Source organism: Kocuria sp. HMSC066H03, from assembly GCF_001812045.1.
Taxonomy (GTDB): Bacteria; Actinomycetota; Actinomycetes; order Actinomycetales; family Micrococcaceae; genus Kocuria; species Kocuria rhizophila.
This window is the reverse complement of record NZ_KV807506.1, coordinates 455,502-566,988: the sequence shown is the minus strand read 5'-3', so window position 1 is coordinate 566,988 and position 111,487 is coordinate 455,502. Positions and strand designations below refer to the sequence as shown.

General features: G+C 71.5%; 104 protein-coding genes, 2 tRNA genes and 2 riboswitches (1 of these 108 running past the window's edge). Of the genes, 59 read left to right on the top strand and 47 right to left on the bottom strand.

Annotated features, from left to right (window positions below; all coding sequences use genetic code 11):
- The 10 genes from rpmB to HMPREF2833_RS05955 all read left to right on the top strand — a co-directional run.
- A protein-coding gene (gene rpmB, locus HMPREF2833_RS06000) for a 50S ribosomal protein L28 (RefSeq protein WP_012397434.1) crosses the window boundary here: on the top strand, nt 1–99 show its 3' portion. The gene continues 138 nt to the left of window position 1, outside the view; only the last 99 of its 237 coding nucleotides appear in the window; the start codon falls outside the window, past its left edge; its stop codon occupies nt 97–99.
- 1 nt (nt 100) lies between these two features.
- The gene (gene rpmG / locus HMPREF2833_RS05995) at nt 101–268 is read left to right on the top strand and encodes a 50S ribosomal protein L33 (protein ID WP_012397435.1); all 168 of its coding nucleotides are present in this window, start codon (nt 101–103) and stop codon (nt 266–268) included.
- 4 nt (nt 269–272) lie between these two features.
- Nucleotides 273–578, top strand: coding sequence for a 30S ribosomal protein S14 (gene rpsN / locus HMPREF2833_RS05990; RefSeq protein ID WP_012397436.1), 306 nt, complete (start codon nt 273–275; stop codon nt 576–578).
- Nucleotides 579–651: 73 nt separating this feature from the next.
- Nucleotides 652–936: an HU family DNA-binding protein gene (locus HMPREF2833_RS05985; RefSeq protein WP_019309967.1), complete on the top strand. Its 285-nt coding sequence runs from the start codon at nt 652–654 to the stop codon at nt 934–936.
- A 160-nt stretch (nt 937–1,096) separates the two neighbouring features.
- The gene (locus HMPREF2833_RS05980; protein WP_070636970.1) at nt 1,097–1,687 is read left to right on the top strand and encodes a hypothetical protein; all 591 of its coding nucleotides are present in this window, start codon (nt 1,097–1,099) and stop codon (nt 1,685–1,687) included.
- Between the two features lie 114 nt (nt 1,688–1,801).
- Complete coding sequence (locus HMPREF2833_RS05975) at nt 1,802–2,467, top strand: copper resistance CopC family protein (protein ID WP_070636969.1); 666 nt, start codon at nt 1,802–1,804, stop codon at nt 2,465–2,467.
- 427 nt (nt 2,468–2,894) lie between these two features.
- Nucleotides 2,895–3,677 carry a copper chaperone PCu(A)C gene (locus tag HMPREF2833_RS05970; RefSeq protein WP_070636968.1) on the top strand — a complete coding sequence of 261 codons (783 nt, stop codon included), beginning with the start codon at nt 2,895–2,897 and terminating at the stop codon, nt 3,675–3,677.
- Nucleotides 3,667–4,932 (top strand): Dyp-type peroxidase, encoded by a 1,266-nt coding sequence (locus HMPREF2833_RS05965; RefSeq protein WP_070636967.1) that lies wholly within the window; start codon nt 3,667–3,669, stop codon nt 4,930–4,932. The genes HMPREF2833_RS05970 and HMPREF2833_RS05965 overlap by 11 nt, the downstream gene beginning before the upstream one ends.
- Before the next feature lie 85 nt (nt 4,933–5,017).
- Nucleotides 5,018–7,168 carry a bifunctional copper resistance protein CopD/cytochrome c oxidase assembly protein gene (locus HMPREF2833_RS05960; protein ID WP_070636966.1) on the top strand — a complete coding sequence of 717 codons (2,151 nt, stop codon included), beginning with the start codon at nt 5,018–5,020 and terminating at the stop codon, nt 7,166–7,168.
- A 256-nt stretch (nt 7,169–7,424) separates the two neighbouring features.
- Nucleotides 7,425–9,497 (top strand): NHL domain-containing thioredoxin family protein, encoded by a 2,073-nt coding sequence (locus HMPREF2833_RS05955; protein ID WP_371441077.1) that lies wholly within the window; start codon nt 7,425–7,427, stop codon nt 9,495–9,497.
- Between the two features lie 15 nt (nt 9,498–9,512).
- On the opposite strand, the gene HMPREF2833_RS05950 is transcribed toward HMPREF2833_RS05955, so the two are convergent.
- Nucleotides 9,513–10,493 carry a hypothetical protein gene (locus HMPREF2833_RS05950; RefSeq protein ID WP_070636964.1) on the bottom strand — a complete coding sequence of 327 codons (981 nt, stop codon included), beginning with the start codon at nt 10,491–10,493 and terminating at the stop codon, nt 9,513–9,515.
- A gap of 260 nt (nt 10,494–10,753) precedes the next feature.
- Between HMPREF2833_RS05950 and HMPREF2833_RS05945 the strand changes: the two genes are divergently transcribed.
- Complete coding sequence (locus HMPREF2833_RS05945) at nt 10,754–11,404, top strand: hypothetical protein (RefSeq protein ID WP_070636963.1); 651 nt, start codon at nt 10,754–10,756, stop codon at nt 11,402–11,404.
- A gap of 262 nt (nt 11,405–11,666) precedes the next feature.
- Here HMPREF2833_RS05945 and HMPREF2833_RS05940 read toward each other — a convergent pair whose 3' ends face one another.
- The 7 genes from HMPREF2833_RS05940 to HMPREF2833_RS05910 all read right to left on the bottom strand — a co-directional run bounded on the left by HMPREF2833_RS05940 (nt 11,667) and on the right by HMPREF2833_RS05910 (nt 18,020).
- The gene (locus tag HMPREF2833_RS05940) at nt 11,667–12,986 is read right to left on the bottom strand and encodes an ABC transporter ATP-binding protein (RefSeq protein WP_070636962.1); all 1,320 of its coding nucleotides are present in this window, start codon (nt 12,984–12,986) and stop codon (nt 11,667–11,669) included.
- Between the two features lie 45 nt (nt 12,987–13,031).
- Nucleotides 13,032–13,868 carry a carbohydrate ABC transporter permease gene (locus HMPREF2833_RS05935; protein WP_019309977.1) on the bottom strand — a complete coding sequence of 279 codons (837 nt, stop codon included), beginning with the start codon at nt 13,866–13,868 and terminating at the stop codon, nt 13,032–13,034.
- A gap of 6 nt (nt 13,869–13,874) precedes the next feature.
- Nucleotides 13,875–14,843, bottom strand: coding sequence for a carbohydrate ABC transporter permease (locus tag HMPREF2833_RS05930; RefSeq protein ID WP_019309978.1), 969 nt, complete (start codon nt 14,841–14,843; stop codon nt 13,875–13,877).
- A complete protein-coding gene (locus HMPREF2833_RS05925) occupies nt 14,840–16,156 on the bottom strand; it encodes an extracellular solute-binding protein (RefSeq protein WP_019309979.1) in 1,317 nt (438 codons plus the stop codon). The genes HMPREF2833_RS05930 and HMPREF2833_RS05925 overlap by 4 nt, the downstream gene beginning before the upstream one ends.
- Nucleotides 16,157–16,283: 127 nt before the next feature.
- Nucleotides 16,284–17,204 carry an AEC family transporter gene (locus HMPREF2833_RS05920; RefSeq protein WP_029603193.1) on the bottom strand — a complete coding sequence of 307 codons (921 nt, stop codon included), beginning with the start codon at nt 17,202–17,204 and terminating at the stop codon, nt 16,284–16,286.
- 169 nt (nt 17,205–17,373) lie between these two features.
- A complete protein-coding gene (gene panD / locus HMPREF2833_RS05915) occupies nt 17,374–17,826 on the bottom strand; it encodes an aspartate 1-decarboxylase (RefSeq protein WP_019309981.1) in 453 nt (150 codons plus the stop codon).
- Nucleotides 17,827–17,949: 123 nt separating this feature from the next.
- Nucleotides 17,950–18,020, bottom strand: a tRNA-Gly gene (locus tag HMPREF2833_RS05910).
- A 266-nt stretch (nt 18,021–18,286) separates the two neighbouring features.
- On the opposite strand from HMPREF2833_RS05910, the gene dcd reads away from it, so the two are divergent.
- Nucleotides 18,287–18,865 (top strand): dCTP deaminase, encoded by a 579-nt coding sequence (gene dcd, locus HMPREF2833_RS05905; protein ID WP_019309982.1) that lies wholly within the window; start codon nt 18,287–18,289, stop codon nt 18,863–18,865.
- 4 nt (nt 18,866–18,869) lie between these two features.
- Here dcd and HMPREF2833_RS05900 read toward each other — a convergent pair whose 3' ends face one another.
- Entirely contained in the window at nt 18,870–20,291 is a 1,422-nt protein-coding gene (locus HMPREF2833_RS05900; protein WP_070636961.1) for an MFS transporter, read from the bottom strand.
- A 218-nt stretch (nt 20,292–20,509) separates the two neighbouring features.
- Here HMPREF2833_RS05900 and HMPREF2833_RS05895 point away from each other — a divergent pair, with 218 nt between their 5' ends.
- The 10 genes from HMPREF2833_RS05895 (at nt 20,510) to HMPREF2833_RS05850 (ending at nt 30,784) form a co-directional block, all read left to right on the top strand.
- Complete coding sequence (locus HMPREF2833_RS05895) at nt 20,510–23,611, top strand: Na+/H+ antiporter subunit A (RefSeq protein WP_070636960.1); 3,102 nt, start codon at nt 20,510–20,512, stop codon at nt 23,609–23,611.
- A complete protein-coding gene (locus tag HMPREF2833_RS05890) occupies nt 23,608–24,138 on the top strand; it encodes a Na(+)/H(+) antiporter subunit C (protein ID WP_019309985.1) in 531 nt (176 codons plus the stop codon). Before HMPREF2833_RS05895 ends, HMPREF2833_RS05890 begins: the two co-directional genes overlap by 4 nt.
- Nucleotides 24,128–25,765 (top strand): Na+/H+ antiporter subunit D, encoded by a 1,638-nt coding sequence (locus tag HMPREF2833_RS05885; protein WP_070636959.1) that lies wholly within the window; start codon nt 24,128–24,130, stop codon nt 25,763–25,765. Before HMPREF2833_RS05890 ends, HMPREF2833_RS05885 begins: the two co-directional genes overlap by 11 nt.
- On the top strand, nt 25,762–26,409 hold the full coding sequence (locus HMPREF2833_RS05880; protein ID WP_019309987.1) for a Na+/H+ antiporter subunit E: 648 nt from the start codon (nt 25,762–25,764) through the stop codon (nt 26,407–26,409). Before HMPREF2833_RS05885 ends, HMPREF2833_RS05880 begins: the two co-directional genes overlap by 4 nt.
- Nucleotides 26,406–26,675, top strand: coding sequence for an MrpF/PhaF family protein (locus HMPREF2833_RS05875; protein ID WP_019309988.1), 270 nt, complete (start codon nt 26,406–26,408; stop codon nt 26,673–26,675). Before HMPREF2833_RS05880 ends, HMPREF2833_RS05875 begins: the two co-directional genes overlap by 4 nt.
- A complete protein-coding gene (gene mnhG / locus HMPREF2833_RS05870) occupies nt 26,672–27,037 on the top strand; it encodes a monovalent cation/H(+) antiporter subunit G (protein ID WP_070636958.1) in 366 nt (121 codons plus the stop codon). Before HMPREF2833_RS05875 ends, mnhG begins: the two co-directional genes overlap by 4 nt.
- 129 nt (nt 27,038–27,166) lie before the next feature.
- On the top strand, nt 27,167–27,439 hold the full coding sequence (locus HMPREF2833_RS05865; RefSeq protein WP_070636957.1) for a DUF4235 domain-containing protein: 273 nt from the start codon (nt 27,167–27,169) through the stop codon (nt 27,437–27,439).
- A 163-nt stretch (nt 27,440–27,602) separates the two neighbouring features.
- A riboswitch (TPP riboswitch) is annotated at nt 27,603–27,709 on the top strand.
- Between the two features lie 56 nt (nt 27,710–27,765).
- A complete protein-coding gene (locus HMPREF2833_RS05860; RefSeq protein ID WP_019309991.1) occupies nt 27,766–28,389 on the top strand; it encodes an ECF transporter S component in 624 nt (207 codons plus the stop codon).
- Complete coding sequence (locus HMPREF2833_RS05855; protein WP_070636956.1) at nt 28,386–29,984, top strand: ABC transporter ATP-binding protein; 1,599 nt, start codon at nt 28,386–28,388, stop codon at nt 29,982–29,984. Before HMPREF2833_RS05860 ends, HMPREF2833_RS05855 begins: the two co-directional genes overlap by 4 nt.
- Nucleotides 29,981–30,784, top strand: a complete 804-nt coding sequence (locus HMPREF2833_RS05850) for an energy-coupling factor transporter transmembrane component T family protein (protein WP_070636955.1) — start codon at nt 29,981–29,983, stop codon at nt 30,782–30,784. The genes HMPREF2833_RS05855 and HMPREF2833_RS05850 overlap by 4 nt, the downstream gene beginning before the upstream one ends.
- A gap of 96 nt (nt 30,785–30,880) precedes the next feature.
- Here HMPREF2833_RS05850 and HMPREF2833_RS05845 read toward each other — a convergent pair whose 3' ends face one another.
- The 5 genes from HMPREF2833_RS05845 to HMPREF2833_RS05825 all read right to left on the bottom strand — a co-directional run bounded on the left by HMPREF2833_RS05845 (nt 30,881) and on the right by HMPREF2833_RS05825 (nt 36,298).
- Complete coding sequence (locus HMPREF2833_RS05845) at nt 30,881–31,780, bottom strand: aminotransferase class IV (RefSeq protein WP_070636954.1); 900 nt, start codon at nt 31,778–31,780, stop codon at nt 30,881–30,883.
- Nucleotides 31,777–32,403: a uridine kinase family protein gene (locus HMPREF2833_RS05840; protein WP_070636953.1), complete on the bottom strand. Its 627-nt coding sequence runs from the start codon at nt 32,401–32,403 to the stop codon at nt 31,777–31,779. The genes HMPREF2833_RS05845 and HMPREF2833_RS05840 overlap by 4 nt, the downstream gene beginning before the upstream one ends.
- Nucleotides 32,400–32,891: a low molecular weight protein-tyrosine-phosphatase gene (locus HMPREF2833_RS05835; protein WP_070637558.1), complete on the bottom strand. Its 492-nt coding sequence runs from the start codon at nt 32,889–32,891 to the stop codon at nt 32,400–32,402. The genes HMPREF2833_RS05840 and HMPREF2833_RS05835 overlap by 4 nt, the downstream gene beginning before the upstream one ends.
- 39 nt (nt 32,892–32,930) lie before the next feature.
- Nucleotides 32,931–33,803, bottom strand: coding sequence for a TetR/AcrR family transcriptional regulator (locus tag HMPREF2833_RS05830; RefSeq protein ID WP_246829085.1), 873 nt, complete (start codon nt 33,801–33,803; stop codon nt 32,931–32,933).
- A gap of 506 nt (nt 33,804–34,309) precedes the next feature.
- Nucleotides 34,310–36,298: a BCCT family transporter gene (locus HMPREF2833_RS05825; protein WP_070636951.1), complete on the bottom strand. Its 1,989-nt coding sequence runs from the start codon at nt 36,296–36,298 to the stop codon at nt 34,310–34,312.
- A 332-nt stretch (nt 36,299–36,630) separates the two neighbouring features.
- Between HMPREF2833_RS05825 and dnaK the strand changes: the two genes are divergently transcribed.
- The 4 genes from dnaK to HMPREF2833_RS05805 all read left to right on the top strand — a co-directional run bounded on the left by dnaK (nt 36,631) and on the right by HMPREF2833_RS05805 (nt 40,740).
- Complete coding sequence (gene dnaK, locus HMPREF2833_RS05820) at nt 36,631–38,499, top strand: molecular chaperone DnaK (protein WP_019310000.1); 1,869 nt, start codon at nt 36,631–36,633, stop codon at nt 38,497–38,499.
- Entirely contained in the window at nt 38,496–39,122 is a 627-nt protein-coding gene (locus HMPREF2833_RS05815) for a nucleotide exchange factor GrpE (protein WP_070636950.1), read from the top strand. The genes dnaK and HMPREF2833_RS05815 overlap by 4 nt, the downstream gene beginning before the upstream one ends.
- 84 nt (nt 39,123–39,206) lie before the next feature.
- Complete coding sequence (locus HMPREF2833_RS05810) at nt 39,207–40,232, top strand: DnaJ C-terminal domain-containing protein (RefSeq protein WP_070636949.1); 1,026 nt, start codon at nt 39,207–39,209, stop codon at nt 40,230–40,232.
- Nucleotide 40,233: 1 nt separating this feature from the next.
- On the top strand, nt 40,234–40,740 hold the full coding sequence (locus HMPREF2833_RS05805; protein WP_047978749.1) for a heat shock protein transcriptional repressor HspR: 507 nt from the start codon (nt 40,234–40,236) through the stop codon (nt 40,738–40,740).
- 163 nt (nt 40,741–40,903) lie between these two features.
- On the opposite strand, the gene trmB is transcribed toward HMPREF2833_RS05805, so the two are convergent.
- Entirely contained in the window at nt 40,904–41,734 is an 831-nt protein-coding gene (trmB, locus tag HMPREF2833_RS05800; protein ID WP_070636948.1) for a tRNA (guanosine(46)-N7)-methyltransferase TrmB, read from the bottom strand.
- 100 nt (nt 41,735–41,834) lie between these two features.
- Between trmB and HMPREF2833_RS05795 the strand changes: the two genes are divergently transcribed.
- The 4 genes from HMPREF2833_RS05795 to HMPREF2833_RS05780 all read left to right on the top strand — a co-directional run bounded on the left by HMPREF2833_RS05795 (nt 41,835) and on the right by HMPREF2833_RS05780 (nt 47,344).
- The gene (locus HMPREF2833_RS05795; RefSeq protein ID WP_083310940.1) at nt 41,835–43,085 is read left to right on the top strand and encodes a multidrug effflux MFS transporter; all 1,251 of its coding nucleotides are present in this window, start codon (nt 41,835–41,837) and stop codon (nt 43,083–43,085) included.
- A 192-nt stretch (nt 43,086–43,277) separates the two neighbouring features.
- Nucleotides 43,278–44,744, top strand: coding sequence for an alanine/glycine:cation symporter family protein (locus HMPREF2833_RS05790; protein ID WP_070636947.1), 1,467 nt, complete (start codon nt 43,278–43,280; stop codon nt 44,742–44,744).
- Between the two features lie 219 nt (nt 44,745–44,963).
- Nucleotides 44,964–46,424 carry an amino acid permease gene (locus tag HMPREF2833_RS05785; RefSeq protein WP_070636946.1) on the top strand — a complete coding sequence of 487 codons (1,461 nt, stop codon included), beginning with the start codon at nt 44,964–44,966 and terminating at the stop codon, nt 46,422–46,424.
- 62 nt (nt 46,425–46,486) lie between these two features.
- The gene (locus HMPREF2833_RS05780) at nt 46,487–47,344 is read left to right on the top strand and encodes a D-hexose-6-phosphate mutarotase (RefSeq protein WP_070636945.1); all 858 of its coding nucleotides are present in this window, start codon (nt 46,487–46,489) and stop codon (nt 47,342–47,344) included.
- A gap of 13 nt (nt 47,345–47,357) precedes the next feature.
- Here HMPREF2833_RS05780 and HMPREF2833_RS05775 read toward each other — a convergent pair whose 3' ends face one another.
- On the bottom strand, nt 47,358–48,866 hold the full coding sequence (locus tag HMPREF2833_RS05775) for an alanine/glycine:cation symporter family protein (RefSeq protein WP_070636944.1): 1,509 nt from the start codon (nt 48,864–48,866) through the stop codon (nt 47,358–47,360).
- Nucleotides 48,867–49,035: 169 nt separating this feature from the next.
- A complete protein-coding gene (locus HMPREF2833_RS05770) occupies nt 49,036–49,434 on the bottom strand; it encodes a DoxX family membrane protein (protein WP_070636943.1) in 399 nt (132 codons plus the stop codon).
- Nucleotides 49,435–49,639: 205 nt separating this feature from the next.
- Here HMPREF2833_RS05770 and HMPREF2833_RS05765 point away from each other — a divergent pair, with 205 nt between their 5' ends.
- The 3 genes from HMPREF2833_RS05765 (at nt 49,640) to HMPREF2833_RS05755 (ending at nt 53,142) form a co-directional block, all read left to right on the top strand.
- A complete protein-coding gene (locus tag HMPREF2833_RS05765; protein ID WP_083310939.1) occupies nt 49,640–50,413 on the top strand; it encodes a type 1 glutamine amidotransferase domain-containing protein in 774 nt (257 codons plus the stop codon).
- A gap of 146 nt (nt 50,414–50,559) precedes the next feature.
- Nucleotides 50,560–51,312, top strand: coding sequence for an SDR family NAD(P)-dependent oxidoreductase (locus HMPREF2833_RS05760; protein WP_070636942.1), 753 nt, complete (start codon nt 50,560–50,562; stop codon nt 51,310–51,312).
- 186 nt (nt 51,313–51,498) lie between these two features.
- Entirely contained in the window at nt 51,499–53,142 is a 1,644-nt protein-coding gene (locus HMPREF2833_RS05755; RefSeq protein ID WP_070636941.1) for a DEAD/DEAH box helicase, read from the top strand.
- 207 nt (nt 53,143–53,349) lie between these two features.
- Here the strand turns inward: HMPREF2833_RS05755 and HMPREF2833_RS05750 are convergent, their stop codons facing one another.
- Nucleotides 53,350–54,000, bottom strand: coding sequence for an HAD family hydrolase (locus tag HMPREF2833_RS05750; protein WP_070636940.1), 651 nt, complete (start codon nt 53,998–54,000; stop codon nt 53,350–53,352).
- 226 nt (nt 54,001–54,226) lie between these two features.
- Nucleotides 54,227–54,901 carry an HAD family hydrolase gene (locus HMPREF2833_RS05745; RefSeq protein ID WP_070636939.1) on the bottom strand — a complete coding sequence of 225 codons (675 nt, stop codon included), beginning with the start codon at nt 54,899–54,901 and terminating at the stop codon, nt 54,227–54,229.
- A gap of 52 nt (nt 54,902–54,953) precedes the next feature.
- On the opposite strand from HMPREF2833_RS05745, the gene HMPREF2833_RS05740 reads away from it, so the two are divergent.
- The 4 genes from HMPREF2833_RS05740 (at nt 54,954) to clpB (ending at nt 59,715) form a co-directional block, all read left to right on the top strand.
- Nucleotides 54,954–55,646, top strand: a complete 693-nt coding sequence (locus tag HMPREF2833_RS05740; RefSeq protein ID WP_070636938.1) for a hypothetical protein — start codon at nt 54,954–54,956, stop codon at nt 55,644–55,646.
- Nucleotides 55,643–56,353 (top strand): GNAT family N-acetyltransferase, encoded by a 711-nt coding sequence (locus HMPREF2833_RS05735; RefSeq protein WP_070636937.1) that lies wholly within the window; start codon nt 55,643–55,645, stop codon nt 56,351–56,353. The genes HMPREF2833_RS05740 and HMPREF2833_RS05735 overlap by 4 nt, the downstream gene beginning before the upstream one ends.
- Nucleotides 56,350–56,952, top strand: coding sequence for a DNA-3-methyladenine glycosylase I (locus HMPREF2833_RS05730; protein WP_070636936.1), 603 nt, complete (start codon nt 56,350–56,352; stop codon nt 56,950–56,952). Before HMPREF2833_RS05735 ends, HMPREF2833_RS05730 begins: the two co-directional genes overlap by 4 nt.
- A gap of 99 nt (nt 56,953–57,051) precedes the next feature.
- Nucleotides 57,052–59,715 (top strand): ATP-dependent chaperone ClpB, encoded by a 2,664-nt coding sequence (clpB, locus tag HMPREF2833_RS05725; RefSeq protein WP_070636935.1) that lies wholly within the window; start codon nt 57,052–57,054, stop codon nt 59,713–59,715.
- A 190-nt stretch (nt 59,716–59,905) separates the two neighbouring features.
- On the opposite strand, the gene HMPREF2833_RS05720 is transcribed toward clpB, so the two are convergent.
- Nucleotides 59,906–61,738: a BCCT family transporter gene (locus HMPREF2833_RS05720; RefSeq protein WP_070636934.1), complete on the bottom strand. Its 1,833-nt coding sequence runs from the start codon at nt 61,736–61,738 to the stop codon at nt 59,906–59,908.
- Nucleotides 61,739–61,984: 246 nt separating this feature from the next.
- Here HMPREF2833_RS05720 and HMPREF2833_RS05715 point away from each other — a divergent pair, with 246 nt between their 5' ends.
- The gene (locus HMPREF2833_RS05715; protein ID WP_019310020.1) at nt 61,985–62,185 is read left to right on the top strand and encodes a DUF3073 domain-containing protein; all 201 of its coding nucleotides are present in this window, start codon (nt 61,985–61,987) and stop codon (nt 62,183–62,185) included.
- Between the two features lie 93 nt (nt 62,186–62,278).
- On the opposite strand, the gene purM is transcribed toward HMPREF2833_RS05715, so the two are convergent.
- The 5 genes from purM to HMPREF2833_RS05690 form a co-directional block, all read right to left on the bottom strand.
- Nucleotides 62,279–63,436, bottom strand: a complete 1,158-nt coding sequence (purM, locus tag HMPREF2833_RS05710) for a phosphoribosylformylglycinamidine cyclo-ligase (protein WP_070636933.1) — start codon at nt 63,434–63,436, stop codon at nt 62,279–62,281.
- Nucleotides 63,433–64,980 (bottom strand): amidophosphoribosyltransferase, encoded by a 1,548-nt coding sequence (gene purF, locus HMPREF2833_RS05705; protein ID WP_019310022.1) that lies wholly within the window; start codon nt 64,978–64,980, stop codon nt 63,433–63,435. The genes purM and purF overlap by 4 nt, the downstream gene beginning before the upstream one ends.
- 13 nt (nt 64,981–64,993) lie before the next feature.
- Nucleotides 64,994–65,335 carry a DUF2273 domain-containing protein gene (locus tag HMPREF2833_RS05700; protein WP_070636931.1) on the bottom strand — a complete coding sequence of 114 codons (342 nt, stop codon included), beginning with the start codon at nt 65,333–65,335 and terminating at the stop codon, nt 64,994–64,996.
- A gap of 80 nt (nt 65,336–65,415) precedes the next feature.
- The gene (locus HMPREF2833_RS05695; protein ID WP_070636929.1) at nt 65,416–65,775 is read right to left on the bottom strand and encodes a sterol carrier family protein; all 360 of its coding nucleotides are present in this window, start codon (nt 65,773–65,775) and stop codon (nt 65,416–65,418) included.
- Between the two features lie 13 nt (nt 65,776–65,788).
- The gene (locus HMPREF2833_RS05690; protein ID WP_070636927.1) at nt 65,789–66,790 is read right to left on the bottom strand and encodes an asparaginase; all 1,002 of its coding nucleotides are present in this window, start codon (nt 66,788–66,790) and stop codon (nt 65,789–65,791) included.
- A gap of 70 nt (nt 66,791–66,860) precedes the next feature.
- Between HMPREF2833_RS05690 and purD the strand changes: the two genes are divergently transcribed.
- On the top strand, nt 66,861–68,222 hold the full coding sequence (gene purD / locus HMPREF2833_RS05685; protein WP_070636925.1) for a phosphoribosylamine--glycine ligase: 1,362 nt from the start codon (nt 66,861–66,863) through the stop codon (nt 68,220–68,222).
- Nucleotides 68,219–69,190 carry a phosphoribosylaminoimidazolesuccinocarboxamide synthase gene (locus HMPREF2833_RS05680; RefSeq protein WP_070636923.1) on the top strand — a complete coding sequence of 324 codons (972 nt, stop codon included), beginning with the start codon at nt 68,219–68,221 and terminating at the stop codon, nt 69,188–69,190. The genes purD and HMPREF2833_RS05680 overlap by 4 nt, the downstream gene beginning before the upstream one ends.
- 50 nt (nt 69,191–69,240) lie before the next feature.
- Here the strand turns inward: HMPREF2833_RS05680 and HMPREF2833_RS05675 are convergent, their stop codons facing one another.
- The 3 genes from HMPREF2833_RS05675 to HMPREF2833_RS05665 are packed head-to-tail and all read right to left on the bottom strand — an operon-like array spanning nt 69,241 to nt 70,978.
- Nucleotides 69,241–69,579, bottom strand: coding sequence for an MGMT family protein (locus HMPREF2833_RS05675; RefSeq protein ID WP_019310028.1), 339 nt, complete (start codon nt 69,577–69,579; stop codon nt 69,241–69,243).
- Complete coding sequence (locus tag HMPREF2833_RS05670) at nt 69,576–70,775, bottom strand: sensor histidine kinase (protein WP_246829084.1); 1,200 nt, start codon at nt 70,773–70,775, stop codon at nt 69,576–69,578. The genes HMPREF2833_RS05675 and HMPREF2833_RS05670 overlap by 4 nt, the downstream gene beginning before the upstream one ends.
- Nucleotides 70,772–70,978, bottom strand: a complete 207-nt coding sequence (locus HMPREF2833_RS05665) for a hypothetical protein (protein ID WP_070636919.1) — start codon at nt 70,976–70,978, stop codon at nt 70,772–70,774. Before HMPREF2833_RS05665 ends, HMPREF2833_RS05670 begins: the two co-directional genes overlap by 4 nt.
- Before the next feature lie 23 nt (nt 70,979–71,001).
- On the opposite strand from HMPREF2833_RS05665, the gene HMPREF2833_RS05660 reads away from it, so the two are divergent.
- Complete coding sequence (locus tag HMPREF2833_RS05660) at nt 71,002–71,748, top strand: response regulator (RefSeq protein WP_070636917.1); 747 nt, start codon at nt 71,002–71,004, stop codon at nt 71,746–71,748.
- A gap of 348 nt (nt 71,749–72,096) precedes the next feature.
- Here HMPREF2833_RS05660 and HMPREF2833_RS05655 read toward each other — a convergent pair whose 3' ends face one another.
- Both HMPREF2833_RS05655 and HMPREF2833_RS05650 read right to left on the bottom strand, forming a co-directional pair.
- The gene (locus HMPREF2833_RS05655) at nt 72,097–72,840 is read right to left on the bottom strand and encodes a FadR/GntR family transcriptional regulator (RefSeq protein WP_070636915.1); all 744 of its coding nucleotides are present in this window, start codon (nt 72,838–72,840) and stop codon (nt 72,097–72,099) included.
- An 85-nt stretch (nt 72,841–72,925) separates the two neighbouring features.
- Nucleotides 72,926–74,596, bottom strand: a complete 1,671-nt coding sequence (locus tag HMPREF2833_RS05650; protein WP_047978355.1) for an L-lactate permease — start codon at nt 74,594–74,596, stop codon at nt 72,926–72,928.
- A gap of 325 nt (nt 74,597–74,921) precedes the next feature.
- Here HMPREF2833_RS05650 and HMPREF2833_RS05645 point away from each other — a divergent pair, with 325 nt between their 5' ends.
- The 3 genes from HMPREF2833_RS05645 to HMPREF2833_RS05635 are packed head-to-tail and all read left to right on the top strand — an operon-like array spanning nt 74,922 to nt 78,387.
- Entirely contained in the window at nt 74,922–75,764 is an 843-nt protein-coding gene (locus HMPREF2833_RS05645) for a (Fe-S)-binding protein (RefSeq protein ID WP_035885182.1), read from the top strand.
- Nucleotides 75,761–77,746, top strand: coding sequence for a LutB/LldF family L-lactate oxidation iron-sulfur protein (locus HMPREF2833_RS05640; protein WP_070636913.1), 1,986 nt, complete (start codon nt 75,761–75,763; stop codon nt 77,744–77,746). Before HMPREF2833_RS05645 ends, HMPREF2833_RS05640 begins: the two co-directional genes overlap by 4 nt.
- Entirely contained in the window at nt 77,743–78,387 is a 645-nt protein-coding gene (locus tag HMPREF2833_RS05635) for a LutC/YkgG family protein (protein ID WP_070636911.1), read from the top strand. The genes HMPREF2833_RS05640 and HMPREF2833_RS05635 overlap by 4 nt, the downstream gene beginning before the upstream one ends.
- A gap of 243 nt (nt 78,388–78,630) precedes the next feature.
- On the opposite strand, the gene moeB is transcribed toward HMPREF2833_RS05635, so the two are convergent.
- The 4 genes from moeB to thiO form a co-directional block, all read right to left on the bottom strand.
- Nucleotides 78,631–79,890 (bottom strand): molybdopterin-synthase adenylyltransferase MoeB, encoded by a 1,260-nt coding sequence (gene moeB, locus HMPREF2833_RS05630; protein WP_070636909.1) that lies wholly within the window; start codon nt 79,888–79,890, stop codon nt 78,631–78,633.
- The gene (locus tag HMPREF2833_RS05625) at nt 79,887–80,861 is read right to left on the bottom strand and encodes a thiazole synthase (RefSeq protein ID WP_070636907.1); all 975 of its coding nucleotides are present in this window, start codon (nt 80,859–80,861) and stop codon (nt 79,887–79,889) included. The genes moeB and HMPREF2833_RS05625 overlap by 4 nt, the downstream gene beginning before the upstream one ends.
- A gap of 2 nt (nt 80,862–80,863) precedes the next feature.
- Entirely contained in the window at nt 80,864–81,217 is a 354-nt protein-coding gene (gene thiS, locus HMPREF2833_RS05620) for a sulfur carrier protein ThiS (RefSeq protein ID WP_371441073.1), read from the bottom strand.
- Complete coding sequence (thiO, locus tag HMPREF2833_RS05615) at nt 81,214–82,485, bottom strand: glycine oxidase ThiO (RefSeq protein ID WP_070636903.1); 1,272 nt, start codon at nt 82,483–82,485, stop codon at nt 81,214–81,216. The genes thiS and thiO overlap by 4 nt, the downstream gene beginning before the upstream one ends.
- Nucleotides 82,476–82,598: riboswitch (TPP riboswitch) on the bottom strand. It overlaps the preceding gene by 10 nt.
- A 132-nt stretch (nt 82,599–82,730) precedes the next feature.
- Between thiO and thiE the strand changes: the two genes are divergently transcribed.
- The gene (gene thiE, locus HMPREF2833_RS05610) at nt 82,731–83,393 is read left to right on the top strand and encodes a thiamine phosphate synthase (protein WP_070636901.1); all 663 of its coding nucleotides are present in this window, start codon (nt 82,731–82,733) and stop codon (nt 83,391–83,393) included.
- Between the two features lie 106 nt (nt 83,394–83,499).
- On the opposite strand, the gene HMPREF2833_RS05605 is transcribed toward thiE, so the two are convergent.
- From HMPREF2833_RS05605 to HMPREF2833_RS05595, 3 genes are all read right to left on the bottom strand, one after another.
- Nucleotides 83,500–84,045: a thiol-disulfide oxidoreductase DCC family protein gene (locus HMPREF2833_RS05605; RefSeq protein WP_070636900.1), complete on the bottom strand. Its 546-nt coding sequence runs from the start codon at nt 84,043–84,045 to the stop codon at nt 83,500–83,502.
- Nucleotides 84,042–84,896, bottom strand: coding sequence for a PhzF family phenazine biosynthesis protein (locus HMPREF2833_RS05600; RefSeq protein WP_070636898.1), 855 nt, complete (start codon nt 84,894–84,896; stop codon nt 84,042–84,044). The genes HMPREF2833_RS05605 and HMPREF2833_RS05600 overlap by 4 nt, the downstream gene beginning before the upstream one ends.
- A gap of 87 nt (nt 84,897–84,983) precedes the next feature.
- Nucleotides 84,984–85,057, bottom strand: a tRNA-Pro gene (locus HMPREF2833_RS05595).
- Between the two features lie 98 nt (nt 85,058–85,155).
- On the opposite strand from HMPREF2833_RS05595, the gene HMPREF2833_RS05590 reads away from it, so the two are divergent.
- Entirely contained in the window at nt 85,156–86,403 is a 1,248-nt protein-coding gene (locus HMPREF2833_RS05590; protein ID WP_070636896.1) for an MFS transporter, read from the top strand.
- A 16-nt stretch (nt 86,404–86,419) separates the two neighbouring features.
- Here the strand turns inward: HMPREF2833_RS05590 and HMPREF2833_RS05585 are convergent, their stop codons facing one another.
- Genes HMPREF2833_RS05585 through HMPREF2833_RS05575 form a run of 3 tightly spaced genes read right to left on the bottom strand, consistent with a single transcriptional unit; the run spans nt 86,420 to nt 92,509 of the window.
- Entirely contained in the window at nt 86,420–89,437 is a 3,018-nt protein-coding gene (locus HMPREF2833_RS05585) for an FAD-binding and (Fe-S)-binding domain-containing protein (RefSeq protein WP_070636893.1), read from the bottom strand.
- Nucleotides 89,438–89,447: 10 nt separating this feature from the next.
- Nucleotides 89,448–90,371: a metallophosphoesterase gene (locus HMPREF2833_RS05580; protein WP_070636891.1), complete on the bottom strand. Its 924-nt coding sequence runs from the start codon at nt 90,369–90,371 to the stop codon at nt 89,448–89,450.
- Complete coding sequence (locus HMPREF2833_RS05575; protein ID WP_070636889.1) at nt 90,368–92,509, bottom strand: transglycosylase domain-containing protein; 2,142 nt, start codon at nt 92,507–92,509, stop codon at nt 90,368–90,370. The genes HMPREF2833_RS05580 and HMPREF2833_RS05575 overlap by 4 nt, the downstream gene beginning before the upstream one ends.
- Before the next feature lie 118 nt (nt 92,510–92,627).
- On the opposite strand from HMPREF2833_RS05575, the gene HMPREF2833_RS05570 reads away from it, so the two are divergent.
- From HMPREF2833_RS05570 to HMPREF2833_RS05560, 3 genes are read left to right on the top strand one after another with little or no spacing between them, the layout of a single operon-like run.
- The gene (locus HMPREF2833_RS05570; protein WP_019310048.1) at nt 92,628–92,822 is read left to right on the top strand and encodes a DUF4177 domain-containing protein; all 195 of its coding nucleotides are present in this window, start codon (nt 92,628–92,630) and stop codon (nt 92,820–92,822) included.
- 19 nt (nt 92,823–92,841) lie between these two features.
- Nucleotides 92,842–93,321, top strand: coding sequence for a RidA family protein (locus HMPREF2833_RS05565; protein ID WP_019310049.1), 480 nt, complete (start codon nt 92,842–92,844; stop codon nt 93,319–93,321).
- Between the two features lie 2 nt (nt 93,322–93,323).
- Nucleotides 93,324–94,238: an NUDIX hydrolase gene (locus HMPREF2833_RS05560; RefSeq protein WP_059281737.1), complete on the top strand. Its 915-nt coding sequence runs from the start codon at nt 93,324–93,326 to the stop codon at nt 94,236–94,238.
- An 84-nt stretch (nt 94,239–94,322) separates the two neighbouring features.
- Here the strand turns inward: HMPREF2833_RS05560 and HMPREF2833_RS05555 are convergent, their stop codons facing one another.
- Nucleotides 94,323–95,000 carry a Crp/Fnr family transcriptional regulator gene (locus HMPREF2833_RS05555; protein WP_019310051.1) on the bottom strand — a complete coding sequence of 226 codons (678 nt, stop codon included), beginning with the start codon at nt 94,998–95,000 and terminating at the stop codon, nt 94,323–94,325.
- Between the two features lie 254 nt (nt 95,001–95,254).
- Between HMPREF2833_RS05555 and HMPREF2833_RS05550 the strand changes: the two genes are divergently transcribed.
- Nucleotides 95,255–96,439: a MarP family serine protease gene (locus HMPREF2833_RS05550; protein WP_070636887.1), complete on the top strand. Its 1,185-nt coding sequence runs from the start codon at nt 95,255–95,257 to the stop codon at nt 96,437–96,439.
- A 102-nt stretch (nt 96,440–96,541) separates the two neighbouring features.
- Here the strand turns inward: HMPREF2833_RS05550 and aroQ are convergent, their stop codons facing one another.
- Together aroQ and acs are read right to left on the bottom strand one after the other, a co-directional pair.
- A complete protein-coding gene (gene aroQ, locus HMPREF2833_RS05545; RefSeq protein WP_029603198.1) occupies nt 96,542–96,988 on the bottom strand; it encodes a type II 3-dehydroquinate dehydratase in 447 nt (148 codons plus the stop codon).
- A gap of 217 nt (nt 96,989–97,205) precedes the next feature.
- A complete protein-coding gene (gene acs / locus HMPREF2833_RS05540) occupies nt 97,206–99,155 on the bottom strand; it encodes an acetate--CoA ligase (RefSeq protein WP_070636885.1) in 1,950 nt (649 codons plus the stop codon).
- 183 nt (nt 99,156–99,338) lie between these two features.
- On the opposite strand from acs, the gene nth reads away from it, so the two are divergent.
- From nth to HMPREF2833_RS12130, 3 genes are all read left to right on the top strand, one after another.
- Entirely contained in the window at nt 99,339–100,202 is an 864-nt protein-coding gene (gene nth, locus HMPREF2833_RS05535; protein ID WP_180956170.1) for an endonuclease III, read from the top strand.
- 11 nt (nt 100,203–100,213) lie between these two features.
- Nucleotides 100,214–100,996 (top strand): NUDIX hydrolase, encoded by a 783-nt coding sequence (locus HMPREF2833_RS05530; protein ID WP_070636884.1) that lies wholly within the window; start codon nt 100,214–100,216, stop codon nt 100,994–100,996.
- 145 nt (nt 100,997–101,141) lie between these two features.
- A complete protein-coding gene (locus HMPREF2833_RS12130; RefSeq protein ID WP_083310937.1) occupies nt 101,142–101,507 on the top strand; it encodes a nuclear transport factor 2 family protein in 366 nt (121 codons plus the stop codon).
- 127 nt (nt 101,508–101,634) lie between these two features.
- Here HMPREF2833_RS12130 and HMPREF2833_RS05525 read toward each other — a convergent pair whose 3' ends face one another.
- The 3 genes from HMPREF2833_RS05525 to HMPREF2833_RS05515 form a co-directional block, all read right to left on the bottom strand.
- Nucleotides 101,635–102,894: an MFS transporter gene (locus tag HMPREF2833_RS05525; RefSeq protein WP_141756161.1), complete on the bottom strand. Its 1,260-nt coding sequence runs from the start codon at nt 102,892–102,894 to the stop codon at nt 101,635–101,637.
- Between the two features lie 70 nt (nt 102,895–102,964).
- On the bottom strand, nt 102,965–104,722 hold the full coding sequence (locus HMPREF2833_RS05520; protein WP_070636880.1) for a bifunctional 3'-5' exonuclease/DNA polymerase: 1,758 nt from the start codon (nt 104,720–104,722) through the stop codon (nt 102,965–102,967).
- 169 nt (nt 104,723–104,891) lie between these two features.
- A complete protein-coding gene (locus HMPREF2833_RS05515) occupies nt 104,892–105,338 on the bottom strand; it encodes an HD domain-containing protein (protein ID WP_070636878.1) in 447 nt (148 codons plus the stop codon).
- Nucleotides 105,339–105,558: 220 nt separating this feature from the next.
- Here HMPREF2833_RS05515 and HMPREF2833_RS05510 point away from each other — a divergent pair, with 220 nt between their 5' ends.
- Nucleotides 105,559–106,233, top strand: coding sequence for an aminoacyl-tRNA hydrolase (locus HMPREF2833_RS05510; protein ID WP_070636876.1), 675 nt, complete (start codon nt 105,559–105,561; stop codon nt 106,231–106,233).
- A 34-nt stretch (nt 106,234–106,267) separates the two neighbouring features.
- On the opposite strand, the gene HMPREF2833_RS05505 is transcribed toward HMPREF2833_RS05510, so the two are convergent.
- Complete coding sequence (locus HMPREF2833_RS05505) at nt 106,268–106,849, bottom strand: hypothetical protein (RefSeq protein WP_070636874.1); 582 nt, start codon at nt 106,847–106,849, stop codon at nt 106,268–106,270.
- Between the two features lie 324 nt (nt 106,850–107,173).
- Between HMPREF2833_RS05505 and ssd the strand changes: the two genes are divergently transcribed.
- From ssd to HMPREF2833_RS05480, 5 genes are all read left to right on the top strand, one after another.
- A complete protein-coding gene (gene ssd / locus HMPREF2833_RS05500; protein ID WP_070636872.1) occupies nt 107,174–108,289 on the top strand; it encodes a septum site-determining protein Ssd in 1,116 nt (371 codons plus the stop codon).
- Nucleotides 108,286–109,506 carry a TadA family conjugal transfer-associated ATPase gene (locus HMPREF2833_RS05495; RefSeq protein WP_141756160.1) on the top strand — a complete coding sequence of 407 codons (1,221 nt, stop codon included), beginning with the start codon at nt 108,286–108,288 and terminating at the stop codon, nt 109,504–109,506. Before ssd ends, HMPREF2833_RS05495 begins: the two co-directional genes overlap by 4 nt.
- Nucleotides 109,503–110,273, top strand: coding sequence for a type II secretion system F family protein (locus HMPREF2833_RS05490; protein WP_070636870.1), 771 nt, complete (start codon nt 109,503–109,505; stop codon nt 110,271–110,273). The genes HMPREF2833_RS05495 and HMPREF2833_RS05490 overlap by 4 nt, the downstream gene beginning before the upstream one ends.
- Nucleotides 110,270–110,875 (top strand): type II secretion system F family protein, encoded by a 606-nt coding sequence (locus HMPREF2833_RS05485; protein ID WP_070636869.1) that lies wholly within the window; start codon nt 110,270–110,272, stop codon nt 110,873–110,875. The genes HMPREF2833_RS05490 and HMPREF2833_RS05485 overlap by 4 nt, the downstream gene beginning before the upstream one ends.
- A 140-nt stretch (nt 110,876–111,015) precedes the next feature.
- Entirely contained in the window at nt 111,016–111,393 is a 378-nt protein-coding gene (locus HMPREF2833_RS05480; protein WP_070636868.1) for a DUF4244 domain-containing protein, read from the top strand.
- Nucleotides 111,394–111,487 lie beyond the last annotated feature (94 nt).

Here is a 111,487-nt window from a genome sequence, read left to right as displayed (position 1 = left end):
GTCACGCTCAACCTGAGCGCCAAGGGCATCAAGGTCATCGACGCCCGCGGCATCGATGCCGTGGTCAACGAGCTCATCGCACGTGGGGAGAAGATCTGAGATGGCCAAGGACAAGGACGTACGTCCCATCATCAAGCTGAAGTCCACGGCCGGTACCGGGTTCACCTACGTCACCCGCAAGAACCGCCGCAACAACCCCGACCGCCTCGTCATGAAGAAGTACGACCCGGTGGTCCGCAAGCACGTCGATTTCCGCGAGGAGCGCTGAATCCATGGCCAAGAAGTCCAAGATCGCCAAGAACGAGCAGCGCAAGGTCATCGTCGAGCGCTATGCGGCCAAGCGCGCTGAGCTGAAGAAGACCCTCGTGGACGAGAACGCGTCCCCCGAGGCCCGCGAGGAGGCCCGTCTGGGTCTGCAGAAGCTCCCCCGTGACGCCTCCCCGATCCGCGTGCGCAACCGCGACCAGATCGACGGACGCCCCCGTGGCACGTTCCAGCGCTTCGGGATCTCCCGCGTGCGCTTCCGCGACATGGCTCACCGCGGCGAGTTGCCCGGCATCTACAAGTCCAGCTGGTAATTTCTGCACCGGAAGCCGACCCCCGGTCGCGCCTTCCCCAGAGAACGCCCACCAAGTCCAGGAGGACAAGCACATGGCTATGAACCGCAGCGAACTCGTCGCCGAGGTTGCCGAGAAGTCCGGCAACACCCAGGCCGCCGTCAACGGCGTGCTGGATGCCCTCTTCGAGGTCTTCGAGAGCTCCGTCTCCAAGGGCGAGAAGATCACCATCCCCGGGTGGATGGCCGTGGAGCGCACCGACCGTGCCGCTCGCCAGGGCCGCAACCCGCAGACCGGAGAGGCCATCCAGATCCCGGCCGGCCACGGTGTGAAGCTCACCGCGGGCTCCAAGCTCAAGGCTGCTGTCTCCTCCAAGTGAGGTAGCGCGGAAGCGGGTCGCAGCTACCCGCAACCGTTCGAGGGACCGCTCACGCACTGCGCGTGAGCGGTCCCTCTGCGTGTCCCCGGGTGGTCGAACTCAGGCCCCCGGTGGCGCATAATGGGAGTTCCATCCACTGTGTCTGCCCCGGAGGTGTTCGGTGTCCCGTCGTGCCCGCCGTCTTGCCCGGGGCTGGGTGGCCGCCGTCGTGGCCACCACGCTCGCCGCGGGTTCGCACGCGGCGGTGGACGGCACCTGGCCCTCCCTGATGATCGTGGCGCTGTCCACGTGTCTGGCCGCACCGCTGTGCATGCTCCTGGCCGGGCGCACGCTCTCCCGCTGGTGCGTGGCCCTGAGCGTGGTGCTGTCACAGGCGCTGCTGCACACGCTCTTCGCCCAGTCCGCCGGCGCCGTGACGGCCGTGGACCACACCCACCACCACGTGGCCGCGGTGGCCGACGGTCCCGCCGTGGTGATCTCCGTGGCCCCCGTGGCGCACCACGGCGGCAGCATGCTCGCCGCCCACGTGGTCGCGGCGCTGGCCACCTACCTCCTGCTCCGTCACGGTGAAGTGGCGGGCTTCCGGCTGCTGGGCTCGCTGTCCCTGCGCATCCAGCGCATTCTCGCACCCGTGCTGCGCCCCGTGGCCACGGTGCCGCGCCGCGTCTCCTGGACCTCGCCGCGGTCGCTGAGCGACCAGCTGCTGCTGCCCTCCGTGTGCGGCTACCGGGGGCCTCCGGTGATCGCCTAGGCATCGCCCGGGGTGCTGCACCCCGCGGATCCGGTGCCGCCGTCAGCGTTCATCGCATCCGCTTCGCCGCACCTCGCGGCACGAACGCGCCCACCGGCGCAGGAGAGCACCCCCATGACACACCACCCCATGTCCATGCCCACCCGAACGTCGGGAGGCTCGGAGCACGGAGCCGACGCCGCGGCGTCGCCCGCGTGGTCCACGGCCACCGGCGGGGGGCTTCGCGCGGTCCTGCCGGCGCTGTGCACCGCGCTGCTCGCGCTGGCCCTCGTGCTGGCGCCGGCCGCTCCCGCTGCGGCGCACGACGAGCTGCTGCGCAGCAGCCCCGAGGCCGGGGCCACGCTGGAGAAGGCACCCACCACGCTCGAGCTGACGTTCTCCGGAGAGATCCAGGACATCGGCGGCGAGATCAGGGTCACCGACTCCCGGGGCACGGACGTCACCCGCGGCACGCTCGCGGTGCAGAACACCAAGGTGTCCCAGCCGCTGCGCGAGGGCGGGGACACGGACGAGACCTACACCGTCACGTGGCGAGTGGTCTCGCAGGACGGGCACCCCATCGAGGGCACGTACACCTACACGGTGGGTGAGGGCGCCGGGACCACCGCGTCCCCCGCGCCCGTGGCCTCGGGATCGCCGGACTCCGCCGCGGAGTCCGGCGAGGAGACCGTGACCGGAACGGGGATCCCCAGCTGGGTCCTCCCCGTGATCGGCGGGGTTGTGGCCCTGGTCCTGCTCCTCGTGATCCTGGTGTTTGCCACGCGCCCCAAGCAGCGCTGAGCCCGGTTCACCCTCCCGGTCCACACCGGGTCCACTTGTTCATACTCAGACCGGCATGCGAAACGGGCGCGAAAGCCCCGGGACGCAGCCACGGGCCGCACCGGCCGCCGGTGTCAGCCACGGAGACCGCAGGCGCCCCTGCCGCGGTGGCAGCCGTGGCGACCGCCTCGGATCCGGTGCTCGCACCGCGACCACTGACGAGGCGCAGGGTCCACCGGGCGGCAGGCGCAGAGCGTGCGGCGGGAGCCGGGGATGCTCCCCGACGGTCCGCCCACGGCCCATGGGGCGCAGCCGGCGGTGCCCACCGCACGGCGTGCTCGGCGGGACTCGACTCCGCGCCCCGTACGACGTCCGGTGGCGCCGCCCCGGGGCGCCCCGCAGACCCCGTGCACAGCCGGTCCACAGATTCACGCGAAGGACACACACCATGAACGACCACACCACGAACAACCACACCGCCGCCACGGCCCTCACACCGGGGCAGTCCGGTCGTCCCGTCCACCGGGCCCTCGCCGCCGCGGCGGCGCTCGGCCTGGGGCTGGCGGCCCTGACGGGATGCTCCGCGCAGGGCGGTGACCAGGCGGCGTCGGACTCCGGGCAGAGCACGGCGAGCCGGAGCACGGCCGCGGGCCCCCTCGAGCTCAGCGACGGCTGGGCCAAGGCCGCCCCGTCCGGGATGACGGCGGTGTTCGGCACCGTCACGAACACCTCGGACCAGGAGGTCACGCTCAAGGGTGCCTCCGCGCACGGGATCGCGGAGGACGTGGAGCTCCACGAGACCGCGATGGACGCCTCGAGCGGGTCCACGCAGATGAAGAAGAAGGACGGCGGCTTCACGATCGCCCCGGGGCAGAGCGTGAAGCTGGAACCCGGTGCGAACCACATCATGCTCATGGGCCTCACCTGTTCGCTGCAGGCCGGCAGCGATCTCCCCCTGCAGCTCGAGACCGACGGCGGCACCCAGGACGTGACCGTGCCGGTCCGGGACTACTCGGGGGCCAAGGAGAACTACGCGCCCGGCGAGGACGCGAGCGGCTCCTCGGACGACCACAGCGCCCACGAGAACGGCTCCCACGAGCACGGCTCGGACGAGGGCCACGCCTCCCACGGCGAGGGCACGACGTCCTCGCCCGCCACGGAGGACCACGCGGGCCACACCGGCGCGGCGTCGCCGTCCTCCTCTGCCCTTCCGGAATGCCATGCCCACTGATCGCAGCCCCTCCTCGGGGTGGAGCCGGCGGTCGCTCCTCACGGGAGCGGTCGCCGGCGCCGGCGCCACGGGTCTCGGCGCGGTCTCCGCAGCGGCCCTGGGCGCCGGGGACCCCCGGTTCTCCGCAGTACAGGACAAACCCCGCCCCGGAGTGAAGACCGAACCGTTCCACGGGGCGCGCCAGGCGGGGGTGGCCACGCTGCCCCAGGCGTTCTGCGCCTTCGTGGCCCTGGACCTCGACGAGGGGGCCACGCGCGACTCCCTGCGGCGCATGCTGCGGGTGCTCACGGACGACGCCGCCGCGCTCACCCAGGGGCAGGCGCCCCTCAACGACCAGGAGCCCTGGCTCGCGGAGAACCCCTCGCGGCTCACCGTGACCGTGGGCTTCGGCCCCCGGACGGTGAAGCTGATCGACCCCGCGCGCGCCCCGCGGTGGCTGCGGCCGCTGCCCGCGTTCGGTGTGGACAAGCTGCAGTCCCGGTGGAACCAGGGCGATCTGCTGCTGCAGCTGTGCTGCGACGACAAGCTCACCCTGGCCCACGCCCAGCGGGTGCTGCTCAAGGACTCGCGCTCCTTCGCGAGCGTGCGGTGGGTCCAGGACGGCTTCCGCAACACGGTGGGGGCCACCCCGGACGGCCAGACCATGCGCAACCTGTTCGGCCAGGTGGACGGCACCGTGAACCCCTACCCCGGGGAGAGCGACCACGAGAAGGTGGTCTACGGCCAGGGCGGCTTCACGCCCTGGATCCAGGACGGCACCTCCGTGGTGATCCGGCGCATCCACATGAACCTGGACACGTGGGACGAGGCGGACATGCCCGCCCGGGAGGACGCGGTGGGCCGCAGGCTCTCGGACGGCGCGCCCCTCACGGGCAGCCAGGAGCACGACGAACCGGACTTCGAGGCCAAGGGGCCCCTGGGGTTCCCGGTCATCTCCTCCTACAGCCACGTGCGCCGCTCCCGCAGCGAGAACCCGGACGAGAAGATCTTCCGCAGGGTCTACAACTATGATCTGGCGGTGAGTGACGCCTCGGGACAGAGCCGCTCCGGCGACGTGTCCGGCGGGGTGTCCAGCACGGGACTGATCTTCGCGTCCTACCAGTCGGACCCCGACCGGCAGTTCGTGCCCATCCAGAAGCGGCTGGACGAGCTGGACATGCTGAACACGTGGACCGTTCCCATCGGGTCCGCGGTGTTCGCGATCCCGCCGGGCTGCCAGCCGGGCGGGTTCATCGGGGACGCGCTGTTCACGTGAGCCGCACAGCACCGAGCACGAGCCCGGGAGCACCACGCCCCGGAAGCACCGCAGCGATCGGCCGGAAGGCCTGAGGAGCACCAGGATGAGCACCACCGCACGGAGCCGGGGCGCGGCCCCGGCCCGGAAGAGCACGCCGGCACCCCCGCAGAACCGGGGTGTCAGCGTGAGCCCGTGGACCATCTCGGTGGTCCTGGTGGCCGCGATGATCGGGATGTCGGCCGCGCTGGTGTTCGGCGGCGCGGCCGCACCCCGGCAGGTCGCGGACCCCGGGGCGCTCGTGCGGTGGGGCCTGCCCGTGGTGGAGACCGTGCACAACATCGCGATGTCGGTGGTCATGGGCGGGCTGCTGCTCGCCATCGGCGTGGTGCCGCGCTTCGCGGACACCTCGCGCAAGCGGCCCCCGCGCAACAGCAGGGACCAGGCGGGGGAGCCGGAGCACCCGGTCTACCGGGAGGTGCTGCGGCTCGTGGAGGCCGCCTCCGTGGTGTGGACGGTGTCCGCTGTGGCGGTGCTCGTGTTCACGTACGCGGACGTCTCCGGCTCGGGCTTCGGGCGCGGTGAGAGCTACACCCAGGAGCTGCTGCACTACATCACCGGGCTGGCCACGGGCCAGTCCCAGGCCGTGATCGTGATGGTTGCCGCGGTGGTCACCACCCTGGTGTTCGGGGTGCGCTCGCTGCTGGGGCTGCTCTGCACCCTCGCGCTGTCCTTCGTGGCCCTCGTGGCCCTGGCGCTCACCGGCCACGCGGCCGGGGGCGCGGACCACATGGGTGCGGTCAACTCCCTCGGTCTGCACCTGCTGGGCGTGTGCCTGTGGGTGGGCGGGCTCATCGTGCTGATCTGGGTGGGCCCGCTGCTCTCCCGGGAGACCAGCGTGGTGAGCCGCCGCGGTGACAGCACCCGCCGCGAGCCGCTGCTCGCGGTGGTTCTGCGCCGGTACTCCGCCGTGGCGCTGGGCTGCTACGTGCTCGTGCTGCTCTCGGGGATTGTCAACGCCGCGGTGCGGATCGGCTCCTGGGATCAGCTGACGTCGTCATACGGGGTGATCGCGCTGAGCAAGCTGGGCCTGACCGTGTTGCTGGCCGCGGCCGGGTTCGCGCACCGGCAGTGGCTGATCCCCGGTGTGGCGGACGGCTCCCGGTCCCGCACGGCCTCCCTGTGGCGCGTGATCGTGGTGGAGGTGGTGCTCATGGGTCTGCTCATGGGCATCGCGACCGCCCTGAGCCGCACGGCCCCTCCCGTTCCGGAGGAGCTGGAGCCGGACGCGTCACCCGCTCGCATCCTCACGTGGTACGAGCTTCCCCCGGAGCCCACCCTGGGCAACTGGTTCACGCTGTGGCGCTGGGACTGGTTCTGGGTGGCCGTGGTGGCGTTCTTCGCGGTGGTCTACCTGTGGGCGGCCGTGAAGGTGTGGCGCCGCGGTGACACGTGGTCCCCGCTGCGCACCGCGTCCTGGTTCGTGGGCCTCGCGGCACTGCTCTACGCCACGTGCGGCGGCGTGTCCATCTACGCCCGCGTGCTGTTCTCCGCCCACATGGTGGAGCACATGACGCTGACCATGATCGTGCCGCTGTTCCTGGTCTCCGGCGCGCCCGTCACGGTGGTGCTCAAGGCGCTCGAGCCGCGCCGGGACGGCACCCGCGGACCCCGCGAGTGGATCCTCCGGCTCGTGCACTCCACGTGGGGGAAGATCGTGACCCACCCGATCTTCGCGGCCGCCAACTTCGCGTTCTCAATCGTGCTGTTCTACTTCACGGACCTGTTCAGCTTCACGCTGCGCTACCACGTGGGCCACGAGTTCATGATGGTGCACTTCCTGTTCACGGGGTACATGTTCGCCCTGGTGCTGATCGGCATCGACCCCATCCCGCGCCGCCCCACGTACCCCATGCGCCTGGTGCTGCTGCTGGCCACCATGGCCGCGCACGCGTTCATCGGCATCAGCATCATGAGCCTGACCACGGTGCTGCAGGCCTCCTGGTTCGGCAACATGGGCCGCCCGTGGGGTCCCAGCGCGCTGGAGGACCAGCAGCTGGGCGGCATGCTGATGTGGGGGATCGGCGAGTTCCCCACGTTCCTGCTGGCCGTCATCATGGCCGTGCTGTGGGCCATGGAGGGCAGCAAGGAGAACCGTCGCGTGGACCGCCAGGCGGACCGCACGGACGACGCCGAGCTGCGGGCGTACAACGACATGATGGCCGAGCTCGCCGAACGGGACCAGCCCCGCCGCTGAGCCGGGGCGGGGGCCCGACGACGCCGCACGGCCACCGGGCCGCGGAGGGGACGGGCGTCCTCGGGGTGGGCGGCCGGCGTCGTCCCCCGCCGCAGGCACGGGCCGCGCCGGGCGCAGAGCGCAGCGCGGGGGTTCGGAGCGGTGGGCCGGTGTGCGGGGCGTCATGCGATGCACGGGAAGTGTGGGCGCGCGGATAGCGTTGGATCCTGAGAGACCCCCTGACCCCCGTGGAAGGACCCCCGTGACCGCTGCACGCATGAAGACCCCCGTTCGCGCCTCCGAGCTGACAGGCCGCGCCTGGCTCAACACCGGGGGCCGGGAACTGGACCTGCAGGCGCTGCGCGGGAAGATCGTGATCCTGGACTTCTGGTCCTTCTGCTGCATCAACTGCCTGCACGTGCTGGACGAGCTGCGCCCGCTCGAGGAGAAGCACTCGGACGTGGTGGTGACCGTGGGGGTGCACTCTCCCAAGTTCGAGCACGAGGCGGACCCGGACGCCCTGGCCGCCGCGGTGGACCGCTACGAGATCACCCACCCCGTCCTGGACGACCCCGAGCTGAGCACGTGGGACGCGTACACCGCCCGCGCGTGGCCCACCCTGGTGGTCGTGGACCCGGAGGGGTACATCGTGGCGCACCTCTCCGGCGAGGGCCACGTGTCGGGGCTCGAGTCCCTGGTCGCGGAGCTCGTGGCCGAGCACGAGGCCAAGGGCACGCTGCACCGAGGGGACGGGCCCTACGTGCCGCGCCCGCGCCCCGAGGGCGAGCTGCGCTTCCCGGGCAAGGTGGTCGGGCTGCCGGACGGCTCGTTCATGGTGAGCGACACGGGCCACCACCGCCTGGTGCAGCTCGAGTCGGACCTGAGCACGGTGCGCCGCGCGATCGGCGACGGCACGCGCGGCTGGGTGGACGGCCCGCGGGAGCTCGCCCGCTTCAACGAGCCCCAGGGCATCGCCACACTCCCGGCGCACGTCCGCGCCGAGGTGGGCTACGACCTCGTGGTCGCGGACACCGTGAACCACCGGCTGCGCGGTGTGGACCTGGGCTCCGGCTCCGTGCGCACCCTGGCGGGCAGCGGCGTACAGCGGCTGCTCGACGACGCCCGCGCCCGCGGCACGGACCCGAACGTCATCACCGCCACCGATCCCACCGAGGTGGCACTGTCCTCCCCGTGGGACCTCGTGTGGTCCGACGCCGCCGACACCCTGGTGGTCGCGATGGCCGGGACCCACCAGCTCTTCTCCTTCGACCCCCGCACCGGTGCGCTCGCCGTGCTGGCCGGCACCGGGGACGAGGGCCTGCGGGACGGCGCCGCCCGGGAGTCCTGGTTCGCGCAGCCCTCCGGGCTGGCCCAGGACGCCCACGGGGACCTGTGGGTCGCGGACTCGGAGTCCTCCGCCCTGCGACGGGTGCGGTGCGCGGCTGGCGACGCCGCGGCGTCGCCCACCGGTCCTGAGGCAGCCGCGGCTCCCCACGCACCCACGGCCGTGGGCGACCCGGCCGGGTCCTCCGCCGGGCCGGACTCTGCGGGATCTGACGGGGACGCCCCCGCGCGTCCCGACGCCGCGGCGTCGCCGACCAGTTCCGGGGCACCCGCCACCGTGGACGCCGCTGCCGAGGTCTCGGTGGAGTCCGCCGTGGGGCTGGGGCTCTTCGACTTCGGGTTCCGGGACGGCCCCGCCGCCGAGGCGCGCCTCCAGCACTGCCTGGGCGTGACCGTGCTCCCGGACGGCTCCGTGGCCGCGGCGGACACCTACAACGGTGCCGTGCGCCGCTACGACCCGGCCACCGGCGAGGTCTCCACGCTCACGCGCGGACTCGCGGAGCCCTCGGACGTGCTGCTGGACACCTCCCACGAGGAGCCCGTGCTGGTGGTCGTGGAGACCAACGCGCACCGCCTCGTGCGCGTGCCCGTGCCCAAGAAGGCGCAGACCGTGGACGAGGGCGCCGCCCAGGTGCAGCGCAAGCGGACCCCGGTGGCACCCGGTGAGCTGGCGCTCGCGGTGCGTTTCTCCGCGCCGGCGGGCCAGAAGCTCGACACCCGGTGGGGGGACCCCACCCAGCTGAAGGTCTCCTCCTCCCCGGAGGACGCGCTCGCCGAGGGTGGCGGGACGTCCCAGGGCCTGACCCGCACGCTGCGTCTCGCGGACGGTGTCACCGAAGGGGTCCTGCACGTGACCGCCCGCGCGGCCGCGTGCGACGGCTCCCCGGACGGGGAGATCCCCGAGCACGCCGCGTGCCACCTCTACCAGCAGGACTGGGGGATCCCGTTCACCGTGGATCCTGCGGCCCCCGCGGAGCTGACCCTCGAGCTGCGCGGCACCGACTGACCCCGCGGCGGGACGCTACTTCGGGGTGACGGTGGCCTGGTCCCCCGTGACCTTCAGGCCCGCGGAGAAAGTGAAGGGCACGTCCTGGGACACCGTGGACGTCCGGCCGTCGTACAGGTCCACCGCGGTGAACTCGATGTGGGCGGTGCCCCTGCTGTCCGGCAGCGACCACTGGTCCGCGTGCGGACCGGCCAGGCGCACCTCCGGCCGGGGGTAGTCCTTGATGCTCCAGGAGACCTCACCCTGGATCCGCCCCGGGAAGTCGTGGGAGAACGGGCACCCCTCGGGGTAGAGGCTGTCCTGCTCCGCGCACCGGTCCAGGTGCGCGTGGATCTGCTCGTCCACCTGCTGCTTCATCGTCTCGGACGGGACGGCCGTGAGCTCCATGGTGGTGTGCTGGTCCTCGTCGCTGACCGGCACCTCGCGGGGCTCCGCCGTGATCATGGGGGAGCTGTAGGACCCCGTGTAGACCCCGGGGTAGAACACCGCGAAGTCCCGGGAGGATTCCGGCAGCGCCACGGAGGCGCCGTTGATGTCCACCGCGGTGGAGCCGGGCATGGACACGGTCATGGTGGGCAGCGTGGACGGGTCGAAGTCCCACACCGTGAAGAACCCCCACTGGGTCTCCGCCGGGTGCAGCGTGAACTCCGAGGAGGCCGGCTTCCCGTCCAGCAGGTAGCTCGCGCGCACCACCGCGTGGTCCTTGTCGGAGGACACGGTGGACACCTCCACCTTGTCCAGGTGGCTGCCCGCCTCCGCGAGGGCGCCCCCGTCCAGCAGCGCCGCGTTCGAGTCCGGCACCTGGGCGTTCAGCAGCCCCAGAGCCTTGCCGCCGTCCCCGTCCTGCAGGGCCTGGAAGTACTCGCGGACATCCGTCTCCGGACCGTACTGGTACTTGTTCACCAGGGCGATGGTGACCGCCGCCGCCGCGACCGACAGCACGATCAGGAAGAACCACGCCCCCACGGCCCTGATGATGCGATCGCTGCGTTCCATGGATCTTCACGTTAGTGGATGACCGGGCCGGGAGCAGACCTGTGTCCCCGGACGGCGGGCCCGTGGCCGGCCCAGGTTGTGGCAGGGTCCCGGTCCGATCCCAGGTTCTTGGGCGGCGGGGGCCGTGCCCACGGCGCAGACGGGTCCCGGGCCCCGCCGGTGGAACTAGGCTGGACCGGGCGACGCCGTGGCGTCGCGCCCCACCGCAGATCCGCCCCAGGGCGGAGCCCCACACAGAACCGCCAGCGCGGAGGCAGCACATGGCAGAGACCGTCCGACAGGTGCCGCCCCGGTACGGGGAGCCCGAGCACGTGTTCCACCCGCGCATCGGATCCTACGGGCGGCGGGTGCTGGCCGCGTGCCCACCGCTGGCGCTCGTGGGTCTGGCGGTGGCCATGATCTGGTTCCGCCGCGCGGGCGGCCTCGCCCTGGTGCTGCTGGTGCTGCTGGCGCTCGTGGGAGCCGTGGCCTGCTACGCCTACCTCCGCCCGGCACTCGTGGTCCTCACGCAGAGCCACGTGCTGACGTCTCGCTGGGTGGGATTCCGGGCCGTGGAACGGGAACGGGTTCCCCAGGTGGTCACCGTGGAGGCGCTGCTCCCGCCGCACGCGGCGCAGGGGCGCACCCGTGGCCGGCCCCACCTGTGGTTCGTGACCGCCGCGGGACGCTGCGCCCTGTCCCTGGACGGCACGGTGTGGGACGCCAGGACCCTGCAGAAGATCGCCCGGCTCAGCGGGGCCCAGCACGTGAACTTCAAGCGGGCCACGCCCGCGCAGGTGAGCGAGCACTGGCCCCGGCTCGTCTCCTGGCGGGTGCGCTTCCCCCGGGTGCGCTACGCGCTCTCCTCGGCGGCCCTCGTGGCCGTGGTGGTCGCGCTCGTCTGGTGGGCGTTCTTCCCGGGCGCGGGGTGAATCCGGGGCGACGCCGCACCCCAGCTGTGCCCTGCTGCCGCGAGTTCTCCTGGTGTGCCCCCAGCACCACGGCCACGCACCACGACCGCGCACCAGTACCACGGCCACGCACGGCGACCGCGACCACGACGGCCATGAACCGCGACGCCGTGAGTGGCGCCGGTTGACGGAGTGATGCCCCACATCCGCGCACGAGAACGGCCGGTCCCCGCGGGGGACCGGCCGTTCTCGTGCGGACCGGGCGTTGCCGGGTCAGTCGGGGTCAGCGTGCGGCGCTGCTGCCGCCGTCCGCGCCCTGGCCCTCGCGTGCGGGAGCGCCGGAGGTCGTGGCGGCCCCGTCGCGCTGCCGGGCCCGTGCGATCTCGGACTCGCGCTCCTCGTTGGCCTCACGGGTCAGCTCCGCTCCCGCCTCGGCGTCGCGGGTGAGGTTCTCGCCCGTCTCGGGGTTGAAGACGTGCATGCGGCGGCTGTCCAGCCAGATCTTGGAGTTCGAGCCACCGCGGATGCGGGAGGACGCATCCAGGGACACGACCACCTGTGCGGGCATCTCGTCCGCGTCCAGCTCCTGGGCCAGCTCGTTGAGCTTGTGCTGGACCGTGTCGTCCTGCTGGTAGTGGATGTAGCCGTACTGCTGGTTGCCCAGCCACTCCGTGTGCGTGAACTCGGCATCGAACATGGTGCCGTGGCCCACCTTGGCCTCGTCCACGAACTTGGCGTCCTCGAAGTGCTCCGGGCGCAGCCCCAGCAGCACGAGCTCGGGAGCCCCGGAGAGCCTGGCCCGGACACGCTCCGGAACCTCGATGTCACCGATGGGCGTGCGGAACGTCCCACCCTCGATGCGCGCCGGGATGAAGTTCATGGACGGCGCGCCGATGAACCCGGCCACGAACAGGTTGACGGGCTGTTCGTAGAGCTCGCGCGGGGAGGCGATCTGCTGCAGCTGACCACGCTTGAGCACGGCCACGCGGTCGCCCAGCGTCATGGCCTCCGTCTGGTCGTGGGTCACGTAGATCGACGTGATGCCCATGCGGCGCTGCAGCTGCGCGATCTCCGTGCGCATCTGACCGCGGAGCTTGGCGTCCAGGTTGGACAGCGGCTCGTCGAAGAGGAACGCGTCCGCGTCACGCACGATCGCGCGGCCCATGGCCACACGCTGGCGCTGACCGCCCGAGAGGTTCGCCGGCTTGCGCTCGAGGTGCTCGGTGAGGTCCAGGGTGTCCGCGGCCTCGCGCACCTTCCGGTCGATCTCGTCGTTGCTGAACTGGCCCTTGGCCAGGCGCAGCGGAAACGCGATGTTCTCGAAGACGGAGAGGTGCGGGTAGAGGGCGTAGTTCTGGAACACCATCGACAGGTTGCGCTCGCGCGGCTGCCGCTCGTTGACGCGCTCCCCGTTGATCTTCAGGTCCCCGCTGGTGATGTCCTCGAGGCCCACGACCATGCGCAGCAGCGTGGACTTGCCGCAGCCCGAGGGGCCCACGAGGATGAGGAACTCGCCGTCGGCGATGTCGATGGAGATGTCGTTGACCGCAGGGAAGCCGTCGTCGTACTTCTTGACGAGGTGCTCCATGGTGATAGCTGCCATGTTGTGTCAGTCCTAACTGTGTCTGAGCGTGTGGAGGGGCCGGGCTCAGCCCTTGACGGCGCCCTGGGTCAAACCGGAGACGATCTGGCGCTGGAAGGCCAGCACCAGGATCACCACGGGGATCGTCACGATGATCGCCGCGGCCGCGATGGCACCGGCCGGGTCCTCGAACTGGGACGCACCCGTGAAGAACGCCAGGGCCGCGGGAACAGGGCGTGCTGCCGAGGTGGAGGTCAGTCCGATGCCGTAGACGAAGTCGTTCCACGCGATGAAGAAGGCGATGATGGCGGTGGTGAACACGCCCGGCAGGGTCAGCGGCACGATGACCTTGCGGAAGGCCTGCCACGTGGTGGCACCGTCCACCTGCGCCGCGCGCTCCAGGTCCCACGGGATCTGCTGGAAGTACGCCGCGAGCGTCCAGATGGAGATCGGCAGCGTCAGCGAGAGGTAGGGGATGATCAGGCCGAGCCAGGTGTCGTAGAGCCCCACCTGGCGCCACAGGTTGAACAGCGGCGTGACGATCGAGATGACCGGGAACATGGAGACCACCAGGGCGGTGGTCAGCACGAGCTTCTTGCCCGGGAAGTCCAGCCGGGCGATCGCGTAGGCGCACAGCGTGGCCAGCACCACGGCGATGAACGTGGCGATCAGCGAGATGCCGATCGAGTTGCGCAGCGCCGGGAGGAACAGGTCCTTGGCGTCGCCCACGAAGATCTGCTCGTAGTTCTCGGTGACGAACTCGGTGGGCAGGAACTTCCCGGAGTTCAGGTCCGAGGGGGACTTGAAGGACGTCATCAGGATGGACAGCACCGGGAACAGTGCGTAGACCAGCACCACCACGGAGATGACGGCCCAACCGATCTTCTGTTTAGTGCTCAGCATGGCGGGTCACTTCCCCTTCCCAGAGCCACCGGTCAGGTCCACCTTGAAGATCTTGATCGCCACGAGCGCGATGAGCATCACGCACGCGAACAGGATCACCGAGATGGCCGAACCCAGGCCGATTTCCAGACGACCGATGGACGTGCGGTACGCGAGCAGCGAGAGCGTCTCGGTGCCGTACTGTCCCTGGGTCATGATGAAGACGTTGTCGAAGATGCGGAAGGCGTCCAGCGCGCGGAACACCACGGCCACCATGATGGCGGCCTTCATGTTCGGCAGGACCACCCGCACCAGGCGCTGCCACGCGGAGGCGCCGTCCACGCGCGCGGCCTCCGTGAGCTCACCGGGGACCTGCGCCAGCCCGGAGAGCAGCAGCAGGGAGATGAACGGCGTGGTCTTCCAGATCTCCGAGGCCATGATCACGACCAGGGCCGGGCCGGCGGAGCCGAACCAGTTGAAGTCCGGGCCGATCATGGGCAGCCACGAGAGCCAGTTGTTCACGTAGCCGGTGGTGATGTCGAAGGCGTAGAACCACGCGAATGCGGAGACCACGGTGATGATGCCGTAGGGCACCAGGATCGCGGTGCGCAGGATCCCGCGGGTGGCCTTGACCGCGCTGTGCATCACGAGGGCGAGCGCGAGACCGAGCACGAGCTCCACGACCACGGTGACCACGGTGATGAGCACGGTGACCCCGAGGTCCCGCCAGAACACGATGTCCGAGAACACCGTGGCGTAGTTGCTGAGGCCCACGAACTCCTTGTCACCCGGTGCCGTGAGGCGGAAGGAGAACAGGGAGTCCCACAGCGCCTGCACGATCGGGTAGAGCGTGACCAGGAGCATGATGACGAACGCCGGACCGGCGAGCAGCCACCCCAGCTTCCGCTCGGAGCGGGCCCGGTCCGAGAGCTGCGCCTTCTGGCGCGGCTTCCCGGTTCCGGTGGCGCGAGTGCGCGAATCGACCGTGGTGCTCACAGCAGCGCATCTCCCTTCAGGACTTCCTCGATGAATGCGGTGGTCTCACGAGGGGTGTTCTCGTCCACCTCGCTGGGCGGGGTCCAGTGCTGCTGGATCGCGGTGGAGATCTCGTTGTAGTACGGGGTCTGGGCGCGCGGCTTGGCAGCGTCCAGGGACGTGCGGATGGTGTCCGCCATGGGGAACGCCTCCTTGGCCGCGGGGTCGTCGAAGGCCTTGGCGGACGAGGGCGGGTTGCCGTTGGTGGCGAAGTACTGCGCCTGGTGCTCGGTGGAGACGATGCACTGCACCGCGTCCCACGCGAGGTCCTGGTGCTTGGACGCCGAGCCCACGCCGAGGTTGATCCCGCCCAGCGGGGGAGCGGACGGGGTGTCCGCGTCCACGCGGGGCCACGTGGTCCACTTGATGTCGTCCACCACGGACTGCTCCAGGGAGCCGTCCTCCACCGCGGCCTTGGACGCGGAGTAGATGAACGGGTAGTTGACCATGAACGAGCCCTTGTCCCCCTGGAACTGGATCATGGAGGCGTTCTCGTCCTGGGTGGCCAGGCCGGGGCCCCCCAGGCCCTCCTTGCCGATGGTCCCGATGATCTCGGCGGCCTTCTGCCCCGCCTCCGAGTCCAGGTCGACCTGGGCGTCCTGACCGGCCTCGCCGTCCGTGACGATCTGGCCGCCACCGGACTCCACGAGTCCGTTGACCCACACGGACATGGACTCGCCGCGGGTGCCCTGCACGCCCAGGTACTTGTCCTGGGTCTGTGCCGCCTTGATGATCTGGTCCCAGGTGACGGGCTTGGACATGTCCAGCCCGGCGGCCTTGGCCACGGAGTCCCGGTACCACAGCAGCTGGGTGTTGGCCCAGAACGGGATGGCCACGAGCTCGTCGTTCCACGTGGCGCCCTGCAGCGGACCCTCAAGGGTGTCCTTGGTGGTGGCCTCCACGACGTCCTGCGGGGGCTTGGCCAGGAAGCCGGGCTCGGCGAGCTCGGGCACGAAGGGCGGGTCCAGGCTCATGATGTCCATGGAGGTGTCGCCGGCGGCCAGGCGGCGTGCGAGCTGCTCGCGCTGGGAGGACGCGTCGCGGGGCAGCAGGGAGGTTTGGATGGTGTACTTCCCTCCGGAGGCCTCGGAGCAGTCCTGCGCGATGACGGCCTGTCCGCCGTCGTCGGGGTTGATGTACCACGTGAGCGTGGGCGGGCCGGCCTCCCCGCCGCTGCACCCCGTGAGCAGCATGGCGGACGCGGCCGCGGCGGCCGCAACGCTGCGGACGGTGCGCGGTTTCCCGGCCCTGTGTGAGTGGTGAGTGGACTTCACGGTGGTTCCTCCCCTGGAGAGCGCATGGGCTGGGCGATGCGGCGCGTCCTTGCGCGGGTGTCGCGGCCGATCCAGCGTTCGTCCAGTCTACGGGTGGCCCGCATCACGTGTGACGTGTGACTCGACGTCACGAGAGAAAAACTGCCACCGCCGTCATCGTGAGCATGGAGGACACCGTGGTGAGCAGGACGGTGTCCCGGCACACGGTGGTCGCCCGGTCGTAGCGCACCGCGGCCACGTAGAGGTTCTGGGCGGTGGGGAGGGAGGCCATGACGACCGCGGCGTACAGGGCGGGACCGGTGAGACCCAGCGCCCACGCGAGGGCGAAGGCCAGCGCCGGGTGGAGCACCACCTTGGCTCCCGCGGCCAGCAGGGTGTCCACGCGCGCGCCGGGGACGGACAGGGGGCGGGCGCGCACCAGGGAGATGCCGAACGCGAGCAGCATCGCAGGCACCGCGGCGCCCGCGACGATCCGCACGGGCTCCAGGACCAGGTCGGGGAGGGTGAGACCCGTGGCCGCGCAGAGGATGCCCAGGGCGGAGCCCACGATCAGCGGGTTGGTCACGATGCTCCGCAGCACGGAGGACACCGTGGGCCGCCGCCCGCCCGTGAGGGTGTCCATGACCGTCAGGTACAGGGGGGTGTTCAGGGTCAGCTGGAACAGCATCACCGGGGCCACCTGGGAGGCGTCCCCCAGCACGAACATGGCGATGGGGATCCCCAGGTTCGCGGCGTTGACCTGCCCCGCGGCCTGCGCTCCCATCACCACCGTGGAGGCATCGCGGCGGAGCACGAACCGGGAGACCAGCCCGTACGCGAGCATCGTGAGCCACGCGGAACCGGCCGCCACGAGCAGCGGGGCGGAGAACACCCGGTGGACGTCCGCCTCGGACAGCGTCAGGAACAGCAGCGGCGGGGAGCCCACGTAGAACGCGAGCCGGGACAGCACCTGCTGGGCGTCCGCGCCGAGCACGCCCAGGCGCCCGATGCCGTAGCCCAGCCCGATCACGGCCCACACGATGAAGAACCCCGAGAGCACTCCTGTCATGACCGGCAGCTCCTCGGGTCGGGGGCGGTGGATGCGCTGCTCGCCCGTGGGCGGGGCGCCGCAGGAGACGGGGCGCACCACGGACGGTCGGGTGCGCGGGGTGCTCCCTTCCGGGAGGGCGACGCCGCTGCCGCCCCGCGGCGTCGACCGGACCGTCCTGCGGGGCGCATCAGGCGCCGGAGACGGCGGCGTCCTCCCGGGCGGCGTCGTGGTCCAGGGCGTGGGGTGGGCGCACCATGTCCCCGACGACGGCGTCCGCGGGGTCCGAGCCCAGGGCCACGATCCTGTTGTGCTCGTCCACGTGCACCACGTGGGGCTCGTAGGCCTGCGCCTCGGCGGTGTCCATGAGACCGTAGGCGATCAGGATCACGAGGTCGCCCGGGTGCACCAGGTGGGCGGCGGCGCCGTTGATGCCCAGCACCCCGCTGCCGCGTTCGCCCGCGATCGTGTAGGTCTCGAGCCGGGCGCCGTTGGTGATGTCCACGATGGCCACGAGCTCGCCGGGGAGGATGTTCGCGGCGTCGAGCAGGTCCTGGTCCACGGTCACGGAACCCACGTAGTGCAGGTCCGCCTGGGTCACGGTGGCCCGGTGGATCTTGCCGGTGAACATGGTGCGCAGCATGGTGGCTCCTGGTGCGGTGTGTGGGATCCGGTGCGTCCCGGGCCGGGAGGGTGCGGGGCGGTGGACCGACGGAAATGCCCCGGGACCTTGGCAGGTACCCGGGGCGTTCACCGATCGGTGCGGAGCGGCTGACGGGAATCGAACCCGCGTATCAGGCTTGGGAAGCGTGCGCTCTACCATTGAGCTACAGCCGCACTGCTCTGGGAGCCGTTCGTGAACGGCCCGGACAGAACGCCCCCCACTGTACAACACGTTGGGGCGCGGCGCTGTTCCCCCGCCCGCCGGCCCCCGCGGAACCGCGGCGCCCGCCCCGGACGCCGAGGGCATCGGCGCCCGCCCCGGTCGGGGGCCCCGACACCGGGACGTCACCGCGTCGGGGCCCGCCTGGCGGATCGTGGGCCCCGGCGTCCGGAGGCGGTCCGCGACCCGTGAGCACGGCCCGTGGACTACCGTGGATGTTGTGCTCATCTCAGACCGCGACATCCGCCGCCACCTGGACTCGGGACACGTGCGCCTGGAGCCCTGCGATCCCGCCATGATCCAGCCCGCGAGCGTGGATGTGCGCCTGGACCGCTGGTTCCGGCTGTTCGACAACCACAAGTACGCGCACATCGACCCGGAGCAGGAGCAGCCCGAGCTCACCCGTCTGGTGGAGGTGGCCCCGGACGAGCCGTTCGTGCTGCACCCGGGGGAGTTCGTGCTGGGTGCCACGTACGAGAAGGTCACGCTGCCGGAGGACGTGGCCGCCCGTCTGGAGGGCAAGTCCTCGCTCGGGCGCCTGGGTCTGCTCACCCACTCGACGGCCGGGTTCATCGACCCCGGGTTCTCGGGCCACGTGACGCTGGAGCTGTCCAACATGGCCACCCTGCCCATCAAGCTGTGGCCGGGTTCCAAGGTGGGGCAGCTGTGCTTCTTCCAGCTCTCCTCTCCCACCGAGCACCCCTACGGCAGCGGCGCGTACGGCAACCGGTACCAGGGTCAGCGCGGCCCCACGGCGTCCCGCAGCCACGTGAACTTCCACCGCACGGTCATCGAGTAGGGCGTCACACGCGGGTGGTCGTGAACCCCTCGGGCGGTTTGGGGGTCAGCAGCAGCAGGGCCAGACCCACGGCCACGACCGTGAGGATCCCCAGGATCCCGTAGATCTGGGCGCCCATCAGGGACACGAACAGGCCGAACAGCCCCGGGGCCATGAAGCTCACGGCGCGGCCGGTGGTGGCGTAGAGCCCGTAGATCTCCCCGTCGCGCCCCGGGGGGATGAGCCGCCCCAGGTACGTGCGCGACGCCGCCTGGGCCGGTCCCACGAACAGGCACAGTGCCAGTCCGCACACCCAGAACGCGGGCTTGCCGTGCCAGAACAGCAGCGCGATCCCGGCCGCCATGACCCCCACGAGCGAACCGACGATGACCCTGCGGGGGCCCAGGGCGTCGTCGAGCGAGCCGCCCACGAACGCGCCGAGCGCGGCAATGAGGTTGGCGGCCACCGCGAACACGATGACCTCGGTGAGCGAGAAGCCGAAGGAGCCGGCTGCAAGCACACCACCGAACGTGAAGACCCCGGCCAGTCCGTCCCGGTAGACGGCGGAGGAGAGCAGGAAGAGCACGGTGCCCCGCGAGACCCGCCAGAGCCCGGCGATCGTGGCGAAGAGCTCCCGGTAGGCCCCCAGGATCCCGCGCCGGTGCCGCGGCTCGGGCGAGGGGGCGGCGTCGGGCACGGCGAGACCGCCGAGCGTGGGGGTCGCGGCGGGGGACGGGCCGCGCACTGCGCCGTCGTATGCGCGGAACGGCATGGAGCGCGCCGCGAAGAGCAGGGGGAGGCAGAAGACGAGGATCCACGCGGCGCTGAACAGCGCCACGGCCCGGTAGTTGAGGGCGTCCTCGGTGGGGATGCCCAGGAACCCGGGCGTGACGAAGCCGAAGAGCACGAACGCCAGGGCGAAGATCCCGCCCACGTACCCCGCGCCCCAGCCCCAGCCGGAGACCTTGCCCATGCGCACGGGACCGGCCAGGGCGGGGAGCATCGAGTTGTACCCCACGGTGGCGAACTCCTGGGCCACGCTGCCCGCGGCCACGAGCGCCACACCGAGGAACAGGTAGGAGGGCTCCGGCCGGGCGAAGAAGGCCAGCGCGGTGCAGGCCACGAGCACCACGGTGTTCCACGTGAGGAACGAGGCGCGGGAGCGGGCGGTGTCGCTGCGCTGGCCCACGATCGGGGCGGTGAGCGCGATCGCGAATCCCGCCACCGTCATGCCGATGCTCAGCACGGTGGAGGTGTGCTCGGGGGTGCCGAAGGCCGAGCTCGTGAGGTACACCGTGAACACGAACGTGAGCATCACGGAGTTGTAGGCGGAGGTGCCCGTGTCCCAGAGGCACCACATCAGCACCCTCGCGCGGGAACCTCCCGCCGCGGCGTCGACGGGGTCGGTGGGGCCGTGCGGGGCCGTGCTCGTGCGCTCAGCGGTCATGCGGCTCACCCTACGGTGCGGCGCGCGTCACGGCCCGCAGCCGGAGGGGGCGGGGGAGGAGATGTTGCCGGGAGTTCACCGGGGCCGGGTCGGGGACACGTCAACCACCGCCTTTGTTACGATGGGATCTCGACAACACTCCCCGCTTCCCCTGCGTGCCTGCTGCGCCTTTCCTGGGAACCGGTGTGCTCCAACAGCGGCACGAAAGGTGGGACCCCATGATCCCGGTGCTGCTGCTCCACGGAGTCATGGCACTGTTCGCACCCGCGATCCTCAAGCGCACCGGGCGCTCCGGTTTCTACGTGGTGGCCCTCGCCCCCCTGGCGGGCCTCGTGTGGCTGGTGTCCCAGACCTCGCGCGTCTACGGCCCCGAGCACGGCTGGTCCACCACCCTGGAGTGGATCCCCCAGCTGGGGATCACCCTCTCGTTCCGCATGGACGCCCTGGCCTACATGATGTGCCTGCTGGTGCTCGGTGTGGGAACCCTGGTGCTCGCGTACTGCGCGCGCTACTTCAAGGCGGATGCACGGGACATCGGCTCGTTCGCGGCGCAGCTCGTGGCGTTCGCCGGGGCCATGTTCGGTCTGGTCACGGCGGACGACCTCATGGTGCTGTTCGTCTTCTGGGAGATCACCTCGGTACTCTCCTTCCTCCTCATCTCCTACTCCCGGACCAAGCTGGCCGCACGGCGTGCCGCGCTGCAGGCCCTCGTGATCACCACGGCGGGTGGGCTGGCCATGCTCGTGGGGCTCATCATGCTGGGGACCGAGGCCGGGACGTTCCGGATCTCCGGCGTGCTCGCGGCCGCCCCGGAGATGCTGGGCTCCACCACGGTGGACGTCGCCGTGGTGCTGGTGCTCGCGGGCGTGGTGACCAAGTCCGCGCTGTTCCCCACGCACTTCTGGCTGCCCGCCGCCATGGCCGCGCCCACCCCGGTCTCCGCCTACCTCCACGCCGCGGCCATGGTGAAGGCGGGCATCTACCTCGTGGCCCGGCTCGCCCCCGGGTTCGCACAGACGCAGTACTGGCTCCCGCTCACGCTGACCCTGGGGCTCGGCACCATGATCTTCGGCGGCTGGGTGGCGCTGCGGCAGTACGACCTCAAGCTCATCCTGGCCTACGGCACCGTGAGCCAGCTCGGGTTCATCACGGCGGTGGTGTCCTTCGGCACCGCGGACACGGCCATGGCGGGCATGGGCATGGTCATGGCCCACGGCCTGTTCAAGGCCACCCTGTTCCTCGCCGTGGGTGTGATCGACCACCAGGCCGGGACCCGTGACATCCGCCGGCTCTCGGGCGTGGGCCGCATGGCCCCCAAGCTGTTCACGGTGTCCGTGATCGGTGCGGCCTCCATGGCGGGGATTCCGCCACTGCTGGGATTCGTGGCCAAGGAAGCCGTGCTCACCGCGTTCTGGGGTGACGTCTCCGAACTCGCCGGGGCGGTGGCCCTGGTCTGCGCCGTGGTCGGGTCCGTGCTCACGGTCGCGTACAGCGCCCGCTTCCTGTGGGGCGGCTTCGCCCGCAAGTCCGCGTCCTTCTCGGATCTCGACGCCGCCCCCGACGGCCAGTCGGTCATCAGCGACTTCACGCCGGCCTCGTGGGCCTTCCTCATGGCGCCCATGGCCCTCGCCGGAGCCACCGTGGTGCTCGGCCTGTTCCCCGCGCCCCTGGAAGCCGGGATAGCGCCGTACCAGGAGCTGTTCCCCCACGCGGACGAGTCCCACGTGCACCTCGAGCTGTGGCACGGGCTGACCCCGGCGCTGGGCTTCTCCGCGTTCATCATCGTGGCCGGGCTGCTGCTGCACAGGGCGCGCAGGCCGGTGTCCCGCCTCCAGCGGCGGCTCCCCGCGCTGCCCTCGGGCGACTACGTGTACCGCTGGATCATCAACGTGCTGGACATCGTGGCGGTGTGGCTGACCGGGCGCACCCAGCGTGGTTCGCTCATGTTCTACCTGTCCGTGATCCTCGTGACGGCCGTGGTGGTGCCGCTCGTGGCCCTGTTCTGGTTCGAGACCCCACCCCTCGCGGGCTTCCGCGTGACGGACTCCCCGGCGCAGCTGGCCACCGGGATCGCCATGGTCGTGGCCGCGCTGCTCGTGCTCACCGCGGGCAAGCGGTTCCTGGCGGTGCTGCTGGTCTCCGTCACGGGCTACGGGCTGGCCCTGCTCTTCGCGCTGCACGGCGCCCCGGACCTCGCGCTCACCCAGATGCTCGTGGAGACGATCTCCCTGGTGGCCTTCGTGCTGGCGCTGCGCTCGCTGCCCGGCCCGCTGTGGAACCGGCGCAAGGCCGGGCACCGGGTCTTCCGCGCGGTCTTCGCGGTGGTCTTCGGCCTCTTCATGATGGCGCTCGCCGCCTTCTCGATGTCCTCCCGCACCGCGGAGCGGATCTCCCTGGACATGCCATCCATGGCATACGAGCTGGGCCACGGCGAGAACGTGGTGAACGTGATCCTCGTGGACATCCGGGCGTGGGACACCATGGGGGAGATCTCCGTGCTCACCGTGGCCGCCACCGGGATTGCCTCCCTGATCTTCGTGAAGGGCCGTGGCGACCGGCTGCGCAGCGAGCGCCACCAGCTGGACACCCGGCGGCTGCAGGCGTTGCGCGGCGCCGACTCCGCGGCCCACTCCACACAGGCCAGGACCCAGGAGATCGAGGTGGCCCGGCGCTTCTCGTCCCGTCCGGACGCGGACCCGTTCCTGCTGGCCGGACGCACGCTCGCCCCCGAGCGGCGCTCGATCATCTTCGAGGTCGTGGCGCGGTTGCTGTTCCACACGTTCATGCTGGTCTCCCTCTACCTCCTGCTCGCGGGGCACAACGATCCCGGCGGCGGGTTCGCCGGAGGGCTCATGGCCTCCCTGGCCCTGACGCTGCGCTACCTGGCCGGCGGCCGGTACGAGCTCGAGCGGGCCACGCCCGTCAACGCCGGGTGGATGCTCGGAGCAGGGCTCGCACTGGCCTCCCTGTACGCCCTGTCGCCCCTGTTCCTCGGCGGGGCGGTCATGGAGAGCTACACGTTCGAGTGGGACCTGCCGCTGTTCGGGCACGTGAAGTTCGTGACCGCGCTGATCTTCGACGTGGGCGTGTACCTGATCGTGGTGGGCCTGGTGCTCGACATCCTGCGCTCGCTGGGCGGGCGGATCGACGAGCGCATCGAGCGCTCGGCGGTCGAGGACGACCGCAAGCGCACGGGCCGGGGCTCCCGCATCCGCCTGACCCGCAACGGGCCCGTGATGACCGCCACCCGCTCCGAGGACCCGGACGCCCCCGAGGGCTCCATGGTCTCGGGGGACGAGACCTCGGAGGTGCGGCCGTGACCGTGAACCTGACTCTGCTCGTGGTGATGGGCGTGCTGTTCTCCGTGGGGGTGTACTTGCTCCTGGAGCGTTCCCTCACGCGCGTGCTGCTGGGCCTCATGCTGCTGACCAACGGCGCGAACCTGCTGATCCTGCACACCAGTGGGGTGCCGGGCGTGGCACCGCTCTACGACTCGTCCCTGGACCCCTCCGAGTACTCGGACCCGCTGCCCCAGGCCCTCGTGCTGACGTCCATCGTGATCTCCCTGGCCACCACGGCCTTCCTGCTGTCCATGATCTGGCGCTCCTGGATCCTGGCCCGCCGGGACGAGATCCAGGACGACCTCGAGGACCGCCGCGTGGCGCAGCAGTCCTCGTACGACGCCGAGGACGACGACGCCATCCCGCAGGACGCCTCGGAGTTCGCCACCCCGGACGCCCCCTTCACGCCCTCGCGCCACAACGCCGAGGAGGCCTCGGAGTCACCGGGCCACCACAGGGTCGAGACGCAGCTGCGCACGGACAGGAGGGATCCGCATGAGCACTGACCTGGCGCAGCTGGCACCGCTCGCGGTGCTCATCCCGTTCCTCGGTGCGGCTCTGAACTTCGTGATCGTGCACCGCAACAGGCTCCAGCGCACCGTGACCGTGGGAGCCATGGCACTGACGCTGGTCCTGGATGCCGTCATGCTCGCGGACGTGTGGAACCAGGGCCCCCAGGCCGTGCACCTGGGTGGCTGGGCGGCCCCGTACGGGATCGTCATGGTGGTCGACCAGCTCTCCGCGCTCATGCTCGTGGTGTCGGTGGTCGTGTCCCTCGCGGTGCTCGTCTACGCGGTGAGCGAGGGCGTGGCCGGCGGGGACGACGAGGGTCCCATCTCGATCTTCTACCCCACGTTCCTGCTGCTCGTGGCCGGTGTCTCCAACGCGTTCCTGGCGGGGGACCTGTTCAACCTCTACGTGGGCTTCGAGATCCTCCTGACGGCCTCCTACGTGCTGCTCACCATGGGAGGGACCGCGCAGCGCATCCGGGCGGGCGTGACCTACGTGGTGGTCTCCGTGATCTCCTCGATCCTGTTCCTCATCACCCTGGGGATGATCTACGGCGCCACCGGCACCGTGAACATGGCGGACCTCTCCGTGAAGCTCGCGGACCTCCCGCAGGGCACGCAGCTGCAGCTGCACCTCATGCTGCTGATCGCGTTCGGGGTCAAGGCCGCGGTGTTCCCGCTGTCCTTCTGGCTCCCCGACTCCTACCCCACCGCCTCCGCGCCGGTGACGGCCGTGTTCGCGGGGCTGCTGACCAAGGTGGGTGTCTACTCGATCATCCGCACCGAGACCCTGCTGTTCCCGGACCGGCAGATCAACGGGCTGCTGATGTGGGTGGCTCTGCTGACCATGCTCGTGGGCATCCTGGGTGCGCTGGCCCAGATCGACATCAAGCGCATGCTGTCCTTCACGCTCATCAGCCACATCGGCTACATGATCTTCGGGATTGCCGTGGGCACGCCTCAGGCTCTGGCGGCCGTGGTCTACTACATCGCCCACCACATCGTCATCCAGACCAGCCTGTTCCTGGTGGCGGGGCTGATCGAGCGCCGCGGCGGGTCCACCAACGTGGACCGGCTCGCGGGAATGCTGCGGATCTCCCCGCTGCTGGGAGTGCTGTACCTGATCCCCGCGCTGAACCTGGGCGGGATCCCTCCGTTCTCCGGCTTCCTGGGCAAGGTGGGGCTGCTCGAGGCGGGCATCGCGAGCGGCACCTGGCTGGACTACCTGCTGGTGGGCGTGTCCGTGCTCGTCTCGCTGCTCACGCTGCTGGCGCTGATCCGCGTGTGGAACCGCGTGTTCCTGCGCCGCGTGGAGGACGCCGAGTACCCGGATCCCGTGCTGCGGGCCACCACGGCCCAGGGACACCACCCGCACAGCTCGCGCGTGGTGACCGGCAACCCGGGCAGCGTGCTGGCCGGCAGCTCCGAGGTGGTGCTGCTGCCCCGGACCATGGTGGGGGCCACCACCGCACTCGTGGTGGTGGGGGTGGCGCTCACGGTCTTCGCGGGCCCGCTCTTCGACCTCGCGGGCAGCGCCGCGGACAACCAGGTGCACCCGGACCGCTACGTCGACGCCGTGCTGGCCCCCGTGGGCGAGGGCGGCGTGAGCGAGGAGGCACCATGAGCACATCCGCCGTCCGTCGCCAGGCCCGCAACTCCCTGCGGGCCGAGCTGCCGCTGATCCTGTGGCTCGTGGTGGTGTGGGGAGCGCTGTGGGGGGACTGGAGCCCCGGCAACCTGGTCTTCGGGCTGCTGCTGGCCCTGCTGGTCACGCGCACCCTGGTGCTGCCCCCGGTCCGGCTGTCCGGGCGCTTCAACGTGGTGCACTTCGTGCTGTTCGTGGTCACGTTCGTGTGGCAGGTGGCCAAGGCGAGCATCCACGTGTTCCGAGTGGCGCTGGTGCAGGGACCGCGCGTGCACAACGCCGTGCTGCGGGTGCCGCTGCGTCAGAACAACGATCTGCTGATGACCGCCGTGGGGCACACCATGGCGCTGATCCCCGGGTCACTGGTGGTCGAGGTGGACCGGGGGAACGGGATCCTCTACTTCCACGTCCTGGACATCGCCACGCCGGAGCAGGCCGAGGCGTTCCGGCGCTCGGTGCTGGACACCGAGGCCGCCTGGATCCGCATCATGGGCTCGCGGGAGGACCTGGCGCTGCTGCCGGTCAAGGGGGACCCCGACCGCACGGAGGCCACGGGCGCCGTCGAGTCCCCCACCGAAGACATGGACGAGGCCGGGAGCGGGCCCGGAGAGGAACGGTCATGACCCTGTTCGACGTCGCCGTGTGGGTGTGCGGTGCGATCCTCGCGCTCGCGGCCGCGGGCACCATCTACCGCCTGGCCAAGGGACCGTCCCTGCTGGACCGGGTGATCGCCACGGACGTCCTCCTGGCCATCGTGGGCGCCGCGCTGGCCGTGGAGATGGTGTACCACCGCCACACGGACAACCTGGTGCTGCTCGTGATCGTCTCCCTCGTAGGGTTCCTGGGATCCGTCACGGTGGCGCGCAACGTGGGGCTGGACCGCTCATGAACTGGCACACGGTGACGGACGTGGCAGCAGTGGTGTGCCTGGTCGCGGGGACGTTCATGTCGCTCGCGGCCGCGGTGGGTCTCGTGCGCTTCCCCGATCTGCTCTCCCGCATGCACGCGGGCACCAAGCCCCAGGTCTTCGGGCTGCTCCTGCTGCTCACCGCCCTCGCGTTCGCCAGCGGGGAGCCCCGGATGATCCCCCTGCTGGTCCTCGCGTGGATCTTCCAGCTGCTCACGGTCCCGGTCTCCGCGCACATGGTGGGCCGTGCGGCCTACCGTTCCAAGCACCTGCACGAGGAGAACCTCGTGACGGACGAGCTGCGTGACGTGGTGGCCCGCGCCGGCGAGGACCGTCCCGACTGACGACACACGCGGTGGTGCCACCCGGGCAGGTGGCGCCACCCCGGCTCACGGGTTCGTATGCTGGGGTGGGAGCACGACGCCGCCGGCCACCACGCGCCGGCGGCACTTTCGAAAACCGAGGAGAATCCCATGAACAAGGCGATGGACATTTTCGGCACGGTGGCCTCCCTGGGCGGCGTGGCCGTGGCCAACAAGGCTCTGACCGTGGCGTGGAAGCAGGTCACGGGCAACGAGCCCCCCGCCAAGAACCCGGACGAGGACGAGGCCTGGCGCGACATCATCATCTGGGCCATGATCACCGGTGTGGTGGGCACGGTCATCAAGGTGGGCATCGCCCGCCAGGTGTCCAAGATGCAGTCCGACGACAACGACTCCACGAAGTCCTCGCAGACCGAGATCTGAGTCCTGCTCCCGCGCACGCCCGCCGGTGAGGGCCACGCGTCACTGGACGCGTCCTCGCGGCGGGAGTGCGCGGCACCGGGGTGCGGCGCGCACCTCGCACCACGGCGGTCGGCCGGGGCGCCTCGAGCACCCCGGCCGACCGCCGTGGTGGTCTAGACTGATGGCTCAACGACAGGGGAGCGCCACCGAGGCGCTGAGAGTGCGCGCGAGCGCAGACCCTCGAACCTGATCCGGTTCATACCGGCGCTAGGGAGTCGAGCATCTCAAGAGCCCGTCCGCGGTGCGCGGGGGCTCTTCCCCTCCTGGAACCTTCAGGAGGAGTTCTCATGACACAGCTCAGCAGCACCCCCACCGGAACCGCACGGGGTACCGCCCGCACGCAGTCCTGGCGGGTCGTGGACATCGTGGTGGCGGCGGTCCTCGCCGCGGCGTGCGCGGTGATCTTCTGGATGTGGTCCAACCTGCTGTACCCCGTGGTGTCCACGGCCGCGGTGGCGTATCCGCCCTCGGCGGGGCTGATCTCGGGCGGCTGGCTCGTGGCGGGCACCCTGGGCGCGCTCATCATCCGCAAGCCCGGCGCGGCCCTGTTCTGCGAGCTGCTCGCGGCGGTGCTGGAGGGCTTCCTGGGAACCCACTTCGGGTGGACCGTGGTGATCTCCGGTCTCGTCCAGGGTCTCGGAGTGGAGCTCGTGTTCCTCCTGACGCGCTACCGCCGCTTCGGCCTGGCCGTGGCCACCGCGGCCGGTGCGCTCTCGGGACTCTTCCTCGGGGTGAGCGAGGACATCATGTACAACTACGAGTGGGCGCTGGACCAGAAGGTCGTCTACGCCGCCCTCACCACCCTCTCCGGTGCGGTGATCGCCGGTGCCCTGATGTGGCTCGTGGTGCGTGCACTGCAGGCCACCGGGGTGCTGGGGGCCCTGGCCTCCGGCGCCACGCGCCGTCGATGACGGAACCGGCGGGGTCTGCGCCCACCGGCGCGGCCGTGCGGCTGGAGCGGTTCGGGTGGCACTACCCCGGCCGTCAGGATCCGAGCCTGCGTGACGTCACCGCCGTGGTCGAACCCGGGGAGCGCGTGCTGCTGCTGGGGCCGTCCGGCGCCGGGAAGTCCACGCTGCTGCAGGCCCTCGCGGGGGTGGAACAGGATCCGGACGGGCAGTCCCGCTCCGGCGGGCTGAGCGTGGACGGCGTGGACCCACGGGAGGCGCGAGGGGCCGTGGGCTTCATGCACCAGGACCCCGAGACCCAGGTGATCCTCTCCCGCGTGGGGGACGACGTCGCGTTCGGGCTGGAGAACATCTCGGTGCCCCCCGAGCAGATCTGGCCCCGCGTGGACGAGGCGCTCGCGCGGGTGGGGCTGACGCTGCCCCTCGCGCACTCCACCACGGCCCTGTCCGGCGGGCAGAAGCAGCGTCTCGCGCTCGCGGGCGTCATGGCCATGCGGCCTCGGCTGCTGCTGCTGGACGAGCCCACCGCGAGCGTGGACCAGGAGGGCGCGGAGCAGCTGTGCCGGGCCGTCTCCGAGGCGGTGTCGCGGGACGGCATCACGCTCGTGGTCGTGGAGCACCGGGTGGCCCTGTGGGAACCCGTGGTGGACCGGGTCATCGTGCTGGACGAGCACGGCCGGGTGGCCTTCGACGGTCCCACGCGCGAGACCCTCCACGACGCCCGCCACCTGCTCCAGGAGCAGGGCACGTGGGTGCCCGGCTGGGTTCCGACCACGCGCGCACCCGCCCCGGCGGACACCCGCGGCCCGGACGCCGGGGAGGTGCTGCTGAGCGCCCGGAACCTCGCCGTCTCCCGCGTGCAGCCGACGCGGCGCGAGATCGCCCGCAGGCGGCGTCGTGCCCGGAAGGCCTGGCGGCACGGCACGGACGCGGCTGCGGACCCCCTGGACGGCTGGGACGCGCCCGTGGCCGCCGAGGGCATCAGCCTGGACGTCCGCGCGGGCCGTGCGCTCGCCGTGACCGGCGTGAACGGGGCGGGCAAGTCCACCCTGGCGCTGACGCTGGCGGGTCTGCTCGTGCCCGTGCGCGGCACGGTGCGGGCCTCCGCGGCGCTCGCGGACGGCGCGCCGCAGGACCCCTCGCTGTGGGACGGCGGGGAGCTGATCCCGCGCGTGGGCACGGTCTTCCAGCACCCCGAGCACCAGTTCCTGCGTCCCACCGTGCGCGCCGAGCTCGAGTTCGGACCGCGTCAGCTGCTGCGCCGCGCCGGAGCCTCGAAGGACGAGCTGCCGGAGCACGACGCCGCCCGGGTGGAGGACCTGCTGCGTCGCCTGCGCCTCGAGGACCTCGCGGACACCAACCCCTTCACGCTCTCCGGTGGTCAGAAGCGCCGGCTGTCGGTGGCCACCGTGCTCGCGGCGGCCCCGCGCGTGCTGATCCTGGACGAACCCACGTTCGGCCAGGACGCCCAGACCTGGAGGGAGCTCGTGGACCTGCTCGTGGCGGAGATGGACCGGGGCACGGCGGTGGTCGCCGTGACCCACGACCGCGACCTCGTGGCGGCGCTGGAGGCGCAGGACGTGAGGCTCGGCTCATGAGCACGCCCGTGGCGCCGTCCATGTTCGGTCCCCGCACGGGGCTGCTGTCCCGCGCCAACCCGGTGGTCAAGCTGCTGGGGGCCCTGTTGATCACGCTCGTGATCGTGGTGAGCGCGGACCCCGTGACCAACGCCGTGGCCCTCGCGGGGCAGCTCGTGCTCCTCGCGGGGGTGGGGCTCGGCCCGTGGCGGCTCCTGCGGCTGCTGTGGCCCCTCGCGGTGGCCGCGCTGATCAGCGGCTGGGGCACCGCGATGCTCTCGCCCGCGGGCGGCACGGGCCTCGTGGAGGTCGGCTGGCTCACGATCACCACCGGGTCCCTGGCCGCGGGCGGCGCGATCGCCCTGCGCGGACTTGCGATCGCCCTGCCCGGGATCACCGTGCTGCTGACCACCGACCCCACGGATCTCGCGGACGGGCTCGCCCAGACCCTCAGACTGCCGGCGCGGTTCGTGCTCGCGGCGCTCGCGGCCATGCGGCTGGTAGAGGTCATGGTCACCGAGTGGAGCGTGCTCGCATCCGCCCGCCGGGCACGCGGCGCGGGGGGCCGGAGCGGCCCGGTGGGGGCTGCGCAGGAGTTCGGCGGTCAGGCGTTCGCCCTGCTCGTCCAGTCCCTGCGCCGGGCCACGCGCCTGGCCATGACCATGGAGGCGCGTGGCTTCGGCGCCGGGCCGCGCACGTGGGCGCGGAGTCTGCACTGCAGCCGCGTGGACGTTCTCGTGGGCACCGCCGTGGTGCTCACCGCGGTGGGTGCCCTGGTGGTCTCCCTGGCGCTGGGCACACACCGCTTCATCTGGCAGTGAGGCCGCCGACGCCGCCCGGCGTGCCGGCTCTCTGCGCACCGGAGGCGGCCAGTGGTGGGAAGTGCGCACTTGCGCCGGGCGGTGCCACGGGGCGGCTCAACCCACCAGGAAGCCGGTGAGCGCGCGCGTGAGCTCCGGGTCCGTGGGCACCGGGTGCCCGTCCACGGCGGTCACGGGGACGGCCAGGCGGACCGAGGACGTCAACCACACGGCATCCGCTCGCAGCAGGTCCCGTGGGTACAGGGGACGGTGCTCCGCCGCCCAGCCGTGGGCGCGGGCAGTCTCGAAGATCCGCGCCTGGGAGGTCCCGGGAAGGATCCCGCGGGACGGTTCGGGCGTGACGAGGGTGGGCGGGACGCCGGGGGCGGTGCGAGCGCAGATCACCGAGGACGTGGCACCCTCCAGGATGCGGTGGTCGGAGGACGTCATGAACACGGCGTCCTGCGCGCCGTTCTCCCGTGCGTAGCGCACCGCGGCCATGTTCACGGCGTAGGAGAGGGTCTTCACACCGGGCAGCAGCCACGGCAGGTCGGCGTCCTCGGCGGGGTCGTGACCGCGTTCCAGCAGCAGGACGCGCAACCCGTCGCGGCGTGCCGCGAACGTGGCGGCGGGAACCGGGGAGGCGGTGAGCCATGCCCAGGGTGCTCCGCCCGGGACGCCCCGAGAGATGCTGAGCTTCACCGCGTGCTCCGCCCCGAGGTCCAGGAGCTCGTCCCGGGAACCGGGCCCGGCGGCGTCGAGCGCCATGCGCAGAGCGGTGCGGCAGGTGGCGGCGGAGGGAGCGGGCAGTGCGGCGCTGCGCGCTGAGGAGCACAGCCGATCGTGGTGGGCGGCGAACTTGTAGGCGTTCCCGTCCAGAACGTGCATCGTCTCGAACACGCCGTCCCCGCGGGTCAGTGCCTGGTCCTCGAGGACCACGTGCGGACGCTCAGGGTCCACGAGCCGCGGTTCACCCGCGGGCGAGATCATCACGGCCGCGCCGCCGCGTGAGGTCATGAGGGGTCCCGATCCTCCGGGCCGGGCTCCCCCGAGGACGGGCCGGGGTGGATGATGTCCGCGCACTCCCACACGGGATCCTCCGCGAGGTACTCCTCCTCCTGGGCGGCCCACTGGTCCCAGTGGCCCTCGTAGGCTGCGCCGTCACGCTCCAGGGCGCGCCGTCGCCGCTGGGAGGTGGGCAGCTCCACCCACACGGACGTGTCCAGGAGCATCCGGGCCTCGCGGTGGCACGCGCCCACGCCCTCCAGCAGGACGATCTCGGCGGTGCGGGTGAGCCGCGGGGTGCCCGGCTCACTCGTCAGCCAGTCCCACGCCGTCCAGTGCGCGTCCTGGCCGTGGCGCAGGGGCTCGAGGATCTCCGTGCGGTACGCGGCCATGCCCTCCAGCAGGCCGTCCCACCCGGGATAGAGGTCCTCCAGACGGAAGACCACGACGTCGTGCGAGCGGCGCAGCACGGCCGCGAGCTGGTCCGTGAGCGTGGTTTTGCCCGCCCCGGAACGCCCGTCGATGCCCACCAGGCAGGGTCTGCGCGTGGCCGCCGGGAGCAGCCGCGCCAGGTTGACCCCGTCCGGGAAGTTCTCGATCTCCTCCGGCTGGAACACCTCGTCGGGGGCGATCACGAGGCGGACACCCGTTCGCCCAGCCACGAGACCACGCCGGGCACGGCCGCGCTGATCTGCTCCCACGCGGTGTCGAAGTCCTCGGATCCGCCGTACCAGGGGTCGGCAATGTCCAGGTCCGTGTGCTCGGGGTCCACGGCCGGGTCGAAGCTGCGCAGCAGGCGCACGGTGTCCGGGTGGCCCTCGGGCAGCCGCTGACGCAGCCTGCGGGCGTGCTCGGCGGTCATGGCGAGCAGCAGATCCGCCTCCGCGAGCTCGCGGTCCGTGACGCGGTGCGCGCTGTGCTCCGGCAGCTCCAGCCCGTTGTCCGCGAGGACGGCGTCGGCGCGGGGGTCCACGGGGTTGCCGTGCTCCTCGTCGCTCACGCCGGCGGAGCCCACGGTGACGGCGTCACCGAGCCCGGCGCGCTCGATCTCACGGCGAAGCAGAGCCTCGGCCATGGGGGAGCGGCAGATGTTGCCGGTGCACACCGTGACGATTTCGATCATGGCCACCACTGTACGAAAAATCCGTCGGCGGCGAGTGCGTCACCGTGCCGGGCGTCCCGCCCACGTCTGGCGCTCGATGCCCGAGAGCAGCAGGTCGAGACCCGCCGCGTACTCGGCGCGGTCGTCGTGGCGGCGGAACTCGCCCAGCACCGAGTGCAGGAACGGGAAGTCCTGCGCGCTCGCGTGGTCCCAGCGCTCGAGCTGCTCGCGGAACATCTGCTCGGCGTCCTGCTCGTGGCGCTGGGCCTGGCGCTGGGAGATCTCCGCGCCCATCCCGGAGGCGTAGTTGCTCACGGCCATGGAGGCGTGGAACTGCTGCGAGGTGCTCAGCTCCATGCGCTGCAGGATCTGCCCGGTGCACTCCCACGTGCGCAGGGCGTTCTCCTCGTCCGGGCCCGCGTGCACCAGCTGCTCCGCGAGCCAGAGGTGCTCCAGCATCTGGGCGAACAGGCACAGGCAGAGCCGACGCAGGTCCACGAGGGCTTCCCGGGTGCGGGCGCTCGTGCGGGGGTCCGGTTCCGGGGCCCGCAGCTGCGCAAACTGCTCGGGTGCGCTCTGCCCCGCCGCCCGCAGCGTCTCGAATTGCGCGAGCGCGCGGCCCAGCACCTCGTCCGCGACCATGGCCATGAGCTCGTCCTTGCCCGAGGCGTACCAGTAGAGGCTCGCCACGCCGCTGCTGAGCTCGGCGGCCAGTCCCCGCAGGGTCAGGCGCGCGGCGCCGTCCCGGTCCAGCATGGCGATCGCGGTGTCCACGATCGACTCCACGGACAGGCTCGCACGACGCCGCCCGCCCGCCCTGGCACTCGCGCCGCGAGTCCGCGGACCGGGGCTGCCATCCTGCGTCTCCCGCGGCGGCACTCGTGCGTGCGGGTCGGGGGAGGGCTCTGCTGCGGGTCCGTGGGGGGTTGCCATGAGGGTCAGGGTACGCAGGGGGTTGCGTGGAATCAAACATTGTTCCATTCTCGAACCTAATTCGATTGACGAACATGCTCGACTTCCCTGGCGGGGCCTGTCACAACCCGACTCGTCGACGGCGGCGCGCGGCACCGCGCCGCCACCGCGCCCCAGAGCCTGCGTGCCGCGTGGCCCGCACTGCTGGGCCTGTGCCTCACCCAGCTCGTGGAGATGGTGGACAACTCCATCCTCAGTGTGGCCGTTCCCGTGATCAGCGGGACCTCAACGCCTGCCCCACCGGAGCGTGGGACCCCGACACCGTCCTCGCGCTCGTGCACGCGCAGCAGATCTCGTTCGCGCTGCTCGCGGTGCTGGTGGTGGCCGCCGTGGGTCTGCGCACGCCGGACTCCCGGCAGACGGAGGAGCGCTGACGGGTTCCGCGCGCCCACGAGCAACGGGGTGCACGTCCGTGGACGTGCACCCCGTTGGTCGGTGCTTCTCAGGAGGGCGTCACCGCCCCCGCACTACTTCTGGTTGGCGTTGTGGGGGGTGGTCTGGTCCCAGGGGGCCTCGCCCTGGGGCGTCTGATCCACGATGTCGTCCACCGCGGAGGAGACCCAGCGGGACTTGTACTGGAAGTCCGTCTCGTCCCCGTTCTCGTCCGTCTGGCGGTACCACTCGGTGATGGCCGGATCGTGCGAGTCGAAGGAGTCGCCGGCGGCACGGTGGCCCTCGGCGTGCTCCACCTGCAGCGCGAAGTTGTCGCCGTGCTCGGCCAGGCCCGTGGACACGGCCTTCTCCACCGCGGACAGCGCGAAGCGCGTGCGCAGGGTGGCGGGATCGTTGCGCAGGTCGCGGTAGAGCGCCACCATCATGAACGCCAGGATGAACGCGAACGGCAGCGCGGAGACGATCACCAGGTTCTGCATCCCAGCCAGGGCGTCGTCGCCGCCCACCAGCAGCATCACGATGGCGATGCCGGAGAGGCACACGCCCCAGAAGACCACGATCCACTTGCTGGGCTCGGGGCGCCCGCGCTGGGTCATGGTGCCCATGACCACGGAGGCGGAGTCCGCGCTGGTGATGAAGAAGATGCCGATCACGACCATGGCGAGCACGGACGTGACCCCGGTCAGCGGCAGCTGGTCGAAGAGGCCGAACAGCATGGACTCCGCGCCGTCCTCCACGGAGAGGTCCGCGCCGTTCTTGGCGAAGTACATGGCCGATCCGCCGAAGACGATGAACCACAGCACGCACACGGAGGCGGGAACCACGAGGACCACGGTCACGAACTGGCGGATGGAGCGCCCGCGGGAGATCTTCGCGATGAACATGCCCACGAACGGGGACCAGGAGAGCCACCAGGCCCAGTAGTAGACGGTCCAGGTGTTCGAGAACTCTGCGCTCTCGGGACCCCACGCCGCGGACTGGCCTGTCATGAACAGGAACTCCTGCAGGTACGTGGAGAAGGTGGAGGGGATCAGCGTCAGCAGGTAGACGGTGGGGCCCACGAAGAACACGAACAGCGCGAGGACGAACGCGAGCGTCAGGTTGATGTTCGAGAGGTAGCGGATGCCGCGGGAGACGCCCGAGACGGCCGAGATGATGAAGCCCACGGACAGCACCGCGATGATCACGATCAGGGCGTTGTTGCCCAGCTCGCCGATCCCGCCCACGATCGTGATGCCGGAGCCGATCTGCATGGCGCCCACGCCCAGAGAGGCAGCTGTGCCGAACAGGGTGGCGAAGATGGCGAACACGTCGATGAGCTTGCCCAGGGGCCCGTCCACGCGCTTGTGTCCGAGCAGGGCGGTGAACACGCGGGAGATCAGGGGCGCGCGGCCGCGGCGGTATGCGCCGTAGGCCACGGAGACGCCGACCACGGCGTAGATGGCCCACGGGTTCAGTGCCCAGTGGAAGGCGGACTGCACGAGGGCGTAGACCGCCATGGACTCCTCACCGGCCTCGGCCACGTGGGAGAACCCGGGGATCCCGCCCTCGAAGTAGCTCATGGGCTCGAAGGCCCCGTAGAACATGAGCCCGATGCCCATCCCGGCGGCGAAGAGCATGGCGAGCCAGGAGAAGAAGGAGTACTCGGGCTCCTCGTCGTCACGGCCGAGCTTGATGCGCCCGGTGCGGGTGAATCCGATGAACAGCATGAAGAACACGGCCGCGGTGGAGAGCAGGATGAAGAACCACCCCGTGTTCTCCGTGACCCAGGCCAGCGCGGTCGAGGAGACGGTGGAGAGGCTCTCGGTCCCCAGCACACCCCAGGCGATGAATCCCACGATCAGCAGGGCGGTGATGATGAACACCGCCTTGTCCGTGGAGAACCGCACCTTGCGGTCCTCCACACCCACGCCCGGAACCAGTGCCGGGTGGATGCCGTGGGGGTACGTCAGCTCGTCGAAGATCTGCCGCGACCTGCTGCGGGTCGTGGATCCGGTGGAGGAGCCGTGGTGGGCGGGTGGTTGCTGCGGTTCCGATTCCGGGGAATGCGGTGGCGTGCTCAAGACAGTTCTCCTGACTGCGGCGGGGGAGTGTGGAATGTCGTGAAGGTGTGTGGTCTCCCGTGGACGTGGTGGGCGCGCGCCCGGGAACGGGCGGTGTTTCGCCCTGGGCGTACAAACTCACGATTGTAACGCCGAATCGGTAGGCGCCCTAACTCACCCGCGGGGCGCCGCAAGCCCGCGGGCCGCGCGGAGTTGAGTGACCAGCACTCAACTTAGGTTGACACCATCGACTCAATGAGTAAACTTGAGTCTCGAAAGCTCAAGGATTGACGGTCCGGATCGGAGCCCCACGGGGAGCCCCGGACCGCCCCGCACCAACGAAAGGACAGAGAATGTCTCGTGCAGTAGGAATCGACCTCGGCACCACCAACTCCGTGGTCGCAGTGCTGGAGGGCGGCGAGCCCGTCGTCATCGCCAACGCCGAGGGTGCGCGCACCACCCCGTCCGTCGTCGCATTCTCCAAGGACGGCGAGACCCTCGTGGGTGACGTGGCCAAGCGCCAGGCCGTGACCAACGTGGACCGCACCGTGGCCTCCGTGAAGCGCCACATGGGCACCGACTGGACCACTGAGATCGACGGCAAGAAGTACACCCCGCAGGAGATCTCGGCCCGCACGCTCATGAAGCTCAAGGCGGACGCGGAGTCCTACCTGGGTGACAAGGTCACGGACGCCGTGATCACCGTCCCCGCGTACTTCAACGACGCCGAGCGCCAGGCCACCAAGGAGGCTGGCGAGGTCGCGGGCATGAACGTGCTGCGCATCGTCAACGAGCCCACCGCCGCGGCCCTGGCCTACGGCCTGGAGAAGGGCAAGGAGGACGAGCTCATCCTGGTCTTCGACCTGGGTGGCGGCACCTTCGACGTCTCCCTGCTGGAGGTCGGCAAGGACGAGGACGACTTCTCCACCATCCAGGTCCGCGCCACCGCCGGCGACAACCGCCTCGGCGGCGACGACTGGGACCAGCGGATCGTGGACTGGCTGCTGGAGCAGGTGAAGTCCAAGACCGGTGCGGACCTGTCCAAGGACAAGATCGCCCTGCAGCGCCTGAAGGAGTCCGCGGAGCAGGCCAAGAAGGAGCTCTCCTCGGCCACCTCCACCACCATCTCCCTGCAGTACCTGTCCGTGACCCCCGAGGGTCCGGTGCACCTGGACGAGAAGCTCTCCCGCGCCAAGTTCGAGGACCTCACCAAGGACCTGCTGGCCCGCACGGAAAAGCCGTTCAAGGACGTCATCACCGAGGCCGGGATCAACGTCTCCGACATCGACCACGTGGTGCTCGTGGGTGGGTCCACCCGCATGCCCGCCGTGGCCGAGAAGGTCACGGAGATGGCCGGCAAGGCTCCCAACAAGGGCGTGAACCCGGACGAGGTCGTGGCCATCGGTGCCGCCATCCAGGCCGGTGTGCTCAAGGGCGACCGCAAGGACGTGCTGCTGATCGACGTGACCCCGCTGTCGCTGGGCATCGAGACCAAGGGCGGCGTGATGACCAAGCTCATCGAGCGCAACACGGCCATCCCCACCAAGCGTTCCGAGACCTTCACCACGGCGGAGGACAACCAGCCGTCCGTGTCCATCCAGGTCTTCCAGGGTGAGCGCGAGTTCACCCGGGACAACAAGAACCTGGGCACGTTCGAGCTGACCGGCATCGCGCCGGCCCCGCGCGGCATGCCGCAGATCGAGGTCACCTTCGACATCGACGCCAACGGCATCGTGCACGTGTCCGCCAAGGACAAGGGCACGGGCAAGGAGCAGTCGATGACCATCACGGGCGGCACCTCGCTGTCCAAGGAGGACATCGACCGCATGGTCAAGGACGCCGAGGCGAACGCGGACGCCGACAAGCAGCGCCGCGAGGCCGCGGACCGCCGCAACAACGCGGAGCAGACCGCGTACTCGGTGGAGAAGCTGATCAAGGACGACGAGGGCGCCATCCCCGAGGACGTCAAGACCGAGGTCCAGGCGGACGTGGACGCCGTCAAGGCCGCGCTCGAGGGCGATGACGACGACGCCGTGAAGACCGCGTTCGAGAAGCTGCAGACCTCGCAGACCAAGATCGGCGAGGCCCTGTACGCCCAGTCCCAGGCCGAGGGTGCCGCGGGCGCCGAGGCCGGCGCCGCCGGTGCCGAGGGCGCCCAGGCATCGGACGACGACATCGTCGACGCCGAGGTCGTGGACGACGACAACGACGGGAAGAAGTGAGCATGAGCGATTCCGAGAACACCGAGGGCCACGGCCAGTCCGTGCCGGAGGATCCGGAGCAGCCCGCTCAGCACCAGCAGGACGCATCCCAGGACGGGGGGCTCACCGTGGACGACATCCTCGACACCCCCCAGTCCCAGGACGCGGAGTCCGCGGACGCGGCGTCGTCGACCGGCGACGCCGCCGCGGAGGGCGACTCCGAGGCCCAGCGGCTCGCGGACGAGCGGCTCGAGGACCTGCGGCGCCTGCAGGCGGAGTTCGTGAACTACAAGAACCGCACGGTGCGGGAGAAGGACCAGCTGCGGGACTTCGTCTCGGGCGAGCTGGTCTCCGCGCTGCTGCCGGTGCTGGACGACATCGACGCCGCCCGCAAGGCGGGCGACCTCGAGGACGGCCCGTTCGCGGCGATCGCCACCAAGCTCGAGGACGCCCTGGGCAAGAAGGGGCTCACCCGCATCGGCGAGGTGGGGGAGAGCTTCGACCCCACCGTCCACGAGGCCGTGATGCAGCAGCCCACCGACGAGGTGGAGCCGGACCACGTGTCCATGGTGCTGCGGTCGGGCTTCAAGGTCGGTGCCAAGGTGGTCCGCGCGGCCCAGGTGGCCGTCGCGGCGCAGCCGTAGGGCGCAGCAACTCCTCGGGGCGGGTCCACATGACGGGACCCGCCCCGAGTCACACCACGGAAGACCTCACAGGAAGGAGGCGTCATGGCCAGTCAGGACTGGATCGACAAGGATTTCTACAGCGTGCTGGGCGTCTCCAAGGACGCATCACAGGAGGACGTCAAGAAGGCGTACCGCAAGCTGGCCCGCACGTACCACCCGGACCAGAACCCGGGGGACGCGGCCGCGGAGAAGAAGTTCAAGGACATCACCGAGGCCAACGCGGTGCTGTCCGACCCCGAGGAGCGTGAGCAGTACGACGCCATCCGCGCCATGGGGTCGGGTGCACGCTTCACGGCCGGTGGGCCCGCGGGCGGCGCCGGGGGTGCCGGTTTCGAGGACATCTTCGGGGACCTGTTCAACGGCGGTGGCGGCGGGCGACGTCGCTACACCACCTCGAGCGGCGGTGGCGGCTTCGAGGACCTCTTCGCGCAGTTCGGCGGCGCGCAGGGCGGGGACCCGCGGTTCGGCACCGGCGGGGGATTCGGCGGCCAGGGCGGCTACGGCGGGTACCAGGCACCGCCCCGCAAGGGCGAGGACATCCACACGACCACCACCATCCCGCTGCGCTCGGCCTACCGCGGCACCACGGTCAAGCTGCGCCGGGGCAACGGCCAGACCACCACGGTGCGCATCCCGCAGGGCGTGAAGGACGGCCAGCGGCTGAAGATCGCGGGCAAGGGCCACTCGGGTCCGGGCGGCAGCGGCGACCTCCTGGTGACCGTGAAGGTCAAGGAGCACCCGTTCTTCACCCGCGAGGGCCAGGACGTGCACGTCACCGTCCCGGTCACCGTCTCCGAGGCCGGTCTGGGTGCCACCGTTCAGGTGCCCACCCTGGACGAGGGCCACGTGAACCTCAAGGTCCCGGCGGGCACGTCCTCCGGGCACCGCATGCGCGTGAAGGGCAAGGGATTCACGTCCGGGTCCACCACGGGCAACATGATCGTCACCGTCCAGGTCCAGCTTCCCGCGGATCTCGACGACGCCGCGCAGGACGCCCTGCGCGAGTTCGCCCGGGCCACGGAGGGCTTCGACCCCCGTGCGTCCCTGAGCGAGGAGGCGGCGGTCTGAGATGGCTCTGGACTTCACCCAGCCCGTGTTCGTGATCTCGGTGGCCGCCGAGCTCGCGGACATGCACCCGCAGACGCTGCGGCAGTACGACCGCATGGGCCTCGTGACACCGTCCCGCGCCTCCGGCAGGGCGCGGCGCTACTCCCAGATGGACGTGCAGAAGCTGCGCCAGATCCAGGAGCTCTCGCAGGAGGGGGTGTCCCTGGAGGGGATCAAGCGCATCATGCAGCTGGAGAACCAGGTGCAGGCGCTGCAGTCCCGGGTCACCGAGCTGAGCGAGGAGCTCGACCGGGAGCGCGAGGCACGGCGCGAGCGGGACATGATCTTCACCGCGGGCTCCGAGGGGGACGTGGTGCGGATCGCCCGCGGCACCCGCCGGCCCGCGCGCAAGGTGTCCCAGGCGCTGATGCTGTACCGCCCGGCCAAGCCGGAGCACGGTGGCCGCGACACCGGCGCCGCCGGTGCCCCGTCAGCACGCGGGACGAAGCGCAGCCGCAGCGCGTCCTGAGCGGAGCGAGGTGCCTCGGCACGATGGAACCCCGCACCACGAGCTGGTGCGGGGTTCCTGCGCATCTGCCCACTCCGTGGCATCCCGGGGCGGAGGGGTACGGGGTCACATCCGTGGTCTCAGCGGCCGAACAGCCCCGGTCGGCACTCTTCTCGCCGCCGGGTCAGCGACGCCGGTAGGTCAGGTCCCGGGGGACGCGCCCGGCCTCGGTGGCCTTGCGCTCGAAGCTCGTGAGTATCCGGCCGTCCCAGCGCGGTGCCCATCCGGTGTCGGGGTGCTCGTCGTCCGCGGCCGGGCCGGGGTGGACGTTCTCGAACTCGGCGTCTGCGGCGTCCAGGACCTCGCGCATGACCACGGCGTACTCCTGCCAGTCCGTGGCCAGCCGCCACAGTCCGCCCGGTTCGAGCACGCGCGCGGCGAGCTCCGCGAAACCGGGGGAGACCAGGCGGCGCTTGTGGTGGCGGGTCTTGTGCCACGGGTCCGGGAAGAACACCCACAGCTCGCGGACCGATGCCGGTTCGAGCATGTGCTCCAGGACCTCGGGGGCGTTGGCCTGCGCCACACGCACGTTGGTCACCCCCGCCTGGGCGGCCTTCATGAGCAGGTCCGCCACGCCGGGCTTGTACACCTCCACGGCCAGGTGGTCCAGCTCCGGGTGCGCGGCGGCGTGCGCGACGATCGCCTCACCCAGTCCCGAGCCGATCTCCACCACGAGCGGGGCCGTCCGTCCGAAGACCGCCTCGTGGTCGAGCCGGTACGAGGGATCCACGGAGGTGTCGGTCATGACGCGGGGGATGTCCAGGACCCACTCACCGGCGTGCTCGTCCCACGCCTTCTGGCGCTTGGGGGAGAGCCGGTCGCCGCGGCGCACGAAGGAGTACGGCTGGCGGTGGAAGGCCGCGGGCGTGGCGGTGCCCTCGGGAGCGTCGGCGGGGGAGGCCGGCGGGGTGGCGTCGTTCGGGAGAGCCTGGGGTGTCTGGTCGCTGGATTCCATCGAGGGACATCCTAGGCGGGCCGTCACGGGAGGTCACGGCGTGGCGGGCGGACCCTACGATGGAGGGGCACCCGCCACCCGCGCCGCGCAGGAGAACCGCATGCCCCAGGACCACGAGCCGCACGCCTCCGCGCCCGGCGGGCCCGGGGCCGTCCGCAGCCGGCTGGGGCTGCCGCCGCGCTGGGACCGGATCGCGCTCGTGGGCTCGCTGGGCGTGCTCTCGGCGGTGAGCCCCATGGCCACGGACATGTACCTCGCGTCCATGCCGGAGATGGCGCAGTGGTTCGGCACGCCCGTGAGCCTGGTCCAGCTGAGTCTGACCGCCTACATGGTGGGCATGGCGGCCGGGCAGTTCCTGCTCGGGCCGCTCTCGGACGTGGTGGGGCGCCACCGGCTGATGGTGGCCGGCAACCTGGTGTTCCTGCTGTCGTCGGTGGGGATCATCCTGGCGCCGGGAATCGGGGTGGTGCTCGCGCTGCGGCTGCTGCAGGGGATCTCCGGGGCGGCCGGTGTGGTGATCGCCCGCGCGGTGGTCTCGGACGTCGCCCGCGGACACCGGGCCGCGCAGATGTACTCCGTGCTCTCGCTCATCACCTCCCTGGCGCCCGTGGTGGCCCCGCTCGCGGGAGGGGTGATCGCCACCGTGGCGGACTGGCGCACCGCCTTCGCGGTGCTCGCGGTCTTCGGGGCGGTCATGCTCACGTGCTCGGTGTTCGTGATCCCTGAGACGCTGCCGCGTCACGCGCGCGCCGCGGGCGGGGTGGGGCGGATCCTGCGCAATGCCGTGCGGGTGGTGGGGGACCGGCGGTTCACCCTCCACGCCCTGGGGTTCGCCTTCGCGTTCGGGGCGCTGTTCTCCTACATCTCCGCGTCCTCGTTCGTGGTCCAGAACGTGCTGGGGTTCAGCGCGCTGGGCTACTCCGTGGTCTTCGCGGTGAACGCGTGCGGGTCGATCGCCACGGGAATCCTCAACACACGGCTCGTAGGATCCCGTGCGCCGCAGCCCCTGCTGCTCGCCGGAGTCTGCGGGCTCGCGGTGTTCTCCACGCTCAACCTCGTGCTCGCCCTGCTGGGCGTGGTGGGCACCGCAACCCTCGTGCTGATCTTCCTCGCGCAGTCCTGCATGGGCTTCGTGCTGGGCAACTCCGTGGCCCTGGCGCAGCGCCGGGCGCAGTCTCGGGGGCTCTCCGGCACGGGTGCCGCCGTGGTGGGCACGGCACAGTTCGCGATGGCGGGAGCGGTCACGCCGCTCACGGGGCTCGGGGGAGAGTTCACCGCCGTCCCCATGCTCGTGTGCATGGCGGTGTGCGCCGTGGTCTCGCTGGGTCTGGTGCTCGCGGCCCGGCGGTAGCTGCTGCGCGGCCGGGGGCCGGCCGCGCGGCGTCGTCGTGCCCGTCCCGTGACACCCGTGACCCAACACCGTCGCAACGAAGCCGAATGGGCGCTGGGACAGGCGTGCGATGTGGTTCACTGTGCCCAGCAGTGACGTGCTTCACAGTTGATCCGTGGCTCCGCGCCTCCCGCTCGAACGAGGGACACCTCCATGCTCGATTCGCTCCAGACCATCCTCGACACGATCGACGGCGTCGTGTGGGGACCGTTCGTCCTGATGCCGCTGCTGCTCGGGACGGGCATCCTGCTGACCGCCCGGCTGGCGGGGCTGCAGGTCACCAAGCTGATCCCCGCCCTGCGGCTCGCACTGTTCGAGCGCAAGGACAAGGACGCCCCCGGCGGTGACGTCTCTCAGTTCCAGGCCCTGACCACCGCGCTCGCGGCCACCGTGGGCACCGGCAACATCGTGGGTGTGGCCACGGCCATCTCGATCGGCGGCCCCGGCGCCCTGTTCTGGATGTGGGTCACCGGTGTGCTGGGCATGGCGTCCAAGTACTCGGAGGCGTTCCTCGGCGTGCGCTTCCGCGCCCGGGACGCCAAGGGGGAGATCTCCGGCGGCCCGCAGTACTACCTGTTCCGCGGCATTCCCAACGGCTTCGGCAAGTTCCTCTCCCTGTTCTTCGCGATTGCCGCCGTGCTCGCGTCCTTCGGGATCGGCAACATGACCCAGGGCAACTCGATCTCCGCGAACGTGGAGTCGTCCTTCGGCGTGCCCGTGTGGATCACGGGCCTCGTGCTCGCGGTCATGACCCTGCTCGTGCTCGTGGGCGGCATCAAGTCCATCGGCAAGGTGACCTCCGCGCTGGTGCCCGTGATGATCCTCTTCTACGTGCTGGGCGCGCTGTTCATCCTGGTGGTCAACATCGAGGCCGTGCCCGCCGCGTTCGCCACCATCTTCACCTCCGCCTTCACCGGCCACGCGGCCGTGGGCGGGTTCACCGGCTCGGCCATCATGGTGGTGGTGCAGATGGGCGTGGCACGCGGCATCTTCTCCAATGAGTCCGGCATGGGCTCCGCGGCCATCGCGGCCGCAGCGGCGCAGACCACCCACCCGGTGCGCCAGGGCCTGGTCTCCATGACCCAGACGTTCATCGACACCATCGTGGTGGTGACCTGCACGGGCCTCGTGATCGTGACCACCGGGGTGTGGGAGCAGGGCGAGGATTTCGCGGCCACCATGACCGGCGACGCCTTCAGCCACGGCCTCCCCGGGGCGTGGGGGCACCTGATCGTGACCCTCGGGCTCGTTCTGTTCGCGTACTCCACCATCCTGGGCTGGGCCTACTACGGCGAGCGGTGCATGGAGCGGCTCTTCGGGCGCGGCTCGGTGATGCCCTACCGCGTGTTCTTCTCCGCCGTGGTGTTCGTGGGCTGCAGCGTGCCCCTGGCCATCGTGTGGTCCTTCGCGGACCTGATGAACGGGCTCATGGCCATCCCCAACCTGATCGGTCTGGTGATCCTCTCCGGTCTGGTGGCCCGCGAGACCAGGCACTACCTGCGCAACGACCCGCAGCTGCGCGCCTCCAAGCTGCAGATCGACGGCTTCATGGACGGCCACCCGGGCGCGATCGACAGCTACGTGCTGCCGGGGACCGCGAGCTCGGCCCGCGCGCGCTGACGGCAGCGCCTCGGCGTGGCGCCGCCGGAAGCCTCCCCGGAACGGGGGGGCTCCGCACGGTGACCCCGCCCGGCACCAGGGCCCCGTGCCCCCGGAGTCCCCGGGTGGCACGGGGCCCTTGCCGTTCCCACGGCGCGCTTCCACACCCTGTGGCAGGCACCGCGGCGCGGTGTGCCCCAGGCCACGACGTCCAGGAATGCCCGTGTACCCTCGTGAGCCATGACCAACAGCTCCACCGCGGTGTCGCCGCCCCACTCCCACTCCGGACCCGCCCGAGGTCTGAGCAACCGCCACATCCAGCTGATCGCGATCGGCGGTGCCATTGGCACCGGGCTGTTCATGGGCTCGGGCCGCACGGTCTCCCTGGCGGGCCCCGCCGTGGTGTTCGTCTACATGGCCATCGGCTTCTTCCTCTTCTTCGTGATGCGGGCCATGGGTGAGCTGCTGCTGTCCAACCTGCACTACAAGACGTTCGCGGACTTCGCGGCGGACCTGATCGGCCCCTGGGCAGGGTTCTTCGTGGGCTGGTCCTACTGGTTCTGCTGGATCGTCACCGCGATCGCTGAGCTCGTGGCCATCACCGGGTACGTGCAGTTCTGGTGGCCCACCGTGCCGCTGTGGCTGCCCACGGTGGCGGTGCTGGTCATCGTGTTCCTGCTCAACGCCATGAGCGTGAAGAGCTTCGGGGAGATGGAGTTCTGGTTCGCGCTCATCAAGATCGTGGCCATCCTGGCGCTGATCGTGGTGGGGGCCGTCATGGCCCTCACGCACTTCACGTCCCCGGACGGGCACGTGGCACAGGTGTCCAACCTGTGGAACGACGGCGGGTGGTTCCCGAACGGGGCCATGGGCGTGGTCGCGGGGTTCCAGATCGCGGTCTTCGCCTTCGTGGGCGTGGAGCTGGTGGGCACCACGGCCGCCGAGGCCCGTGATCCCCGCACCACGCTGCCCCGGGCCATCAACTCGGTTCCCCTGCGCATCCTGATCTTCTACGTGGGCTCCCTGCTGGCCATCCTGGTGGTCACCCCGTGGCGTTCGATCGACCCGGAGCAGTCGCCCTTCGTGGCCATGTTCTCCCTGGCCGGGCTCGGAGCCGCGGCCTCCGTGGTGAACTTCGTGGTGCTGACCTCCGCGATGTCCTCCTCCAACTCCGGGGTGTTCTCCACGTCCCGCATGCTGTTCGGGCTCTCCGCCGAGGGCAGCGCGCCGCGGTTCTTCCGGGGGCTGAACAAGGTGGGCGTGCCCGTGCGCGCCCTGTTCCTCACGGCCCTGGTGCTGCTGCTGACCATCCCGGTGCTCTACGCCGGGGACTCGATCATCGAGGCGTTTACGCTGATCACGTCCGTGGCATCCACCCTGTTCATCTTCGTGTGGACCATGATCCTGATCTCCTACATCAGCTTCCGCCGGAAGTTCCCGCAGCGCCACGCCGCCTCCGAGTACAAGATGCCGGGCGGCGTGCCCATGTGCTTCGTGGTGATGGCGTTCTTCGCCTTCGTGGTGTGGGCGCTGAGCACGGACAGCGAGACGGCCGCCGGGCTCGTCGCGGTGCCCGTGTGGCTCGCGGTGCTGTGGGTCTCCTGGTTCTTCGTGCGCCGCACGGAGTCCCACCAGCAGGCCTTCGAGTGGTTCAAGCGGGAGGTGTCGGAGCCGGAGACGGCGGCGCCCAGCGACTCGTAACCCGGCGGTAACCTGCCGTGGTGCTCCTCGGCAACGACCGGGGAGCGTGCTTAGGTGGAGGCATGACACGACTGCCCGAACCCCTGACCCTGTCCGGACGCAACGGCCACGGAGCGGTGTTGAGCTACGGAGCCCACGCACTGTCCTGGGCCCCGGAGGGGCACGAGCCCGTGCTGTGGGTGTCCTCCCGCGCGTACAACGAGACGGGCCGCGCCATCCGAGGCGGCGTGCCCCTGTGTTTCCCGTGGTTCGGCCCCGGCCGCACCGGGGACATGGAGCCCGCCCACGGCTTCGCGCGCATCACGGAGTGGACGCTCGCGGAGCAGGGCGAGGACGAGCAGGGCGACCCGTTCGCCGAGTTCGCCCTCACCTCCGAGGACGTCGCACCGGAGCTGCGCGAGGTGTTCCCCCACGACTTCTCCGCGCGCTTCCGGATGACCGCAGGGCGCACGCTCCGCCTGGAGCTCACCGTGACCAACACCGGCTCGGAGACCTTCGAGGTCGAGGAGGCCCTGCACACCTACCTGCACGTGGGGGACTCCGAGCGGATCACGGTGTCCGGGCTGGAGGGCGCCTCCTTCTACGACAAGGTGGCCAAGGAGCAGCGCGTCCAGCAGGGCGAGCTGCGTCTCACGGGGGAGACCGACGCCGTGTTCGCCCACCGCGGCGAGGTGCGCGTGGCGGATCCCGCGCTCGGCCGTGAGCTCGTGATCGGCAAGGAGGGCTCGGACAGCACCGTGGTGTGGAACCCGTGGGCGGACAAGGCCGTGGGCATGAGCGACTTCGCGGACGACGAGTGGAAGACCATGCTGTGCGTCGAGGCCGGCAACGTCATGGGTTCCCCGGTGCGCCTGGCGGCGGGGGAGACCCACACCATCGCCCAGGTGGTCGAGGTGCGGGAGCTCCCCGCCGAGCAGTAGGCGACGCCGCGGCTCAGCGGCCCGTGGTGGCCGCGGGGCCCGGCGCGGAACCGGTCTCGGACAGCGCCGGGTTCGGGGAGCTGAGGTCCACCGTGTGGTGCAGCTGCGCGTCCAGCGCCCCGGGGTGGGTGCCCATGAACTCGTTGATCTGCTCCGTGGTGGCGTTGAACTTCGGGTCGTGGTCCAGGTACAGCTTGGTCTCCCGCACCACCAGCCCGGACAGCAGCACCAGTCCGATCAGGTTGGGGATGGCCATGAGCCCGTTCATGATGTCCGAGAACGTCCACACGAGCGCCAGGGGTGCCAGGGCACCCAGGCCGGCCGCGACCGAGAAGATCACCCGGTACACGATGGCCGCGCGGGCGCCCGCGAGCCGCTCCACGTTGCGCTCTCCGTAGTAGGCCCAGCCGAGCACCGTGGAGTAGCCGAGCAGCACCAGGCAGATCGTCACGATCGTGCCGCCCCACTCGCCGGGCAGCCCGGTGGCGAACGCGCGGGAGGTCATGGTCGCGGGATCCCCCTCGGTCCACATCCCGGTGGTCAGGATCACGAAGCCCGTGATGGAGATGACCACCAGGGTGTCCACGAACGTCTGCGTCATGGACACCAGGCCCTGGCGCACGGGGTGGCTGGTCTGCGCGATGGACGCAGCGATCGAGGCCGTGCCCATCCCGGACTCGTTGGAGAACAGGGACCGGGCCGCACCCATCTGGATGGCCACGAGCACCGTGGACCCCACGAAGCCCCCGGCCGCCCCCATGGGGGTGAACGCGCCGGAGAGGATCAGCCCCACGGCCTCGGGGATGCCCTGGTAGTTCACGGCGATGATGTAGAGCCCGAAGCCGATGTACAGCACGATCATGAGCGGCACCATGAACGTGGTGACCTTGGCGATCGACTTGATGCCGCCCACCAGTGCCAGGCCGGTGCCCACGCCCAGGACGACCGCGGTGGCCACGGGCGGGACGCTGAACGAGTGCTCCAGGTTGGAGGCGATCGCGTTGCCCTGGGTCATGTTGCCGATCCCGAACGTGGCCACCACGCAGCACACCGCGAACATCACGGACAGCAACCGGCCGAACTTGTTGGGGATGCCGCGCGCCAGGTAGACCTGCGGGCCGCCCGTGAGCTGGCCCGCGGTGTCACGGGTGCGGAAGCGCACGCCCAGGAAGCACTCCGCGTACTTGGAGGCCATGCCGAACAGCGCGGTGATCCACATCCAGAAGAGCGCGCCGGGCCCGCCGATCGAGATGGCGGCGGCAACACCCACGATGTTGCCGGTGCCCACGGTCGCGGCCAGCGCGGTGGACATGGCCGCGAACGAGGAGATGTCCCCCTTCTCGCCGCTCGCGCGGGAGCGGCGCCCGAACCCCAGGCTCATGGCCTTGGTGAACAGGCGGAGCTGGATGCCGCGCAGACGGATGGTCATGAAGACGCCCGTGCCGAAGAGCAGGGGCAGGAGCAACCACGGCCCCCAGATCAGGTCACGAACGGTGTCCAAGCTGCTTTGCAGGGATTCCATGGGGGGTACGGAGCTTTCCGTGAGACGCGGGTCGAAGTGGTGACCAACTTAGCAGTCGCCTTCCGTTCCGCGGCAGACGCGCCCGCGTGGCCCACGGGAAACGACGACGCCGCCCGGTGGCCTTCTGCGCGAAGGCCCTCGGGCGGCGTCGTGGTGGAACGGGGTGGGACTACTTCTTCTGCATCACCAGCGCGGCGCCGATGGCGGAGAGGAAGACGTCCTTGGAGAGGGAGATGCCGGCCTCGGAGGGGCGGATGCCGTCCTCCTGGGTCATCTGCGGGTTGCGGAAGTACATGGACAGCAGCCCGGCGCTGAACGCGAGCAGCCCCGCGCCGGCCAGACGCTTGGACACGAACGGGGTGAGCAGCGCACCGCCGATGGCGAGCTCCGAGCCCGCGACGAACGTGGCGAAGGTCTTGGGGTCCCACTCCGCGAACTGCGGCACGCCCGTGGCGGCGAACTGCTGGAGGCCCTCGGCGGACTGGGCGTCCATGCTGAGCTTGCCGTAGCCGGACTGGAGCAGGTAGGCGCCGGGGACGCCGCGCAGGATGACGTTGGAGATGCGCATGATCGAGCCTTTCGTCGTGGAGCGGCGGGGGTCTCGCGGGGGTGTGAGCACCTCCACCGGGGATCGCTGAACATGCTAACAGCGGGGACTTTCCGGGGGTCGGGGCAGGCTCCATGCCCACAGCGAACGGCCGGCGCGGGTCCGCGCGGCGCTGTCTAGGGTGGTGCCACGCTGCGCGCACCGCGCGCTCACGAAAGGAGAACCCGTGGACATCACCACCATGAAGAAGATCCTCCTGGTCCTGACCAGCCAGGACACCCTGGGCGAGACGGGCGAGGCCACCGGCTACAACGTGGCGGAGGCGGCCCACCCGTGGAAGGTGTTCCGGGACGCGGGCTACTTCGTGGACTTTGCCTCCATCGCGGGCGGTCAGCCCCCGCGGGACGCCGTGCAGGAGGACGATCCCGTCCAGGTGGAGTTCACGCAGGACGAGACCGCCAAGGCCTCCCTCTACAACACCCCCAAGGTCTCCGTGGTGGACCCCTCCCAGTACGACGCCGTGTACCTGGTGGGCGGGCACGGCACCATGTGGGACTTCACCGGCAACGAGGGGCTGCAGAAGCTCGTGGCCGCCGTCTACGACTCCGGCGGAGTGGTGGGCGCCGTGTGCCACGGCCCGTCCGGGCTGGTGGACGTGGAGCTCTCCAACGGCGTGAACCTGCTCTCCGGGCGGAAGGTGGCCGCGTTCACCACCGCCGAGGAGGAGGAAGTGGGCAAGAAGGACACGGTGCCCTACCTGCTGCAGGACAAGCTCGAGGAGCAGGGCGCCACCGTCAAGGTGGCGGAGAACTGGGAGGAGAACGTCCAGGTGGACGAGCGCCTCGTCACCGGGCAGAACCCCCAGTCCGCGGCCGGTGTGGCCAAGGAGATGACCAAGCTGCTCACCGAGGTGGTGCGCGAGCAGAAGGCCGAGGAGGAGCAGGCCGCTCAGGAGCTGCGCGCCGAGCACGACGCCGAGAAGGCCGACGACGAGGACTGAGCGTCCCGGGCACGGTCCGCAGCGGGGCCGGGGTGACGCCGCGGCGTCGCCCCGGCCCTGACTCATTCGTGAACCCCCTGGCCGGGGGTGCCCGCCCCGGGTGAGACTGGGGGCATCCGCACGGAGATCGACGCCCAGGAGTCCCCATGTCAGAGTTCACCTCACGCACAGCGCTGGTCACCGGAGCGGCCTCCGGGATCGGGGCGGCAATCGCCATGCACCTGGCCCGGCAGGGCGCCAAGGTGGTGGTCACGGACGTGGACTCCACGGGGATCGACGACGTGGTGCAGGCCATCATGGCCGCGGGCGGGGACGCCGCCGGGATCCGGCAGGACGTCTCCAGCAGGGACGACGCCGCCGCGGCCGTGGACTTCGCGGTGCAGACCTACGGTGGGCTGCACTACGCCGTGAACAACGCCGGTGTGGGCGGACAGACCGAGGCGCTCGGGGAGACCGACCTCGAGGCGTGGGAGCGCACGGTGGCGATCGACCTGCACGGTGTGGCCTACGGGATGCACGCCCAGCTGCCGGTGATCGAGCAGCACGGGGGCGGGGCGATCGTGAACGTGGGCTCCATCCACTCCACGGTGGCCACCACCGTGGGCAACAGCGCCTACACCACCGCCAAGCACGGGCTCGTGGGGCTCACCAGGCAGACCGGCGTGGACTACGCGCAGCGCGGGATCCGCGTGAACGCGGTGGGGCCGGCGTACATCGACACCCCGCTGCTGCAGAACCTCCCGCCGCAGGTGCTCGCGGAGCTGATCGCCAAGCACCCCATGGGCCGGCTGGGCACGCCCGAGGAGGTGGCGCAGCTGACGGTGTTCCTGCTCTCGGACGCGGCCTCCTTCATCACCGGCTCCTACTACCTGGTGGACGGCGGGTACACCGCGGTGTGAGTCGCGCCGCTGTGGCGGGTGTGAGGCGGCTCGCACGTGCGGGCACCGCGTGGGGTGTAGACTCGAGCAGTTCCCCCGTGCACAGCGCGGGGTAGAAGGCGCGCCGGTCCTAGGCGCGCAGACCGCGCCCCGTGTGGCGCGTGCGCGTGAAATCGTTTTGCGCGGACCAACCCTGAAAGACGTTCCTTGTCTCATTCTTTCGAAGACCTCGGTGTGCCCGAGGCGCTTTCCTCTGATCTCGCCCGCGTGGGCATCACGGAAGCTTTCCCCATCCAAGAGAAGACCCTCCCCGATTCCCTGGCCGGGCGGGACGTGCTCGGCCGCGGCCGCACGGGCTCCGGCAAGACGGTGGCGTTCGCGCTGCCGCTGGTCTCCCGCCTCGCGGGTCTCGCCCCCGGCTCCAGCCGGGTGTCCCGCCGTGCGAACCGCCCCACCGGTCTGGTGCTGGCCCCCACGCGGGAGCTCGCCACCCAGATCGACCGCACCGTGGCTCCGCTGGCCAAGGCCGCGGGCCTGAACACCACCGTGATCTTCGGCGGCGTCTCCCAGAAGCACCAGGAGAAGGCGCTCGCCAACGGCGTGGACATCGTGGTGGCCTGCCCCGGGCGTCTCGAGGACCTCATCAAGCAGGGCCTGCTCACGCTCGACGACGTCCGCGTCACCGTGCTGGACGAGGCCGACCACATGGCCGACATGGGCTTCCTGCCCGTGGTCACCCGCATCCTCTCCAAGACCCCGCAGGGCTCGCAGCGGCTGCTGTTCTCCGCCACGCTGGACAACGGTGTGGACGTGCTGGTCAAGAAGTTCCTCAAGGACCCGGTGCTGCACTCGGCGGACAACGCCCAGGCCGCGGTGACCACCATGGAGCACCAGGTGCTGGTGACCCATGCGGACGACAAGCAGGCCCTCATCGAGGCGCTCGCCTCCGGCACGGGCCGGCGCATGATGTTCACGCGCACCAAGTACCGCGCCAAGAAGATGGCCAAGAAGCTCAGCCAGGCCGGCATCCCCGCCGTTGACCTGCAGGGCAACCTCTCGCAGGGCGCCCGCGACCGCAACCTCGGGGCGTTCTCCGACGGTGACGTGCGCGTGCTCGTGGCCACGGACGTCGCCGCCCGCGGCGTGCACGTGGACGACGTCGAGCTCGTGGTCCACATCGACCCGCCCGCCGAGCACAAGTCCTACCTCCACCGCTCCGGGCGCACCGCGCGCGCCGGTGCCTCCGGTGCCGTGATCACGATCGCCACCACCGAGGAGCGCTCGGACGTCAACAAGCTCATGAAGAAGGCCGGCGTCACGCCCCGCGTGGACGAGGTGGCACCGGACTCCGAGATCGTCAGGGAGCTCGTGGGCGAGCGGGCCGAGCTCGTGGCCTACGCACCGGCTCCCACTCAGCAGAACGGCGGCGGCAACCGTTCGGGCGGCCGCTCCACCGGGCGCTCGGGTGGCCGCTCCGGCGGGTCCCGTCAGGGCGGTGGCCGCTCCGGTGGTGGACGCGGCAGTGCCCAGCGATCCGGCCAGGGCTCCGCCCAGCGCTCCGAGCAGGGCGCGGGTCAGGGATCCGGCCGCAGCGGTGGACGCTCGGGCGGCGGTCGCACCGACTCCGCCCGCGGCGGCGCTCCCGCGCGCAACGGCGGCGGCCGGTCCTCGTCCCCGCGTCGCGGTTCCGGCGACGCCGCCGGGTCCGGTTCCGGGCGCACGGCATCCTCCCGTTCCTCCCGCGGCGGCTCCGCCCAGCGTGGCCAGTCGGCGGGTCAGGTGCCGGACCGCGCGATGGCGGCGGCGCAGCGGCGTCGTGCGAACAACCGTTCGGGGCAGTCGGCGCGCTGACACCCCGGTGCACCACAGCAGAACCCCCGGCTCGACGTCATCGAGGCGGGGGTTCTCTGCTGCCGGGGTCCGTGCTTCCGGGGCGGAACGCACGGTTGTCTCCCTGACGTGACGGGGGCGTGTGTGGCGTCCCGCGCCGTCGTCGCCCTGGCGGCGCAGGGCGCACGTGCGCCCAGTGAGCTCTGGCGCCGGTCGGGCGCGTGCGGGTCAGGCCGGAGGCGTGAGCGAGCGCAGGAACTCGAGCGTGACGTCCTCGTGGGAGTCCACGAACACCCGGTGCGGGCCGTCCGGGACGGGCTTGTCGCCCGGGACCACCACCACGGTCATGCCCGCGGCCACCGCGGCGCGGACGCCCGGTTCCGAGTCCTCCACGGCCACGCAGGTGCGCGGCTCCACCCCGAGCAGCTCCGCGCCGCGCAGGTACGGCTCGGGGTCCGGCTTCGCACGGGTGACGTCGTCGTGGGAGACGATCCGGGTGAGCACCTCCGGGGCGCCCTCGGCGGTGTGGCGGGCGATCACGGTGAGCGCGTTGGTGACGATCGCGGCGGGGATCCCCGCGTCCCGCAGCTCGTCCAGCAGGGCGCGGACGCCGGGCAGGAAGGGGATCTCGTCACCCATGCTCTCGAGCACGTGCTGGGCGAGCCGCTCGGTGATCTCCTCGACGGAGTCGGGGGCGCCCCGGTCCACGAACGTGCGCGCGGCGTCCTGGACGGTGCCGCCGAGTGTGGCGTGGTCGTCCGCCACGCTCCAGCTCTGGCCGTAGTGCTCGGCCACGGCCCGCTTGGCCCGGGCCCACTGGGGCTCGGTGTCCACCAGGGTGCCGTCGTGGTCGAAGAGAACGGCCAGGGGGTACGTCATGGGTGCCTTTCGGTGCGGTGCCGCGGGAACGGGGTTCTGCGGCAGTGCAGTGGGTGCGGCCCGCGGGTCGTGCGGTGCCCGCGGGGGCTCAGCTCGGCCGGGCGGAGCCGCACTGTGCCGGTGCGGTCCGGCGTGCTGGAACGGGGCCAGTCTAGTGGCGGCGGGGCGCGGGTACCCAGGCCATGAGAGGCGGGACCCCGGGCCATGGTGCGCGGGGCCCGAGGCGTCAGGGGCGAGGGCGCAGAGAGCGCAGGAACTCAAGGGTCACGTCTGCGTGCTCGCGGACGTGCACCACGCCCGGCCCCTCCGGAACCTGCTGGACGCCGGGCACCACCACCGTGGTGATGCCGGCGGCCACTCCCGCGGCGGCTCCCGAGGGGGAGTCCTCGAGCACCACGCAGTCCTCGGCGTCCACACCGAGACGCCGGGCGGCCTCGAGGTAGGCATCCGGATCCGGCTTGGCCTTCACGCCCTGCGCCACCTCCTCGTCCCCGATGATCACCCGGAACAGGTTGTCCGGTGCGAGTCCCGCGGTGTAGCGGGCCACCTCGGAGGTGGCGTTCGTGACGATCGCCGCGGGGATGCCCGCGCGGTCCAGCTGCTCCAGCAGCGGCCGGATGCCGGGGATGAACGTGGGCGGGTTCTGCTCCAGCACCTCCTCCAGGACGCCGAAGAACTCCCGGAAGACCTGCTCGGGGGTGCCGGGCACCCCGAGCTCGGCGAGGCGCTGCACCGTGGCGGCCAGCGGTCGGCCCAGGGTGTCCTGCGTGTCCTGGTCCGTCCACTCACCGCCGTGGGCCGCCACGAGGCGCTGCTTGCCCAGCTCCCACAGGGGCTCGGTGTCCACCAGGGTTCCGTCGTGGTCGAAGAGCACTGCGCGAGGGAAGTCTGTGGTGGTCATGCCTCCACGCTACGTCCCGGTGCCGACATCCCCGCCATCCTACGATGGGTCCATGAGCTCCCCGGATCACCCGTCCGCCGTCCCGTCCAGGCCGGGGTCCGCGTTCTCACGCGGCTTCCCCGTGGTCATGGTGGTCATGGCCGTGCTGCTGGCGCTCTGGGTGGGCTTCGGCCGGGGGATCGTGGGGCTGCTGGGTGCCCTCACCCCGGTGTACGCGGTGGCGCTCGCCCTTCCCCTCCTGGTGCTGCACGTGGTCGCGGCCGCCCTGTTCCGCCGGGACAACCTGAACTACCCCTCCCACGCGGTCACCGGGCGGACGATCGCCACGGCCGTGGCCTCGTGGGTCATCACGTGGGGCTTCGGCTTCTTCCTCCCGGACTCCACGCCGGAGGGCATGCGCTCCGTGTTCACCCATGTGGCCGGGGACGAGTACCTCGAACTGGGCTACGGATTCGTGAACATCCTCGGCGTGCTCTCGGTGGCCATGGCGGTGGCCCTGGTGCTGCTGGCGGTCACGGACCTGCGGGTCACGGCGCGCAGGCTGCGGGGTGAGCCGCTCACGGAGGACGAGCGCCTGGACCGGCTCGAGCGCGACCAGGAGCAGGACGTCCCGGGCCCTGCCACGCCACATGATTCCGGGGCCGCTGCCGCTTCCCGCGCGGGCACGACGCCGCGGGGTCCCGCGAGCGGGACCGGGGACGAGGCGCGGGCGGACCGGGCGGCGTCGTCGGGCGAGCAGCCGTGACCGTCGCCCTGCGCACCGAGCGGCTGACCCTGCGGGGCTACGACGCCGCGGACGCCCCTTTCGTCCTGGACCTCTACTCCCGTGCGGAGGTGCAGCGGTGGCTCGGAGACGGCACCCAGCGGGTGCGGACCCTTGCCGCGGCACGGGAGAAGATCGAGCGCTGGAACGAGCTGCACGGCAGCCACCCCGTGCACGGCGTGTGGCTCGTGAGCACCCACGAGGGCGAGCCCCTGGGGACCCTGCTGCTCAAGCCCATTCCGGACTCGGGTGCGGACACCGCCCGCGACATCGAGATCGGGTGGCACCTCCACCCCCGGGCGTGGGGCCACGGGTACGCCACCGAGGCAGCGCGGGGCGTGCTGGATCACGCCTTCTCCGCGGGAGTCACACGCGTGGTCGCCGTGACCCACCCCGGCAACCAGGCTTCACAGGCGGTCTGTCGGCGGCTGGGCATGCGGTCGCTCGGACTCAGCCGCGCCTACTACGACGCCGAGTGCGCGCTCTTCGAGATCACTGCCCCGGCCGACGCCAACGCCCCTGCAACGGGCCGCACGTCGTCGGGCCCCGGGGCTCCCGGAGACCACGGGCCCGCGGGGTGCACGGCCGCGGATGCAGAACCCCCGGGCCGGGACGCGGGACGTCGGTGCGGGAGCGACGGGCTGGGCGGCGTCGTCGACGGGTCGCGGGACAGCTGGGGCAGGTCGTGACCGGGAACCCGGACCTGGTGACCGACGAGGACGGTCTGGCCCGGCCGGTGTGGGCCGCGACCGACCCGCTGCTGCGCGAGTACTACGACACCGAGTGGGGCATGCCGGTGCGGGACGAGGCCGGGCTGTACGAGCGGGTCGTGCTGGAGGGGTTCCAGGCCGGGCTTTCGTGGCGCACAGTGCTCGCCAAACGCCCCGCGTTCCGCGAGGTGTTCCACGGCTTCGACCCGGACGCCGTGGCCGCGATGACCGAAGCGGACGTGGCGCGGCTCACGGGGGACGCCCGGATCATCCGCAACGAGCGCAAGATCCGCGCGGCCGTGACCAACGCCCGGGCGACCGTGGCGCTGCGGGAGCACGAGGGGCTCGTGGCGCTCGTGTGGTCGTACCAGCCAGGGCGCACGCCCGAGCCGACGCGCTTCGCGGAGGTGCCCACCACCTCGGAGGAGAGCACCGCGCTGTCCAAGGAGCTGAAGCGGCGGGGGTTCGCGTTCGTGGGGCCCACCACCGTGCACGCACTCATGGAGGCGATCGGCATGGTGGACACGCACCTGCTGGGCAGCCACCGCAGGGGGTCCTCCGGGGTGTGGACGGGATAGCCGACCGCAGAACAACCTGTGGAAAACTCTTCCCTTCTGAGGTTGAGCGGAGTAGACTCAAGGCAAGTGACAAACCTTTAGTCAAGCAAAGGAGATGCCGTGGACACCAAGTTCACCACCAAGTCTCAAGAGGCCCTGAACGCCGCGGCCACGAACGCCGCCACGGCGGGCAACCCCACCATCGAACCCGCCCACCTGCTCAAGGCCCTGATGGACCAGCGTGACGGTGTGGCCGTCGCCGTCCTGCAGGCCACGGGAGCCAACGCGGACTCCGTGTCCCTCAAGGCCAGCTCGCTCATCAAGGCACTGCCGAGTGCCTCCGGGGCCTCCACCGCCCAGCCGCAGCTGGGCCGCGGTGCCCTGCAGGCGCTGCAGTCCGCGGAGAACTACGCGCGCGAGCTGCAGGACGAGTACGTCTCCACGGAGCACATCCTGTACGGACTCGCGGCGGGCCACGACAAGACCGCAGAGGCACTCTCCAGTGCCGGCGTCACGGCCGAGGCGCTCGCGGAGGCCATTCCGCAGGTGCGCGGAGACCGCCGGGTGACCAGCCCGGACCCCGAGGGCACCTTCCAGTCGCTCGAGAAGTACGGCACGGACCTCACCGCGATCGCCCGGGACGGCAAGCTGGACCCGGTGATCGGGCGCGACTCGGAGATCCGCCGCGTGGTCCAGGTGCTCTCCCGGCGCACCAAGAACAACCCCGTGCTGATCGGTGAGCCCGGTGTGGGCAAGACCGCCGTGGTCGAGGGCCTCGCCCAGCGCATGGTGGCCGGGGACGTCCCCGAGTCCCTGCGCGGGAAGACCCTGATCTCCCTGGACCTCGGGTCCATGGTGGCGGGTGCCAAGTACCGCGGTGAGTTCGAGGAGCGGCTCAAGGCCGTCCTGGACGAGATCAAGAAGTCCGAGGGGCAGATCGTCACGTTCATCGACGAGATCCACACCGTGGTCGGTGCGGGTGCGTCCGAGGGCTCCATGGACGCCGGCAACATGCTCAAGCCCATGCTGGCCCGCGGTGAGCTGCGCCTGATCGGTGCCACCACGCTGGACGAGTACCGCGAGAACATCGAGAAGGACGCCGCCCTGGAACGCCGCTTCCAGCAGGTCTACGTGGGGGAGCCCTCGGTGGAGGACACCGTGGCCATCCTGCGCGGGCTCAAGGAGCGCTACGAGGCGCACCACAAGGTGCAGATCGCGGACTCCGCCCTGGTGGCCGCGGCCCAGCTGTCCACCCGGTACATCCCCAGCCGCCAGCTGCCGGACAAGGCCATCGACCTGATCGACGAGGCCGCGTCCCGGCTGCGCATGGAGATCGACTCCGCCCCGGAGGAGATCGACGAGCTGCGCCGCGCCGTGGACCGCCTCACCATGGAGGAGCTCGCGCTGGACGGCGAGAGCGACCCCGCCTCCGTGGAGCGCCTGGCCGCCCTGCGCCAGGACAAGGCGGACAAGCAGGCCGAGCTGGACGCGCTGAACGCCCGGTGGGAGTCGGAGAAGGCCGGTCTGAACCAGGTGGGCGAACTGAAGGCCCGGATCGACGACCTGCGCTCGCAGGCCGAGCGCGCCCAGCGCAACGGCGACCTCGGCGAGGCCTCCCGCCTGCTCTACGGCGAGATTCCCGCCGCCCAGAAGGAGCTCGACGCCGCCCAGGCCCAGGAGGACGCGAGCGGACTGAGCGAGGACACCATGGTGTCCGAGGAGGTCACCGCGGACGACATCGCCGAGGTCATCTCGGCCTGGACGGGCATCCCCGCGGGCAAGATGCTGCAGGGCGAGTCCGAGAAGCTGCTGCACATGGAGGACGTCCTGGGCAAGCGGCTGATCGGGCAGCGCCAGGCCGTGACCGCCGTGGCGGACGCGGTGCGCCGCTCCCGGGCAGGCATCTCCGACCCGGACCGTCCCATCGGCTCGTTCATGTTCCTGGGCCCCACGGGCGTGGGCAAGACCGAGCTGGCCAAGTCCCTGGCGGAGTTCCAGTTCGACGACGAGCGCGCCCTGATCCGCATCGACATGTCCGAGTACTCGGAGAAGCACTCCGTCTCCCGGCTGGTCGGTGCCCCTCCCGGGTACGTGGGCTACGACGAGGGTGGTCAGCTCACCGAGGCCGTGCGGCGCCGCCCCTACTCCGTGGTGCTGCTGGACGAGGTGGAGAAGGCCCACCCCGAGGTCTTCGACATCCTGCTGCAGGTGCTGGACGACGGCCGCCTGACCGACGGCCAGGGCCGCACCGTGGACTTCCGCAACGTGATCCTGATCCTCACGTCCAACATGGGCAGCCAGTTCCTGGTGGACCCCACCCTGGAGGACAAGGCCAAGAACGACGCCGTGATGGGCGTGGTGAACGCGTCCTTCAAGCCGGAGTTCCTCAACCGGCTGGACGACATCATCATGTTCGAGCCGCTGAGCACCGAGGACCTCGCGAAGATCGTGGACATCCAGGTGGCCCAGCTGGCCACGCGTCTCGCGCAGCGCCGCCTGGCCCTGGTGGTCACACCCGCGGCGAGCGAGTGGCTGGGCATGACCGGCTACGACCCCGCCTACGGTGCCCGCCCGCTGCGTCGGCTCGTGCAGCGCGAGATCGGCGACCGCCTGGCCAAGGGCCTGCTGTCCGGGGCCATCCTGGACGGCGACACCGTGGTGGTGGACGTGGACCCGGACGTCGCCGAGGACGGCCTCACGGTCACGACCGAACGGGGCGGCTCCGCGGCCTCCCGGGACATGGGGGACGACGACATCGTGGACGCGGAGATCGTGGACGAGTGACCTCCGCGTGAGCCGGGGGCGCGGGGAGCCCGTGTCCTCGTGCACCCGAGACAGAAGCGCCGGATCGGATTCCTGCACATCCGATCCGGCGCTTCGTCGTGCGGTCCGGTTCCCTGCCGGGCGGGGCGCCGGGCGGGGACCGCGTGCCGCGGGGCGGCGGGCACACGCGGTGGGAGGGCGGCGTCGTGCCTCAGCGGTGCTCGGGCGGGTCCGGCTCCACGTAGCTGTCCCGGGCGTAGTCGTAGGCCACGGGGCGGCCGTCCTCGTCCGTGCGCCGGTACCACGAGCTCATCCGCTCGCCGGTGGAGTCCACGTCGTGGCCCGCCGCCGCGGGCCCGGGCTCGTGGCGCACCTGCAGGGCGAAGTCGTCGCCGTGCTCGCCCATGCCCTGGCGCACGGCGTTCTCCAGTGCGGTGCGAGCGTAGCGGTGGCGCAGGCTCATGGGGTCGGTGGAGAGGTCCCGCAGGAACGCCGGGATCAGGGCCAGCAGGATGAGTGCGAACGGCAGGGCCGCCACGGTCACGAGGTCCTGGAGGCCCTGCACGGCATCGGCACCGCCCACCGCGAGCATCACGGCGGAGACGCCCGCGAGTGCGAGGCCCCAGAACACCACGATCCTGCGGTCCGGGACCGGCTTGCCCTGCTGGGACATGGACGCCATCACCAGGGTCGCGGAGTCTGCGGAGGTGACGAAGAAGATGGCCAGCAGCACCATCACGGCCACCGGGGTGAGCTGCGAGAGGGGCAGGGCGTCGAGCACCCGGAACAGCATGTCCTCGGGAGAGGCCGCTCCGGCGATGTCCGTGCCGGAGCGCTGCAGCCAGATGGCCGTGCCGCCGAAGATCGAGAAGGCCAGCACGCAGATCACGGTGGGAGCCAGCAGCACCACGCTCACGTACTGGCGCAGGGTGCGGCCTCGGGAGATCCGGGCCACGAACACCCCCACGAAAGGGGCCCAGGACACCCACCACGCCCAGTAGAACAGGGTCCAGGAGCGCATGAACTGCTCGGCCTCCGGGCCCCATGACGCGGAGAGGGAGAGCATCTGGAACATCTCCCCGAAGTATGTGCCCACCACGGAGGGGATGAAGTCCAGCAGGAACACGGTGGGTCCGGCCACGAACAGGAAGAACGCCAGCGCGGCGGCCAGCACCATGTTGATGTTGGACAGCCGGCGGATGCCCTTGGCCACCCCCGAGACGGCGGAGACCAGGAACACGCACGTGAGCACCGCGATGATCCCGATCAGCACACCGTTGCCCACCTCCCCGATGCCGGTGACGATCTGCAGCCCCCTTCCGATCTGCAGCGTGCCCAGCCCCAGGGAGGCGGAGGTGGCGAAGAGGATCCCCACGATCGCGAACATGTCGATGAGCCGCCCGCCCACGCTCAGGTGGGCCCGCTGCCCGAAGATCGCGGACATCAGCAGGGGCCGTCCGCGCCGGTAGGCGGCGTAGCCCACCGCGGCGCCCACGAGCGCGTAGATGGCCCAGGCCTGCAGCCCCCAGTGGAAGATCGTCTGGGCCATCGCCGAGTGCATCGCGTGGTAGCTCTCGGGCTCGGCGCGGCCCGGGGGCGGGCTCATGTAGTAGGACACGGGCTCGTACACGCCGAAGAAGATGAGCCCCACACCCATGCCCGCGGCGAAGAGCATCGCGATCCAGGAGCCCATGGAGTACGCGGGCGCTTCGTCGTCCTTGCCCAGGGGGATCCTGCCGTAGCGCGAGAAGCCCACGTAGAGCAGGAACAGCAGCACCACCGCGGCCAGCAGGGTGAAGATCCACCCGCCGTAGGTGACCACGGCGTCCAGCGCACCCTTGGACACGGTGGTCAGGGACTCGGTGGAGACCGCCCCCCACACCACGAAGCCGATGATCAGCGCACCGGCCACGCCGAAGGTGATGCGGTCGGTGCGGTAGCGCACCCGCTGCTCCTCCACGGACACCCCGGGCACCAGACCGGGATGGGTGTCGTGCGGGTAGCGGCTGCCGGCGGGCGGGTCCTGGCGGGGGAAGGAGCTCATGGGAACCTGCGTTCTGGGGCGGCGGCGCGCGGGTCGGGGCGCCCGGGCCGTTCCACTGTACCGGCCCGGCTCCGCACCCCCGCAGCCCCGGATCGGCCGGGGGTGAACGCACAGGTGGCCGGTACGCGAGAAGCGTTCAAAACATGTACCCTGGACTCACGAAAAACTGACAAGACACTCCGGGGCCGTTCTGTGTGCTCAACACGGCACCGCCCACCGGACACGAGACGCAGAGGGGGTCACGCCATGGGGCGCGGCCGTCAAAAGGCGAAGGCGACACGACAGGCGCGGGAGATCAAGTACTTCAGCCCGCAGACCGACTACTCGGCCCTGCAGCGCGAGCTGCGAGGCACGACACCGTCCTCCCGAGCCGTGGACCACGAGGAACGACCCGAGGACGAGGACGACTACTCGACCTACGTGGAGAAGTACTCCGACTACGACTGACCCGGCGTCCGGCGCGGTGAGCGCGCCGCTCGACTTCAGCACAGCAACGAACCGCCCACACCGCCGTGTGGGCGGTTCGTTGCGTACCGTCGGTCAGTCGGCGTAGTCGCCGGTCATCAGCACGCCGCCACCGGCCACGCCCTTGGCGCCCTGCACCCAGTCGGTGCCGTGCCGGGCGGCGTCCGGGTCCACGGGGCCCACACGGCCCATGACCCACGAGGGGAGACCGCGCTCGTTGAGGTGGGTCACGGCGGCGTCGGCCACTGCCGGGTCCACGATCGCGACCATGCCCACCCCGAGGTTCAGAGTGCGCTCCAGGTCCGGCTGCGGCACGTTGCCCAGCTCCGCCACCAGGCGGAAGACCGGCGGCAGGGACCACGTGGAACGGTCCACGGTGGCCTGCAGGTCCGCGGGGAGCACGCGGGCGAGGTTGGCCGCCAGGCCCCCGCCGGTCACGTGGGAGAAGCCGCGCACGCCATGGCCCGTGGCGCCGTCCTCCCCGTTGACGGGGAAGGTTCGGGCGAGGTCCAGGACGTCGGCGGCGTAGACGCGGGTGGGCTCCAGCAGCTCCTCGCCCAGGGTGCGGCCCAGCTCGCTGACCTGCCGGTCCAGCTGCCAGCCGGCCACGTTGATGACCCGGCGCACCAGGGAGTAGCCGTTGGAGTGCAGGCCGGAGGAGGCCATGCCGATGATGACGTCCCCGTCCTTCACGCGCTGCGGGCCGAGCAGCTCGTCGGCCTCGACCACGCCGGTGGCGGCGCCGGCGACGTCGTACTCGTCCACTCCGAGAAGGCCGGGGTGCTCCGCGGTCTCCCCGCCCACCAGTGCGGTGCCGGCGGCCTCGCAGGCGGCGGCGATGCCCCGCACGATGCCGGCGATGCGCTCGGGGACCACCTTGCCGGTGGCGATGTAGTCGGTCATGAACAGGGGCTTGGCGCCCACCACCACGATGTCGTCCACGACCATGCCCACGAGGTCCCACCCGATGGTGTCGTGGACGTCCAGGGACTGGGCGATTGCCACCTTGGTGCCCACCCCGTCCGTGGACGTGGCCAGGTACGGCTTGCGGTAGGCGGTGAGCTCCGAGACGTCGAAGAGACCCGCGAACCCGCCCACGCCGCCCACCACGCCGGGCGTGTGGGTGGCCTTCACTGCGGCCTTCATGAGCTCGACGGCGCGGTCCCCGGCGTCCACGTCCACACCGGCACTCGCGTACGTGACGGACTGGGGCTCGTGGGGCTGCTGGCTCATGCGCGGGTCTCCTGGGTGGCGGCGTCGTCGGGTCGGTCGGTGAGGGGCTCCACGAGGTCCGCGGAGGGCTCCGCGTGGGCACCGGGAGCCTCGAGGACGGCCTTGCCCAGGCGGTCCGCCTTGGGCAGCGCCGTGGGGTACTCGCCGGAGAAGCACGCCGTGCACAGGTTGCCGCGGGACTGCGCGGTGGCCTCGATCATGGCGTCCTCGGAGATGTAGCCCAGGGAGTCCGCGCCCAGGGAGGCGCGGACGTCCTCCACGGTGAGGCCGTTGGCGATCAGCTCGGCCGGGGAGGCGAAGTCGATGCCGTAGAAGCACGGCCACTTGATGGGCGGGGAGGAGATCCGCACGTGGATCTCCGCGGCCCCGGCCTCCCGCAGCATCCGCACCAGGGCACGCTGGGTGTTGCCGCGCACGATCGAGTCGTCCACGACCACCAGGCGTTTGCCGGCCACGATCGAGCGCAGGGGGTTGAGCTTGAGCCGGATGCCGAGCTGACGGATGGTGTCCGAGGGCTCGATGAACGTCCGCCCCACGTAGGAGTTCTTCACCAGGCCGTGGCCGAAGGGGATCCCGGCGGCCTCGGCGTAGCCGATCGCGGCCGGGGTGCCGGACTCGGGAGTGGGCATCACGAGGTCCGCGTCCACCGCGTGCTCCTGTGCGAGTCGGCGCCCCATCTCCACGCGGGACTCGTACACCGAGCGGCCGTTGATGGTGGTGTCCGGGCGCGCCAGGTACACGTACTCGAAGACGCACCCGGCGGGCGTGGGCTCCGCGAAACGGCTCGAGCGCAGTCCGTTCTCGTCGATCGCGATGAACTCCCCGGGCTCGACCTCGCGCACCAGTGAGGCGCCCACGATGTCCAGCGCGGCGGTCTCGGAGGCCACCACCCAGCCGCGTTCGAGACGGCCCAGCACGAGGGGGCGCACACCCAGCGGATCACGGGCGGCGTAGAGGGTGGTCTCGTCCATGAACGTGAGGCAGAACGATCCCACGAGCTGGGGGAGCAGCTTCATGGCTGCTTCCTCGAGCGAGTTGAGGGGGTGCTCGGCCAGCAGTGCCGTGATCAGGGCGGTGTCCGTGGTGTTGCCGCGCGCCATCTCGCCCCGGGACGGGAACCCGGACTTGTCCAGCAGCAGGTCGTAGAGCTCCGCGGAGTTCGTCAGGTTGCCGTTGTGCGCGAGCGCCAGGGTGCCGTGCGGCGTGGCCCCCAGGGTGGGCTGCGCGTTGGCCCAGTGGGAGGCGCCCGTGGTGGAGTACCGGGCGTGGCCCACGGCCAGGTGCCCCTTGAGGGTGTTGAGGGTGGTCTCGTCGAAGACCTGGGACACGAGCCCCATGTCCTTGTAGACCGAGATCCGCTCGCCGTCCGAGGTGGCGATGCCCGCGGACTCCTGCCCGCGGTGCTGCAGCGCGTAGAGACCGTAGTAGGTCAGCTTGGCGACGTCCTCGCCGGGAGCCCACACGCCGAACACGCCGCACGCGTCCTGGGGGCCTTTCTCACCGGGAAGAAGGTCATGGGAGAGTTTTCCGTCAGCTCGAACCACGAGAGACAGTGTCTCACGAGTGCGTGCGGTGCCCGCCTTCGTGAACGTCCTCGACCTCGGCGGACGCGTTCCGTGAGCGCTTCAACGAGACCCGGTCCAGCAGCAGGCCCACCACGGCACCCAGGGTGGCGCCCAGGATCAGGAACATCATGAGGAAGAAGCCGATGATCGCGGCGCGGGTGTAGGCGATCGAGCCCGGGCCGAGCGCCCCCACGAGGAGCCCCACGAGGGCGCCGACCGCGGCGCCGGTGGCCACGAACGCCAGGAGGTTGGGGGCGCGGCGCACCGTCACCTCCTGTGTCCGGGACACGGACGGCGGCTGGCGGTCGGGGGTTTCGGGTCTCGCGGAACTCATGGTCTCCAGGCTATCTCGCGTTCCGGGGACCGCGCGCCGAGCCCGCTGAGGGCGGGCTGGCGATCCGCTGGGAGTTGGTGTCACCCGAACAGCGGCAGCCACGCGCTGAGGTCCGTGCGGGTTCCCGACGCCGCCACGGTCCCCTCCGCGACCGCGTGCGCCCAGGTCTCGGCGCCCGTGGCGAGGGCCAGCCAGGTGGCCGCGTCCGTCTCCACCACGTTGGGCGGGGTGCCGCGGGTGTGCCGTGGTCCGGGGACGCACTGGGTCACGCCGAAGGGCGGCACACGCACCTCCACGGAGTTGCCCTCGGCCCGGGAGCCGAGCTCCTCGAGGCAGTAGCGCACCGCGGTGGCGGTGGTCCTGCGGTCCGCGTTCTCGGGGTCCCGGCGCCAGCGCGCGAGCGCGAGGGAGCCGTCCGCGGGGTCGATCCTGCGTCGCATGCCAGGGCTGTCCTTAGGCCATGAGGTCGAGCAGCGGCTGGGCGAGCTCGATGGCGCCCACCGGCTGCCCCGCCGCGGTGATGGGGTGCGTGACGCGCGCGAGGACGCGGTCGGCGTCGGCCCGGGAGATGGCGCCCGCGTGGACGAGGAGGTTGAGGCCCACCAGGGAGTTGGCGCGGGAGGAGCCGTCGAGCATCTTGATGGCCACGGACCAGCCGGAGCGGGTGCCGAGGCCCAGCACGCCCTCGGCGCCCAGCTTGGTGATGACGTCCAGCTCCTCCATGACCACGGTGTTGGAGCGGCCCGGACCCTGGACGTACTCGGGGTAGTCGAGCATGGAGGTGGCCACGGTGGCGGCGCGGGCGTCCGCCTGGATGTTGCGCGCGGCGCGGCCCAGGGTGGAGTACATGCGCGCCAGACCGGTCAGGGAGATGGCCGTGAGCGGCGCCCCGCAGCCGTCCGCCCCCAGGTGGGCCACGGTCTCGCCGGAGAACTCCTCGATGGTCTCCACCACGAGCTGCTGCAGCGGGTGGGCCGGTTCCAGGTAGGAGTCCGTGGGCCAGCCGTTGGTCACGCACGCGAGCAGGAAGGCCGCGTGCTTTCCGGAGCAGTTCATGCACATCCGGTTCTTGCCGCGCTCGGTGCGGATCAGCCACGCGCGGGTGTCCTCGTCCTCGGGCCAGTCCGGCGGGCACTGCAGGGCCTCGGGGCCCAGGTCTGCGGCCTTCAGGATGGAGCTCACGGCATCCAGGTGGTCGAACGTCCCGGTGTGCGACGCCGCCGCGATCGCCACCTGCTCGCCCCGCAGCGCCGCCCCGGCCTTCATGGAGGCGATGGCCTGGAACGGCTTGAGCGTGGAGCGGGGGAAGATCGTCTCCTCCGGGGCGCCCACGGAGAACGCCACGGACCCGTCCGGGGCGAGCACCACGGCGGAACCGCTGTGGCGGGACTCCACGTATCCGCTGCGCTGCACCACCGCGAGTTCGACGGCCTGGTCCGAGCTGAAAGTCTGCATGGCCCCAGTATGACAGCGGGCCTGGTGCCGCCGTTGCCCGCGTCGGGGCCCCTGCCGATACGCTGAGCGCGTGAAGGTTTTGGTGGTGGGCCCAGGCGGCCGCGAGCACGCGATGATCATGTCCCTGCTGCGGGACCCGCACGTCAGCGAGGTCCACGCGGCCCCCGGCAACGCCGGGATCGCGCAGGACGTCCCCGTGCACCCGCTCAACGCCCAGGACCCTGAGGCCGTCGTGGCGCTCGCGCGGGACCTGGCCGCGGACCTCGTGGTGGTCGGTCCGGAAGCGCCGCTCGTGGCCGGTGTCGCGGACGCCCTCACCGAGGCGGGGATCCCGGTCTTCGGCCCGTCCCGCGAGGCCGCCCGCATCGAGGGCTCCAAGGCGTTCGCCAAGGAGGTCATGGCCGCCGCCGGTGTCCCGACCGCGCGCGCCGTCGCCACCTCGGACCTCGCCCGGGTGCGCGAGGCCTTCGAGGAGTTCGGCGCGCCCTACGTGGTCAAGGACGACGGGTTGGCCGCGGGCAAGGGCGTGGTGGTCACGGAGGACCGGGACCGCGCCGAGGCGCACGCCCGGGAGTGCCTGGACGCCGGCGGATCGGTGCTCGTGGAGGAGTTCCTGGACGGCCCCGAGGTCTCGCTCTTCGTGCTCAGCGACGGCACCCACGTGGTGCCCCTGCAGCCCGCGCAGGACTTCAAGCGCGTGCGGGACGGGGACCAGGGCCCCAACACCGGCGGCATGGGCGCCTACACGCCGCTGGACTGGCTGCCCGAGGGGTTCACCCAGGAGGTCGTGGACCGCGTGGCCCGCCCCGTGGTGGACGAGCTGCGACGCCGCGGCACCCCGTTCACGGGCGTGCTCTACTGCGGTCTGGCCGTGACCTCCCGGGGCACACGGGTCATCGAGTTCAACGCGCGCTTCGGGGACCCCGAGACCCAGTCCGTCCTGGCCGTGCTGCAGACGCCGCTGGGTCAGCTGCTGCTCGACGCCGCCCGGGGACGCCTCGACGAGGACCGGGCCCTCGAGTGGGCGCCCGGGGCGTCCGTGACGATCGTGCTCGCCGCGCACAACTATCCCGGTGCCCCGCGCAAGGGGGACGTGATCACCGGACTCGAGGACGCCGCCCGCGAGGCGGACACCTGGGTGGTCCACGCAGGCACGGACCGCAACGAGGCCGGTGAGCTGGTCTCCGCCGGCGGCCGGGTGCTCGCCGTGGTGTCCCGCGGCGCGGACCTGCGGCAGGCGCGGGAGCGCGGTTATCGTGGGATGGAGCACATCACCCTGGACGGATCGCACTACCGCACGGACATCGCGCTCGCGGCGTCCGAGGGGCGGATCGAGACCCCGGTGACCCCGGCGGCGTCGTCCCCCGGGGCGGAGCACGCACCAGCGGTGGACGGACGGCCCGCGGCGGACGCGGCAGAGGAGCAGGCATGAGCGAGCACGGCACACCCCGCGAGATCCCCGGCTGGAAGCACGTCTACTCGGGCAAGGTCCGGGAGCTGTACGTTCCGGACGAGTCCCGCCTGGCGGCCACGGGAGCCGCCATCCACGACGACGCCGAGTACCGCGCGGGCGCCGTGCTGGTGGTCGCGAGCGACCGGATCTCCGCGTTCGACCAGGTGCTGCCCACCGCGATCCCCGACAAGGGCACGATCCTCACGCAGCTGTCCCTGTGGTGGTTCCAGCAGCTGGACGGGATCCCCAACCACATCCTCTCCACGGACGTCCACGAGTCCGTGCGCGGGCGCGCCGTGGTGTGCAAGAACCTCTCGATGTTCCCCGTGGAGAACATCGTGCGCGGCTACCTCACCGGCTCCGGGCTCAAGGACTACCGGGCCACGGGCGCGGTGTGCGGGATCGAGCTGCCGGAGGGGCTGCAGGACGGCGACCGCCTGGAGCAGCCCATCTTCACGCCCACGGGCAAGGCCGAGCTGGGTGAGCACGACGAGCCCATCACCTACCGGGAGATGGCCAACGTGGTGGGCAACTCCGTGGCGGACCGGCTGCGGGAGCTCTCCCTGAAGATCTACACGCGTGCCGAGCGGATCGCCCGTGAACGGGGAATCATCGTGGCGGACACCAAGGTGGAGTTCGGCCTGGACTCCTACCGCGGGGCCATCACCCTGGGGGACGAGGTGCTGACCCCGGACTCCTCGCGGTTCTGGGACATGGAGACCTACAAACCGGGCCGCTCCCAGCCGTCCTTCGACAAGCAGTACGTGCGTGACTGGCTCCGCTCGGACGCCTCCGGCTGGGACGGCCACGGGCCGGTCCCCGCGCTGCCCGAGGACGTGGTGGTCAAGACGCGCGAACGCTACGTGGAGGCCTACGAACGGCTCACGGGTCGGGCGTTCGACCCCCGCGGCGGCTTCTTCGAGGTGACGGGCCCCGCCGACGCCTGAGCCCCGCGCGCAGGCGGGGGAGAGCGGCGTCGGTCTCTCGGGCCTCGGCGTCAGCCGTTCCAGCGGGCGCGGGCCATGTCCACCTGCACCCAGTGCGCGGAGGTGGTTCTGAGGGCCGTTCCCTCACTCTCGTAGTGCCCTCGCGCGGCGATCTGCAGCCGGTCCGGCAGAGTGCCGTCGGCCCGCACCACGCGCCACCACGGCACGTCCTCGCCGGCCTGGCCCAAGCTCATGATGCGCGCCGCCAGCCGGGGGCTTCCGAGCTGCGCCAGCTCGGCCACGTCCCCGTAGCTGAGCACGGTCCCGGACGGGATGCCCAGCACGACGCCGCGCACGGCCCCGACCGCAGCCTCACCGCGGCGGGTCTGCTCCGCGCCTGGTCCGCTCACGCGACGGGGATCCGCACGTCCAGGTGCCACACGTGGTTCTGCGGGCCGTAGTCCACCTGGCCGTTCAGCAGGGCCACGCGTTCCCTAATGCCCCGCAGACCGAAGCCGGAGGCCAGTTCGTGGCGCTCCGGGTCCGCGGCACCCTGAGACACCCGGTTCTGGGTGTGGATGCACACGGCAGAGTCCTGCACGCCCAGCCGCACCAGGCAGGGTGACCCCGCGGGCGCGTACTTGATCATGTTGGTGGATGCCTCCTGCAGCACCCGGGCCGCGGTGCCGCGGATGGACGTGGGGATGTCGTCCACGCCCTCGCCCACCTCGAACTCCGGCACCAGTCCCGCCTGGCGCAGGCTCGACTCGAGGGTCCGGACCACGCCGTGCAGGGAACCGGTGGTCAGGCCCGAGGCGCTGCCCCGATCCTCGGCGGCCTCCCCGGCGTCATCGGCGCCGGGGGAGTCCCGCAGGATGTGCAGCAGCGTGCGCAGCTCGGTCAGCCCGGAGCGGGCCGCGGCGTCCATGGTGTCGATGGTGCGGTGCAGCTCGGCGGGATCGGTCTGCCGCTGGGAGCCTGCGGCCTGCATGGTCACGAGGGTCAGTTCGTGGGCCACGACGTCGTGCAGGTCGCGTGCCAGGGCCAGCCGCTCCTGCTCCCTCAGCCGCTGGTGCGTGGCCTCCATGACGGCGAGCCGTCGGGTGTTGAGCCGGTACTGCCCCAGGAAGAACCGCACGGCCACGCCGATCAGCGCGGCGATGCCCAGGGGGATGCCGAGTGCCCAGAAGAAGTCCGAGCTCTCCAGCACCCAGGCCGTCACCGCCACCCAGGCGGCGGTCACGGCAAGGTGAGCGACCAGTGCCGCGCGGCCGAGCATGGCCACGGCGCCGACCATCACCACGCACCCGCACAGCAGGGCCACGGAGTACTCGTCCAGCACCAGGCACAGGGCGTAGGAGGGGACGATGGCCAGGGCGCTCGCCGCGGCGGACCACGCGAGCAGCGCGACCGCGCCGTAGCTCAGGACGATCCACGCCGAGACCAGGGCGGCCGTGGTCGGATCCAGCTCCGCCCAGTGCAAGGCGTGAAGGTCGTCGAATGCCGCCACCGCGGCGAACAGCACCAGGGCGATGCGCAGCCAGCTGGGCAGCCCACCGCCCCGTGCTATGTGGACCCCGTCCGTCACGGCGGGGGCGGAACTCACCGGGGGTTGCAGTAAATGGGGAAGAAGCGGCAGAGCGCGCTGCCCGGTCCGCGCACCGAGTCACCGGAGGAGACCGCCAGGGCGGGTCCCGCGGAGGCGAAGAGCATGGAGAACACGAGGGCGGCGGCAGCGGCCGCGCGGAGAGGAGAGGTGCGGCGGGCGGGTGAGGCCGCGGCGTCGAGAGCCTGCGAATACTGAGTCATGTGCGCAAGTTTATGATCGTTTCATGGATTTGTGCAGGCTTCTTTTGGTGGACGACCATCCGCTCATGCGGGACGCCCTCGCGAACCTCTTCCGCGCCGAGCCGGGGTTCGAGGTCGTGGGGGAGGCCTCCGAGGGTGCCGAGGCGGTCGCGGAGAGTCTGCGGCTGTCCCCCGACGTGGTGCTCATGGACATCCGCATGCCCGGGATGGACGGGATCGAGGCCACACGCCAGATCGTGGCGCAGTGCCCGGACACCCGGGTGCTGGCGCTGACCACGTTCTCCACCCTCGAGTACGTGGTTCCGGCGCTGCGCGCGGGCGCTTCCGGCTACCTGGTCAAGGACGCCCGGCACGACGACATCGTCTCGGCCGTGACCCTGATCCGCGACGACGAGCTGGCCCTGTCCCCGTCCGTGGCGAACTCCCTGGCCAACAACGTGCTGGGCGACGTCCCCGTGCCCTCCGTGCGGCGGGGACGCGGCCGTGGGGCCCTGACCCAGGCGGCGATGTCCCCGCCGCCGGGCCCGCACCCCGGCGCGCCCAAGCTCACCCCGCGCGAGCAGGAGACGCTGGAGTGGATCGCCAAGGGGCTCAACAACGCGGAGATCGCCGAGCGGATGACCGTGTCCCACGGCAGCGTGAAGGCCTACGTGTCCCACCTGTGCGAGAAGCTCGCCGTGCGGGACCGGGTGCAGGTGCTGATCTCCGGCATCCAGTGGGGTCTCGTGCACCCCGAGCTGGACACGGACTCCGCCCCGGGGCCGCGGTGATTCACAGACGGTGCCCAGCTTCGGCGCGCAAGTCTGGCCGAATGGCCATGGTGGCTCGGGGTCCTCGTACGGCAGAGTGGTTTGTGGACATCGGATGAGATGTCCACGCGCTCCGGTGGGGCGGACGGTTGTACGGCGTTCGCATCCCCGACGGAGCGGACCGCTGGGTTCGCAGCGGGGGTTCTCGTGTCCCCTGTGTGACCGAACGAGTTCCGTGAGGCCTGGATCACCTCACGTGCAGCTCCGAGGATCCCCGCTGCGTCAGCGGTCCAGGGCAGACACGAGCCTGGCCCCGGCGTCCTTCGACCAGGGGGCGTCGGGGTTCTTCTGTGCCCTGCTCCCTCCGGTTCAGCGACCGCGGCCCGCGGGCTGCTCCGTGACTCGGGCCGCATCCGGTGCGTGTCCGTAGAACCACATGATGTGCTCACGCAGCAGCCGTGCTGCACGTTCCCCGTCCCGGGCTCGCGTGGCCCGGTGGATCGCCCGGTGCTGCTCCTGCAGCCGCTCCCGGATGCCCGGCCAGTCGGACGTGGCCGCCACGGTCTCCTGGACGTAGCCGATCGTGGCCTCCCGCAGCGACGCCATGATCGTCTCGAGCACCACGTTGCCGCCCAGCGAGGCCAGGTGCAGGTGGAACTGGGCGTCCAGGGCGTGGAACTCCTCGTTCCCCACCTCCGGGTCCTCCATGCGGTCCAGCATCTGCTCGGCCTCCGCGAGCACGCGGTCCCGTTCCCCGGTCTCCGACGACGCCGCGTCCAGGCTGGACTGCGTCTCCAGCAGGATGCGGGTGCTCACCACGTCTGCCACCGGCAGGGAGCGGGTGGCGATGTGCATCCGCAGCGCCCAGCCCAGGGCCGCCGAGGGATCCGAGATGACAGTGGCGCCGGACTGCGGACCCGATCCGGTGGCGGTGCGCACCAGCCCCATGGCGGCGAGGATTCGCACGGCCTCCCGCACCGACGCCCGCGAGATGCCGAAGTCCTCGGCCAGGGCGCGCTCGGCGGGCAGCTTGTCGCCCACGCGCAGACCTCCCGAGCGCAGCTGCTGCTCGAGCCAGTCCAGCACCACCGTGTAGGCGGGTGCAGTGCTCATGGTTCCTCCCCGGATCCTGACGTGCGATGGCCCGCCACCGCGAGCTGCGGTGGCGGGCCGAGACCGTTCACTGTACTCGGCCGTCTCAGGCCGCCGGCAGCATCCATGCGAGCACGTTCGACTGCAGGAACACCAGGCAGCACAGCGCGAGCAGCATGCCCAGGGACCACGGGAGCACGGAGCGGAAGATCTGCGACTCCTTGCCCTGCATCCCCACGGCCGAGGACGCGATGGCCAGGGACTGGGGCGAGATCATCTTGCCCACCACACCGCCGGACGTGTTCGCCGCGGTCATCAGGTACGGGTCCAGCCCGGAGCCCAGGGCCGCGGTCTTCTGCAGGTTGGCGAACAGGGCGTTGGCGGAGGTGTCCGATCCGGTCACGGCCGTGCCCACCCAGCCCAGCACGGGGGAGAAGAAGGCGAACGCCCCGCCGAGTCCCGCGACGAACGTGCCGATCGCCAGGGTCTGGCCGGAGAAGTTCATGACGTAGGCCAGGGCCAGGACCGACATGATGGTCAGGGCGGAGAAGCGCATCTTCCAGAAGCAGCGGCCGATCTCCGCCAGGGCGTCGCCGATGTTCAGGCGGAACGTGCCGTGGTGGTTGAACACGGCGTAGACCACGGCCACCACCAGGCCGGTGAACAGCAGCAGCGTTCCGGGGCTCGAGAGCCACTGGAACGTGTAGACGGTCCCGGAGATGGGGTCCCCCTGGGCGTTGACCAGGTGGCCGTGCAGGCCGGGCCAGGGGATCTTCACGTCAGTGGAGGCGAGGGCCTTGGGGATGCTGACCCCCGCGGTCCAGAGCTTGGCGATCCCGAAGACCACCACCACGAGCACGTAGGGCAGTACGGCCATCCACACGCGTGCCGGCGTGAGCACCGCCGCGTTCTCGGGGCGGGTGACGCCCAGGTCCGCGCGCACCTCCTCCGCGCCCTTGGGCCGCCAGAAGCGCATGAGGACCACGATGGCCGCGAGGCCCACCAGCGAGGCCACCACGTCCGTGAGCTCGTAGGAGAAGTGGGTGGCGCACCACCACTGGGCCACGGCGAAGCTGCCGCCCACCACCAGCGCGGCGGGCCAGGCCTGCTTGAGGCCCCGGGCGCCGTCGACGATCATCAGCAGGAAGAACGGAACCACGAACGCGAAGAACGGGGCCTGGTGTCCCACCACCGCGCCGATGTGCGCGGGATCCAGGTCCGTCAGGGTGCCGGCCGTGGTGATGGGGATGGCGATGGCGCCGAAGGCCACGGGGGCGGTGTTGGCGATCAGGACCAGGGTGGCCGTCTTGAGGGGCTTGAGACCCAGCGCCAGGATCATGGTGGCCGTGATGGCCACGGGAGCACCGAAGCCGGCGAGGGCCTCCAGCAGGCCGCCGAAGCAGAAGGCGATCAGCATGGCCTGGATGCGCAGGTCGCCGCCGCCGATGGTGTCGAAGATCGTGCGCAGGTCCTCGAAGCGGCCGGACAGCACGGTCACCTGGTAGAACCACAGGGCCATGACCACGATCCACACGATGGGGAACAGGCCGTAGACGGCGCCCTGGGTGGCAGTCAGCGCGGCGAGCTGGGCCGGCATGCCGAAGCCGAAGACCGCCACGAGCAGGGCCACGGCGAGCGAGGTCAGCCCCGCCACGTAGGCGCTCGCCTTGAAGGCGAGCAGCATCACGAAGAAGGTCAGCAGGGGCAGGCAGCCGACCAGGGCTGACCAGCCCACGCTGCCCGCCACGGCATCGGTGGCGGCGGTGAATGTGTTCACGGGTTCTCCAAGGGGTGGGGCCGGATCGGAACCGTGGTTCCCGGATCGAGGGGGCGGTCCCGGCGGGCGGTGTGCGTTGTGTCCGGGACGGGTCGTACGATGAGTGGTCAGACCACAGTGGTCCGACCACACAGCGTACATGATCCATGTCACACGGTGAAGGAGTCGCGCACCCGCGGGTGCGGGCCCCACGTGCCCCTGCGGTGAACTGTCCCGGGGTGGGTTGCGCGTTGTTGTGACCGGACTCACGGGCGTAGCCTGGTCTGGCCACAGAGATGGACCGGGGCACAGCATGACCGGCGCAGACGGTTGGGAGACCACACACATGAGAATCGCGCTCTTCGCCACGTGCATCGTGGACGCCATGTACCCCAAGGTGGCGCTGGCCACCGTGCGGATCCTGGAGCGGCTGGGGCACGAGGTCGTGTTCCCCCAGGGGCAGGGCTGCTGCTCGCAGATGCACGTCAACAGCGGGTACTTCCAGGACGCCGTGCCGGTCATCCGCAACCACGTGCGCGCCTTCACCAGCGTGGACTACGACGTCGCCGTGGCACCGTCCGGCTCGTGCGTGGCCTCCCTGGGCCACCAGCAGCCCATGGTCGCCCGCGAGTGCGGTGAGGACGCCCTGGCGGAGGACGCCGAGATGGTCGCCGGGAACACGTACGAGCTCTCCGAGCTGCTCGTGGACGTGCTGGGCGTGACCGACGCCGCCGAGCAGCTGGGCTCGTACTTCCCGCACCCCGTGACGTACCACCCCTCGTGCCACGGCATGCGGCTGCTGGGGCTCGGGGACCGCCAGAAGGACCTCGTGCGCTCCGTTGCGGACATCGAGTTCCACGAGCTGCCGGACGCCGAGGAGTGCTGCGGCTTCGGCGGCACCTTCTCCTTCAAGAACCCGGACGTCTCCGGTGCCATGGCGGACGCCAAGCTCGACAACATACGCGGCTCCGGCGCCTCGCTGTGCACCGGCGGGGACGCCTCCTGCCTGATGCACCTGGGCGGAGCCGCCTCCAAGCGCAAGGTGGACGTCCAGACCGTCCACTTCGCGGAGATCCTCGCGTCCACCCGGTCCAACCCGCTGCACGTGGAGGGTCCCGTGGAGCTGTCCATCCCCCAGCCCGGCCGCCGCTCGGCGAGCCCGGCCACCACGGCAGGAGCCACTCGATGAGCGTCACGTCCCTCGGCATGCCCGCAGTGCGCCCCGTGCACGGGCAGGGCAACCTGCACGCGCAGGTGGCGTTCCCCAAGGCCGCCAAGAAAGAGCTGCAGAACGAGCAGATGCGGGCCAACATCCGGCACGCCACCCACACCATCCGCGCCAAGCGCGCCGGCGTGGTGGGGGAGGTTCCGGACTGGAGCGAGCTGCGCGACGCCGGCTCCGCCATCAAGGAGACCGTGATGGCGCACCTGCCCGAGCTGCTCGAGCAGTTCGAGGCGAACGTGACGGCACGCGGCGGCGTCGTCCACTGGGCCCGGGACGCGGACGAGGCGAACGCCATCGTGACGCGCCTGGTCCAGGAGCAGGACACCACGGACGTCATCAAGGTGAAGTCCATGGCCACCCAGGAGATCGGGCTGGACGAGCACCTCTCCGAGCACGGGATCACCGCCACGGAGACGGACCTGGCCGAGCTCATCGTGCAGCTGGGGCGGGACAAGCCCTCGCACATCCTGGTGCCCGCGATCCACAAGAACCGCGAGGAGATCCGCGAGATCTTCAGCCGTGAGATGCCCGGTGTCACGGACGAGCTCACGAGCGAGCCCCGAGTCCTCGCGGAGGCGGCCCGGCAGCACCTGCGGGAGAAGTTCCTGACCTCCAAGGTGGCCATCAGCGGCGCGAACTTCGGCATCGCGGACACCGGCACCCTGTCCGTGGTGGAGTCCGAGGGCAACGGCCGCATGTGCCTCACCCTCCCCGAGACGCTCATCACCGTGATGGGCATCGAGAAGCTGCTGCCCACCTACCAGGACCTCGAGGTGTTCTTCCAGCTCCTCCCGCGCTCCTCCACGGGTGAGCGCATGAACCCGTACACCTCCCTGTGGACGGGCGTGACCCCGGGGGACGGCCCCAAGAACTTCCACGTGGTGCTGCTGGACAACGGCCGCTCCGCCGTGCTCTCGGACCCCAAGGGGCGCTCCGCGCTGCACTGCATCCGCTGCTCGGCGTGCCTGAACGTGTGCCCGGTGTACGAGCACGCGGGTGGCCACTCCTACGGCTCCACCTACCCCGGTCCCATCGGGGCGATCCTCTCGCCGCAGCTCACGGGCATCACGTCCGAGAAGAACGCCTCCCTGCCCTACGCGTCCTCGCTGTGCGGTGCGTGCTACCAGGTGTGTCCCGTGAAGATCAACATCCCGGACATCCTGGTGCACCTGCGGGACGAGGACATCCGCACCCAGCACGGTGAGCGCGTGGACCGGGCCGAACCGGCTCCCGCCACCGAGGACCCGGCCGTGGGTGGCGCCGATGACTGGCGCGAGGAGAAGTCCCTCACCGCGGACGAGGGCCAGGGCGGTCAGGACTCGGCGCCCTCCGAGGGATCCCTGTCCCAGCTGGGCTCGCGGGCGCGCCGCGCCGGGCGCCGGATGCGCCGGGCCGTCCCCTCCCGAGGACTGCCCACGCAGATGGACGCGATGATGAAGGGCGCGTCCTTCGTGATGTCCTCCGGTCAGCGGATGTCGCTCGTCGAGCGCGGGCTGCCCATGGGCCGACTGGTGGCGGGCCGCGACCACGCCATCGGCTGGCTGCCCGGCATGGTGGGCGGCTGGACCGACGAGCGGGACATCCCCGAACCGCCCAAGGAGTCCTTCCGCAACTGGTGGAAGAAGCACGAGGGGGAGACCGACGAGCGCCTCGCACGCGACGGTGCCCCGGCGGCGTCCGGCCTGCAGCGCAGCGGTGACGAACGCGCGGAGGGCAGCGCGGCGGCGTCGGCCATCCCGGACGCTCCCGCGGCCGAGGACGCGGCCAAGGCCTCCCGTGTGGCGGAGACCGCCGCCGGCACGGGCGACGACGCGGCCACCCCGGGTGCCGGTCCCGACGCCGTGGCCGGGGGCCAGCAGGAGGCCACGGGCGATCCGCACGAGGACAACATCGACGCCCCCAACGGCCACGCCGAGCGCGGGGACCAGAACGGAGAGCAGGCATGAGCGCGGACGCCAAGACCGAGATCCTGGAGCGGCTCCACGGCGCGCTCTCCGACCGTCCGCAGGCCCCCGAGGTCCCCCGGGACTACCGGCACACCTCGGAGCTCTCGCGCGACGAGATCGTCGACATGCTCGAGGACCGGCTGCTGGACTACAAGGCCAACGTGTACCGGGAGACGGCGGGGACGGTGGCGCAGCGCATCGCCACGCAGCTGGGGGCGTCCGCGCGCTACGTGATCCCCGAGGGGCTGGACACCGCGCTGCTCCCGGAGGAGACCGCGGCGCGCCGGGCCATCGTGGATCCCAACGACGGTCGCAAGGCCTCCGCGCTGACCGTGCGGGACCTCAACCGGGTGGACGCCGTGGTGACCTCCTCCACGGTCTCATGCGCGCAGACGGGCACCATCTTCCTGTCCGGGCGCCCGGACGAGGGCCGCCGCGCCATCACCCTGGTGCCGGACCACCACATCTGCGTCGTGCCGCTGGACTCCGTGGTGGAGCTGATCCCCGAGGCCATGGCCCGCGTGGAACCCACCGCGCCCACCACCATGATCTCGGGCCCGTCCGCCACGTCGGACATCGAGCTCGAGCGCGTGGAAGGTGTCCACGGGCCGCGCACGCTGGACGTGATCCTGCTGGGCTGACGGTCTGACCGGTCGACGGGCCCGCGCAGCAGCGCCCCGGGGCCCCGCCCCGGGGGACCCACCCACGAGCTGATGCCCAGGTTCACCCCGAGGGATTAAGTGCAGATATTGCCATTTACCAACCGGTAGATGGCAATATCTGCACTTTTTTCTGCGTGGACGCAGGGCGGTGCTGACGGTGCGCCAGGCTGGTGAGGTGCGGGAGGGGAACAAGGCGCTCGCGGCGCGTGGCCCCTGCACTGCTCAGTAGCGCGGCTGCGAGGGGTCCACGTCCTCGATCCACGCGAGGATGCCACCGTCCAGGTGCTTGAGGTCGTCCTCCCGCAGGGCATAGTCGGCTCGCAGGGCCGCGAGGGCCCGAGCTGAGCGGACCCCGGCCTTGCAGTGCAGGACAACGTCCCCCTCGGTGCCCGCGGGCAGCGCCCGCACGCCGTCGGCGAGCAGCCGGTCCAGGGGCACCGCAACGGATCCGGGGATCGAGACCAGCTGCCGCTCCCAGTCCTCGCGCACGTCCACGAGCGTGAAGGCGGTCTCGCCGCGCTCGCGGGCCTCCAGCAGCCGGGCGAGTTCGGTGGCGTCCACGGTCTCGACGGCGCTCGGTGCGGCCGGCGGGGTGCCCACCCCGGCCTCGGGGGCAGCGGGCGAGACGTCCCCGCGGTCCGCCGCGTCGTCGCCGGGGGAGGGAAGGCCGCACGCCACGAAGACCTGCGAGAGGTCGGTCACGGGCTTGCGCTCCGGGTCCGGCAGGACGGTGAGGGTTCGCCACGTCTGGGCGAGCGCGTCGTGGACAAGGACCCGGCCCACGAGGGGCGCGCCCAGGCCGGTGAGGAGTTTGAGGGCCTCGGTGGCCATCACGGAGCCGATGGTTGCGGGCAGGACGCCCAGCACCCCGCCCTCCGCGCACGAGGGGACGGAACCGGCCGGGGGAGCCTCCGGGTAGAGGTCCCGGTACACCGGTCCGCGGCCCGCCCAGAACACCGAGACCTGGCCGTCGAAGCGCAGGATGGAGCCCCACACCACGGGGATCCCGGTGAGCTCGGCGGCGTCCGCCACGAGGTAGCGGGTGGCGAAGTTGTCCGCGCCGTCCAGCACCAGGTCGTAATGCCCCAGGATCTCCAGGGCGTTCCCGGTGCTGAGCCGGGTGTCGTGGGTCCGCACGGTGACCAGCGGGTTGAGGCGGGCCACGGCGTCCGCGGCGGAGTCCACTTTGGGCCGTCCCACGTCCGCCACGGTGTGGATCACCTGGCGCTGCAGGTTGGAGACGGACACGACGTCGTCGTCCACGACGCCCAGGGTTCCCACACCGGCGGCCGCGAGGTACTGCAGTGCGGGTGCGCCCAGGCCGCCGGCGCCGACCACGAGCACGCGCGCGTTCTTGAGCCGACGCTGTCCCTCCGGGCCGAAATGCGCAAGCGTGAGGTGGCGCGAGTACCGTTCGAGCTCCTCGCGGGTGAGGTCTGCGGCCGGTTCCACCAGGGGGTCGAACGGGGAGGGAGCACTCATCGGGTGACGTCCCCCGCGGCCTCGGCCACGGACCGGGCGGGCCAGTCCCCGCGGGGGGCGTCCTCGCCCGCACCGATTCGGCCGGCCATGGGCGAGGAGGCCAGAGCATGGGTTCGGCGTGCAATGCGTCCCGCGCCGCGCGCGAGCAGACCAGCCTGCACGGCGTGCTTCATGGCGTGCGCCATGGCCACGGGGTCCTGGGCGCGGGTCACCGCGGAGGCGAGCAGCACGGCGTCGCACCCGAGCTCCATGGCCAGCGCCGCCTCGGACGCCGTGCCGATGCCGGCGTCCAGCACCACGGGCACGCCGGCACGCGAGGCGATCAGCTCGATGTTGTGGGGGTTCAGGATGCCGAGTCCCGTACCGATCGGTGCACCCAGGGGCATCACGGCGCTGGCCCCGGCGTCCTCGAGGCGCAGCGCGAGCACGGGGTCGTCGGACGTGTACGCGAAGACCTTGAAGCCACGCCGCACGAGCTTCTCGGTGGCGTCCAGCAGCTCCACGCCGTCCGGCAGCAGGGTGTCCTCGTCAGAGATGATCTCCAGCTTGACCCAGTCCGTCTCCAGCGCCTCGCGTCCGAGTTCCGCGGTCAGCAGCGCGTCCCGGGCCGTGTAGCACCCGGCGGTGTTGGGCAGCACCCGGATGCCGTGGCGGCGCAGGATCCCGTACAGGCTGTCCTGCGGCGCCCCTGACGACGCCGCTCCTCCCGTCCCGCGGCTGCCTCCCGTTCCGTGCGGGGCGCCTCCGTCCGCCCCCGCTCCGGAGCCACCGGGAACGGAGGTGGCACCCGGCCGTGACGGCCCGGGGGAGAAGCGCCGCAGGGCCACCGTGGTCAGCTCGGTGCCGGAGGCCAGCAGGGCGCGCTCGAGCATGGCGAGGTCCGTGAGACCGCCGGTGCCCATGATGAGCCGTGAGGTCAGCTCCACCCCGGCCACCGTCAGCGGCGTTGTGCCCAGATCCGTGTCCGTCATGCTCAGCCTCCCTGCACCGCGGTGACGACCTCCACGGACTGCCCCGGTGCCACGGCGGTGGTGGCCCACAGGGAGCGGGGGACCACGGTGTCGTCCACGGCCACGGCGATCCCCAGGGGGTGCCCGCCCGCGGCGGTGCCCTGGGGGGTGATCTCCCGGCCGGTCAGCTGGGCCACCGCATCGGTGAGGGTGAACCCCTCTCCAACTTCCACAGGGGAGCCGTTGATGCTCGCGGTGCCCGGACCGGCGTGGTGCCGCGGTGCGGGAGGCTCGCCAGTGGCGGGCACCGGTCCTCCGGTGTCCGGAGAACCGGGCTCGGCGCCGGCCTCTGGTGTGTGCGGTGCAGGGGCGCTCATGCGAGTCCTCCCGAGAAGTCGGTGGTGTCGTGCAGGTCGTCGTTCGGGCGGGAGTGCCGCCCCGGATCCGTGGCGGCGAGGAACTCCACGTCCCGCTGGTGGTCCACGGCGGGGTCCAGGATCCCGGTCACGCGCTCCGCCGCCAGACGCGAGGCCACCGGGGTCAGCAGGATGCCGTGGCGGAAGTGCCCGGTGCTGATCACCAGCCCGGCCGCGGAGGTGGTCCCGAGGTAGGGGAGGTCGTCCGGGGTGCCCGGGCGGGCCCGGGCCATCATCTCCAGGACGTCGCAGTCGTCGATCGCGGGAACCACCGCGCGGGCGTCCCGCAGGAGCTGGTGGACGCCTCCGGCCAGCACCGACTCCCGGCCGTCCTCGCGGTTGGTGGCACCGACCACCAGGGTGCGGTCCACGCGCGGGACCATGTAGACCGGGCGGCCCATGACCTGGGCGCGCACCGTGCGGGTCAGCAGGTGCTCCTCACCGGGTCCCAGCACGGAGTCGGGGACGCGCAGCCGCAGGATGTCACCGAACACGGGTCGCAGCCGCAGCTCCAGGTCCTCGGGCAGCCCGCCCATCGTGTTGGCCGTGAGCCCCGAGGCCACCACCACCGCGTCCGCGGGGATCCTCTCACCGTTGTCCAGGAGCACACCCTCCACCCTGCGGGGGCCCTTGCGGGGGACCTGCACCGACTCCACCCGGTGGGTCAGCCAGGTGGCCGGGCCGGCATCCGCAGCGCCCTCGAGCGTCTCGGCGTGCGGTGCGTTGAGGGCCTCGACCATGGCGGCGGCCAGCATCCGCGGGTCCACCTGACGGTCGGAGACAATGCGCACGGCACCCCCGAGCCTGGGGGCAAGCGCGGGTTCCATGGAGCGGGCCTCGCGCGTGGAAATCTCCTCCACGTCCATGCCCGAGGCGATCTGGTGGGAGGCGAGGTCGGAGAGGGACCGGGCGTCCGCGGCGTCGGCGGCGACCACCAGCGTCTCCTCGGTGCGGTATCCCGTGGCGAGTCCCGTGGCCGCGGCCACGCGCTCCACGAAGCCGGGGTACTCCTCGGCGGACGCGCGCATCAGGGGGTAGAGCCGCTCCTGGCCGTACTGGGTCTCCGCGACGGGCGCCAGCATCCCCGCGGCGGCGCGTGTGGCGCCCCACGCGGGCTGGGGATCGGCCACGGTGACGGCGGCCCCGCGGCGTCGCAGTTCGAGCGCTGTGGCCAGGCCGATCAGACCGGCCCCGGCCACTACCACGTGGGCGGGCGTGTTCTCGGGCATCTCTTCCTCCCTCCGGCGGCATGATCCGCATCAGGTGACCGGTCGGCGGCTCACGCCCTCTCAGCCCGCTGCGGTGGTCCGTGCGGACGGGTGCGGGCTCCCGTGGAGCTCGTCGGACGGCGCGGTGGGTGGCGGCCGGACGACGCCGCCAGTCTAGTCCTCCCCGTGGCCCCCGTCCCCGGGGAATTCGCGGGGAGCAGATCGCTCGCCGCGCGCCCAGTGCCGGTTCGTGCCACGATGGCGGCATGGCACGCATCGAGGACCAGGGACGACGACGCCGAGAGAAGCTGCGGGACGCACGGCTCTACGTGTGCGTGACCGCGCGGCGGGAACGCGGTGACCTGCGGGAGTTCCTGCACGCCGCGTACGAGGGTGGGACGGACATCATCCAGCTGCGGGACAAGACGCTCGAGGCGGCCGCGGAGATCGAGGCCATCGAGGTGCTCGCGGAGGTCGCCCGTGAGCACGGCAAGCTCTTCGCGGTGAACGACCGCGCGGACGTGGCCCTTCTGACCGGCGCGGACGTGTTCCACGTGGGCCAGGGGGATCTCACCACGCAGCAGGCCCGCACGGTGCTGGGCCCTGACGTGGTGCTCGGCCGCTCGTGCCACTCGCCCGCCCAGGTGGACGCCGCGCTCGCGGATCCCGGGCTCGACTACTTCTGCACCGGACCGGTCTGGGAGACCCCCACCAAGCCGGGACGGGCCGCGGTGGGCCTGGAGCTGCCCCGCTACGCCGCGGAGCACGCCGGGGACACGCCGTTCTTCGCGATCGGGGGTGTCGACGCCGCCCGGCTCCCCGCCGTGCTCGGCACCGGGGCCTCGCGCATCGTGGTGGTGCGGGCGGTCACCGAGGCCGCCGATGTCACCGCCGCCGCGCGCGAACTCCGGGACGCGCTGCCCGCCTGAGCAGGGAGGCGGCACGACGCGTCGTCGCCCCGGGGGTCCCTGCCCGCGGGTCGACGACGGGAAGAGGTGAGGGTGGCTGTGCGTGTGGAAGAACCGGGGCCGGAGGTCAGGCATGCCCCACGCACTGACTGGGATGCTGCTCGCACCACGGGGTGACGCCCGGCAGGCGGCCCCGGTGGGTGGCCACCCACCGGTAGACGACCTCCTGGGTGCGGCCCACCAGCGGCAGGCCGTGGAACGCTGCGAAGCAGCGCGTGCCCAGGGCCGCGTCGAGGATGTCTGCGACAGCCCGTGCGCCGCTCACCGCGTGCCCGCCCGTGGCCTGCGGGTCTCCGTACCCGGCCCCGAGATCTGCGGGCCCCGGCGTGCCCGGTGGTACAGCGTCAGCTCGCGGACCGTGGCAGGCAGTGACCGGGGCCCCGCCCCCGCGCGGCCGCCGCGCAGTGTGCAGGGGGTTGTCCCCGGCCTGGGGGACCGCCCAGACCGAGGCGTCGCACTGCTGCGGGGTCAGGCCGAAGCGCTCCGGCACGCCCGGGTGCTGCCACGCGTGCAGCTCGATCCGTCCGTGGCGGTCCAGGTGTTCCACCCAGCCCACCGCGCGGGTGCAGAAACCGCACCGGCCGTCGAAGACCACGTGCAGCCGGGTGCTCACAGGACCACGCTCCCCGAGACGCACACCGTGCAGTGCCCACCCATGCGCACGGCACCCGTGGCATCCGCGCTCACGCGGACCAGCCCTCGACGACCCATCCGGGTGCCCTGACGTGCGGTGTAGTCCTGCGGGGCGCGGCCGGTCCGCACGAGCCACTGCGCGAGACCCGCGTTGAGGCTGCCGGTCACGGGGTCTTCGTACCCAGCGGCCCCGGGCACGAACGCGCGCACCTCGAAGCGGTGCTCCGCGACCTCGGGAGCGGGGCCGAGCACCCCCACCTTGTGCGCACCGAGCGCGGCGAAGGTGGGTTCCAGTGCGAGCACCTCGTCCGCGGAGCGGAGAAGCAGCGCGGCCCACCCGGGGCCGTTGTCCACCCACTGGTGCGCCACCACCTGGCCCGGGTCCAGGCCCAGCCCGGTGGTGATCGGCTCCAGCACGTCCGGCGCGAGGTCCCCCGAGCGGAGGGTGGGCGGGGCCTCGAAGGCGAGGGCGGCGTCGTCGTCCGTGGGGTGGACGCGGACCAGGCCCGCGGCGCACTCCTGGACGATGACGTCACCGCGCGGCGTGTTCCCTGCCGCGAGCCACGCGCGGGTCGAGCCCAGGGTGGGGTGGCCCGCGAAAGGCAGCTCGCGGTCGGGCGTGAAGATGCGCAGCCGGTAGTCCGCCTCGGGGGAGGTGGGCGGCAGCACGAACGTGGTCTCGGAGAGGTTGGTCCAGTTCGCGAACCGTGCCATCTGCTCGTCCGTGAGGTCCGCGCCGTCCAGGACGACGGCCACGGGATTGCCCAGGAAGGGCTCGGCGGAGAACACGTCCACCTGGGCGAACGGGCGGGAACGGGATGCGGAGGTCATGCCCCGATTCCACCACGCGGCCCCGACGCGGGGACGGGCATGAAAAAATCCCCTTGCTCCGGTTGCGGAGGAGCAAGGGGATTTCGGTCGGGATGACAGGATTTGAACCTGCGACCTCGTCGTCCCGAACGACGCGCGCTACCAAGCTGCGCCACATCCCGGAAGTTGCACGGGCGGACCCGCGAACAACTGCTTCAGCATAGCGTCAGGGTCCGGAGAATGTGAAATTTCCCCGCGCCGCCCCGGTAGCCTCGCTGGTATGGAGAACCCCGCCGTGACGGCCGTCACCCCTCGCACGTGGTGGCGCGTGGGCGCGGCCATGTTCACCGTGGGGTTCGGTGCCAACCTTTTCGCCCCGATGCTCGAGGTCTACCGCTCGCAGGACGGGCTCAGCGAGTCCTTCGTGACCGGGATGCTGGGGATCTACGCGGCGGGCCTCGTGCCTGCGCTGCTCGTGCTCGGCCCGGTCTCCGACCACCGGGGCCGGCGCGCCGTGATGCGCCCCGCGCTCGCGGTGGTCCTCGTGGCGTCCCTGGTGCTCGCGGCGGCGTCCCACACCACGGACTGGCTGCTGTACGCGGGCCGCTGGATCATGGGCTTCGGCGTGGGGATGGCCATGGCGTCCGGGTCCGCGTGGGTCAAGCAGCTGAGCACCGACCGCCCGGGTGCCGGGCCCCGGCGGGCCACCGTGGTGCTCTCCGCGGGCTTTGGTGCCGGGCCGCTCGCGGCCGGGCTGCTCGCGCAGTTCCTGCCCGCGCCGCAGGTCACCCCGTTCGTGGTGCACGTGGTCCTCACCGTGGTGGCCGCGGTGCTCGTGTGGAACGTCCCCGAGACGCAGCCACCCGCGAGCGGCCCGCGCCCGTCACGGCCCCTGGTTCCTGCCGTGGCGCGCACATCCCGGTTCTTCTGGGTGGTCGCGGCGTGGGCGCCGTGGGTGTTCGGCACGGCGACGATTGCCTTTGCGAGCATCCCGTCCTTCCTGCTCAGCACCGTGCGCTGGCCCGTGGCCTACCTGGGCGTCGTGGCCGCTGCCGTGATGTTCACGGGCGTGCTGGTGCAGCCGCTCGCGGCGCGGCTCGCGCGCCACGGGTGGCTCCCGCTGTCCGTCACCGGGCTCGGCGCGGCGAGCGTGGGCCTGGTCCTCGGCGCGCTGACGGTGACCTGGCACTCGAGCTGGCTCGCGGTTCCCACGGCCGTGGTGCTGGGCGTGAGCTACGGGTTCATGATGGTGGCCGGGCTGCGCGAGGTGGAGCTCATGGCCCGCCCGCACGAGCTCGGGGCGCTCATCGGCGTGTTCTACACCCTCACCTACACGGGTTTCGCGGTGCCGTTCGTGCTGTCGCTCGTTGCGCCGGCCGTGGCCCGCTGGGCGGGGGTGGAGCCCACCACGGGCTTCGTGTGGTGCCTGCTCTTCGGCGTGCTGGTGTGCGCGGCCTCCGCGGTCCCGGTGGCGCGCGCCGCGGCACGGGGTGTCCCGGATCCGGGCACGACGCCGCCGCGCGCCTGAGCCGCGTCCGTCCGGCTCACCGGGTGACCCGCTCCAGGACCTGCAGCACGTGCTCGTAGGGCCGGCCCGTGGCCTCCGTGAGGGCCTGCTCGCACGTCCGGTTCAACGATGCATATGCACCGAAATCACCGGCCCGCACCTCTGCGGCCTCGCGCCGCGTGGCGGAGGCCGTGAGCTCCGGGTGCAGCATCCCGCGGTCCCCGGCGTAGCCGCAGCAGCCCCAGTCCACGGGCACGGTGACCTCCCGGGCGCACGCCCGGGCCACCCGCATGAGGTCTTCGATGGCGCCCAGGTGCACGGACGAGCACGTGGGGTGCACGGCCAGGGTCTCCAGGGGTGCTCCCCGGTCCAGGCCGGGCAGCACGTGCTCGGCGGTGAAGGTCACGGCGTCCACGAAGCGCAGCTCGCGGTACACGGGATGGTCCGTGGCCAGCTCCCGCATGGTCTCGAGCCCCTCGGTGCAGGACGCCGCATCGCACACCACGGGCAGGCGTCCCTGCTCGGAGGCTTCCCGCAGCATCCCGAGGGTCCGCTCGGTCATCGTGGCGTAGCCGGTGGGCAGCCCCTTGGACTTCCACGGGGTGCCGCAGCAGGCCGAGTCGATGCCCTCCGGGATCCGCACGGCCACACCGGCGCGCTCGCACAGCCGCAGGAACGCCTCGGAGGCCGAGGGGCCCTCCCCGGTCACCGTGCCGAACATCGCCCCGATGCACGCGGGGAAGAACACGGCCCGGACGGGATGGTGCTGCGCGGAGGCCGACGCCGCGGCGTCACCGCGGGCGGCCATCGCCCCCGGTTCCGCCGCACCCGTTCCCACGGCACTCGCGCCCGGGGTGCCCGCAACCCCTCGGGACGTTCGCTCGGCAGGGGAGGGCGCGGGCGGCGTCGTCAACCGGGAGCGGTTGCCGCCACCCGCCGGGAGCGTGGCGTTGTAGCGGGGGACCGTGTCCGCGCCGAGCACGGCGCGGGCCGCGCGGGTTGCGGAGACCGGAAGCACCGCGGGCATGCGCGAGGCCAGCGTGAGGGCGAAGGACGCCCCGGCGGACGTCGCGGCCCACGAGCGCGCGGCGGCCCCCCACGCGAGGTCCGCGACCGTGGAGTGGTTCTCCGCGCGCAGCCGGCGCACCAGGTCACCCGTGTTGATGTGCACGGGGCACGCCGTGACGCACATGCCGTCCACCGCGCACGTCTGCAGCCCGGCGTAGTCGTACTCGCGGCGCAGCCGTGCGGCCAGGGCGGTGTCCCCGCGCTCCTCGGCCCGGGCGATCTCCCGGCGGCCCACGATGCGCTGGCGCGGCGTGAGCGTGAGGTCCTGGGACGGGCACACCGGCTCGCAGTAGCCGCACTCCACGCAGCGGTCCACCTCGGACTCCACGGGCGGGGCGGTCTTGAGGTCCCGCAGGTACGCGCGCGGGTCCTCGGTGAGGATCACGCCGGGGTTGAAGCGGTTCCCGGGGTCGATCAGGGCCTTGAGCTCCACCATCACGGAGTGCAGCTCGTCCCCGTACTGCCGCCGCACGAACGGCGCCATGATGCGTCCGGTGCCGTGCTCGGCTTTCAGCGAGCCCCCGCGGCCGAGCACCAGGTCCACCATCTCCTCGGTGAACCGCTCGTAGCGCTCCAGCTGGGCGGGGTCGTCGAACTGCTCGTTGAGCATGAAGTGGACGTTGCCGTCCTTGGCGTGGCCGAAGATCACGGAGTCCCGGTAGCCGTGGGCGTCGAACAGCCCGGTGAGCTCCTCGCACGTGCCGCCCAGCTGGTCCACGGGCACCACCACGTCCTCGAGCAGCGCGTTGGTGCCCTGCGGCCGGTTGCCGGCCACGGTGGTGTAGAGCCCCTTGCGCACGGTCCACAGGCTCGCGCGCTCGCGGGGGTCAGTGGTCAGGGACACGGGCCCGGTCAGCTCCAGCGCATCGAAGGTGGACGACGCCGCCTGCGCCAGCTCCCGCACACCGTCCGGGGTGTCGTGCTGGTACTCCACGAGCAGCGCGGCCTGCTGGTCCACGGGGATGTCCATGATCGCGGGCGGGGCGAGCCCCGTGCGCTGCGAGACCGCCAGGGACGTGGCGTCCAGCAGCTCCAGGGTGGCGCAGTGCGAGCCCACCAGCTCCGGCACCGCGCTCGTGGCGGCCACCACGGTGGGGAACACCAGCAGGCCGGTGGCCACGTGCGGGTGCACGGGCACGGTGCGCAGGGTCGCGCTCGCCACGAACCCCAGCGTGCCCTCGGAGCCGATCATGAGGTGCTCCAGGATCGCCACGGGGTCCTCGTGGTCCAGGAACGAGTTCAGCCCGTAGCCCATGGTGTTCTTCATGGCGAACAGCCGCTCGACGGTCCGCACGGACTCCGGGTTGCCCCGCACGCGGTCCCGCAGCCGGAGCAGGCCCTCGAACAGCTCGGGCTCGCGCGCCCGCAACGTCTCGGCGGCGTCCGGGGCGGCGGTGTCCAGGACCGTGCCGGAGGGCAGCACGAGCACCATGGACTCCAGGGTGCGGTACGTGTTGAACTCCGTGCCGCACGCCATCCCGGAGGAGTTGTTGGCCACCACTCCGCCCAGCGTGCACGCCGACTCGCTCGCCGGATCCGGGCCCAGCGACCGCCCGTGCGGGGCCAGCCGGGCATTGACCTGGCGCACGGTGACGCCCGGCTGGACGCGCACGCGGGCGCCCCGGTCCAGGACCTCCACGGCCTTGAAGTGCCGGCGCACGTCCACGAGCAGCTGGTCCGTGACGGCCTGCCCGGACAGGGACGTGCCGCCCGAGCGCAGCGTCAGCCCCGCGCCCGCCTCCGCGGCGGCCGCGAAGATGCGCCCCACCTCGGACTCGTCCCGCGGACGCAGCACCGCGCGGGGCTGCAGCAGGTAGTGGGAGGCGTCGTGGGCCACGGCCCGCCGCTCCAGCTCCCCGCTGACGACGACGCCGCTGCCGCACTCCCGCTCGATCCTGGCCACCGCGCGGTCCAGCGGGGAGGCAGGGGTGGCAGGGGCGGCGTCGTCGGGCCGGTGGGTGGGGAGGGGGAGGCGGATCGGTGCCATGGGAAGTACCTCAGTCCGTGAGAGTGACCAGAACGGCTTGCGGCGGGCAGAAGAGCCGCACCGGGGCGAAGCGGGATTCCCCGAGTCCCTGGGAGATGTTCACGGGGACGCCCCGGTGCTCGATGAGCCCCTTGCAGATCGCCGGGTCCAGGTCGCAGTTGCTGACCAGCGCGCGACCCCCGGGCAGGCAGACCTGGCCGCCGTGGGTGTGTCCCGCGAAGACGATGTCCGCGCGGTCCGCGGCGAAGCGGTCCAGGGTCCGGAGGTACGGCGCGTGGGCCACCCCGATCCGCACGTCCGCGGGTGTCGGCTCGCCCTCGGGGAAACCGGGGTGGCGGTCGTAGTTCAGGTGGGGGTCGTCCACGCCGGAGAAGTCGAGGACCGCGCCGGCCACCTCCAGGCGCTGGGAGCGGTTGATGAGCCCCACCCAGCCGTGGGCGTCGAAGGCCCGGTGCATGTCCTCGGTGGGCAGCCGCGGCGCCTCGTCCTTCTTCTCGCTGGCCGTGGTGCGCCACAGGTAGCGCGCGGGGTTCTTGGGGCGCGGCGCGAAGTAGCAGTTGGACCCCGGGACGTACACGCCGGGGAAGCGGAACAGGGGCTCGAGGACCTCCAGCAGGTACGGCAGAGCCTTCATGTGGGAGAGGTTGTCCCCGGTGTCGACCACCAGGTCCGGCTCCAGTGCGGCCAGGGAGTGCACAAAGCGCTTCTTGGCCTCCTGCCCCGGAACGGTGTGCAGGTCCGAGATGTGCAGCACGCGCAGCGGCCGTGCGCCCCGCGGGAGGACGCGCACCGTCTCCTGCCGCAGCTGGAAGCGCCGACGCTCCACCAGGGAGGCCCACGCCAGTGTGCCCGCTCCCGCGGCGAACAAGCCCGCCCCGGCCGCGGCGACGAATCGCGCGGCCGGGGCGGTGCCGGTCTCGGGTGTTGCGGTCACTTCGTGGTGGAGAGGACGTTGGCGGGCGGGTCCGAGAAGGGCGCCGTGCTGTAGCTGGGGGCCACGGCCTTCATGTAGTTCTGCCACTGGGCACCCGCGTAGGTGGCGCCGTCCACCCAGTCGGTGCCCGAGCCGCCGGTCTTGCCACCGATGTTCAGACCGTTGAGGGAGCGCGAGCCGTACTCGTAGTTGCCTACCCAGGACGCGGTGGACAGACCCTTGGTGTAGCCGAGCATCCACGTCTGGGTGGAGTTGTCGGTGGTGCCCGTCTTGGCGGCGGACGCGTTCGGCAACCCGATCCCGCGCTGGTACGCGGAGCCCTTGACGATCACCTGTTCCAGGACGTGGTTCACGCCCTGCGCCACTTCCTTCTTGATCACCTGCTCGCACTTGGTGGCCGGGACCTCGTAGTTCTTCCCGGTGCTGTCCGTGACCTTGGTGATGGCGCGCGGCTCGCACATCACGCCGTCGTTGGCGAACGCGGAGAACGCCCGGGCCATGGTCATGGGGGAGATGTCCGCAGAACCGCCCAGCAGGGAGGAGAGCACCGTGGTGTCCACGGGGTCCCCGGTCTTGCCGTCGTGGATGCCCAGGGCCTTGGTGATCTCACCGATCGCGCACAGGTCCAGGTCCGCGGCCATGGCGTACAGGGCGGAGTTGATGGAGTTGTAGATGCCGTAGTCCACGTCCATCACCTTGTTGTAGCCCGGTGTGGCGTTCTGGAAGGTCAGACCCTCGCCGTTCGTCCCGGGCTCGATCTTGTACCCGTTGGGCAGGCACGAGGCTTTCCACTTGTAGTCCGCGGGGTAGTTCAGCTTCCGGGCGTCGATGCTGGCCTTGACGCCCTTGCCCGAGTTGATCCACTCGGCCAGGGTGAACGGCTTGAACGTGGAGCCCACCTGGAACCCGCCGGCGCCACCCATGGAACTGTCCACGTTGAAGTTGTACGTGGTGTTGGAGTCACCCTCCGCCGCGGAGTAGTTGGTGTTCTGCGCCATGGACACCACGTGGCCGTTGCTGGGCTCCAGGGAGACCAGGGCCGTGGAGACGTTGTCCGGGTTGTTGTCCTTGGGCTGCGTGGCGTTGACCTGCTCCTCCGCGGCCTTCTGGGCCTTGGGGTCCAGAGTGGTCTGGATGGTCAGTCCGCCGCGCTGCAGGGTGGCCAGACGCTCCTCCGGGGTGGCCCCGTAGACGTCCGACTGCATGATCTCGTTCTCCACGTAGTCGCAGAAGTACGGTGCCGACTTCGCCGCGGAGCAGCCCGAGTTGGTGGGGTGCACGTCCAGGGTCATCGGCTCCTTGGCCGCCTTCTCACCCTCCTCCTGCGTGATGGCGCCGGTCTGCACCATGGTGTCCAGCACCACGTTGCGCCGCTGGGTGGAGGCCTCCGGGTTCACCTGGGGGTCGTAGTAGTTGGGGGACTGCACCATGCCGGCCAGGGTGGCGGACTGCGCGATGCTGAGCTTGGAGGCGGGGATGCCCCAGTAGTACTGGGCGGCCGCTTCCACGCCGTAGTTGGAGCCGCCGAAGAGCACGATGTTCAGGTAGCCCTCGAGGATCTCGTCCTTGGACTTCTCCTGCTCCATGGACAGGGCGAGCTTGATCTCCTTGACCTTGTCCACCACGCCCTTGTCGGCGCCGATGGTGCTGGTCTCCTCGCCGTTGCGCACCTGCTGGTCGATGATGAGGTTGTTCACGTACTGCTGCGTGATGGTGGAGGCACCCTGCCGGGCGCTCGGGTTGACCAGGTTGTTGGCCATGGCACGGGCAATGCCCCACGGGTCCACGCCGCCGTGCTCGTAGAAGTCGCGGTCCTCGATGGAGGTGAGGGCGTCCACCATGTGCGGGGAGATCTCCTCCAGCGGCACGGGATCGCGGTTCTGGGCGAAGAACTTGGCCACCTCGGTGCCGTCCTTGGCCACCACGGTGGACGCCTGGGACACCGGGCCCGATTCCATCTCGGCGGGCAGGGACTTGAACCAGCCGACGGAGGCGTTGGCGGCCATTCCGGCGGCCGCGGCGGGGGGGATCAGGAGCCCGGCCACGACCACTCCGGCAACCACGGCAACCGCGATGAACGCGATGACGTTGCCCAGGACCGAGGTGGGCTCAGGGCCCGATGTGTTGCGTGATGCCATTGCGCCAGTCTACAAGCCGGGTCCGACCGCGGCGGTCCACCCGAGGTGCGGTCCGGCTGTGATGTCCCCGGCAGGCAGACCCGCGCGCGAGCACGTCCCGGCAAGTAGTGTGGTGGCCATGACCACTTGGGAATACGCAACCGTTCCGCTCATGATCCACGCCACCAAGCAGATCCTGGACAACTGGGGGGAGGACGGGTGGGAGCTCGTGACCGTGCTGCCCGGCACTCAGGCCGCGGACACGCCCGCGGGCAACATGACGGCGCCCGTGCAGACCAACCCGATCGCCTACTTCAAGCGTCCCAAGAACTGAGCGCGGGGAGGATCACACCATGAGTGAGGAAGTCGAAGCCAGGATCGCGCGGCTCGGACTCCAGCTGCCCGAGGTGGCCAAGCCCCTGGCGGCCTACGCCCCGGCCGTGGTGAGCGGCAACCACGTCTACACCGCGGGGCAGCTGCCCCTGGTGTCCGGTTCGCTGCCGGCCACCGGCGTGGTGAGCGACTCCGGCGCGGAGGGCACCGTGTCCCCCGAGCGCGCCGCGGAGCTCGCCGAGCGCTGCGCGCTCAACGCCATCGCGGCCGTGAAGTCGCAGATCGAGGACCTGGACCGGGTCCAGCGCATCGTGAAGGTCACGGGCTTCGTGGCCAGCGCCCCGGACTTCTACGGTCAGCCGGCCGTGGTGGACGGCGCGTCCACCCTGCTGGGCCGGGTCTTCGCCGGTGCCGGTGTGCACGCCCGCTCCGCCGTGGGTGTCAGCGTCCTGCCGCTGAACTCCCCGGTGGAGGTCGAGCTGATCGTCGAGTTCGCCTGAGCATGTCCGGGCACCGCGGCGGGGAGCGCATCTTCACCGTGCCCCCCGCCCACGCCAAGGCGGCCCGGGCGTGGCTGGACCGCGGGATCGGGCTCAACGGCTCCTCACCGCGGCACGGCGCGGCCACCGTCTTCGTGAGGGACGGAGACCGCGGGGTGGAGACCCTCATGCTGCACCGCCCCGGGCGGCAGGCCATGGGCACGCTGTCCTTCCCCGGCGGCATCACCGAGACCAGCGACGACGAACCCCTGGACTGGCGTGGGCCGTCCTCGGCGGAGTGGGCCCACAAGCTGCTCTCCGAGGACATCGGCCTGGCTCGGCGCAGCCTCGTGACGGCGGCACGCAAGACGTTCGTGGAGGCGGGAATCCTGTTCGCGGGCACTCCCATGCACGGGGTGGCGGAGAACGTGGAGGGCGTGGACTGGATGCGCTCGCGCGAGCTGCTGGCCACGGAGGACATCTCGTTCGCGGACCTGCTGGCCAAGCGCAGCATGGCGTTCCACAGCGAGTGCCTGCGCCCCCTGTCCCACTGGGCCACCTCGGACTTCGTGCACCAGCGGCTGGACCTGCTGTTCTTCGCGGCCGCGGTGCCCGTGGGGCAGCGCCACTGCGCACTGGCCACCCAGCGCGGTCGGGCCTGGCTGGGATGGGTGGATGCCCGCGCGCTGCTCGAGGACCCCTGGTCCACGGACGTGCCCGAGACGTTCCGGCGGCAGGCGGAGGACTCCGCGCGCAGCGACGACCCCTGGCACTTCGACCTGGAGGAGCTCACCACGCCGGGCGTGCGGTGCGCGGTGGAGGCCGTGGCCGAGGCGTCCTCCGCGGTGGCCTTCCTGGCGGCTCGGCGGGACATGCGCGTCAAGCGGCCGCGGCTGGACCTGCGGGACGGCGAACCCGTCCTCGTGCTCGACGGCTGAGACCCGTCCGCACCCCGGGAACGGCGCAGAACGTGAGACGCCCGCGGCAGGTGCCGCGGGCGTCGTCGTGCTCCGGGGAACGGATCAGCGCGAGCGCTGCTTGAGGCGCTGCAGGTCCAGGATGACCACGGCGCGGGCCTCGAGACGGATCCAGCCGCGCTGGACGAACTCGGCCAGGGCCTTGTTCACGGTCTCGCGGGAGGCGCCGACCAGCTGGGCGAGCTCCTCCTGGGTGAGCTCGTGGGCCACCAGGATGCCGTCCGTGGCGGGGCGGCCGAAGCGGTCCGCGAGGTCCAGCAGCGCCTTGGCCACGCGGCCGGGGACGTCCGAGAACACGAGGTCCGCGAGGTTCTCGTTGGTGCGGCGCAGCCGGCGGGCCAGTGCCTGCAGCAGCTGGGCGGAGACCTCGGGGGAGTGCTGGATGACCTTGCGCAGGTTCTCGTGCTTGAGACCGGCCAGGCGGGTCTCGGAGACCGCGGTGGCGGACGTGGAACGGGGGCTGGGGTCGAACAGCGCCATCTCGCCGAAGATCTCGCCCGGGCCCATCACGGCCACGAGGTTCTCGCGGCCGTCGCTCGCGGTGCGGCCGAGCTTGATCTTGCCGGAGACGATGAAGTAGAGCTGGTCGCCGGGATCGCCCTCGTGGAACAAGGTGGCGCCGCGGGAGAGATCCACCTCGGTGATCTCCTTGGTCAGAGCGGCGAACGCCTCGTCGTCCAGGGAAGCGAAAAGCGGAGCGCGGCGCAGGACGTCGGTATCCAAGGTAGATCTCCTCACGAAGAAGGGTGAGCCCGTGTGGGGGCCACGTGCTAGATGACGTTCCATCGTAACGAATTTCACACGGTCCGGGTCCAGTCCCTCGGGTGGTGCTCAGAGTGAACGTTCAGGGAACTGTCGGATTTCCGTCCCGGGCCCATTGCACGGCGCCCGGATTCATGGTCCACCCCGTCACCCACCGTATGCTCGACCCGACACGCACCAGCTCCCCGCGTGGCCCCCCACCTTTGAGGACCTTCATGACCCTGGCCCTGAACCTTCTGGACGTGCTGCTGATCGTCGTGCTCCTGGCGTACCTGGTGGCCGGATACCGCCGGGGGTTCTTCCGGTCTCTTGCCGCCATCCTCGGGCTGGTCCTGGGCGCGGTGCTCGCGTTCTGGGCCGGCCCCGTGGTGGCCTCGTACGTGGACCCGCAGTGGCAGATCCCCGCCGTGCTGCTCACGGTGCTCGTGCTGCTGGCGCTCGGGGAGTACCTGGGCACCGTGCTGGGCCGGACGCTGTCGGGGCTGCTGGAGAAATCCGGCGTGGGGCTGCTGGACCGGCTCGGGGGTGCGGTGCTCAACGTGGCGGTGGCGGCGCTGGTCATCTCCCTGCTCGGTTCTCTGGTGGGCCAGTTCGGTCTGCCGGGACTGTCCCAGCAGGTGGCGTCCTCACAGGTGCTGCGGGGCATCGAGCGGCTCACGCCGGACGCGGTGCGCCATGCCATGACCCAGACCCGCAACGCGATCAGCGGCGCGCAGGGCATCCGCCAGCTGGACGAGCTGCTCTTCCCCACGGAGGCGGCGCCGGATCCCCAGGACACCCCCGACTCCCAGGTGGTCGCGGATGCCGGGCAGTCCGTGGTGCAGGTCTACGGCACGGCCGCTCAGTGCGCGCAGAACCAGACGGGCTCCGGGTTCGTGGCGCAGCCAGGCACCGTGGTCACCAACGCCCACGTGGTGGCCGGGGTGGACCAGCCGGTGGTGGAGACGCGCGACGGTCGCGTCTACCCGGCCCAGACGGTGCAGTACGACGCCGCCTCGGACCTCGCCGTGCTGCGCGTCCCCGACCTGCCGGAGGCCCCGCTCCCCATGCAGAGGGAGGTGAGCCCGGGGGAGACCGTGTCCTTTGCGGGGTACCCCCTGGGTGGCCCCTACACCCTGCGCCCGGCCACCATCCAGGGTGAGGCGGTGGCTCCCGTGCAGAACGTGACCACGGGCGAGACGCAGACGCGCAGCATCATCCAGATCGCCGGCAACGTGGAGCAGGGCAACTCGGGTGGTCCGCTGCTCGACGCCGACGGTCAGGTGGTGGGCGTCGTGTTCGCCAAGGCCGTGGAGGGTGAGGCCGGGTACGCCATTCCCGTGGACCGGGTCACCGAGATCCTCGCATCGGCGGGTGACTCCACCGCTCCAGTGCCCACGGGTCAGTGCGTGGCGGGCTGAGTCCCTTCCCGGGGACGCGGGTCGATCGGGCGCAGTGAGCACGCCGCCGCCGGTGGCGCGGGCGCGCTGAGCACGCCGTGGCAGGGCGGGGCTGCGGTGCTCTCAGCCGATCCCGAGGTTGCGGGCCACCACGTCCACGGCCAGCTCGTACCCGAGCACCCCGGCCCCGGCGATCACGGCCGTGGCCTGCGGTGAGACGAACGAGGTGTGCCGGAACGCCTCCCGACGGTGGACGTTGGAGATATGCACCTCCACGACCGGCATCTCGCACATCTCCAGCGCGTCGTGGACGGCCACGGAGTAGTGGGTCAGGGCGGCGGGGTTGATCACGATGCCGCAGGCCTCCGTGCGCGCCCGCTGGATCCAGTCCACGAGCTGGCCCTCCCAGTTGGACTGCTCGAACACGACCTCCAGGCCGTAGCTCTGCGCCCTGGCGCGCACGTTCGTCTCCACGTCCGCGAGCGTGGTGCTCCCGTAGATCTCGGGCTTGCGCGTCCCCAGTGTGTTCAGGTTGGGGCCGTTGAGGACGTGGATCGGCAGCTCGCTCATGCCCCCATTCAAGCGCATCGGCCCCGCACACCTCGCCACGGGCGCACGACGCCGCGGTGCCTCTCCCGGGCAGATCGCGCGGGCCGTTCCTCCGGCGGGCGCCGCCCGGGCGTCCGGCGGTCTCCGTCGCGGGGCCCTCGCCATGGACGACGCCGCCGCGGTGCCTCCCGTGGGGAAGGCGCCGCGGCGGCGTCGTGAACGCGGTGGTGCCGGTGGGCTACTTGGTGCCGAGCGAGTCCACGATCTGCTGCATGACCGTCTGGTCCGCGAGCGTGGAGACGTCCCCCACGGGGCGGTCCTCGGCGACGTCCTTGAGCAGACGGCGCATGATCTTGCCCGAGCGGGTCTTGGGCAGCTCGGGGACGATCAGCACCTTCTTGGGCTTGGCGATCGGGGAGATCTCCCGGCCCACGTGCGCGCGGATCTCCTCGGCGAGCTCGGCGGCGTCCCGGTTCTCGGCGGTGGCCTGGTCCGAGAGGATCACGAACGCGAACACGGCCTGGCCCGTGGTCTCGTCCTTGGCGCCCACCACGGCGGCCTCGGCCACGGACGGGTGGGAGACCAGCGCGGACTCGATCTCGGGGGTGGACAGGCGGTGGCCGGAGACGTTCATGACGTCGTCCACGCGGCCCAGGATCCACACGTCGCCGTCCTTGTCCCGCTTGGCGCCGTCACCGGCGAAGTACTTGTCCCCGAACTGGCCCCAGTAGGTGTTCACGAAGCGCTCGTCGTCACCCCAGATGGTGCGCAGCATGGAGGGCCACGGCTTGCGGACCACCAGGAAGCCGTCGGTCTCGTTGGGGAGGGAGGTGCCGGCGTCGTCCACCACGTCCACGGCGATGCCCGGCAGCGGCACCTGCGCGGAGCCCGGCTTGGCGGTGGTGACACCGGGCAGCGGGGAGATCATCATGGCGCCGGTCTCGGTCTGCCACCAGGTGTCCACGATGGGGCAGCGCCCGCCGCCGATCACGCGGTGGAACCAGGTCCACGCCTCGGGGTTGATGGCCTCGCCCACGGTGCCCAGCAGGCGCAGCGAGCTGAGGTCCCACTCGCCGGGGATGTCCTCGCCCCACTTCATCATGGTGCGGATGGCGGTGGGGGACGTGTAGAGGATGCTCACGCCGTACTTCTGCACGATCTCCCAGAACCGGCCGCGGTGCGGGGAGTCCGGGGTGCCCTCGTAGATCACCTGGGTGGCGCCGTTCACGAGCGGCGCGTAGGTGATGTACGTGTGGCCGGTGACCCACCCGACGTCCGCGGTGCACCAGTAGACGTCCGTCTCCGGCTTGAGGTCGAACACGTTCTTGTGCGTGAACGCCGCCTGGGTGAGGTAGCCGCCGGTGGTGTGCAGGATGCCCTTGGGCTTGCCGGTGGTGCCGGAGGTGTAGAGGATGAACAGCGGGTCCTCGGCGTTCTGCTCCGAGGGCGTGTGCTCGGTGGAGGCGTTCTCGGTGACCTCGTGCCACCACACGTCCCGGCCGTCCTGGAACGCGACGTCCTCGCCGTTGCGCTTGACCACCACCACGTGCTGGACGGAGCTCCCGCCCTTCTCCAGGGCGGCGTCCACGGCGGGCTTGAGCGTGGTGGGCTTGCCGCGGCGGTAGGAGCCGTCCGCGGTGACCACGAGCTTGGCCTCGCCGTCCTCGATGCGCGAGCGCAGGGCGTCCGCGGAGAAGCCGCCGAAGACCACCGAGTGGATCGCTCCGATGCGCGCGCACGCGAGCATGGTGATCACGGCCTCCGCGATCATGGGCAGGTACACGGCCACGCGGTCGCCCTTGCCCACGCCGAGCGCCTCGAACGCGTTCGCGGCCTTGGAGACCTCGTCCTTGAGCCGCGCGTACGTGTAGGACGCGCTGTCCCCGGGCTCGCCCTCGAAGTACAGGGCCACGCGGTCCCCGTTCCCGGCCTCCACGTGGCGGTCCACGGCGTTGTACGCGGCGTTGAGGGTGCCGTCCTGGAACCACTTGGCGAAGGGCGGGTTGGACCAGTCCAGCACCTCGGTGAACGGGGTGGACCACGTGAGCAGCTCGCGGGCCTGGTCCGCCCAGAACTCCTCGCCTTGCTCCTCGGCCCGCGTGTACAGCTCCGCGGTGGCGTTGGCCTGGGCGGCGAACTCCTCGCTCGGGGCGAAGGTCTTCGGCTGGGCTGCGGGATCCGGGGTCATGGTGCTCCTTCACTGGGGCCGGTGCGCGCCGCTCGCGCGGACGCGTGGTGCAGTTCACATTCTTCCGCTCAGCCTAGTGGAACCGCGCGGGCGCGCTCCATCGCGCGCGGGCGCATGTCGGGCTCGTTCCGTGCTGTTCGGGCGGGTTTGACCCCCGTCACGGCGCGCACCATGATCGAGGGCATGGAGACCCCCGCCGCAGCCGAGCACGTGCGCTTCGTCCCGGCGCGGCAGGCGGAGCAGGCGGCCGCGCGGCGTCGTCGTGCCGGGAGCGAGACGGCCCTGTCCAGGACGCGGCGCGCGCGGCGCATCCAGCGGATCCTCGCGCAGACATACTCCTACGCCGTGGCGGAGCTGGACTTCGACGACGCCTGGCAGCTGCTCGTGGCCACCGTCCTGTCCGCGCAGACCACCGACATCCGCGTCAATGCGGTCACGCCGGGGCTCTTCGCCGCGTACCCCGGCCCGCGCGAGCTGGCCGAGGCGCCCGCCGAGGACGTCCAGGAGATGGTGCGTTCCCTCGGCTTCTACCGCTCCAAGGCACGCTCGATCCAGGCCCTGGCCACGCGCGTCGTGGACGAGTACGACGGCGCCGTGCCCGGCACGCTCGCGGAGCTCGTGACCCTGCCCGGCGTGGGGCGCAAGACGGCGAACGTGGTGCTCGGCAACGCCTTCGGGGTGCCCGGCATCACCGTGGACACCCACTTCGGGCGGCTCGCCCGCAGGCTGGGATGGAGCACGCAGGAGGATCCGGTGAAGGTCGAGGCGGACGTGGCCGCGCTGTTCCCGCCCGCGCTGTGGACCGAGCTGTCCCACGAGCTGATCTACCACGGTCGGCGGATCTGCCACTCGCGCCGGCCGGCGTGCGGGGTGTGCCCGGTGGCGGACCTGTGCCCCTCCTACGGCGAGGGCCCCACGGACCCGGAGGCGGCACGGACGCTGCTCGGCTACGAGCTGAAACCCGGCCGCGAGGACCTGCTGGCCGGGTTCATGGCGGGACGCACCCGGCGGCAGCTGCGCGCCGAGGGACACACGCTCAGCGCGTGAGAGGACGGACGATGACCACTTCCCAGGCCCAGCCGGGCAGCCCGCGCGAGCAGCTCGTGGAGCTCGCGCGCCACGGCAACTCCGTGGTCATGCACGACCGCGAGCCGTGGCGGATCGGGCAGCTGGACGAGAACTTCCGGCACTCGGCGGTGCTCATCCTGTTCGGCGCGCTGGACAGTGTGCCCTCCGCCTATGCCGAGCACGCGGAGGGTCCCGGGCGGGACCTGGACGTGCTGCTGGTGCAGCGCGCCTCCACGCTGCGGGCGCATCCCGGCCAGGTGGCCTTTCCGGGCGGGCGCCTCGACCCTCCCGACGGCGAGCTGGGCACCACCGTGGAGACCCCCGGCGGGACCGTGAGCGCCCCGCACGTGCGCGCGGCGCTGCGCGAGGCGCACGAGGAGACCGGTGTGGACCCGGACGGCGTGGAGGTGCTCGGCGCGCTGCATGAGGTGCCGCTGCCCGTGAGCAACCACCTGGTGACCCCCGTGATCGGGTGGTGGCGCAGCCAGTCGCCCGTGGACGTGGTGGACCACGCCGAGTCCTCCCTGGTGTTCCGCGTGCCGGTGCTGGACCTCATCAACCCCGCCCACCGCTACTACGCGACCGTGACCCGGGGGAGCCAGACCTACAAGTCCCCGGCGTTCGACGTCTCCGTGGCCGGGGTTCCCGAGACCGTGACCGTGTGGGGCTTCACCGGCGTGGTGCTGGACCGCGTGCTCGAGTGGCTCGGGTGGTCCGTGGAGTGGGACCGCTCGGTGAAGCGGCCGGCGCCGGGGATGGGGCCGAAGGAGTAGAGGGACGCGCCACCCCGTGCATGCCCCGGAATCGGTGCAGCCTGTGGCGGGAGTGGATCGCGCCGATCAGGGCACCGGCCTACGCCTGATCGGGTCACCTCGGGCGTGCCATGGAAGGCGCGGGCCGTGTGAAAGACTCCACCGCATGACGGTGAAGCAGTCGGAGATCGACCGGGTCCTGGAACTGGAGTGCGATCTGCAGACACGTTCCACTCGAGGTGATGGTGCGCGTCTCCGTGAACTACTGGCACCGGATTTCGTCGAAATTGGTGCTTCCGGTCGCCAATGGGACCTGGAGACGATCCTTGGTCTCCTGAGCAGGGAATCGAGTGCATCTGACAGCGCGGAGATCGAGATTGTTGGTTTGTCGGCACGCACCTTGAGCCCCGACGTCGTTCAGGTGTTCTGGGAATCTCGACGAGGGGAACAACGTGCTCGCCGGACATCCTTGTGGCGGCGCTGCGGCGGCGACTGGCAGCAGGTCTACCACCAGGGAACGCCGCTGACCTGAAATCGCTGCACCGAGGCCTCACGTGCTGGCTTCGGAGGACGTGGCTGACCACGTGTGCACTCCGATGGTGCAGGGCGGTGTGGGGCGATTCCGCGCCCGCTCACAGACCTCTGCTGGAGACTTCCCCTCAGCCCTCGTCGAGGCGCATGGTGCGCACGGGTCGTGACGTCACCAGCAGCAGGACACCCACAAGTCCCACGAGGCACACGCCCAGGCCCAAGGCGCTGCTCATCCCTGCAGACACGGCGGCGCCGGAGAGCACCGGGGCCACCACGGAGGCCAGCCCGCCCACCAGCCCGAAGGTGGCGAGCACGCGTCCCTGCATGCCGGGTGCGGTGCGGGCGAAGACGTAGCCGAACAGCCCGCCGTTGAGAGCGGGGGAGGGCAGCATGCACACCACCGCGATCACGAACATGAGCACGGGGTGGGGCGGCACCGTGAAGAACGCTCCGAACGCCGCCACCATGAAACCCAGGCCGAGGATGGCGTTCCAGCCGGCGGGAACATGGTCGGTGACGACCGGAGCGATGGCGCTGCCGAGGATGCCTCCCACCGCGAACCCGGCCATGACCAGCCCGATCTGGAATGCGGGCATCCCTTCGGCGCGCAGGGAGAACACGGCCCAGGTGGTGGCGGTGAACACCATGAGGTTCACCAGTGGCGCGCTGATCAGCACCCGGAGCAGCGCGGCTTCACTGGCGAGGTAGCGCAGACTCTCGCGGTATCCGCCGATGATCTGGCGGGGCAGCATGCGTCTCCGGGCGTCTGCACCGGGGGTGGGCGGAGGGCCCAGATCGACGGTGATGGCACGCAGGCACAGCAGGAACCCGGCATCGCACACGCAGCGCAGAATGAACGGCAACCCCGGGAGAACGCCGTAGAGGGCTCCCGAGGCGGGGGACCCGACGATGGAGAGCGTGGCGCTTCGTGCGTGTCCTGCACTCACGGCCCGCGGGTACTCGACGGGCGTGATCAACGTCTTGAGGGATCCGTCCAGGGCCGGATCCGACAGGCCGGAGGCGGCCGAGGCCACCGCAGTGAGAGCGACGAGAATGACCGCGAAGCCCCATGACGGCCCCGCGTCCGCCAGGGTGACGGCCACGAGCAGGGCGGCCAGAGCGACGTCGGCGGCGCACAGCACCAGGACGGCCCGGTTCAGGAGCGTACGACGCGATCTCAGGTCCGCGAGCCCGCCGCCCACGATCCCTGCCACCAGTTCGAGTGCCGTGAGGCAACCCGCTGCCACGCCGGCAACAGCGACATTCCCGGTGGCGTCGATGATGGCCAGGGAAACCGCCAGGTTGGTGCTGGACGACACCGTCAGGAACGTGGTGGCCCCGAACCACCGTCGGTAGGACGCATGACGGAACGGGTTGCGAGACTTCACCACTGTGCGCTGCGGGGCCTTTGCCGTTGGGAGCGAGACGCCTCAACATAGCACCGGTGTGTGCTGCAGCTCACTTCGCGTCCGCGTAGGACGTCACCACGGTCGTGGCCACCGGGACCTCCACCGGCACCGTGCCGAACACCGTGCGCACCGCCTGCTCCGCGGCATGCTCCACGATCTGCTGCACCCGGTCCGCGTGCTGCTCGGCGCAGTGCACCATGACCTCGTCGTGGAGGAAGAACACGAGTTCCGCGTCCACGTCCGCGCTGTGCAGGCCCTGTCGGATGTGGCCGAGCCACGCGAGCGCCCACTCCGCGGCCGAGCCCTGGACCACGAAGTTGCGGGAGAACCGGCCGTGGCTGCGGGACGCCTGCGCGGCGCGGCGCTCGCCGGCCTGCGTGTCCGTGGCGCGCTGCACCTCGAACCACTCCGGGCCCGGCGCGGGGGACCAGCGGCCCAGGTAGGTGCACACCTGCTGGCCGAGCTCGCCCACGCGCGCGGCGTGCTCCACGTAGCCCACGGCCCGCGGGAACATGCGGGTCAGCTGCGGCATGAACCGCCCGCCCGCCCCGGACGTCGCGCCGTACATGGCCCCGAGCAGCGAGAGTTTCGCGTGGGAGCGCTCCGTGAGCTCGGAACCGCGGGCCTGGCCCTGCTCCGCGATGGCGGTGTAGAGGTCGCGGCCGCGCGAGGCCTCGGCCAGGGCGTCGTCGCGCGCGAGGATGGCGAGCACGCGCGGCTCGAGCTGGGCGGCGTCCGCGACCACGAGCGCGTGCCCGGGGTCCGCGCGCACCGCGTCCCGGATGTACTTGGGGATCTGCAGGGCACCCCCGCCGCGCGCCGCCCACCGGCCGGTGACGACGCCGCCCACCACGTACTCGGGGTGGAAACGGCCCTCCTGGACCCAGGTGTCCAGCCAGTGCCACCCGGTGGCGGAGAAGACGCGGGAGAGCTTCTTGTACTCGAGCACCGGGGCCACGGTGGCCACGCGCTGCTCCTGCGGCTGACCGTTGACGAGCGTCCAGTCCTGGAGCTTGAACGCGCGGGTGGTGTCCACGTCCACCCCGGCGTTGCGCAGGGCCTTGAGCAGCTCCACGGGTGAGTCCGGGTTCAGGGTGGGAGCAGCCAGCGCGGTGCGGACCTCCTGCGCGAGCTCCTGCATCCGGGCGGGGCGCTCCTCACCCGCCGGACGCGGGCCGAGCATGTCCTCCAGGATCTGCTCGTGCACCGTGGGGTTCCACGGGATGCCCCGGTGGCGCATGTCCGCGGCCACGAGCGCCCCCTGGGACTCGAGGCTCAGCAGCCGTTCGAGACGCTGCGGGTTCCGGGCCGTGGTACACGCGCTGGTCTGGGCCGCGAGTTCGGCAATCAGCTCCGCGACCCCCGGTCCGTGCTCCTCCGCCACCGCGAACAGCGATCCCTGGTTGCTCGCCGGCGCGGGCGACCGGGGCCCGGGGACGTGCCGGGGGTCCGCCGGTTCGAGGACGGGGTGGTAGACGAGGGGTCGGGGTTCCCCGGCGTCGTCGGGCGCGCCCGAGCCCGGGGCGGTGGAGGCCGTGGCCAGGATGGTGGCGCACAGTCCCAGGTCTCGGCACCGCGTGACCCACACCCCCGCGGCGCACAGCAGCGCGGCGGGCACGGAGGTGTCCTGCCAGGTCCACACCGGGGGCTGGACGCCTGCGCGGGCGGCCGCCTCCTCCCGCTGGGCGACGACGCCGGGCAGCTCGCCGTCCGAGACCGTGAGTTCCTGCCCCGCGCGCTCGCCGTTGGCGGAGACCACCTGCAGGACCCAGGTCCCGGGCTCGGCGGCGGCCACCACGATGTGCATGGGGTTCATTATGGGCCGGGGCTCCGACAGCGGCGGCCCGCTGCGCCGAGCTTCCGCCCTGCCGGATCTCTGCGGGGGACCCTGTGTTCTGAGTGTCCGGCGGCGGACGGGCGGCAGAACAGGCCGACGCGCCACGGTCAGCTGGCGGACTCACCCGGCGGCGAGCACCTCACCCGGCCGCGAGCACCTCCCGGGCGTGGGCGTACTTCCGCGCCAGCCGGGCGCGGGTGTCCTCGTCCAGCAGGGCCGTGCGGGCCGGGTCCGTGTTGTCGTCCAGGTCCGCCTGCTTCACGGCGCGCGCCAGGGGGTGGGCGGCCACCCGCCGGTAGTAGTCGTCGCCGTCCTCACCCGGCCGCCGGGTCATGGCGTCCACCCCGGCAACGACGTCCTCGGGGAAGTCCTCGCGGAGGTCGTCGAGGGTCACCACGGTGTCCTCCACGACGTCGTGCAGCCACGCCACCACCTGTGCGGCGTCCTGCTGGTCCGCGGCGGCGTAGTGGCGAGTCCGCTCCGCCACTCGGCGGGGGTGGTCGATGTAGTCCGCCCCGCTCTTGTCCGTCTGGCCCCGGTGCGCCCGGGTGGCGATGTCCCTGGCGTGGTCCGTGAGAGTGCTCATGGCTCCTCCTGCATGCCGGGCGGGAGCGGTGAGTGCTGCGCATGGGCGGGGAACCGCCCACGCGTTCTCGGAGCCAGCACGTCCCGTCCCGCTGATGCGTCCAGGTCTACCGGATGGCCAGGACACGCATAAGCGACGGCGGCCGCTCCCAAAGCCGGGACGCGCAGGCCGGGGAGCGGGCGGCGTCGTGCTCTGCGGGGTCGGTGGGAGACTGGGCGGCATGACGAGCGAGGCGAACGAGGAGCAGGACGTGCCGTGGGCCATGCAGCTGGTGGTGCACCGGGACAGGGCCGATCCGGCACGAGAGGTGGACGTGGCGGAGGCGGCCGCGAGCGCCGTCGTCACCCTGCTGGCCGACGAGCGCAGCGCCCTCGGCGGGCCCTGGCACGAGGCCGTGCGGACCTGGCGGGACGTGCAGATCCGCAAGCTCGTGCGCCGCGCGGACGGCAAGCGCTGGGAGGACGTCCAGTCTCTGCCCGGCGTCACGGTGGTGCGCGCCGACTCGGACGACGACGCCGCGGCCGCCGTGCGCGCGTTCGTCCCGGCCCCGGTGCGCCCCCTTCCGAGAGAACTGCACAAGCTGCAGGTGTCCGGAACGCAGTTCCCGGCGGGAGGGGCGTCACGGGCCGAGGACGCCGTGGTGACCGTGGAGGTGGCCCCGGGGCTGGGGATCTCCAGCGGCAAGCTCGCGGCGCAGTGCGGGCACGCCGCGCAGCTCGCGTGGGAGCAGATGCCCTCTGACGTGCGGGACCGCTGGCGGGCGGACGACTACCGCGTGCGGGTGGTGTTCCCCTCGGAGCGGGAGTGGGCCGGGATGCCGCGGCCGGTGACGGTCACGGATTCCGGGCTGACCGAGCTGGACGGGCCCACGGACACCACGCGTGCGTGGTGGTGAGGGGAGCCCTCGTGGCCGTGTGAGGGGGTGCCTTTCACGCGGTGTGTGGCGGTCCGGCAGTGTGGGACGGGGCCTGTGGCTGGAGGGACTCCTGGTGCAGATCGCGCAGGAACTGGCGGAGGATCCGTTCGCTGCGTCCCCAGTCCGAGACCACGAACGGGACCACCGGACGGCACGTGGCCTCCACCTCGGAGCCACCGTCGGAGGACGGGCGGATGGCAAAGCGCAGGCGCTCGCCCCACGACCGGAACGAGGGCCCCGTTGCCGCCGTGCCACCGTGAGCCGCCACTGTCCGCAGCCCCACCTCTTCATGGCCCTGGCACACCCGCTCCACCAGTCCCGGCACGTCCTCGGCGGGGACATCCAGACGGGCCCGGCCCTGGCAGCGGGCGCCGTGGACCGTGAGTTCCCACCCCTCGCCCCGGCGGACGCCGGGGCGCCAGGCCACCACACTGAAGATGGCCGCGGACACGCCCGCCACCACGGCCGCGGCCACGAGGATCGGGGCGAACTGGCCGGTCGCCCAGCGGACGAAGAGCACCACGAGCCCCACGTAGACGAACCAGAGGGCGAGGGCGCCGACGACTGACGCACGGGTGACGTGCTTGATGTCCATCACCTCATGGTTGCCGTCCGAGCCAGCGGAGGCAATGGACCTTCGACCAGAGTCCTCGGCGCGCGGCGGGGTCACTGCACAGCCCGGTCCGTCCTGACCGGCCGTCGGTGGCGCTCCACAATCCCGAGACAACCCGGACCGCGGACTCGGTGCGACCGCCACCGTGGGGCCATGACCACCGCACACATGACCGCCCCGGGCGCTCCCGCTGTCGACAGCCCGCGCCGAGCTCGTCGCGCCGCTAACCCGGCTCCGGAGGCCGTTCACCCGCCTCGGGGAGCCGCCGGATCGACGTCGGCTGGCGGGTTCACCGAGGACGGGCGGGTGGGCCACGGGACCGGACCCGCCTCGTGGGACGGGCCCATCGCGCCCCGCCAGTGGGGGCGCACCCGGCCGGCCCCTGCCCGGTCACGGCAGGACCGCGGGCGCGGCGTCCGCCTGCTCACCAGCTGCCCGGACCTCGCGGAGGCCGTGGAGGCGGTGTGCATTGGCGCCGCGGTACCTCTCACGGTCGAGGGCGCGGAGACGGGGGTGCGAGCGGCGTCGTCGTCGGACGTGGTGCTCGTGGACGCGTGCTGGGAGGGGGAGGCCGTGCCACCGGGAGCGGTGGTCGTGGCGCTCGCCGAGCACGGCGACGCGTGGGACGTCGCGGCACGGCACAGGGCGTCCGCCGTGGTGGTGCTGCCGCAGGCCGCCGCGTGGCTGGCCGAACTGATCTCCCGCTCCGTGGACGCGGAGGTGCCGCGGGCGCTGGGGCGCGTGTACGGCGTCGTCGGGGCCACCGGAGGGGTCGGCGCGTCCACCGTGGCGTGCTGGCTCGCGGGGCACTTCGCCGGGCAGGGTCACGAGACCGCCTTGGTGGACGGGGATCCGCTGGGTGCGGGACTGGACCTCGTGCTCGGTGAGGAGGGCGCGGACGGGCTGCGCTGGCCCGAGCTGAACCAGTTCTCCGGGGCGATGGCCGCGGACCAGCTGTGGGCCGCCATGCCGCGTGTGGAGGCGCTGCGCTACCTCTCGTGGGACCGCCGCGCCACGCACGCGGAGACGGTGCCCGCGGCCACGGTCGTCGCAGCACTGCGCGGGGCCGCCGCGGTGCAGGTCGTGGACCTCTCCCGCGCGGACCTCGAACGCCAGGCCCGGTGGTGCGACGCCGTGCTGGTGCTGACCCCGCGCACGGTGCGCGGTGTGCTGGCGGCCGAGCACGCCGTGGCCCGCTGCGGTGCGGTGCCCGCGCTCACCGCGCTCACGGGCATCAACGTCGCGGACCTCGAACCGCGCGTCCTCGCCGACGCCACCGGGATGCCGTGCGCCGCCACGATCGCCTTCGACACGCGCGTGCCCCAGCACCTCGACGACGGCACCGTTCTGCGCCGCGGCCGGACCGCCAAGCACGCCAAGACGGTTGCGGCGCTCGGCCGGGCCCTGGAGGAGCTGTCGTGACCGCGGTGTCCACCCGCGCGAGCCACGACCGTGCCACGGCCGCCGACGCCGCCGGGAGCGCCACCGAGCTCGACGACGCGTTCGTGGAGCAGGTGCGTGAACGGCTGCTCGCCGAGGGCGGCGCCATCACGGACACCCGGATCGCCACCGCCGTGCGGGAGACCGGGCGGGTGCTCGGCGCCGTGGGCTCGGTGCGCGCGGCGCAGCACATCAAGGCGCAGCTGACCGGCCTGGGCCCGCTCGAACCCCTGCTGCCCGCCTCCGGGCTGAGCGATCTCTACGTCAACGGCCACGAGAACGTGTTCGTGGAGACCCTGGAGGGGATCCAGCGCGTGGCCTCCCCGTTCACGGGCGAGGCGCAGCTGCGGGCGCTCGCCGTGCGGCTCGTGACGGCCGCCGGGCGGCGGCTGGACGACGGCCACCCCTGCGTGGACGTGCAGACTGCCACGGGACTGCGCGTGCACGCCGTGATCCCGCCCGTGTCCACCGGGGGAACGCTGCTGTCCATCCGGTTCCGGGCGCCGCAGCGGCTGTCCCTGGCGGATCTCGTGGCCTCCGGCACGGTGCACCCCTTCGTCGCGGACGTGCTCACCGATGCCATGGCGGCCGGGGCGAACCTCATGATCAGCGGGGCCACCGGCTCCGGGAAGACCACGGTGCTCTCCGCGCTGCTGTCCCAGTGCCCGTCCGAGCAGCGGATCGTGCTGGTGGAGGACGCCGCGGAGCTGAACCCGGAGCACCCGCACGTGGTGGGCCTGCAGTCCCGCCAGGAGAACGTGGAGGGCGCCGGGTCCGTGGATCTCTCGGACCTCGTGCGCCAGGCCCTGCGGATGCGCCCGGACTGGCTCGTGGTGGGGGAGTGCCGCGGTGCGGAGGTCCGTGAGCTGCTGACCGCGCTGAACACGGGCCACTCCGGAGCGGGCACGGTCCACTCGAACTCGGCCCGGTCGGTGCCCGCCAGGCTCGCCGCGCTCGGATCCCTGGCGGGGCTGAGCCGCGAGGCCGTGGACCTGCAGGCGGCCAGCGCGCTGGACCTCGTGGCCCACGTGGACCGCACACCCGCCGGTCGACGATTGACCGAGGTGTGCGTCCTGGCACTGGAAGACGGTGTGCTGCGCACCCTGCCCGCGCTGACCACCACGGACGGCCACCCGGTCCAGGGTCCCGGATGGCCCAGGCTGGCCCAGCTGCTCGCTCGCGGTCGGGAGCTATCATGACGGCCGCCGTGCTCGCGGGTGGCCTGGTGCTCGCCGCCCTGCTCCTCGGCACAGGTACTGCCGCACCCGCCGGTCGGCTGAGGTCGGCAGGTGTTCCGTCCCCGCCGCACGCGGACGCGACGCCGCGCCCGCGGCTGCTGGCGAGGTGGCGGCGCCGGGACCGTGCCACCGAGGCCATGCGCTGGGTCACCGCGGTGCGTCGTCTGGCGGCCCTGCTGCACGCCGGGCGGGCGCCGTCCACGGTGTTCGCGGAGATCGCTCCCGGCGCCACCGCGACCGATCCCACATCCCGGTGGATCGCCCGGGTGTGCCAGGAGGTGCACGCCGCGGCTCTCGTGGGCATTCCGGTCTCGACGACGCTCGGTCAGTTCGCCCGCCGGCCCGCCACCGTGGGGGACCGCGTGCTCGGCACCACGGCCCGCTCGGTGTGCGCCCAGCTCGCGGCGTGCTGGGAGATCTCGGAGCGCTCCGGCTCCTCACTCGCCCGAACCCTCTCCGGGGTCGCGGAGTCCTTCGAGTCGCAGCTGGACGCCCAGGCCGCCCGCGAGAGCGCCCTGGCCGGGCCCCGCGTCACCGTCCGCACCCTGTCCTGGCTGCCCGTCCTGGCCCTGGGGCTCGGCGTGCTGATGGGCACGGATCCCGTGACCACCCTGCTCACCACCGTGTGGGGCCGGATCGCGCTCGCCGCCGGGGCGGGATTGAGCATTGCGGGCCGGCTGTGGACGCGCAGCCTCATGCACCGCGCCGAGGGGGTGAACGGGTCGTGATCGCCGCCGTCCTCGCGGGCCTGCTCGCCGCCGGTGCCCTGCTCCTGTGGATGTCACCGGGCGCGTCCGGTGTCCGCTCACGCGGGCCGGGCCGACGACGCCGCGCGGCCGGCGGTTCCGCCCCGCGCCGTACTGGCGCAGGGACTGAGGAGCATTCGTTCCCCGCTCTGCCCGCCGCCGCTCTCGTAGAGCTCACGGCGTGCCAGCTGGACGCCGGGCTGCCTCTCGCCGAGGCCGTGGGGGTCCTGGCGGACAGTAGCGCGGGACGCCCGTACCCGGCACTGTCCCGGGCGGCCGCCGCCCTGCGGCTCGGTCTCTCGTGGGAGACGGCGTGGCCGCGCGAGAAGACGCTGCCCCAGGAGATCCACGACTACCGGGATGCCCTGGAGTTCACGGCCACCTCGGCCACGGCGTCCGCCTCCGTGCTGCGCGGGCAGGCGGAGCTGGTGCGCCGCGCCGAGTACCGCCGGGCGGAGCGCGCCGCCGAAGCCCTCGCGGTGAAGCTCGTGCTTCCCCTGGGCCTGTGCTTCCTGCCCGCGTTCATGTGCTGGGGCGTGGTGCCCGTGCTCATGAGCCTGCTGCCCAGGGCGTTCGGCTCATGACCGCCCGGCACATCCACCGGGTTTCTCGGGCGCGGGGCCCGCCCGCTCGCGTGCGTGCGCGGCCCATTGCGCGCGCCCACCACACCCCTTTTCGCGTCCTGCACTGCACACCACCGTTCCACCCACCGAAGGAGACCCACATGTCCACGCTCACCTGCGCTTCCGCCACTCCCGCCACCTCGACCCCCGAGCACGACGCCGCCGCCCACCTCGTGGACGTGCCGCCCCGGGCCGTGCCGGTCACCGAGCCGACGTCCGGGCCGGACACCGAGGCCCCTGCCGAGGTCACGGACCCGTCGCAGCACCCGGTCGAGGACGCGGGGGACGACACGAACCCCGGCGTCTCCGAGCTCGCCTGCCTGGACCGGGACGACCCCGACCTCGGGGCGTCCACCGCGGAGTACGCGGTCATCGTGCTGGCCGCCGCCGCGTTCGGCGGGGTCATGGCCGCGGTGCTCTCCTCGGACTCCGTGTCCGGGATGCTGCTCGGGATCATCCAGAAGGCCCTGGCCATCTGAGATGCCGCCGACGCCACGGAGCGCGGGGTGCTCGTCGCAACGGGCGGACGCCCCGCGCTCCGGTGGGTCGGTGCAACGGAGACCGGGCTGCCGA

Bases quoted from the DNA above. Each gene is read 5' to 3' on its own strand.
- rpmG (WP_012397435.1), top strand. From the start codon at position 101: ATGGCCAAGGACAAGGACGTACGTCCCATCATCAAGCTGAAGTCCACG.
- rpsN (WP_012397436.1), top strand. From the start codon at position 273: ATGGCCAAGAAGTCCAAGATCGCCAAGAACGAGCAGCGCAAGGTCATC.
- HMPREF2833_RS05985 (WP_019309967.1), top strand. From the start codon at position 652: ATGGCTATGAACCGCAGCGAACTCGTCGCCGAGGTTGCCGAGAAGTCC.
- HMPREF2833_RS05975 (WP_070636969.1), top strand. From the start codon at position 1,802: ATGACACACCACCCCATGTCCATGCCCACCCGAACGTCGGGAGGCTCG.
- HMPREF2833_RS05970 (WP_070636968.1), top strand. From the start codon at position 2,895: ATGAACGACCACACCACGAACAACCACACCGCCGCCACGGCCCTCACA.
- HMPREF2833_RS05965 (WP_070636967.1), top strand. From the start codon at position 3,667: ATGCCCACTGATCGCAGCCCCTCCTCGGGGTGGAGCCGGCGGTCGCTC.
- HMPREF2833_RS05960 (WP_070636966.1), top strand. From the start codon at position 5,018: ATGAGCACCACCGCACGGAGCCGGGGCGCGGCCCCGGCCCGGAAGAGC.
- HMPREF2833_RS05955 (WP_371441077.1), top strand. From the start codon at position 7,425: ATGAAGACCCCCGTTCGCGCCTCCGAGCTGACAGGCCGCGCCTGGCTC.
- HMPREF2833_RS05950 (WP_070636964.1), bottom strand. From the start codon at position 10,493: ATGGAACGCAGCGATCGCATCATCAGGGCCGTGGGGGCGTGGTTCTTC.
- HMPREF2833_RS05945 (WP_070636963.1), top strand. From the start codon at position 10,754: ATGGCAGAGACCGTCCGACAGGTGCCGCCCCGGTACGGGGAGCCCGAG.
- HMPREF2833_RS05940 (WP_070636962.1), bottom strand. From the start codon at position 12,986: ATGGCAGCTATCACCATGGAGCACCTCGTCAAGAAGTACGACGACGGC.
- HMPREF2833_RS05935 (WP_019309977.1), bottom strand. From the start codon at position 13,868: ATGCTGAGCACTAAACAGAAGATCGGTTGGGCCGTCATCTCCGTGGTG.
- HMPREF2833_RS05920 (WP_029603193.1), bottom strand. From the start codon at position 17,204: ATGACAGGAGTGCTCTCGGGGTTCTTCATCGTGTGGGCCGTGATCGGG.
- panD (WP_019309981.1), bottom strand. From the start codon at position 17,826: ATGCTGCGCACCATGTTCACCGGCAAGATCCACCGGGCCACCGTGACC.
- HMPREF2833_RS05900 (WP_070636961.1), bottom strand. From the start codon at position 20,291: ATGACCGCTGAGCGCACGAGCACGGCCCCGCACGGCCCCACCGACCCC.
- HMPREF2833_RS05895 (WP_070636960.1), top strand. From the start codon at position 20,510: ATGATCCCGGTGCTGCTGCTCCACGGAGTCATGGCACTGTTCGCACCC.
- HMPREF2833_RS05885 (WP_070636959.1), top strand. From the start codon at position 24,128: ATGAGCACTGACCTGGCGCAGCTGGCACCGCTCGCGGTGCTCATCCCG.
- HMPREF2833_RS05880 (WP_019309987.1), top strand. From the start codon at position 25,762: ATGAGCACATCCGCCGTCCGTCGCCAGGCCCGCAACTCCCTGCGGGCC.
- HMPREF2833_RS05875 (WP_019309988.1), top strand. From the start codon at position 26,406: ATGACCCTGTTCGACGTCGCCGTGTGGGTGTGCGGTGCGATCCTCGCG.
- mnhG (WP_070636958.1), top strand. From the start codon at position 26,672: ATGAACTGGCACACGGTGACGGACGTGGCAGCAGTGGTGTGCCTGGTC.
- HMPREF2833_RS05865 (WP_070636957.1), top strand. From the start codon at position 27,167: ATGAACAAGGCGATGGACATTTTCGGCACGGTGGCCTCCCTGGGCGGC.
- HMPREF2833_RS05860 (WP_019309991.1), top strand. From the start codon at position 27,766: ATGACACAGCTCAGCAGCACCCCCACCGGAACCGCACGGGGTACCGCC.
- HMPREF2833_RS05855 (WP_070636956.1), top strand. From the start codon at position 28,386: ATGACGGAACCGGCGGGGTCTGCGCCCACCGGCGCGGCCGTGCGGCTG.
- HMPREF2833_RS05850 (WP_070636955.1), top strand. From the start codon at position 29,981: ATGAGCACGCCCGTGGCGCCGTCCATGTTCGGTCCCCGCACGGGGCTG.
- HMPREF2833_RS05845 (WP_070636954.1), bottom strand. From the start codon at position 31,780: ATGACCTCACGCGGCGGCGCGGCCGTGATGATCTCGCCCGCGGGTGAA.
- HMPREF2833_RS05835 (WP_070637558.1), bottom strand. From the start codon at position 32,891: ATGATCGAAATCGTCACGGTGTGCACCGGCAACATCTGCCGCTCCCCC.
- HMPREF2833_RS05830 (WP_246829085.1), bottom strand. From the start codon at position 33,803: ATGGCAACCCCCCACGGACCCGCAGCAGAGCCCTCCCCCGACCCGCAC.
- dnaK (WP_019310000.1), top strand. From the start codon at position 36,631: ATGTCTCGTGCAGTAGGAATCGACCTCGGCACCACCAACTCCGTGGTC.
- HMPREF2833_RS05810 (WP_070636949.1), top strand. From the start codon at position 39,207: ATGGCCAGTCAGGACTGGATCGACAAGGATTTCTACAGCGTGCTGGGC.
- HMPREF2833_RS05805 (WP_047978749.1), top strand. From the start codon at position 40,234: ATGGCTCTGGACTTCACCCAGCCCGTGTTCGTGATCTCGGTGGCCGCC.
- trmB (WP_070636948.1), bottom strand. From the start codon at position 41,734: ATGGAATCCAGCGACCAGACACCCCAGGCTCTCCCGAACGACGCCACC.
- HMPREF2833_RS05795 (WP_083310940.1), top strand. From the start codon at position 41,835: ATGCCCCAGGACCACGAGCCGCACGCCTCCGCGCCCGGCGGGCCCGGG.
- HMPREF2833_RS05790 (WP_070636947.1), top strand. From the start codon at position 43,278: ATGCTCGATTCGCTCCAGACCATCCTCGACACGATCGACGGCGTCGTG.
- HMPREF2833_RS05785 (WP_070636946.1), top strand. From the start codon at position 44,964: ATGACCAACAGCTCCACCGCGGTGTCGCCGCCCCACTCCCACTCCGGA.
- HMPREF2833_RS05780 (WP_070636945.1), top strand. From the start codon at position 46,487: ATGACACGACTGCCCGAACCCCTGACCCTGTCCGGACGCAACGGCCAC.
- HMPREF2833_RS05775 (WP_070636944.1), bottom strand. From the start codon at position 48,866: ATGGAATCCCTGCAAAGCAGCTTGGACACCGTTCGTGACCTGATCTGG.
- HMPREF2833_RS05770 (WP_070636943.1), bottom strand. From the start codon at position 49,434: ATGCGCATCTCCAACGTCATCCTGCGCGGCGTCCCCGGCGCCTACCTG.
- HMPREF2833_RS05760 (WP_070636942.1), top strand. From the start codon at position 50,560: ATGTCAGAGTTCACCTCACGCACAGCGCTGGTCACCGGAGCGGCCTCC.
- HMPREF2833_RS05750 (WP_070636940.1), bottom strand. From the start codon at position 54,000: ATGACGTACCCCCTGGCCGTTCTCTTCGACCACGACGGCACCCTGGTG.
- HMPREF2833_RS05745 (WP_070636939.1), bottom strand. From the start codon at position 54,901: ATGACCACCACAGACTTCCCTCGCGCAGTGCTCTTCGACCACGACGGA.
- HMPREF2833_RS05740 (WP_070636938.1), top strand. From the start codon at position 54,954: ATGAGCTCCCCGGATCACCCGTCCGCCGTCCCGTCCAGGCCGGGGTCC.
- HMPREF2833_RS05720 (WP_070636934.1), bottom strand. From the start codon at position 61,738: ATGAGCTCCTTCCCCCGCCAGGACCCGCCCGCCGGCAGCCGCTACCCG.
- HMPREF2833_RS05715 (WP_019310020.1), top strand. From the start codon at position 61,985: ATGGGGCGCGGCCGTCAAAAGGCGAAGGCGACACGACAGGCGCGGGAG.
- purM (WP_070636933.1), bottom strand. From the start codon at position 63,436: ATGAGCCAGCAGCCCCACGAGCCCCAGTCCGTCACGTACGCGAGTGCC.
- HMPREF2833_RS05700 (WP_070636931.1), bottom strand. From the start codon at position 65,335: ATGAGTTCCGCGAGACCCGAAACCCCCGACCGCCAGCCGCCGTCCGTG.
- HMPREF2833_RS05695 (WP_070636929.1), bottom strand. From the start codon at position 65,775: ATGCGACGCAGGATCGACCCCGCGGACGGCTCCCTCGCGCTCGCGCGC.
- HMPREF2833_RS05690 (WP_070636927.1), bottom strand. From the start codon at position 66,790: ATGCAGACTTTCAGCTCGGACCAGGCCGTCGAACTCGCGGTGGTGCAG.
- HMPREF2833_RS05680 (WP_070636923.1), top strand. From the start codon at position 68,219: ATGAGCGAGCACGGCACACCCCGCGAGATCCCCGGCTGGAAGCACGTC.
- HMPREF2833_RS05665 (WP_070636919.1), bottom strand. From the start codon at position 70,978: ATGACTCAGTATTCGCAGGCTCTCGACGCCGCGGCCTCACCCGCCCGC.
- HMPREF2833_RS05660 (WP_070636917.1), top strand. From the start codon at position 71,002: ATGGATTTGTGCAGGCTTCTTTTGGTGGACGACCATCCGCTCATGCGG.
- HMPREF2833_RS05655 (WP_070636915.1), bottom strand. From the start codon at position 72,840: ATGAGCACTGCACCCGCCTACACGGTGGTGCTGGACTGGCTCGAGCAG.
- HMPREF2833_RS05645 (WP_035885182.1), top strand. From the start codon at position 74,922: ATGAGAATCGCGCTCTTCGCCACGTGCATCGTGGACGCCATGTACCCC.
- HMPREF2833_RS05640 (WP_070636913.1), top strand. From the start codon at position 75,761: ATGAGCGTCACGTCCCTCGGCATGCCCGCAGTGCGCCCCGTGCACGGG.
- HMPREF2833_RS05635 (WP_070636911.1), top strand. From the start codon at position 77,743: ATGAGCGCGGACGCCAAGACCGAGATCCTGGAGCGGCTCCACGGCGCG.
- moeB (WP_070636909.1), bottom strand. From the start codon at position 79,890: ATGAGTGCTCCCTCCCCGTTCGACCCCCTGGTGGAACCGGCCGCAGAC.
- HMPREF2833_RS05625 (WP_070636907.1), bottom strand. From the start codon at position 80,861: ATGACGGACACGGATCTGGGCACAACGCCGCTGACGGTGGCCGGGGTG.
- thiS (WP_371441073.1), bottom strand. From the start codon at position 81,217: ATGAGCGCCCCTGCACCGCACACACCAGAGGCCGGCGCCGAGCCCGGT.
- thiO (WP_070636903.1), bottom strand. From the start codon at position 82,485: ATGCCCGAGAACACGCCCGCCCACGTGGTAGTGGCCGGGGCCGGTCTG.
- thiE (WP_070636901.1), top strand. From the start codon at position 82,731: ATGGCACGCATCGAGGACCAGGGACGACGACGCCGAGAGAAGCTGCGG.
- HMPREF2833_RS05600 (WP_070636898.1), bottom strand. From the start codon at position 84,896: ATGACCTCCGCATCCCGTTCCCGCCCGTTCGCCCAGGTGGACGTGTTC.
- HMPREF2833_RS05590 (WP_070636896.1), top strand. From the start codon at position 85,156: ATGGAGAACCCCGCCGTGACGGCCGTCACCCCTCGCACGTGGTGGCGC.
- HMPREF2833_RS05585 (WP_070636893.1), bottom strand. From the start codon at position 89,437: ATGGCACCGATCCGCCTCCCCCTCCCCACCCACCGGCCCGACGACGCC.
- HMPREF2833_RS05575 (WP_070636889.1), bottom strand. From the start codon at position 92,509: ATGGCATCACGCAACACATCGGGCCCTGAGCCCACCTCGGTCCTGGGC.
- HMPREF2833_RS05570 (WP_019310048.1), top strand. From the start codon at position 92,628: ATGACCACTTGGGAATACGCAACCGTTCCGCTCATGATCCACGCCACC.
- HMPREF2833_RS05565 (WP_019310049.1), top strand. From the start codon at position 92,842: ATGAGTGAGGAAGTCGAAGCCAGGATCGCGCGGCTCGGACTCCAGCTG.
- HMPREF2833_RS05560 (WP_059281737.1), top strand. From the start codon at position 93,324: ATGTCCGGGCACCGCGGCGGGGAGCGCATCTTCACCGTGCCCCCCGCC.
- HMPREF2833_RS05550 (WP_070636887.1), top strand. From the start codon at position 95,255: ATGACCCTGGCCCTGAACCTTCTGGACGTGCTGCTGATCGTCGTGCTC.
- aroQ (WP_029603198.1), bottom strand. From the start codon at position 96,988: ATGAGCGAGCTGCCGATCCACGTCCTCAACGGCCCCAACCTGAACACA.
- acs (WP_070636885.1), bottom strand. From the start codon at position 99,155: ATGACCCCGGATCCCGCAGCCCAGCCGAAGACCTTCGCCCCGAGCGAG.
- nth (WP_180956170.1), top strand. From the start codon at position 99,339: ATGGAGACCCCCGCCGCAGCCGAGCACGTGCGCTTCGTCCCGGCGCGG.
- HMPREF2833_RS05530 (WP_070636884.1), top strand. From the start codon at position 100,214: ATGACCACTTCCCAGGCCCAGCCGGGCAGCCCGCGCGAGCAGCTCGTG.
- HMPREF2833_RS12130 (WP_083310937.1), top strand. From the start codon at position 101,142: ATGACGGTGAAGCAGTCGGAGATCGACCGGGTCCTGGAACTGGAGTGC.
- HMPREF2833_RS05520 (WP_070636880.1), bottom strand. From the start codon at position 104,722: ATGCACATCGTGGTGGCCGCCGCCGAGCCCGGGACCTGGGTCCTGCAG.
- HMPREF2833_RS05515 (WP_070636878.1), bottom strand. From the start codon at position 105,338: ATGAGCACTCTCACGGACCACGCCAGGGACATCGCCACCCGGGCGCAC.
- HMPREF2833_RS05510 (WP_070636876.1), top strand. From the start codon at position 105,559: ATGACGAGCGAGGCGAACGAGGAGCAGGACGTGCCGTGGGCCATGCAG.
- HMPREF2833_RS05505 (WP_070636874.1), bottom strand. From the start codon at position 106,849: ATGGACATCAAGCACGTCACCCGTGCGTCAGTCGTCGGCGCCCTCGCC.
- HMPREF2833_RS05490 (WP_070636870.1), top strand. From the start codon at position 109,503: ATGACGGCCGCCGTGCTCGCGGGTGGCCTGGTGCTCGCCGCCCTGCTC.
- HMPREF2833_RS05480 (WP_070636868.1), top strand. From the start codon at position 111,016: ATGTCCACGCTCACCTGCGCTTCCGCCACTCCCGCCACCTCGACCCCC.